Origin of the sequence: Stappia sp. BW2 (assembly GCF_008107695.1) — a bacterium.
Classification (GTDB): Bacteria; Pseudomonadota; Alphaproteobacteria; order Rhizobiales; family Stappiaceae; genus Roseibium.
Genome location: NZ_VIRG01000060.1, coordinates 230,686 through 346,028 on the forward strand (window position 1 = coordinate 230,686; position 115,343 = coordinate 346,028).

Genomic DNA, 115,343 nt, shown 5'->3' on the forward strand with positions numbered 1-115,343 from the left:
TGGAACGTGACCGTATCGCCATTGCCAGCCGCCCCGCCCGTGCCGCCAAGAGCCAGATCAAGCCCGCCTTCAACGCTGCCGGTGACACCATACCCGCCGCCGCCGCCAATGGACTGGAGCAGGACGCCATGAGAGCGGTTGCCGTAGGTCGCAATTGTCGTGTCCATTGCCAGATCGATTGTGCCGCCATTGCCGGCCACACCGCCTGAACCACCCACAGAGACGCTCAGCTCACTGCCGTCGACGCGCGTTGTTTCCGCGCTGCTGCCGACCCCGCCGGTGCCGCCGCCACCGCCGATTGACTGGGCAACCAGGGCAACAGCATCATTGCCGTTGGTCGTGATCGTTACGGCGCTGGTGTCATAGGTGTGAACCTGGCCGCCATCGCCGCCTGCACCACCTGTACCGCCGCCGTCGCCACCGATTGCCAGTGTGCCCGTCTGGTTGTCCGAGCCATCACCGCCTTGGCCGCCACCACCACCAATGGATTGCAGCGTCATGCCGGTGGCGCCGAAACCGGCCGTGTTGACGAAATTGTTGTCGCCGCTATTGAGCCAGACAGCGACTTCACCACCGTCCCCGCCGGAGCCGCCCTTGCCGCCGACGGCAAGCTCGATGGAGGCGCTGACTTCGCTGCCGCTGGCCGTGGACGAGCCGCCCTGACCGCCGCCGCCGCCAATTGATTGCAGGACGACACCGTCCGCCCAGGCACCTTGCGTGATGATCTGGCCATCATGGTAATATTTGACCTGATTGCCGTTCCCGCCGGACCCGCCGCCGCCGCCGACATCAACCGTGAACGAATAGGAAGCTCCCGCATCCGACAGGCGCTTGATCTGTTTCTTCAAGGCCCCAATGGCGTCAAGAACCTTGTGAGACGACGCATCGTTGCCAAGCGAACCGCCGATACCCCCGCCGCCGCCGATGGATTGCAGCACGACACCGTCCGAGTCGCCGCCGAAGGTTTCGATGCGGCCGTATTGTTCGGCGTAGATGGTGCCGCCGTCGCCGCCGCTGCCGCCAATCGCGCCTACACCCAGGGACATGCTGCCGGAGACGCTGCTGGCGCCAACGCCAAGGTAGACGGTGCCACCCTGCGAGTTGCCGCCACCGCCACCGATGGACTGTCCGACCAGGCCTTTGGAGCCCGATCCCTGCGTCTGGACCGTGTAGCCGGCAAAGTTATGGATCTCGACGGAGGAGCCGTGACCGCCCGAACCACCTTGGCCGCCCAGGGAAATCTTCGCTTCAAGTGACGCGATGCCACCTTGCGAATAGGCATTGCTGTTGCCCAGACCGCCGTTGCCGCCGCCGCCGCCAATCGATTGCGCCAGAACGCCATGGGCACCGTCGCCGAAAGTGAAAAGCGTGCTTTCCGGGGCCAGAGTTGTCAGTTTCGTTGCAGTGGTGCCGCCTGAATTGGAGGACGAGCCGTAGGTTCCAAGGGTTACTTTGACTGCCCCGCCATTGCCGCCACCGGATGTCGTGAACGCATAATCCGAATTGAAGTCACTCAGGGCATTGCCGGTGCCGCCTCCCAAGGCAACGGTAGCGGTAGATTCCACCGTGTCCTTGTCGCCAAGGGTGGCTGTCAGCGCGGACGCATCGCCGCCGTTGCCGCCGCCGCCACCAACCGATTGGGCCAGGATCCCGTGAGAGGCATCGCCAATTGTGGAGAGGCTGGAGGGCTGGTCGTAGGTGACGGTCACGTTGCCGCCTGCCCCCGCATTGCCGCCGTTGCCGCCGACGGTTGCCACATAGTTGAAGGCGAGGGGAACACCGGTGCCGGTTGGAGCGGCAACAAGGAAATCGCCGGCGGATGTCGACCCGCCATTGCCGCCGCCACCGCCAATGGATTGAGCCAGAATGCCGGTCGCATTGTTGGGGGCGTATTTGGATGTGGAAGACGCGGAAAGGCCGGTGGCAATGGTGCCGCTCGATAGGTCGATTGAGACGTCGTCCCCGTCACCTCCGGCACCACCGCTTCCGCCCAGGACAAAGGCGGCATTGAAGCCGATGGTTGCGTCGAAGTAATTCGCGCTGCCACCCGTGCCGCCGCCGCCGCCGATGGACTGGGCGAGGACAGCCGTCGACTGAGCGCCTGAGGTCGCGGCGTAGAACTCGTTCTGGACAAGGGAAACAGTTCCCCCGTCACCGCCATCGCCGCCGCTGCCCCCCATCTGGAAGGCGAGGAAGGACAGGACGCTGAAATTCTTGACGCTGCCGCCGTTACCGCCACCGCCGCCGATGGACTGGGCGATCAGCCCCGGCGCGAATACGCCGGTTGTGGTGATGTTGGCGTTGCCTTCGCTTGTGGCGGTCAACAGGGAAGACAGGTCAGCGTAAACGCATCCGCCGGTGTTGTTGACGCAGACCTCACCGCCGTCACCGCCGAGATCGGCAGACCCGCCGACACCGATGGAGGCGATGGTCGACAGGGTCTGCACGCTGCCGCCGTTGCCGCCGCCGCCACCAACTGACTGGAAGATGGCTCCAGGAGAATAGCCGCCGGAGGTGACGATGGTTCCGATGTTCGGAATGGCGACCGTTCCGCCATTTCCGCCCGCTGAGCCTTGGCCACCCACGCCGACAGTACCGGTGCTGTCGCCGCCGGACCCGCCGCCACCGCCAATCGATTGCGCCAGGATACCGGCCGAGGAAGCGCCTTTGGTTGTCACTGTGTCCGTATTCGAAACGCCGACGTAACTTCCATTGGACACTGTCGATCCGGCCGCACTGCCGCCGATGCTGACAAACCCGCTGGAAGACCCGGCGGCACCGCCACCACCGCCAATGGACTGGGCGATGATGCCAAGCGAATTGAAGCCATTGGTCGTGATATCGGCGCTTGAATTGACCGTTACGGTGCCGGCTGCGCCTCCACCGGCGCCATCGCCGCCCAGTCCAACCAGGGTTGAAGCATCGATCCCGCCGGTTCCACCACTTCCCGCGATCGACTGCGCGACGACACCGAAAGCATGGTCAGCTGCTGTCGAGACCGTGGCATCGCCGAGCGAGAGGGTGACGTTTCCGGCATCGCCGCCATTGCCGCCGTTGCCGCTCTGGCCGCCGAGAACACTTTGGAAATCGCTGCCTGTTCCGCCACCGCCTCCGATGGAGTGCAGCGCGATGGCTGCGGAAAAGACGCCGCTTGTCTCAATGCTGGTGCCACCTGAAACGGTGACGGAAACCGTGCCGGCATCACCGCCGAAGCCGCCGCCGCCTCCAGTGCCGGCCAGCGCCGTCCCGTCGCCGCCGTCTCCGCCTTCACCACCGATGCTCTGCGCCAGAACGCCGTACACATTGGCGCCACTTGTCTCGATGGATTTTCCGTTTTCAAGAGACACCGAAACGGTCCCGGCTGTGCCACCGTCGCCGCCGCTGTGATCCTTGGTGGGGCCGGTTCCACCCTTGCCGCCGAGGCTTTTCGCGCCGATTGCCGCGCTCGGTTCGTAGCTGCCGCCGGTAACGTCGAGGACGAGTCTGGCTGAGTTGGTGATCGAGACGGTGCCGCCGTTGCCGCCATCGCCCCCGTCGTCGCTGTTGTCCGTCGAGGCGGTGCCGGCGCCGCCTTCGCTTAACCCATAGAGAACGAACAGGCCGTCGCCCCCGGTCGTGGTGACATCCCAGTAGATGTCGCCGTTCATGGCGTTGTTGATCGTGACTGTTCCGCCAGCACCGGCATTGCCGTTGTTGTCGCCGCCGCTGCCGCCAAAGGATCTGGCGATGAACCCGCCGCCTTCTCCAAGCCCCTGAAAGCGGTTGCTGCTCGAACCGACAGTAAAATCGCTCGGGGCGGTGTTGTTGACGGTGACGCTGCCGCCGCTGCCGCCCTGGCCGCCGTATTGGTCCGACAGGATGCTGTTGTTCTGGTTGCCGCCGGTCCCACCGTTGCTCTCGGCAACGAAGATGGCAAATCCGAAGTTGGCGTAGCCGACGGCGGAATAGCTTGCAACGCCTGTGTTGGTGACCTGAACGGAGCCACCGTTGCCGCCGGAGCCGCCGTTCGAGTTGTTGTTCCCATTGGACTGGTCGCCTTCGCCGCCGCTGGAACGGGCGAAGATGCCCATGGCAAATTGGCTGACTTCCGACACATCTATGTCGAGACTGCTCTGATTGACGATCGTAACCGTTCCGCCTGCCCCGGCCGGACCGGCGTCCTCGCCGTCCGCGCCTCTGGATTCGACATACCAGTTTGCGTACAGCCCCTCGCTGGTGGGGATGTTCATGTTCTGCTGGCCGGAATTCTGGATCGTGATGCCGGGTGCTTGCGCGCCAGCGGATGCGCCCGTTGCGGTCAGATCGACGTAACTGACATCGGATGCGGCATCGAATGTGCAAACCCAGGGGTCGCCAGATTGATCGCACAGGGAATTTGCCAGCGCGGGGGACGCAAGGCAAAGGCTTGCCAGGGATGCGGTCGAAAGCAAAAGAGACTTTTTTCGGCTGGTTCCCCTGTGAGAAGGGTAAGAAGCCTGTGCTTTTCCAGCGGTTGCGAGGCCGCGGTCCATATGCGTTTCCCTGAAGCAATTGTCTTGATTGTTTTAAGCGGGCATTTTTTGATCTTCTTCAGGAGGCACTATGGTTGCCGGTTCATGAATTTCACTGCAAATTCGATGAACCTGCTGAAATCTTCGATGAAATTGTCAGCTGTCCCGACATGGGTATCCTATATTGAGCAACGTCATTTCATAATGAGATCGCTTGAAACATGTTGTTAGACGAAGCCCTTCCGGGGAAGGCGCGCGGAACTTTCGCGTCAGCAGATGACATACGAAACGGGCAAAACGCAGGTGCGTTTGCTTCGGGCGAAATCCTGCAGCCTGAGACAGAGCATCTCTTCTGGAAGCTGCAGATCGGCGGCTGGCTGTTCATCGCCATTTACGGTTTCTTCGCGCGAATGGTGACGTTTTCCGACGCCAAGCTCGCCCTCACATTGACCCTTTCGATGGACACCGTCGGCTTTCTGCTGACAAGCGCGGCACATCTTTATTTCTTCCGAAAAGTTCAGCGGCTCATTACGCTTCCTGTGTTTCTGGCAGCCGCAGCCTTCTCGCTCGTCGGTGGCACCGTGCAGATGGCTGTGGCATGGGTGATCCGTGATACGTTTTTTCCCGAGGCGCTGCCGTTCAACAATTCCTTCACGCCGGCGGTCTTTTACACCTCGGTTCTCCTCGGTTGGATGCTCGCCTATTTCTGTCTGAGGTCCGACTACGAAGCGCGCATTGCGCGGCTGCGGCAAAGCGAGGCGCTGGCGGAGACCATGCGGTCCGAGCTGGAACAATTACGGCTGCAACTCGCGCCGCATTTCCTGTTCAACGCGCTGAACTCCGTTGCATCGGAAATTCACGAAAGACCGGATACAGCGCTCGAAATGGTGCGGGAAATCGCAAGTTACCTGCGTTATTGCCTCAATCAGCAGCGGCGTGACCTTTGCCCGCTTTCAGAAGAAGTGGAGGCGATGAACGCCTATCTGCGGATCCAGGAAATCCGCTTTGAGGACAAACTCCAATGCACTGTAAGCGTTGATGAAACCGTCAGGAACATGATCGTCCCGCACATGATGCTTCAGGGGCTGGTTGAAAATGCCGTCAAGCACGGGTTGAAACAGCAGTCCAACCGGATCGACATCCAGGTGACCGTCCGCGAGCTTGACGGCCAGACCGTCGAGATTGCCGTTACCAACTCCGGAGAGATTTCAGAGGGCGATCCGACGCGAAAATCCATCGGCCATGCCAATCTGCGAAAACGTCTGCAGCTGCACTATCCGGACAAGCACGACTTCAGCTTGAGCGAACATCAGGGAACCGTCGTTGCGCGTATCCTGCTGAAGGGGCCAGCATGTTCCGTGTAGTTCTTGTCGATGACGAGCCATCCGCCAGGCGCGGGCTCAGGCGCATGCTTGGAGAATTTCCCGAGATCACGATTGCCGGAGAAGCGGGGGATCTCGTTTCCGCCCGGAAGTTGATGCAGGAGGTCCGTCCGGACGCGGTTTTCCTGGACGTGGAGCTGACCAACGGCAAGGGCTTCGATCTTGCAACGGATCTGCCGCCCGAAACCTTCGTGATCGTCGTCAGCGCCTATGATCTTTACGCAATCAATGCCTTTGACGTTGCAGCGCTCGATTTTCTCGTCAAACCGGTCAAACCGGAGCGACTGGAAACCGCAATCGGCCGCTTGCGGGACAGGTTGCCAGAGCGTCTTTCCACGCCGGAAAAGTCTGGAGTGCCCTCCCAGGAAACGGCAAGCGACCGCCTTCAGCTCAAGACCAGCTCGGCTTCGATCCTCGTTTCCCACAACGCGGTTTCCTTCCTGCGGGCAGAAGGGGACTACACCCGCGTTTATCTTGAAAACGGGCAGCAACATCTGGCCAGCGGATTGCTGCGTGTCTTTGAAACGAAACTGCCGTCACCGCCGTTTCACCGGCTGGACCGCTCCACCATCGTGAACTGCGCACAGATCCAGCGTGTCAATTGGCAAGTGTCGGGACGCAGTACCATCCACTTCACCACCAACGCCCATGTCGTTGAAATCGGCCGACCCGCTTCAAAGCGACTGCGGTCCATCCTGGCGCCGCGGGCGAGATAACAGCCCGAAGGCGGGTGATATCGACGACCGGTTCAAGACGTCATTTCAAGAGGTGCGGGCGATTGCTCACTGCCTTGATACGACGCCTGATCCTCAGGTGTTCTTGCGCACAAGAATGACCGTTCCGGCAGGGTCGCTGGTCCAATGGCCGCAAATGCCGTCCAGCGGTTCCAGTTCGTCGCGTTTGGGAGACCCCAATTCCGCCAGTGCAGTTTCCGGGTCGTCGTCGAACAATTCCAACCAGACGTCTGTCTGGCTTTGATGCGGAACCCGGTCGATCCACAAGGTCATCGATCCGAAGGAAAAGCCGGTACTGTTGTCCAGCTCTCGCGCCACCTTCAGTCCGATCTTGTCCCGATAGAACGCAACGGTTTCCTCCCACCTGTGGAGGGGCACCTTGATAGCGATGTTTCTGCCAGGTTCCATCTTCGAACACCTCCCGAAACGCAACGCCTATTTGTAAAATCCGTCCCGAAGCTTGATGCCGTGTTCCAGCCAGACCTTCATGGCGCAGAGCATTCCCGTCCAGCCTTCGCAATTTCCCAGACAGGATTTCAAACCCGTGTCGGTTTCCGGCCAGCCATATTCGCTGATGCGGACGTACGTGCGCCCGTCTTCAAGCGCTTTAAAGGTGATGGTCACGGTCGTCCAGGTGCCAGGGTCGCCATCCGCTTCCCATTGCAAGACGATCTTTTCGTTTGTCACCACCTCCTGCACAAGCACCGGGGTTGCGCCGGGAAAATCATGGAAGTCCCAGGTGACTTCAGCTCCCGGCACAATGCGGCCACGCGCGCCGCCGGTTGTGAAAAATTCCGAGAGCTGATCCGGGTTGACGACAGCTTCGAACACCTCTGCGACGGGTTTTGAAATTCGCCCGCCAACAGTGAATTTCAGGTCCATGGCCGTGTTCCTTGTTGCCTCTCGGATCTATTATGTTATAGAATTATAACATGTCAACAGATGATCAGGATGACGCGCTTTTCAAGGCGCTAGGCCACCGGGCACGCAGGCACATTCTCGACCTTTTAAAGAATGGCCCAAAGACCACCGGCCATCTGTGCGAAGCGCTGCCGCAGATGGATCGCTGCACCGTGATGCAGCATCTCAAGGTTCTGGAAAAAGCAGACCTTGTGGTGGTCGAACGGCGGGGGCGGGAACGGTGGAACCACCTGGATGCGCTCCCGATTCATGCGGTTCACGAACGCTGGATCGGTCCCTACGCGGCGTATGCCGCAAATATGCTGGGCGCTCTGTGCAAGAGCGTAGAAACTGACAGCAACGCATCAGTGCCGGCAGAAGGTGATGGTGACGACAGCGCAAAGGCATGACGACACTCACCGGCTGGAAATCGGCTCCAAGGGGTGGTGCTTGCTGCGGAAGTATTTTCGAAATAGCGGCGCCATACGCGCGGCACGAGATGCGGGATCCCGGCGATTGAAGCTTGCTTCTTGGCGGAGAGCAAAACCGTCCGCGATATCCTTCAGGTTTCTTGAACTGGGAACAGGCCCCAGCTTCAGTGCTTACGCATGTTCTGCGCTTCGCGACACACAGCAGACCATGGTTTCGGGATGACACTGCCCGGAACTGAACAGACCGGCCTTGGTCCCGATGAGATAAAGCGGAAACGCTCTTCCAAGCTTTTGAATCCAGTAATCAATTTCCAGATTTTCAAGGCTATTGCAGGTCTTGCAATAACTGCTGAGCGAATATCCCCTGTCCTGCAGATCTTCAAGCGTCGTGCAGTTGTTTGTGTCCAATGGCTCGAGAATTCTCAAGTTGAAAGACATTTGGGTGCACCGTTGCTATTGTCTCAAGCAGTTCCAACGCCCCAATTTTTTCATTCTTGACGACAGGGCGCCTGAAAGGTGCTGTTGTTTTAAAAGTCTGGCGAGGTTATCGCAATTCGGGGGAGTACTTAAGTATAATTCTAAATCTTGATCGAGCGGTACTCTGCGTTCCATGTTGTCGGATACTTGGCACTTGCCTCCCATCCGGCGGGGCGGCGAACTTTTTTGCTATTTCAGCAGGATAAGCCGATTTCAAATATGAGGATTCAGGCTTTCTTCAGCTTTGGATTGCTCAATGATCTGGTGCAAGTTGGCGCTAATCATGAAGTCGCAGCATGTCTACAGAAGTCAACGTCCTCATTCGTTCCATGCGGCAGCTCGTTCCCAACCCGGAAACGAGCGCTATTCTGACGGCCATGGGTGTTTCGTACTGGGCGTACGACCCTGTTGCCGAAGAGTTATGCTGGCAAAGAACGGATCCGACGTCTGTCAGGGGATATCGTCTGGCAAAACTGTCGATTCAAAAGGCGCTTAACTACTACGTTCAACGGGACAGAACCCGTTTCCTGAAGGTGATTTCCAACGCAGTGGAACATGGCCTGTCGCAGACGACCCGCGTCACCATGAAAGCGGATGGCCGGCTCAAGTCCTACGATCTGGTCGCCTCCCGAATTTCTGGCAAACCGGCGTTCCTGATCATCGGATTGATGAAGGAATGTCCGCCGGAAGCACCTGTCAACGCAGAACTGCCAGACATCCTGGAGAACCTGTCCAGCATCTTCGTTTCCCATGCCAGCGCCGTGATGATTACGGACACCAAGGGGGTGGTTCGGTCCGCCAATCGCCAGTTCCTGAAACTCTTCGGCATCAGCAACGCCAAACAGATCGTCGGCCGGGATGCAAGAACGATCCCCAACCACATTGGCAAGAAGCTCGCCTTGGCATTCACCGATATCTTGAGAAGCAGCCTTGCCTCGCAGGGAACGCTGAAACTGCCTCAGTCCACTGGCGAGGCTGTCGACATACTTTACGATTTGCACCCGATGGCGCTCGACAATCCAAACGGCGGTATCATCTTCGCAGGCGAACTTGCCGCCCATTCCATGGAGATCTCTGCCTCTGAAGTTCTGGATGCGGTGCCAACGCCCATTCTGGTTGCCGATCTGGACTCCCGCCGGATCAAATACGCCAACAAGGCCGGGCGCGGCGAACTCGGCCTTTCCCCGCGGCAGATCGGCACTGAACGGCTTTCGGACACGTTGATGAGCGCGAACGACGTGCGCGATCTGACCCTTGTCCTCGACAAGGTCGGCTGGGATGCCGGGCGGGTGTGGCAGGTTCAAAGCCACATCGGCCTCAAGCGGCATTATCGCATCCGCACCTGTTTCATCGGCAAACAGTCGGCCCGGCAAATCGTGCTCGAGTTTCTGCCTGTCCGGCTTGAAAAAGACAAACCCGGCAATGAGAAGGCTCAGAACTTCTTTACGCGTCTGCTGGACATGAGTTTCAACTGAACCGGCGGCGATTGTGCGCCGAAGCTTGCCGTCAGATCGAGACCGTCATTTCCTCCATGACGGATCCATAGCCACCCGCCATCAGGCCGGTGATCTTGCCGTCCTCCAGGTCAAGCTCCACGGTTATGACACTTGGCGAAGCCGGGGTCATGAAGTGGCCCTGTTCAATGACGAACCGGGATTTCTTCTCGCCGAGCAGGTCATAAAGCACGCAGGCGAGGGGACCTGCGGCCATTCCGGTGGCGGATTCCTCTTCGATTGCATAGCGCGGTGCGAACATGCGTGTGGTGGCGTCGGCCTGTGTCGCGTTCCGGTCGGTGGTGAAGACGTAATATCCTATCAGGTCCAGCCTGTTGCTGATGTCGTTGATCTTTGACTGGTCCGGAACGATCTGCTTCAGGACAGCGGCATCGCGGACGGCGACGACAACAAAACTGTTGCCTGTGTTCACGAGCACCGGCCGCAGGCGCGCATCCAGGACGCCTTCCTTCAGACCGAGCGAAGCCAGAACGTCGGCTTCACTGACACCGCGGTCGGCCCAGGCTGGGCTCCTTTCATGTTTCGGCGCGAGCTGTTCCATGTAGGCGGCACCGTTCTTGATGACGATCTTTCGTGGGCCATCGACGGTTTCCTTTGAGGTGACACCCTCCAGCACCTTGCCCAGTTCGGCCATGTAGCTGAAGGTTGCAATCGTCGCGTGGCCGCAATGGGCAATCCGCCGGTTTGGCGTGAAGAAATCCAGCTTGAAACCTTCCGTTGCCGATTTCGACACGAAGGCTGTTTCTGAGAGCCCGATCTTGCCGGCAACAGCCAGCATGTCCGCTTCCGACAGGCTGTCAGCGTCCAGAACGACACCCGCCGGATTTCCACCAAAGGCTTCCGAACCGTTCTTTCGGGTCACGAACCCGTTCACGATGCGGGCAACAACGTCTTTTGCGTCATTCATTTCATGCACCTTCCATCATTATCTGGACACAAGAATGATGTCGAAATATGCTTTGTTCAATGCCTGAATACATGAGTGAAATTCATGAATGACCGGGACGACCTGCAAAGCAGGCTGATGCTGAACGCAGTGCTGCTCAACGCCATTGCGGAAGAGGGAAACTTCTCCCGTGCTGCCGTCGCAGTTGGGCTGGAGCAATCGGCTGTCAGCCATCGCATCAAGTCTCTGGAAGCCGCGCTCGGCATCCGGCTTTTCGAGCGGACAACCCGGCGGATCGTCCCCACGGAAACCGGACGGATCGTCTGCGACGCCGCCAAGCGCTGTCACGAGGTCTGGGACAGTGCGCAGTCCCGGATAGCGGACGCAAGGACCTCCAGGACCATCCGCCTGTCCGTGTCGTCCTCGCTCGCCATGAAGTGGGTCATTCCGGCCCTCCACCGCGCCCAGGCCGCTGGCCTCGATCTGGTAGTCGACGTGGAGGACAGGCTTGTCGACCTGCACGAAGGCGAAGCCCAGGCCGCAATCCGCTATGGTTCCGGGCCTTATCCCGGTTTCCATGCCGAAGCGTTGTTAACCGCACATCTTGTCCCGGTTGCTCGGCCCGGTCTGTTGAAAGGCCAGATGACCCCTGGCGGGCAGGAGCTTGCCCTTCTTTCCGACAGAAACGGCGTGTCGGACGGTACGGGGTTCAGTTGGAACGACTATTTCAAAGGCCGGGACTGGATGGAACCGCCGGCAAGGCCTCTCAGCTCCTTCGCGCGGGCGGATCTGGCGATCCAGGCTGCCATCAGCGGCATGGGTGTGGCGCTTGGACGAACACTTCTGGTCGAAAACGACATTGAGGCGGGATTTCTGGAGGCCGTCGGTGAGCCTGTCGCATCCAGAGCAAAATACTGGCTGATCACCACGCCAGCCTATGCAGGCACGGAAGGGTATCGGGACCTGCGCGCCTGGATCGTCAGTGAGGTCGAGATGGCGCGCACGCAGTTCAGGCAATTGATCGCCCGGGTCTGACCTGGTTTCTTTTCAGGGGGCGATCCATCTGGCGCTATCCGGTTCCGCGGTGAGGCTTGTGCGCCGTGCCGCTGCTTCAGCGCACCTTCTCGATCGGGTCGTGGTAGGTATCCAGCCACTTCTGCAGGTCCCGCTCTGCACTTTCCAGGCTTTCGGCGTTGATGGCGCGCAGGTTCAGGGCGCGTGTGATGGCGCGCGTCCGCTTGTTGATCGCAAAGTCGGCGGGAACCGTTTCAAGATTATCGACGCCCAGTTTGTCATAGAGCGACAAAAGCCGGTTCTGAACGGTCCGCAACGACAGACCTTGTCGCACGGCGATGATCTTGTCCGACAGGCCGAGGGCCATGTCGAGAAGAACCGCATATTCGCTGTCGGTGAGCGTGTCGTGTGTGCGGATGTGGCGTTGCTGAACCCGGTGGATTTCCTGATCCACCACGATCTGGGATTCCAGGAACACGCCCCGCAGTGCCAGGTGAAGCCGCTCCTGTGTGGCCGTCTTCAGCACATAGCCATAGGATGTTTCCTGAGGCACGATCCGCGCAATGCCGCGCAGGTAGGCCTCGTCGGAATAGTTGGACCAGAACAGGATGCGGGTCTGGGGGCGCTCTCGCCAGATTGTCCGGGCCGCATCAATCCCGTTGCGTTCCTTCATTTGCAGGTCCATCACCACCGACTGAATGGAATGCTTGCGGGCCAGCAGTTCACCTTCCAGGCCGTTGGTTGCGTGAAAGATGTCTTTCACGTCCGGCAAAGCCAGCTGCAGGGCTTCACTCAGGTAGCCGGCATGAAACTGATCGTCTTCGACGAGAAGCACCTTCATGCCAGCTCTTCCTCGACCGTCTGCGGCATATTCTCCTGGGTCGTGGCGCAGCTCAGCGGCAGCTTCACCGTTATGGTGGTGCCGGCCTTGCTCGCCATGCTGAATTCCGCGGCGATCAGCCGGGCCCGTGTGCGCATGTGGGCAATGCCACCTGTTGCCTTGCTGGGCTGACGGCCAAACCGGTAGCCGGGAAGCCCCTTGCCGTTGTCCTTGATCGTCATCTGCAGGCCGGATTTCACGCGCTTTACGGTGACGCTTATCTGGTCGGCGCCGGAATGGCGGGCGGCGTTGTTGATCGCTTCCTGGGCAATGCGAAACAGGGCGATGCGGATGGTGGGGTCGAGGGTGTCGATCTCGCCGTCCGTTTCGTCCAGCGTTTCAAGGCTCGTGGACGAGACATCCTCGACAGCGCGTTCCAGGTGTATCCGCAAGGCGTGGGCAAATCCGAACAGATCCAGGATCGTCGGAACGGCGGTGTCGATGATCCGCCTGAGATCGCCGATGCAATGCTGAATGCTGCTGATGACCTGCGCCTTGTCCGTGGCCGCGTCCATTTTCTCGACATCGCGCATGATCCGGGTCAGGTCGGCCAATGTCTGGTCATGCAGATCCATGCCGATGCGCTGACGTTCCTGTTCGAGCACCCGCGTCAGCTCCAGCGCGCCTTGCCGCAGGCCTTCTTCGCGGGCCTGGGCTTCCGCGCGCACCACGGCCGCGCGCTTGGCTTTTTCGTTGGCCCGCAGGGAATAGAAATACGGCGCGAGCACATCGGCAATCTGCCTGACCCGCACAACCGTTGCCTCGTCGTAGATGTCCGGGGTGCAGGAAGAACAGTTGAGTGCGCCAATCGTGCGGCCAAGCACCTTCATGGCAACATTCACGCGGCTGCGCAGCTTGTGCTTGATGATCGGCTGGGCCAGCGCACCCTCGTAGGTGTAGCGTTCGTCTTCCATCGCGTTGCTGGTGAGCATGTAATCCGTTTCACCAAGCAGGATGCTGCGTATGGGCGAGATGGCCACGGGCGTGCGCGACAGGCTCCACCGCGTCTTGATGCCCACTTCATAGCTTGTGTTCCAGGTTACCTTGTCATCCACCAGGCAGACATCCAGGTGATCGATCGGCAACAGGTTCTCGATCTCGGCCTTGACCGATCTCAAGGCGGCCCGAATTTCCACCTGGCCGGCCAGATGACTGGAAATGCGCAGCAGGGAGACGAGAGCCGTCGGCTCTGACATCTCCTGATTTTCATTGGCTTCCTGTCGCATGGCAACAACAAGCTCCTCCCGTTTCTTGTTCGCCAGTGTGCGGTACGGCGCCTGCATCGGCAACCCATCTGTTAGGCGTTCAAGTGCATCACGGTTGCGGGTTCCCGCAACCGTGATGCGTTTCTCCTGCTTTACGCAACTCCTTCAGCTCCGCAATCTGACCACGGGATGCGTTGGGAGAACCGTGTCCCGTTATCAAAGGCGCCTGTTGGCGTCAGGGAGGAAACATGAACACCAAAGCCAAGCTCCTGGGGGCTGCCGCGCTCGTTGCGGTCACCCTGCCGGGTCACGCTGTCGCGGACACCGCCGACAAACGTATCGCTCTTTCCAACAATTACGCCGGCAATTCCTGGCGGCAGGCCATGCTGGAAAGCTGGGCCAAAGTTGGCGACAAGGCCGTGGAAGACGGCGTGGTCGCCGCCGCCGATGCATTCACCACATCCGAAAACCAGGCCACCGAACAAGCCGCCCAGATTCAGAACATGATTCTGCAGGGCTACGACGCAATCGTGGTCAACGCAGCTTCGCCGACCGCCCTGAATGGTGCGATCAAGGAAGCGTGTGACGCGGGCATCACTGTCGTTTCCTTCGACGGCATTGTCACCGAACCCTGTGCGTGGCGCATTGCTGTCGATTTCAAGGAAATGGGCCGCCAGCAGGTCGAATATCTCGCCGGGCGCCTGCCGGATGGTGGCAACCTTCTGGAAATTCGCGGTCTTGCCGGTGTCTTCGTGGATGACGAAATCCATGCGGGTATCGAAGAGGGTGTCGCGGAGTTTCCGAAGTTCAAGATCGTCGGATCGGTGCATGGCGACTGGGCACAGGATGTCGCTCAAAAAGCGGTTGCCGGTGTTTTGCCAAGCCTGCCGGAGATCTCTGGCGTCGTGACGCAGGGCGGCGATGGCTACGGTGCCGCACAGGCGATCAAGGCCGCCGGCCGGGATATGCCGATCATCGTGATGGGCAACCGTCAGGACGAAATGAAGTGGTGGGCCGAAGCTCGTGATGAAAACGGTTATGAGACCCTCTCGCTTTCCATCGCACCGGGCGTTGGCACGCTCGCCCTCTGGGTCGCCCAGCAGGTTCTTGATGGTGCCGAAGTGCCCAAGGACCTCACCGTTCCTTTCCTGAAGGTGACCCAGGACACGCTCGACGAGACGCTTGCCGCGACACCGGAAGGGTCGGTGGCGAACGTCGAATACAGTCAGGAAGACGCCAAGTCCGTCATTGCTGCTGCCAAATAAGGAGTGACGGAATTGGAAGTGGCAACTGGCGCCGGTAGGTCGATACCGGATGTCCCGTTGGTTGCCCTTTCGGGCGCGTGTGTCCACTTCGGTGCGGTGCGCGCGCTCGACGGGGTCAGTCTGTCTGTCAGTGCCGGCGAATGTGTCGGTCTGATGGGACACAACGGAGCGGGCAAGTCGACAGCCGTCAACGTGATCAACGGCGGACTGACACCAACGGATGGAGAGGTCCGGTACGGGCATGAAGATGGCAAGAACGGTACGGGCGTGGCTCGTGCGCGGGCGTGCGGTATCCGCAGCGTTTTTCAGGAGCTTTCGCTGTGCCCCAACTTGTCTGTTCTGGAAAACCTGAGGGTTCCACATCGTGATCTGACAGGCTTCGGCTGGCGCAGAACCGCTGCCGGGCGGATTGCCGGTGCGCTTGACGAGATCTTTCCGGGACACCGGATCCAACCCGGTATGATCGTTGGCGACCTGACCCTGGCCGAACGGCAAATGGTGGAAATCGCAGCCGGTTTTGCCGGTGGCCCGACACCGCCGCGCCTCGTCATTCTCGACGAGCCGACGTCGTCGCTCGATGCCTCCATTGCCCGGCAATTGCTCGACCATGTGCGCCGCTTCTGCACCAACGGCGGTGCTGTCATTTTCATCTCGCACATGCTGGGCGAGGTTTTCGAAGTCGCTTCGCGCATCGACGTGATGAAAGACGGCAAGATCATTGCCAGCAGACCGGCGTCGGAGTTTACCCAACAGGGTCTGATCGATGCCATGGGGCATGTTGCTGCCGAGAAGACCGCCGCTCGAGCCACGGTTGAAAGCAGCCAGCGCATTGGCGAGGAAGTTCTGAAAACCCCTGAGGGCCTCAACGCCCGAAAGGGCGAGGTCGTTGGCCTGGCGGGCCTTGCCGGGCATGGACAGGCCGAAGCCCTGGCCCGGTATTTCATGTCGCGGTCTGGAAAACCCGGACGGGTGAAAGATCCTGAAGTGGCCTTTGTTGCCGGTGACCGTGGACGGGACGGCGTGATGCCGCTCTGGTCGATCCTTCAAAATCTTACCCTGACCCACCTTCCGAGCCTGACCCGGCGGGGGCTGGTCGACGCGGTGGCGGAACAGGCTCTGGGGGCGGACTGGAAGAAGCGCATCGGCATTCGGACCGACAATCTGGACAACCTCATCCTGTCCCTGTCCGGCGGCAACCAGCAGAAAGTGCTGTTTGCCCGTGCGCTGGCCTCAACCGCTCCCATCGTGGTGATGGACGATCCCATGCGCGGTGTCGATGTCGGCACCAAACAGGAAGCATACGACATGATCCGAACGGAAGCTGCCAACGGGCGAACCTTCCTCTGGTATTCAACGGAAACGGAGGAAGTCCGCCAGTGCGACCGGGTGTTTGTGTTCCGCAATGGCCAGATTTCAGCAGAACTGACCGGTGACGGCATCACCGAAGAGAACATTCTGGCGGCCTCCTTCCAGATGCAGGGAGCCGGGGCATGAACGGCAAGTACCGCATTCTGCTTCCTGTGCTGTCCCTGACGGTTCTGCTGGCGGCCGTTTTTTATCTTCAGCCCCGGGCGATGAGCTATTTCGGCCTGAACCTGCTCTTCAATCTCGCCGTGCCCATCGCGCTAGCAACGATCGCGCAGATGATGATCATCATGGTCAACGACATTGATCTGTCGGTGGGAACGTTCGTCAGCTTCGTGGCCTGCGTGACGGCAACTTTCCTGAACGACGCACCGCTCATAGGCGTGGCCATCCTGTTGGCGTCGATCCTCGCCTATGCGGCCATCGGCGCGCTTATTCACATCCGCCAGCTTCCGGCCATCGTGGTTACGCTCGGCATGTCGTTCGTCTGGGGCGGTCTGGCGGTTTTACTGCTGCCTTCACCGGGCGGCGCGGCTCCCGCCTGGATCCGAACGGTCATGACCGTCAAGCCGCCGCTGGTACCGATGGCAGTGGTGGCCTGCATCCTCATTGCCGGACTGACGCATCTTCTCATCATGCGCTCCTCGACAGGCACGCTCCTGCGGGCCGTCGGCGGGAATGCTCAGGCCGTAGCCCGCTCTGGCTGGTCGGTCACGAAACTGAAAGCCGGCGCCTATGCGCTGGCGGGTGTCTTCGGCGTTCTCGCCGGAGTGTGCCTGGTCGGTCTGACCACTTCCGCCGATGCCAACATTGCCCTGCGCTACACGCTGCTTTCCATCGCAGGCGTGATCCTGGGGGGAGGGGAGTTCACCGGAGGTCGGGTGTCGCCTGTCGGGGCTGTTCTTGGTGCATTGACGCTTGCCCTGGCCGGCAGCTTCCTGTCGTTCATGCGCCTGTCACCTGACTGGCAGATCGGCGCCCAGGGCGCCATCCTCATCCTTGTGCTTGCCGTGCGGCTGATCTTCTCCCGCCGCGGCCGGAAATGGAAGGGAGCCGAAAATGGATAACTCCCGTCTTTCGACAGTGCTTGCCATCCCCAGACGCCCCTGGTTCTGGGCGTTTGCGGCCAGTGCCATCGCCTATTTCGCAACCCTTTCACTGACGGAAGGCCGGGGCGGCGGAGAACTGCTGTCCGCAGCACTGACGTTCGCGTCCTTCTCGGCCATTGTCGGGCTGGGCCAGATGTTCGTCATCACGCTGGGACCCGGCAATGTCGATCTGTCGATACCGGCCACCATGACGCTGGCAGGCACCCTGTCTCTCAAGTTCATGGATGGCGCGGCGGCTCTCATCCTGCCGGGACTGGCGCTCGCGCTGGCCGTCGGCATTGGCGCCGGGATCTTCAACTACCTGCTGATCCGTCTCTTGCGGATCCCACCGATCATCGCGACCCTGTCAGCGTCCTTCCTCTACCAGTCGCTGGCAATCTGGTGGAACCGCGGTCTCAGGATCAAACCACCGGAAGCGCTTGCGGATTTTTCGACCGGTTCGCTCGCAGGCCTTCCAAACCTGACGATCATCGGTGTGCTGATCGCACTCATGAGCTGGGTGGTGCTGGAGCGCTCTCTTTTCGGTCGCTGGGTGTCCGCCTTCGGTCAGAACACCCGTGCAGCCCGCCTGAGCGGGATACCGGTGGAGACGGTCCGGGCGGTCACCTATATCGCGTCCGCCGTGCTCGCCTCCTTCACCGGATACCTTCTGGCAAGTTTCTCGGGAGGGGCCGCACTCAACATGGGCACGGAATACCTTCTGATCTCCATCGCCGTCGTCGTTATCGGCGGCTGCTCCATCGCCGGTGGCAATTCGAATGTGCCGGGTATCTGGGGCGGGGCGCTGCTGATGTTCCTGGTCGTCTCGATGTTGAATTCCTATGGGTTTGGCGCAGGCGTGCGCCTGATCATGACCGGCGCAATCATCATCGCCATTGTCGCTGCCGCATCCGGAAAGGGCAGATCCGCATGAACAGTTTCTCGTCCCCCTATCAGATCGATGATCCGCGGTTCACGGCGCTGATCCAGAAGAACGCCAGGCTGCGCCAGCTTGCGACCGGTTTCGAATGGACGGAAGGGCCTGTCTGGTTTGCCGATCACCAGGTGCTGCTGTTCTCCGACATCCCCGCAAACCGGATGATGCGCCTGACCCTCGACGGCCAGGTCAGCACCTATCGCCAGCCTGCGGACTACGCCAACGGCAACACAAGGGACTGTCAGGGGCGTCTGGTTTCCTGCCAGCACGGAACGAGGTCCGTAACCCGCACCGAGCTGGACGGCAGCCTGACCGTGGTTGCTGACCGCTACCAGGGAAAGCGTCTCAATTCGCCAAATGACGTCATCGTGCAGTCGACCGGGGCCATCTGGTTTACTGATCCGACCTACGGCATTTTGAGCGATTACGAAGGCTTCCTGGCAGAACCGGAACAGACCGCGCGCAACGTCTATCGCATCGAACCCGCAACGGGCGAGGTGGAAGCGATGATTACCGATTTCACCCAGCCGAACGGCCTGGCGTTTTCTGCGGACGAGCGGGTTCTTTATGTGGCGGAGTCCGGCTCCAGTCACGATCCGGACGTGCCGTCCGTCATTCGCGCCTTCAAACTGGACGACACCGGCCGGATCCTGTCGGACGAGGTGTTTGCCACGATTGACCGGGGACTGCCTGACGGCATGCGGGTCGACGCTGCCGGTCACCTGTGGAGCTCAGCCTCAGATGGAGTCCACTGCTTCCACCCGGACGGCACACGCCTCGGAAAGATCCTGGTACCGGAAGTGGTCGCCAATCTCTGTTTCGGTGGCGTTCGGGGCAACCGGTTGCTGATCACCGCAACCACATCGGTCTACGAGATTGCGGTCAACGCAAAATCGGCGATCTGACAGATCGCCGATTTGAAACCTATCGGGCTACTGAGGGGCAACGCCGGTCAGGTGTCTACAAGGTCACGATGGCCTTGATCAGGCCTTCCCGGTCCTTTGCAAGTTCGCTGAACTTGTTCGGAAGATCCTCGAGCCGGAGTGTCAGCGTGCACAGGGCATCGGTATCGATCCTGTCATCGCGAATTGCCGACATGACGGTCTCGAAATCTTCCTTGGTCGCGTTCCGGCTGCCGATGAGCTGGGTTTCGCGCTTGTGGAACTCCGGATCGCTGAAGCTGATGGTTTCCTTCACGACGCTCACCAGAACATAGCGGCTGCCATGGGCGAGCAGGGAAAAGCCGGCCTCGATTGCATTCGCATTGCCTGTGGCATCGAAAATGACGTCGAACCCGTCCTGCAGCGGGCCTGACAGAATATCGGAGCCTGCAAGATGCGTGTTCTCGAACCCGAATTTTGCAGTTGCCTGGTCCAGCCGCGCGCGGCTCATGTCCATGAGATGGACCTCGGCTCCCGAAAGCCGGGCGAAAAGGGCTGTGCCAATGCCGATGGGACCGGCCCCGGTGACCAGCACCCGGTCCTCGGCAGAAAGGGTTGCGCGGCGCACGGCATGGGCCCCGATGGCGAGAAACTCCACCATAGCGGCCTGCAGTGCGCTCAAGCCGGTCGCTGGATAGAGATTTTGCTCCGGCACGGCGATGCGGGAACACAGGCCGCCATCCCGGTGAACGCCGAGAACCTCGATATTGCTGCAGCAGTTCGGTTTGCCGCGTTTGCAGGCGCGGCAGGTGTTGCAGGACAGATAGGGGTTGACCACCACCAGTTCACCCGCGGTCCAGGAACCGGTGCTTTCCGCGATCCTGCCGCTGAGCTCATGACCGATCACGCGCGGGTAGTTCAGGAACGGGTGTTTGCCCTCCAGGATGTGATAATCCGTACCGCAAATGCCGACAGCCTGGATGTCGATGAGCACCCAGCCCGCCGGAGCTTCGTCCGGCATGTCCCGCGTTTCGAGCGTGAAGACGCCTGGCTCGACAACGGTGCCGCAGGCCATTGATTGCGCCACCGCCGGCGACTTGGTCGTTTCGAGAGTCATTGAACGGCTTTCTGGCTCCGGGGAGCCCAGTCATGAGGCAGGTCGCCCTTGATGATAAGGCTGAGGACATCGTCCTTGGTCACGTCTTCAATCGGGTGTGAGCCGACTTTCCGGCCCTTGTTCATGACGATGACGCGGTCGCAAAGTTCGAAAACGTCATGCATGTCGTGGCTGACCAGAAGGATACCGATCCCTTCCTCACGCAACTGCCTGATCAGGGAGCCGACCATGGCCGTTTCCGAAGGGCCGAGAGCGGCGGTCGGTTCGTCCATGATCAGGATCTTGACGTCAAAATAGATCGCTCTGGCGATGGCTACGACTTGTCTCTGGCCGCCAGACAGGCTGGACACCGGATCATTGAGGTTCTTGAAATTCGGATTGAGCCTTTTCAGAACGCTGACCGCTTCGGCCATCATCCGGTTGTCGTCCAGATTGCCGAACCGCGTTTTCAGCTCCCGGCCGAGAAACAGGTTGGCGGGCGCGTTCAGATGATCGGCCAATGCAAGTGTCTGATAGATGGTCTCGATGCCCAGATCGCGCGCGTCATGAGGCGTCTGGATATCGACGACTTCTCCATTGACCCGGATCGTCCCCTCGTTGGGGATCATTGCTCCGGACAGGATCCGCATCAGGCACGATTTGCCAGCGCCGTTGTGGCCGAGAACGCCCACGACTTCACCCGGATAGAGGTCAAGGGAGACGTCGTTCACGGCCTTGATGCCGCCAAAGTGCTTTTCGATTGAGTCCATCTGCACCAGCGGTGTCGCGGACTGAGCATCTGGTTTCATATTCCGTGTCCCGATCGACGATTGGTAGGACCGGAAGCCCTGCAAATGCGGGCTTCCGGCCAGGTTTTTTGGCTTTAGTAGAGGACGTTCTGAACGCTCGGATGATCGATGTTGTCCTTGGTTGCCAGAACAACGCCGGTGTCGATGAAGTTCGGCACCGATTCACCGTTCAAGAGCTTCAGAATAGTCTGGACACCGATCTCGCCCATCTGGAACGAGCCCTGAACGGCCGTTGCGGCCAGGGTGCCGTCACGTACGAAATCTTGCAGGTCGGTGTTACCGTCAAAGCCGATTGCGACGACCTTGCCGGCCTTTCCGGCCTGTGCCAGGGCCCGGCCCATGCCGATGGCGGTCGGTTCATTGGCACCGAAGATGCCGACAAGATCCGGATTTGCGGCCAGGATGTCGGTGGTCTGGTTCAAGGCGGTGGCCATCTGCGACTGGGAGTAGTAGGGACCGACGATCTCGATCTCCGACTTGTCGTCGATCCGCTTGACGAAACAGCCGACGCGGCCGAGTTCAGAGCCGACACCGGCGACGTAGGACATCACGGCAACCTTGCCTTCGGTTCCCACTTCCGAAATCATCTTGTCGGCAACCAGCTGTCCTGCCGCGCAATTGTCGGTCGACAGGAACGCCTGGTAATATTCCTTGCCGTTGTCTGCGAGAGCGGAGTCGATGATGACGACGGGAATTTCGGATTCATAGGCCTTCTTCACAGCCGGGATCAGGGCTTCCGGATCGGACGGAGCCAGAACAATGCCCGATACGCCTCGGTTGATGGCGTTCTCGACAAGATTGACTTGGTCTGCGACGGCCGATTCCGATGCCGGACCGTTGAACGTCATCGTGTGGTCGGTCTGACCCTCGATAGCCGCGCTGGCGCCCTTGTTCACGTTCTGCCAGAAGTTGGAATTCGTCGTCTTGACGATGACCGCGATTTCTCCGGCCTGTGCGGCTGCTGCCGACAGTGCAAGGGCGCTTGCCATCATTGCTGTTGTCAAAAGCTTCTTCATTTCATTCTCCTCCGTCTGAAGTTACTCAGGTAAACGACCGGCTTTCTCAGCGCCGGTTTCTGATCTGATCGACGTAGACCGCCAGAATGACGATGATGCCGATCACGATTTGCTGGATGAAGGCCGAGACACCGGCCATGTTGAGACCGTTCCGCAGAACCCCGATGATGGCCGCGCCGATCATCGTTCCGGAAATATTGCCGACGCCGCCCATGAGCGAAGCTCCGCCGATGACGGCCGCCGCGATAGCGTCGAGCTCATACATGACGCCTTCGTTCGGCTGCACCGTCACAAGGCGGGACATCAGAACGTTGCCGGCGAGACCGGCCAGGGCGCCCGACAGGACGTAAGCGAAGATCTTTGTGCGGTCGACCAGGACGCCGGAGAGACGCGCGGCTTCCTCGTTGGATCCGGTCGCATAGATATGCCGGCCGATCTGGCGCCGCCTGAGCAGATAGGCTCCGGCGACCGCGACGATGCCAAGCAGAATGACCGGATAGGGAATTCCCGGAAAAACGACTTTCGGAAAGATGCCGCCGGTTTTTTCCACGATGCGGAACAACGAACCATTGCCGAGAAGGCCGAAGCTTTCCCCCAGCCGCGAAATCGGTGCGGCGCCTGTCAGCTGCAGGGCAACGCCGCGGGCGATCAGCATCATGCCGAGGGTCGCCACAAACGGGGTTATGCGCATCTTGGTAATGACGAAACCGTTGATGAAGCCGCAGGCCGCACCGGCCATCACGCCAATGGCCATGGCCGGGGCCACCGGTATGCCAGCCTTGATGCTCAAGCCGGTGACGGTCCCCGAAAGCGCCAGGACGGATCCGACGCTAAGGTCGATACCGCCAGTGATGATGACCATCGTCATCCCGATCCCGAGCAACCCGATGACGGACGTCTGCAAAAGCACCGTCAGTCCGTTGTTGATGGAGAAAAAAGCTGCGTTGCCAAAGGAAAACGCGAAGATCAGCAGAGCAAGCGTCAGCAGCGCCGACAGCTTGTGAAAGGAGCCGGCTGACAGCTTGAGTGTCCAGGCTGCAGGCTCTGCTCCTCGATCAAGATCCGCCATAAATCCTCCCGGGCCGGATATTGAGTTTAATAATTAAAAACATATGAGCTGGAATGACCTGTCGCGTCAACAGTTTTTTATTTTTTAATACAGTCGATTGGAATTGTCCGGCGTTTTGGATATGTTACGCTACGCCATGGCAAGAACGGACGAACGATTCAGAAGCGCATACAACAGGTTGCTGGACATATGCAGCGACATGGAGGTTGGCGATCAGCTGCCCGCCGAGACCGCGCTTGCGGACAGGATGGACGTGAGCAGAACCATCGTGCGCAGCGCTCTGCAAAAGCTGGATAGCGACAAGCTCATCCGCTGGGAAGGACGCAGCAAGATGCTGATCCGGAAACCTCAAGCGGAGCACCGTCTGGTTCCAGCGGAAAGCGCCTTGTCCGCCGAGGAACTGGAACACAGCTTCTTCGAATGGATCCTGCGTTTCGACGTTCCAGCGGGAACCTCACTTAACGTGGCGCAGCTCTCCCGCCAGTTCGGTGTTCCCGTTCACAATCTGCAGGAATTCCTGGCCGGGCTAAGCCGGCTGGGTCTCGTAGAGCGCCGCCCCAGAGGCGGCTGGTCGCTCCTGGGGTTTACCTCGGAGTTCGCGATCGAACTCTCCGAGTTTCGCATGCTCCTGGAACTGAATGCGGTCAGGCAATTGCTCACTCTGCCTGCGGACCATGAAATCTGGAACAGACTGAAGGTATTGAGGCGCGAACACGAGGACCTGAAGTCCGTCATCGCAGAGCGCTACCACGACTTTTCCCTGCTGGACGAAAAGTTTCACTCGGCCATCAACAGCGTGGTCAGGAACCGGTTTGTCCTTGAAGCGCAAAAGCTTATCAAGCTGATCTTCAATTACCACTACATGTGGGACAAACGCGACGAACTGGAACGCAACGCGGCCGCGATTGATGAGCATCTGGAGTGGATAGATGCAATGCTTGAGCGGGACAGCGAAAGGTCGGAGGCTGCCGCGATCAAGCACCTCCGGCGATCAAAGGAAACGCTCCTGCAATCGCTGCGCGTTCACAAATTTGCCTGAAGGCTCGCTGTCAGAGGGCCGCCGAACCTACTTGAAAAATCAGCAGGCGGGTTCTCGGCGAGGCTGTCCAGATTGCGTCGCAAGGACGTGACTTTGGACGTTCCCAGAAGAACGGACGCAACGCCAGGATAGCTGTGGGCGAAGTGAAGGGCCGCGCTGGCGAGCGACAGTCCCATGTCCCCGGCCTGCTCTTGGAGAGCGGTGACCTTTGCAAGAATGTCGCTGGAGGCTGGTGCGTAGTCGAACCAGGCCCCCTCGACCGGTCCTGTCGCCAGAATACCGGAATTGAAGATGCCGCCGAGAACCAGGCTGGTCTCCCTTTGCCGGCATTCCTCTACGAGACCGTTTTCGGCTTCCCGGTCGAGCAGGGTCAAGCGTCCGGCAAGCAGGATGGCGTCCAGATCGGTCTCTTTCAGAAGGTCCAGGCAAATCCGGGTCTCGTTCACGCCAATCCCGAAGGCGCGGATCTTTCCCCGGTCTTTCATCCGTTGCAGACGGTCGAGGCCGGTCGCCAGCAAATCCCGCATATGCGTTTCATTGGCAGCGCCGTGCGTGTAGGTGCCGATATCGTGGATATAGACGATATCCGCACAAGACGTCTGCAGCCGCTCGAAGCTGCCTTCCAGCGACGCTTCAATGCCGTCACCCGAATAGTCGTAGCGAACGTCGTTTGGCAGCGGATCGATGAAGCCGTCAGCTTCCTTCATCGTGGGCCCGGGAGACAAGACACGCCCAACCTTGGTCGACAGGACATAGTCTTCACGCGGTCTGGAGGCCAGGAACCGGCCAAGTCGTTCCTCGGACCGGCCACGGCCATAATGCGGCGCGGTGTCGAAATAACGAATACCGGCGTCCCAGGCCGATTGAAGAACTTCAAACGCCTCCTGGTCCGAAACCGCCCGTCCGAGGTTTCCGATCGCAGATGCTCCGAACGAGATGTCCGTCACCTGAACATCCGTCTTGCCGATGCGTCTGCGCTCTCTCATGACTGTGCAGCCGCCAACGTATGCGCAACTGCATCCAGCCGCGGCATTTGAAGCGACGGGTCGGCTTTGCGGGCCCAGGACAGGAAGGACGAAATGCGCCGGATTATCTTCTCATCATGATTTTGCGCGATGTCGGCCAGCTTGTGGTCCAGAAACGGGTTCTTGAACCTGTCGATCGTCGTGGTGGCGTAAGCTTCGGCTTCATGCCTTCTGCCATGAGCCGCAAAGGCGGGGAGGACTTCCCGTCGATAGAGATCTTTCAGGTCGGGGCCAAAGTCGGGACTGTCCATCAGTTCCCGGACGAACTGCAGGCGCGCGTTGCCTGCCGCCAGCCACCGCGACACGAGATAGGTGTGTCCGAGGTTCAGGATGAACAGCTTCAGGGTTTCGACCTGGTCCAGATCCTTGACGACCTGAACGCAGGGGTGCTCACAAGGCAGAATGAGGCCCGGTTGATCCTCGATTGCCCAAAGCGCATAAGGCTCGGCCACCGCCCCGGCGGGGTCCAGTGGTTCGGAGACGATCCTGTCGACAAGGGAATTCACCCAGGTCACCTTGGAACGTAGCCAATCGGTAAATTCGGGTGGATAGAGCGCAGCAATCGCCATGACCAGATCTCGGAGAACCTTGCCGTTTTCAGGGATCAGTTCGGCCGGCATGACCTGAATGGGCGCTCCAGTGCCTTTGAACCTTTGAAACAGAAACCACGTGAGCTTGGCCGGATAGGACATCTCAATGGAAAACTCGGTGCTTGTGTCGGCTTTATGAGGCCGAAACCCAGCATCGGCGGTGTTGGAGACGATGATCCGCGTTTCTTCGGCCACGATCTCCACAACCTCGTCGAGGTCGTCAGGCAAGGAGAGGGCGTGTTTGATGCTGTTGACGGTTTTGCTCGTATCGACCAGAACGCCGTCTTCGATGCCCTTGATCCGCACTTCGTAACCAGACGGGGCTGCCAGAGCTTTCAGACGCTGTGCCCGGGATGTGTCGCCGCTGGTCTGCACCACCGTGATGGGGCCAGCGTCCTGCCCTTCGGCCATGGCCTCCGATACGAACAGATCCACATGCGCCTGAAGGAAGCGACTGGTCCCGAATTGAACGATTGCTGATGTCGGCATTTTTCACTCCCGAATGATGACTGTTTATTATTTTTACAAACAATTTAAATCAAGCGGTTTCCTGTTCCGGTTTGGTCCACTCAAAAATAATCCATTGCATTTGCAAACAGGTGCGTGGATCTGGAAGGAAGGATGGCAAAATTAACTGCCCCTACGGCATTTTTCTGCTTCCGAGATGCAGGAAGCGATACAGATGGCGTCAAAAGACGTGCTACAAGCAATGTCGAAGCGATGGAAACGCCTGAAACGACGTAATTAAGAGCGGGCCAACCGCAACAGATGACCCCGCCCGGGGAATTTAAGGAACCATGCTGAAACTTCCGAATGACAAGGACACAAACGCCGAGACGCTGCAGGCGTATCTGGCAAGACAACACGCTGCGAGAGATACAGCTTTGGTGCTGGAAGCCATTGCCGACGCGACCGGGGCTCTGGCAGACAGGCTCGCTGCGGGCTGTTTGCCGGGAGACCCTGCCGAGATCGTCGGCACCAACGAAAGCGGAGACCGGCAAAAGGCGCTCGATGTTGGTGCCCATCTGCACATGGTTGAAGCGCTTCGGGCCGCTGGTGTCCGCCAGCTGCTTTCCGAAGAAGCGGAAGAGATCATCCTTCTCAATCCGGAAGGCACGCTGGACGTTGCCATCGACCCCATCGACGGGTCCGGCAGCATCGGCACGGGCGCACCGCTGGGGACGCTGTTTTCGATCCTGCCGGCATCCGAACAAGGTTTTATGTGCACGGGGCGGTCCGTCGTTGCGGCCGGCTATGTCTCCTTCGGACATTCGACAGATCTTGGGTTCAGCCTGGGCAATGGCCTCCACCTTGCTGTTTTTGACAGGGCTGCGGGCGCCTTCAGGATGTTGCGGGAAAATCACCAGGTACGGGCAAGGTCCCGCACTTTGGCTTTCAACGCCTCCAATGCTCGCCACTGGCCGGATGCGGTCAAGCGGTTCTCCGAAGATGTTCTCAAGGGCAAGGAGGGGCGGCTCGGTGAAAACTACAACATGCGCTGGTTTGCCTCGGCAGTCGGAGAGTTTCACCGGATTCTGCTCCAGGGCGGATTGTTCTTCTATCCTGGCGATCAGCGCCCAGGGTTTGAAAACGGCCGGCTGCGCCTGATCTATGAAGCCATACCGATCGCGTTCCTGATAGAGCAGGGCGGCGGCAAGGCGACGGACGGACAGACGCCTATTCTGGATCTGCTGCCGGAAAGCCTGCACCAGAACATACCGCTGATCTTCGGTTCGCCCGAAAACGTCGACATGTTCATTTCCTATTGCGCGGAAAACGCCTAGCGCGTGGCCTGCTGGCCCCTGCAACCGGCGACGGCGACGCGGGGGCCATTTTCAGCACTTTCAGCTCACGTCAATTCTGTGCGGAGCCAAGCGATCAATTGGTCGACGGCCCCGTGCCGCGACTGTTTTGTGCCCCGGTAGACCGAGATTTCGCTCGGTCTTTTCAGGGTGATGTCGCAGAGCGAACACAACTTGCCTTCTTCAATGAGGCCGCCCACCGTGCGTGCCCAGCCAAGGGCGACACCCTGTCCGGCGACAGCCGCCTGAAGCACCAGCGGATAGCTGTCGAAGTAAATGGTTTTGTAAAGGGTTGGCCGCGGCACGCCGATGGCCTGGTACCAGTCAGGCCAGTCAAACCAGTCCTGAGGCACGACCCGGTGCGACAGGAGCGGGAAGCGCGAGACCTCTTGCGGTGTCAGCGGCAAAGGCAGGTCTTTCAGAAGAGCCGGTGCGCAGACCGGGAAAATTTCGTCCGATGCGGTGAACAACAGGCGAGCGGCTCCGGCGGCCCGTCCCGTGGTCTGAAGGGCAACGTCGAAGGGTTCGCGGGCTTCCGTCAAAGGCTCCAGGGCGCTGACAAGTTGAAGCTGGATTTCCGGATGTGCCGCGTGAAATCCGGAGAGGCGGGGCATCAGCCAGTAAAAGGCCTCGCAGAGTTGGCAGCGCAGGACAACGGTGTCGGGATCGCCCGTTCCGCGAATTGCGGCAACTTCCGTGCGGATGGCCCGCAAGGCCTCACCGACAACCTGGCCAAGACGTTTTCCCTCCTCTGTCAGAAACACCGCGCGGTTGCGCCGCTCGAACAGATGCACACCCAGTTCTTCTTCAAGCTGGCCGATCTGCCGGCTGATGGCAGTCTGGGTCAGGCCAAGTTCTTCCGCCGCGCGTGTGAAGCTTTCATAGCGCGCCGCAGCTTCGAAGGGCCTCAGACGGGCCAGGGGGATGTCGTCCTTATTCATGCGTTCCAGTCATGTATTTTTCGAAAAATCTCATTTTTGCAGGCGTGAAAAACATGGTTCCATGAGGAAATGATATCCTTATTTTCCGCAAGACAACAAGGTGGACCTCTCCTCGCCGGGATCCTTTCGATTACCGGAGCCGTGCTGCTGCTGTCCCTGTCCGACGCACTGGTCAAGCTGAACAGTGATGGCATTGCGCTTGGTCAGCTGCTGCTGGTTCGCTCGTTCGTTGCGGCCTGTCTGCTCGCGGGCGTGCTCTTTGTCAGGGGGCGTATTTCGCGCGTGGGGCTCTCTGGCAACATCTGGGTCTGGCTCCGTAGCCTGTGCCTTGCCCTGATGTGGGGCTTCTACTTCGCTGCGCTGCCGCTGATGCCGCTCTCCCTGGCGGCTGCCTGCTACTACACCTCGCCCATGTGGATGGCCGTTCTGACGTCGGTTCTTCTCGGCAAGCCTGTCAGCGTGAAAAGCGGCGTCTCCATTCTCCTTGGGCTGGCGGGTGTGGTTATCCTGCTGCGGCCGGGCGCTGGGGACGTTTCTCCCGTGATGGTTCTGCCCTTGCTGGCGGGATTCTTTTATGCCCTTGCGGCGGTCATCACCTTCGCCAGATGTCGCTACGAGACTCCGCTTGCGTTGGCGTTCAACCTGAACCTCGTGCTTGCCGTTTCTGGCGGTGCCTATGTAGCAGTGCTTCACCTCGTGTCCGTCCCTGACGGCGCAGGGTTCCTGCTGAACGCCTGGCCAGATCTTTCTGGGCCGGCGTGGGGTCTTCTGATCCTGCTGGGACTGCTGCTTGCAATCATCACGGTGGCCGTGGCTTGTGCCTACCAATTGGCACCGGCCCCTTTGATCGGGGTCTTCGACAACGGTTATCTCGTTTTCGCGGTGGTTTGGGGTATTGTCTTCTTCGCGGATATGCCAGACAGGGCGGATCTGGCTGGCATACTCCTAATCGGGTGTGCCGCGCTCCTCGCCTCACTACCTCTTGCCGCAACCCGCCGCTGCCTGACCCCAAGGGAGAGTTGAACGTGTCTCTGGAAACCTGGCTTGCCTACACACTTGCCTGTGTCATTCTGACCATCATTCCCGGGCCGAGCGTGATGCTCGTGGTGGGTCAAACCCTCATGCGGGGGAAGACCGCGGCAATGATGTGCATTGTTGGCGATGTGGTTGGAAGCATCATTCTGACGGGTCTGTCCTTTGCCGGGGTCGGCGCAATTCTGGCCGCGTCTACACTTCTGTTCCAGACGGTGAAATGGGCAGGTGTTCTCTATCTCGCCTGGCTGGGGTACAGCCAGATTCGCGAGGCGCGCCGCGACGGCGGGAGCCATGAAGCCTCCGTGCAGGCAGGCTCACCCTGGGCCAGCTTCTGGGCCGGAACTGTGACGGCCATTTTCAATCCCAAGGCCATCGTCTTTTACATGGCCTTCCTTGCGCAGTTTATCGACCCCGCACGCGATCTGGCGGTCCAGCTCGCGATACTGACGATAACCTCCAGCCTTGTCGTCGTTGTTTTTCTGACCGGCTACGCTGTTATCGCAGCTCGCGCGCGCAATATCTTTCGTAGTCGCCTGGCCCGGCGGCGAATGGGATATGCAGGCGGTGGTTTCATGATGGGTGGAAGTGCGCTCATGGCGATGACGCGCTGACGAAAAAAGCTTGCGTCGGCAAGCTTCAGTCTTCGCGGGCCTCCGCTTCCCGGCGCTCGAACGACACAAGTGAGCCGTCTGGCATGACCTCGTGAATGTCGACGGGCGCACCCGTTTCATCCAGCTCCACAAGCCCGATCCCAGACGCATTCAGGAGGCGGCGGCCATGTGGTGTGCCAACGGGCTTACGCGGGATGACGCGCATGCCGCGGCGCTTGGTGAACCAGTTCAGGGGTGAGCGAGGCGAAAACGCCCATCTGTTGCCACGGTCGAGGATATCGATCAGCTTGTCCGGCCACTTGTTCTTGATGCCGCTGCTGCAGATCTGCCAGATCTTGGGTCCGTCGCCGACCACGCCGGAAAGTTTCGGTGCCGACTGCCGCAATTCGACATCATAAACGAACGAGTAGTGCACGTCGCCCGACAGGATGACGAAATGCTGGGGTGTGCCCCGGTGAGTGAACACGTTCAGGATTGCGCTGGCGGTTCCCGGGTGGGCCATCCAGTATTCCGCATCCACCGTCAGCGGCTTGCCCACAAGTGTGAACAGCTTCTGCACCGTTTCGATCAGCTTGACGCCAAAGATCGGGGCCGCGCATACGAGAAGAACTGCATCCTTGCCTTTCAGGTGGGTCTGAAGGTCCGTGACCGCCTCCCAGTCCAGAAGGCCGGACGGATTGCTCGCGTCGCGTTCGGAGCGCCAGCGGCGCGTGCGCGTGTCCAGAACGATGAGCGGCGGCGACGTCTGCCACTGAAAGTCCCATTGCTCGTATTCAAGCAACCGGGTGATCGCTGTTTCATGTGCCTCTGACCCCGGAGCGTCAAGCGCAGCCTCCACGCTGGGAATGATGTCTGGACTGATGGACGGCGCCCGGTTTCCCCAGGCCTGGTTGAGCGCATAGGCAATAAGGGCATTGCCGATCACCCGTCGCGACAGCGGATGGGTGTAGGCGGCCTGCTCCCAGGCTAGCGACAGGTTCCAGTCGTCCGTAATGTCGTGATCGTCGAAAATCATCGCTGTGGGAAGATGTGCCATCACCCGCCTGCAGGCGGGCAGATCGGCCCGGAATTCCTTCAGCGTTTCCGTTTCTTCGGCATACATTGCCGCGTCGTCGGCCTCCAGATCCTCCGGTTGTTTCAGCTCCGGCATGTCCTGCCATGGGGCAGGCGACCAGACGAGCAGATACATGGCCAGCATCTCGCCGAGTGTGACGAGGTGGTTGCGGGCGTGCTGGGTAGTGAAAACAGGCTTCTCCGTGCCGCCGAACAAGACGTCGAACACGGTCTTGTCCTTGTAGACCCGGGGAAGAAGCTTGTCGCGGCGGTAAAGCAGGTTGCCGGATTCTCGCAGCGCGCTGCCGGAAGCCGGCAGGCCCGGCTCGGCGCCGTCCAGGGGTTCGTCGGCAAGGCCCAGCTTTTCAATCAGCAGACTGACGGCCTGGAGCATGGGTCCGGCAACGTCGTCGGCATAAATCTGGTCACCACTCATGACGATCAGCGACGGCAGGGCGGGGGCGTCGGAAGCTTCTGCCTTCGTGCAATCAAGGGCCTGGCGCAGGAGTTCATCGGCTCCGACCAGGCCGTCCCGGGTGCGCGCATGCGGTTTGCGGCAGGACCCGTGCAAAAGGGACGTAATGCGGTCGGGCACTTTGAAACAAGGCAGGTCGCGTCCCGGATAGCAAAGGTCGGATGCCCAAACCGTGTGATCCTGCCAGGCTTCCTTCGCGCTGTTGGTGGGCTTTACGCTCAGGCGGTAGGAAATGAGGACGTCGGTGGGCAGCGATGTCTCCAGCTCGATGTCGACAAGCAGATAATAAAGGCTGTCCCCCGCCTTCACGATCGGCCAGTCCGTGCCGCCTGTTTCATATGTCTGATTGAGGTTAGCCTGGCCTTCCGGGAAGAGTTCCAGACGCACGTCGCAAGGCCGGGAGGCAGCGAGCCAAAGGCTAACGCTTTTCGCCGTGACACGGCGCAGGATCGGTCCCGCCAGGATGATAGGGAGACCGGCTCCGACTGTCATAGTGAACTCCTCGTCCGTCTGCCAAACACACACGGTGTGAGTGCCCACCGTCTTCGTCATGCTGATGTTGCTGCCGTAGAGATATGGCTTGCAACGTCGGTATCCAAGTGTCTCTAGATCAACGATTGCTCCGCGGTTTCGTTCGCGGCGCGGGAGACTTTTTTCAAAGCGGAAGGACGAGGCTGCAGAAACGTTGGGCGTCAGCCCTTCACATCCGATGAGATCAGGATAGCTTCCGTGACCTTGAGCTGACCGAAATCCGCAAATTCTGGCCGGGTGGACCGGAAGTGCTGCACGGCGCCATGCCATGGAATGACCGCAGGAGGACAAAGCATCTGGATCGGCTATGACACCGATCAGGCCATCTACTTCGACGCCCAAAGCGAGAGCCGGGTGGAAATGGCTTGAGTGATATGGTGTTTTTTGGGCGCCGACGCACCTTGCTTCGGCGACGGTCAGAAGCCCTGAAACAGGGTGTCCAGCGCTCGCGTGATTTCGGCGAAGTTCTCGTCAAGGCTTCCGAGAGGATCCCCCAGTTGGGACACTGACACGGCAGCGAGAAATTGGGTTGCCATGACGTAGTCCTCGCCCTCCCAACGGAATACCGGGTTCAGGTAGGCTGCGGGGGTCGGGGCGCGTGACTTTGGCAATAGCGGCACCACGACACGTGTGTTCAGACTTTCCAGAAGGTCGGCCTGCACGTCCAGCACCAGGACGCGATCCGGCTTCATCCGGTAGAGCTGATTTCTGGCCATTAAAACAGGCGGCTTGTTTCGAGCGGCAAACCGTGTTGATCGACAAAGTCGTTGGAGCTGTTCAAAGCCGCCTGATTTTCCTGTTTCCAGCGGTCCGCACGGGCTTGCGATACGGCACGCCGGATGCCTTCCTCGGCCGCCTGGGAGATATTCACGCCCAAATCCTTCGCCGAACCGACCAGGGACATATCAATCGTCAAATTCGTCGCCTTGCGGGCGTGAACGCGTGCCATTGTGCTTCCAAACCATTCAGATCCTGAAAGCAGAAGGTAGTCCCTTTCTCACGCATTTTCAATGCGCGTTGTTTATGCGCATTGAAAATGCTATAATTGCCAACGGAGCATGGACACTCCGGACGCCCCTTAACCTGCGGCGAAGCGGCGACATTGATCCCACCTCTGACCAGGCGGTGCTGCCCAGGCGCCGGGGTGGCGGACTTCAACCGGATAATCAGTCCAGATGAACCACAGCCTCAACCTCGAAAAGCATGGGGTCGATGGCAAGCTTTGGTACCGGTACCAGTGTTTGTGCTGGAAGTCCGGCACCAAACATCCGGGTCACATTCTCCGTCAACACGCCCAGTTTGGACATATCGTGGTCGACCACGAATACGGTCAGTTTCACGACTTGATCCGGATGGGCACCGAGTGCCTCGATTACAGCGGCAAGGTTTGCATAGGCTTGTTTTACCTGCTCACCGAAGTCCGGCGAAAGTGTGCCGGTCTGGTCCTGTCCACCTTGACCGGAGATGAAGGCGAGCCGACCGGACGCAGGGGTGATGAGGGCCGTGCTGTAGCCATTTGGCGTTGGGTCGTTAAGGTGGGAAGGATTGACGATGACCGGTTTCGAAGAGATGGCTCGGGCTTGGTCCTGGGATGTCATGTTCACTCTCCTTGTTGAGTTGACACGACCCGCTTAAGGTAATTCGGTGCCAAATTTTGTCACCGAAAGCGATACCTTGGGCAAATGAACATCCGTCTCAGACACGACGCCATTGTCCGCATCCTGCGGCGCAACGGAACCTCAACAGTCGATAGTCTTGCGCAGGAAATCGGGGCGTCCCGGCGAACGGTGCTGCGCGATATCGGTGCGCTGCGCGACCAGGGCTTCGTCATTCATTCGGAGTCCGGTCGGGGTGGCGGGCTGCAACTTGATCCGGCATCGATGCAGACCACAGCGCGTCTCTCGGTGGTTGAAGTATTTGCGCTGATTATCAGCGTGGCGTCGATGCGAGCGGCCCGATCTCTTCCCTTTTCCGATCTTGCCGATTCAGGCCTCGCCAAGATCGAAAAGGCGCTTGCCGGCGACAAGGTGCGTGATCTGCGTCGGCTTCTGGACTGCCTGTATGTGGGGCAACTGTCACCCCGGCAGGATATTTCAAATCTGGGTTCAATTGATTCCGAGTTGCTGCCTGCGTTCGAGGCGGCATTTCTGCAACGGCAGCATCTGAGGTTCTGTTACCGTGATGCCAAGGGAGTTGAAACCGTCAGAGAGGTCGAACCTCAGGCCATGCTCATCCTGCCGCCGCTTTGGTATCTGGTGGCCTGGGATTTCAACCGTACGGATTTTCGTCACTTCCGAATGGACAGGATCGCCAAGCCGGAGATCGTGAACGGTACGCTGTTTCGGCGACGGCATGTGCCCTTCGAAGACGATGTATGCCCATTCGGCGACATGCGGCGCTGAGCGCTCTGGCCGAACGATGTGACGTTCGTTGCTCTTGCTCCATCCTCTTGGTGAGAACGCGGGACGTGGACAAGGCAGCGTTATATGTCAGCCTGTTGCAGACACGGCGCGCTCCGACAGCAGTTTCCCCGCGATCTCCAAGCCTTCCTCGCGGGACGAGGCGAGTTTCATTGGATAGCCCCAGAATTTGGCAAAGGCCACGCCGAAGGGCTTGAATGCCATACGCTTGGCGAGGTTCGGCTCAATCACGATCATCGCCAGAACGAGCGACCGCAGTTCGGCTTTGTGTTTCTTCATCCACAGCACGGTGCGCTTCTTTTCTTCCGGGCTGTGCTCGTGGTGTTCGGTCGGCGCGTTATCGGTCAAGATCACGAAAGGTGTGCCGCGCCTAAAGCTCGCCTCCAGGGCCTCGAAGTCTTCGTCGTGGTCGTGATCGGGCTCTTCGTCATAGCTCATCCAGACGAGCGGGAAATTCGTGTTGTCCAAAGGCATGTGTCGTCTCGCTAAGGGGATGGATGGTTTCAATTCGAGCGGATGTGCCGCCACGACAAGATGAGTGCGACCATGCCCGGAAGCGTAACGGCCAACAGTTCCAGGCCAACAAGATGGCCGCCGTCGCGCAAGCCGTCCATGACGCCGGCGAGCGTGCTCATGATGAAAAGGAGACCGCCGAGGCCGAGCATGGCCCAATCGGTGGCACGCCTTCGGGCGAGCGCCAGCAACGGCGGGATAACCCAGGCACCGTAAAATATGGATACGCCCCACAGTGCGGCGGGGTCGAACGTTGTGGCCTGCATCGTTCCGCCGCTGCCGACGTAGCTGTTCAGATAAGAGAAGCACTGGATCGTAACGAAGATCGTGGCACCGACTGCTGGCACGAGCCATGCGAGTGCGAGCTGAACCGGGTTATTGTCGTGCACTTTAAAACTCCTATCCGTATGTGCTCGATAGGGCAGTTAAGTGCTGCCCCTTTTGAAGGGGAGGGCGATCATGATCGCCGCCATGTCCCGTCTTCCAGAAAGCACTACGCCAGTCGGCGAATGGCGTCATTGCGCAATCCTGCCATTATATGTTTTGATCCGGCCAAACAGAACATGACGAGGCCCTTGATGTATCTAGACGTCCGGAGCGATTGGCTTTCTTATGTCGATGAGGTTCCTCGCGCTCTCGTTGCGGCCAACGCTGTCGCCAATCTTGAGGCCCTGGAGCGATCGCCGCGGCACCACCATCAGAAAGCGCAACTGCTTTTCACGGTCCGTGGGGTCTTCAACTGCGAGGTTGAAGACGCTGTCTGGATCGTGCCGCCGCAGTGTGCCGTGTGGATTCCCGGCGGGCTGCCCCATACTGTTTTCGGCTCGGGGGAAGTGGAGTGGATCTCCCTGTTCATCGAACCGCCCGAGGCTTCGAACCTGCCGAGCGAGTGCTGCACGATCACCGTGTCGAGCTTTTTCCGTCACCTGCTGATGCGGGCCAACGAGCTACCAGAGCGCTATGATGTCGACGGTCCGGACGGCCGCATCGTGTCGGTCATTTTCGACGAGTTGGCTGTGGCGCCAGTCGAAGACCTCCGCCTCCCGATCCCCAGTGACCCGCGTCTGAAGAAGCTCACCGACCTGTTGATCGAAGCGCCTGCGGATCATGCCACCGTGGCGGAGTGGGCCTCGCGCATCGCGCTCAGCGAGCGCAGCCTGAGCCGTCTGCTGGCGGAACAGGTGGGCATGAGTTTCGGCCGCTGGCGCCGGCAGCTGCATGTTGTTCTCGCCTTGCGGCATCTGAGTGCCGGCCAGACGGTTCAGGCCGTCGCGATGGACCTCGGCTATGAAAGCGCCAGCAGTTTCGTGACCATGTTTCGAAAGATGGTCGGCAAGCCGCCAAGCCGCTATCTGCTCGAGAGGCTCAGGCCTGCACCCCACGATCATGGCGAGCAATAGCAACTGCCGGGTTTCATCCACGGTGATCGCATAGCGAACGCCCTTCCAGCGGGGCTGCCTGGGCACCTTGCTTGTTCAGAAACAAAAAGCTCTCGCTGATCCCGAGACCGATGCCATCGCAAACTGATTTTTCGTCCGCGCAAACCTGTGTCAGTGGCTGATCATCCAGGGACGCTTGCTGGGAAAGGTCTTGCTGCCATCGGCCTTGTAGACTGCGCTTGAGCGAAAATTTCCCTTCGTCCCCGAACAGCAGGAGCAGCCCGAAGGATGGCGCTTCCGGTTCTCCCGGCTCCTGTCCTCGCGATCCGACTTGGTGGAGAAGGCGGGATTGTGCCGGGACGTCTCGTTGCGCAGATGGGCCGCCCGGTCGCTGGGGGACAGGCCGGACATGTTCGGGGCCTGCAGGATTGCACGCGGGGCTTCCGCCTTGCAGATCGGGCATTCGATCGGATCCGCATGAGCGGACATCGGGCGGTTGGCGGAAAGCGGGCCGCAGGAAGCGCACAGATAATCGTATGTCGGCATGATTGATCCTGAAACACAGAGAGCCGGATTGCCGGCGGAAGGGGTTCGAGACGGGCAGGGCCCGTCTCGTCGTCTCAGCCGGATCAGAGATCCGGGGCAAGTGGAACGTCGACGGAACCGTCGATGAAGGTTTTCGGGCCTTCCGCACCTGGCATCATGTCAAAGTCAAAGATGTCGGTCGGCAACCACAAGGTGGCACACGCATTCGGAATATCGACCACGCCCGAAATGTGTCCCTGCACAGGCGCCGTGCCCAGGATGGCGTAGGCCTGCGCGCCGGAGTATCCGAACTTCTTCATGTACTCGATGGCGTTGAGGCAGGCCATGCGATAGGCGATGTGCACGTCGAGGTAATGCTGGGTGCCGGCCTCATCAACCGAAATGCCCTCGAAGATCAGGTAGTCGTCATACTTCGGCGTGATCGGCGAGGGTTTGAAGATCGGGTTCTTGATGCCGTATTTCGCAACACCACCCTTGATCAGATTGACCCGAATGTGCAGCCAACCGGCCATTTCAATCGCGCCGCAGAAGGTGATTTCACCATCGCCCTGGCTGAAATGCAGGTCGCCCATGGAGAGACCGGCACCGTCCACATAGACCGGGAAATAGATCTTCGACCCGCGCGACAGATCCTTGATATCGCAGTTGCCGCCATGTTCGCGCGGGGGAACGGTCCGTGCGCCTTCGGCTGCTGCCTGGTCCTTTGCTTCACCTTTCAGTTGCCCCATATGCGCCGACTGGGTGTTCGGCAGGGCAGCAAGTGCCGGAACGCGGTCGGGATCGGTGTCGAACAGTTCTTTTTCGCGGCTGTTCCACGTGTCCAGCATCTTGCGGTCCGGCAGGCAGCCGATCAGGCCCGGGTGGATCAGGCCGGCATAGCTGACGCCTGGCACGTGGCGGGACCGGGTGAACATGCCTTCGATGTCCCAGATGGATTTCTGGGCCTCCGGGAAATGCTCTGTCAGGAACCCGCCGCCGTTCTGCTTGGAGAAGAAGCCGTTGAAGCCCCAGAGCATTTCTTCCTTGGCGCCGATGTCGAGAATATCGACGACCAGAAGATCGCCCGGCTCGGCCCCTTTGACGCCAATCGGTCCGGAGAGGTAGTGAACCTGTTCCAGTTCGACATCGCGCACATCCGCCGCATCGTCATCATTCTTGATCTGACCGCCGGTCCAGTCATAGGTCTCGATCTTGAAGTCGTCACCCGGCTCCACCCAGACCGCCATCGGAATATCCGGATGCCAGCGGTTGTGGACCTTTTCGTTGGTATGCGGCGACTCGCTCAAATCTACCGAAATAAGAGTATCTGCCATGGGGTTCTCCTCTGGATATGCACCTGAAAAGTGCGCGCTGTTGAACGGGATGGGCGGATTAGACGGACAGAAACGCGGAAACTTTCTCCTCGTCGACGCTGGCCCGGGGTTCGTCATGGACAAGGCGTCCGTTTTCCAGGACGAGCACCCGGTCAGCGACGTCGAGGGCGAAGGACAGAACCTGTTCGGACACCACAATGGAAAGCCCGCGCTCGTCGCGAATACGTTTCAGGACACGGCCCATCTCGCGAATGATCGACGGCTGAATGCCTTCGGTCGGTTCGTCCAGCAGAAGGACCTTCGGATTGGTCGCCAATGCCCGGGCAATCGCCAGCTGCTGTTGCTGACCGCCCGAAAGATTGCCGCCGCGGCGACCCTTCATGTCGAGCAGGACAGGAAACAGATCGTAGATGTCGCCGGGAACCTTGCTTCGGCCGCTGATCGTCAGTCCGGTCTCGATGTTTTCCTGCACCGTCATGGTCGGAAAGATCATCCGCCCCTGAGGGACATAGGCGATGCCCTTGGAGACGCGCTCGTAGCTCTTCATGGTGGTGATATCGACGCCGTCGACAGCGGCAGCGCCGTTGCTGGTGGGCACGATCCCCATCAGGGATTTCATCAGCGTGGTCTTGCCCATGCCATTGCGACCCATGATGGCGATGATCTCTCCCGGCGCGACCGTGAAGTCCAGGCCGTGCAGGACTTCGCTCTGGCCGTAGGCGACGTGATATTGTGCAACATTGAGCATGGTCGCCTCCTAGTGGCCGAGATAGACGTCGATGACCTTGGGGTCGGCCTGCACCTTGGCCATGGACCCTTCCGAGAGGATCTTGCCCTGGTGCAGGACGGTGACGCGGTGGGCGATGTCCTCGACGAATTTCATGTCGTGTTCGACCACCATCACCGACCGTCCCTTGGTGATTTCGTTGAGAAGCTTCGCGGTCTGCTTGCGCTCCGAGACGCTCATGCCGGCGACAGGTTCGTCGAGCATCAGAAGCTCCGGGTCCTGGATCAGCAGCATGCCGATCTCCAGCCACTGCTTCTGGCCGTGGCTGAGAAGGGCCGCCTGCATGTTCAGGAGCGCGTCGAGGAACACCATTTCGGCAATCTCGCGCACGCGTGTCGTCACCTCCGCATCGCGCTTGAAGGTGAGGGCACCGAAGACGCTCCGGCCGCGGGGAAAGGAAAGCTCCAGGTTCTCGAAGACCGTCAAATCTTCATAGATGGACGGGTTCTGGAACTTGCGGCCGACCCCCTCGCGCACGATCTCGTGCTCGCGCAACTGGGTCAGTTCTTTTTTGCGGAACTTGATTGAGCCTGCAGTCGCCTTGGTGCGGCCGCAGATCAGATCGAGAACCGTTGTCTTGCCCGCGCCATTCGGCCCGATGATGACGTGGATCTCATTCTCGTCGACGTAAAGGTTCAGGTCGTTCACTGCCTTGAAGCCGTCAAAGGAAACAGACAGGCTTTCGATGGACAGCAGGAAGTCGGTGTTGTTGCTGATGGTGTTCATGTGGGTCTCCTACTCGGCTGGCTTTGCGTTGGCTTCGCCGTCAAGATCAGGCGGAGGGCTGGCGGGTTCCGGCGGGTAGGAGCTCCCGCCCCGTGAAATCAGCCGGTCGACAAGCGGTGCCAGGTAGCTGCGATAGAGGCCGGACAAACCGTTCGGGAACACCAGGACCACGGCGATGAAGAGACCGCCCAGGCCGAAGAGCCACAATTCGGGGAAGATTTCGGAAAAGGTGGTCTTCGCCCAGTTCACCAGCAGTGTTCCGTAAACCGCGCCGAAGATGGAAAGCCTGCCGCCGACCGCACAGAAGATGACCATCTCGATGGACGGAACGATGCCCACGAAGGACGGAGACATGAACCCGACTTGCAGGGTAAACATGGCGCCGCCTATGGCAGACAGGACAGCCGCGAAACAGAAGACGAAGATCTTGATGTTGGAGACGTCGTAACCGGAAAACCGGACCCGGTCCTCCTTGTCCCTGACGGCCACCAGCAGACGGCCGAGCTTGCTCTTGAGAACGAACTGGCTCAGCAGCAGGACAGCGATCAGAAGACCTCCGTTGACATAGTAGAGAACGTATTTGGCCTCGTCGGTGCGGATGTCCCATCCCTTGAGGGTTCTGAGATCCGTGATGCCGTTGACGCCGCCGGTATAACCCTGCTGGCCGATGATCAGGATCGTCAGGATGGCCGCAATAGCCTGGGTGATGATGGCGAAATAGACCCCGCCGACCCGGCGCTTGAACATCGCCGCACCGATAACGAAGGCGAAGAGCGTGGGAATGACGAGGATGGCCAGCAGCGTGAATGTCAGGCTGTTGAAGGGCTCCCAGAACCAGGGCAGGCTCGTGATCTGGTTCCAGTCCATGAAGTCGGGAATGCCCGGGGTGGACTGGATCGCGGTCGCTTCCGGTGTGGAGGCCTCCAGCTTCAGGTACATGGCCATGCAATAGCCGCCCAGGCCGAAGAAAACGCCTTGCCCGAGGCTCAGGATGCCGCCCTTGCCCCAACACAGCACCAGCCCGATGGCGACGAAGGCATAGGTCAGATATTTGCCGAACAGGTTGAGGCGGAAGATGTCCATCGACAGAGGCATCACAACGAAGATCAGCGCGGCGACGACCAGCAGTCCGATCAGTTCCTGTCGAGACAGCAGGGATTTCACATGTGTCATCGGAACACCTCAGCGACGGATTTTCAGGGAGAAGAGACCTTCGGGACGCAGCATCAGGATCCCGACGACGGTCAGTAGGGTGAGGACCTTTGCCATGGAACCTGAAAGGAAGAACTCCATGGTCGACTGGGCCTGGCTGATGGCGAAGGAAGACGCGATCGTTCCGAGCAGGCTTGCAGCGCCACCGAAAACGACGATCAGGAAGGTGTCGACGATATAAAGCTGTCCGGCGGTGGGGCCGGTTGAGCCGATCATGGTGAAGGCGCTGCCCGCAATGCCGGCAATGCCGCAGCCAAGGGCGAAAGTGTGCCGGTCGACCTTTTCGGTGTTGATGCCGACAGCGCCGGCCATGACGCGGTTCTGGACCACCGCGCGGGTCTGCATGCCCATTCGCGAGCGGAACAGGATGAAATAGACGCCGATGGCAATGACCAGCGTCAGCACCATGACGAAGATGCCGTTGATCGGAATTTCGATGATGTCCGTCAGCGGCACGGAACCGAGCAGCCAGTTCGGCAGGCTGACGCCGACCTCACGTGCTCCGAAGATCGACCGGTAGGCCTGCTGAAGGATGAGGCTCAGACCCCAGGTGGCCAGCAGGGTATCGAGCGGACGCTTGTACAGGTGCCTTATGAGAGACCATTCGACGAGAGCTCCGAGCGCGCCTGCTGCGACAAAGGCCAGCGCCATGGCGAAGAAGAAGTAGATGCCGAATAGGGACGGAATATAGGTCTCGACGATATTGGAGCAGAGATAGGTGACATAGGCGCCGAGGATCATGAACTCGCCGTGAGCCATGTTGATGACGCCCATCTGGCCGAAAATAATTGCAAGACCCAGGGCCATCAGGACGAAAACGGAAAACAGGATCAGTCCGGCGAAACCCTGCATGGCGAATATGGACCCGAGTTCCGTCCATGAATAATCGGCGAACATTGCGCGCGTCTCCATGCTACGGGGCGAAGGCGCTGTGCCACTGCCCCTGCTGTGAATGAGGGTTTGAAACGAAGGGGACGGGCGCTGCGCAGGCTGCATCCACGCAGCGCCCCTTGTGTGCCCGTTTTCTGAAAGGGCGTTTCCATCCCTGGGGGAATTAACGGAGGCTTATTGGTAGCCTTCCGGGAACGGATCCGGTTCCATCAGGTCGGTCGTCTCGTAAACCAGCTCGTACTGGCCGTCCGGCTTGGCAAGACCGATCCGGGTCTTGGACCACAGGTGATGGTTTTCATGGACGCGGACATAGCCTTCCGGCGCAGTGGTGAGTTCGATGCCCGGGGAGGCAAGACGCACCTTGTCGATGTCGAAGCTGCCGGCTTTTTCAACCGCTGCCTTCCAGAGCCAGGGGCCGAGATAGGCAGCCTGGGTCACGTCGCCGATGACGATGTCATCGCCCCACATTTCCTTGAAGGATTTGACGAATTCGGCGTTGTTTTCGTTGTCGAGGGACTGGAAGTATTTCATCGCGGCGTAAGCGCCTTCGATGTTCTCGCCGCCGATGCCGCGGATTTCATCCTCGGTTACCGAGATGGTCAGAAGAAGCGGCTTTTCCTTGGTCATGTCGATGCCGGCAGCCTTCAGCTGCTTGTAGAAGGCAACGTTGGACCCACCCACGACGATGGCGTAGATCACGTCCGGTTTCTTCAGCTTGATCTTGTTGATCACCGAGTTGAACTGGGTATGGCCGAGCGGATAATACTCTTCGCCGACGACCTTCAGGCCAAGCTTCTCGATATGCTTGCGGGCGATCTTGTTGGATGTCCGCGGCCAGATATAGTCGGAACCGAGCAGATAGAAGCTCTTGGCGCCCTTTTCCTTGGCGACCCAGTCAATGCCGGCGATGATCTGCTGGGTTGCTTCCTGGCCGGTGTAGATCACGTTGGGCGACTGCTCCAGGCCTTCATAGAAGGTCGGATAGTAGAGCATGCCGTTGTATTGCTCGAAGACGGGCAGCACGGCCTTGCGCGATGCGGATGTCCAGCACCCGAAAACGGCCGCGACCTTGTCGTTCACCAGCAGTTTCTTCGCCTTTTCAGCAAAGGTCGGCCAGTCGGACGCGCCGTCTTCCTGAATGTATTCGATCTTGCGTCCGAGCACGCCGCCCATGGCGTTGATCTGCTCGATGGCAAGCTTTTCCGCCTGTACGGACCCTGTCTCGGAAATCGCCATGGTTCCTGTGACGGAGTGCAGGATGCCGACCTTCACGGTGTCATCGGTTACAGCAAGCCCGGTCGTGTTGACGTCGTCGGCAAAGGCAGGTGCGAATGTGCTGGCAGTGGCCAGCATTGCTGCGGCAGCTGTGCCTGACAGCACGGATCGGCGGGACAGCCGGTGATCAATCAAGTCTTTCAGACGTTTCATTCTCTGGACCCCTCTGAGGTTGAGGTTGAAGCAGAGCGCCGTGAAGCTCCTCCGCATGCATCCAAGGCTCGTCTGGAATTGTGCAGTGCCGCAATGCGTCAGTTGCTGTGGGTTATTTGACTTATTTCTCTGAGCTGCGGCATGTGAAAGACTTCCATGTTTGCAATAAAATCATAATCAAAAAACTGGAAAATACGTCCTCAGGTAAGTCGTGAACCGTAATACTCAATTCTTGAGAGTGGAGGCATTCTGATATTCGAATATTACCTGAATAAGGCATAGAAATTGCTGGGAAGAAGGGTGATCGGTGTTTACCGATCAATTCGCGGGGAGGTCGCAAATCTTGAACAAAAATGTGCATGAAAAATAGATGCGATGCACAATGAGTGGGCTGGCACGCCGGTTCCGGCGGTCAAGGTGGTGATGGGCGATGGGTAGTCATCAGCGGGTTGTACGCCTGCGGAGAACATACAATCAGTGGGTCGCTAACCAGACCCTGGAGGACTTTGCGCTCCGTTTCACCGCCAAAAGCGCCCGTCGCTGGTCACCGGTCTGGGTTGCCAACACCGCACTGGGCGCGATTTCCTTCCTGGCCCTCGAGGCGATCGGCGCAGCGGTCACCTACAACTACGGCTTCACGAATGCTGTTTCGTCGATTGCCGTCGTCTGCTTGATCATCTTCATCACCGGCCTTCCGATTGCCTATCACGCCGTTAAATACGGCGTGGATATCGACCTGCTCACCCGCGGTGCCGGGTTCGGTTACATCGGATCGACGGTAACGTCGCTCATCTACGCAAGTTTCACTTTCATCTTCTTCGCCCTTGAGGCGGCCATTATGGCGACCGCGCTGGAGCTGTTTCTCGGGGTGCCGCTCAATATCGGCTACCTCCTGTGTACGCTTGTGGTCATTCCATTGGTGATCTACGGCATCACCCTGATCAGCCGGCTGCAGATCTACACCCAGCCACTCTGGATCGTGTTGCAGATCCTGCCGTTTGCTTTCCTGGCATGGCAGGGCGTGGCCCCGCTGGACGACTGGCAGAGTTTTTCCGGCCGGCTCGGGGACGAAGGCGGTCGGTTCAGTCTCCTTCTGTTCGGGGCTTCAAGCGCCGTTCTGTTCTCGCTGATCGCGCAGATTGGCGAACAGGTCGATTTTCTGAGGTTTTTGCCGCGTCAGCGTCGGGGACAACGGCTGAAATGGTGGTTTGCCCTGCTGGCCGCAGGCCCTGGCTGGATCCTCATCGGCGCGGTGAAACTGCTTCTGGGGTCGTTTCTTGTGGTGCTGGCGCTGCAGAGCGGCCTTAGCCCGGACAAGGCAATCGAGCCGACGCACATGTATCTGGTCGCCTTCACCAAGGCCACGTCGCCGGAAGTGGCCGTCGCCCTGACGGGGCTCTTCGTGATTGTCTGCCAGGTCAAGATCAACGTGACCAACTCCTATGCCGGCTCCATTGCCTGGTCGAATTTCTTCTCCCGCCTCACTCACAGCCACCCGGGCAGGGTGGTGTGGCTGGTCTTCAATGTGTCGATTGCGCTCGCGCTTATGGAGCTTGGTGTCTACAAGGCGCTGGAACGCACGCTCGGCCTTTATTCCGTGGTTGCCGTTGCCTGGATCGGCGCGATCTTCGCCGATCTCGTCATCAACAAGCCGCTCGGGCTCAGCCCGAAACACATCGAGTTCAAGCGCGCCCACCTCTATGACATCAATCCGGTCGGCCTAGGCTCGATGGGCGCGGCAAGCCTGATCGCCCTGATTGCCTATTCCGGCGTGTTCGGCCAGACCGCCCATGCGCTGGCAAGCTACATCGCCCTTTTTACCGCTATACTTCTTGCCCCGCTGATCGCCTATGCGACCGGCGGCAAATATTATATCGCCCGTGAGCCCGTGAGGGCTGCAACTGCCGACGGAGAGCGGCCCCCCGACATTCAGTGCTGCATTTGCGAGCACACTTTCGAACACGAGGATATGGCCCACTGTCCGGTCTACTCTGGGCCGATCTGCTCGCTCTGCTGCTCACTCGATGCGCGCTGCGAGGACGACTGCAAACAGGAGGCGCGCATTGCCGACCAGGTCGGCGTTCTGCTTCATTCGATCCTTCCGGACCGGATCGCCGGCTGGATGAGTTCTCGGATCGGGCTGTATTTCAGTCTCATGATCCTGATCACCGCCTCGCTCGGGGCAATCCTGTCACTGGTCTATCTCGAAGCGGAAACCATTTCGCCTGGAGCGGGAAGCGAAGGCGTTGCCAGGGCTTTGACCCAGGTCTTCTTTATTCTTCTGATCACCTCGGGTGTCATGGCCTGGCTGTTCGTTCTCGTCCACGAGAGCCGGAAATTCGCCAATGAGGAAACAAGGCGCCAGACCAGTCTTCTGATGAAGGAAATTCGGGCGCACAAGCGCACTGACGCCAAGCTGCAGAAGGCAAAGGAAACGGCGGAGGCCGCGAACGAAGCCAAGAGCCGCTATGTGGTGGGGATCAGCCACGAACTGCGCTCGCCGCTGAATGCTATTTCCGGCTATGCCCAGTTGATGCGCAAGGACCCGGCGATCCCGGCCCACAGGCGCGACGCCGTGAAAGTGATCCAGCATTCGGCCGATCACCTCGCCGGGCTGATCGAAGGTCTTCTGGATATCTCCAAGATCGAGGCCGGGCATCTCACCATCTACCGGGAACGCTTCAATCTGCATGAATTCCTGGCGCAGACCGTCGACATGTTCCGCCTGCAGACAGACGCCAAGGAATTGCGCTTCCTTTTTGAACCGGCGGAAAACCTACCTGTCTTCGTGTTCGGTGATGAGAAGCGTTTGCGCCAAGTGTTGATCAACCTGCTGTCGAACGCGATCAAATGGACGGACACAGGCAGCGTCAAACTGAAGGTGTCCTACCATAGCCAGGTTGCGGAATTTGCGGTTGTCGATAGCGGCATAGGCATCGCTCCGGAAAATCTCGAGCGGATCTTCAATCCGTTCGAACGTATCGAGGAAGACGGCAAGGAGGCTGTTCCCGGAACAGGGCTGGGTCTGACGATCACCAAGCTTTTGAGCGAGGTGATGGGGGGCGATATCCAGGTTTCAAGCACGCCCGGTCTTGGCAGTACATTCAAGGTCCGCATGCTGTTGAGTGCTGCGGAGGCGCCGATCCAGGCGGGACGGGCGGAAAAACGTATTCTCGGATACCAAGGTCCGATCCAGACGATCATGGTGGTGGATGACGACCCTGCCCAGAGAGCGCTCATCAGGGATTTCCTGTCGCCGCTTGGGTTCAAGGTTCTGTCGGCCGCCGGCGGCCGTTCTTGCCTGGCGATGGTAGAGGACGAACGTCCCGACGCCTTTCTGCTTGATATCAGCATGCCGGGCATGAGCGGCTGGAACCTTGCCCGAAAATTGCGGGAAAGCGGATTTGGCGACGCGGTCATCATCATGATTTCCGCCAATGCGGATGACAGCGGCCGAGACCCGGTGCACAGGATCTATCATGACGATTACCTGGTGAAGCCCGTGAGGCTGCAGGAATTGCAGGACAAGCTTCAACTGGCATTGAAACTCGTCTGGCGCACGGACGCTGCCATGGCAGCACCACCGGTTGACGGTTTGCGATCGTCAGGGAGAGCGATATTCGAGAAGGCCCGTCTGCCGTCGGAGGAAAGCCTCGGCATTTTGAAACAGCTGAGTGACGTCGGCTATGTGCGGGGCATCAAGGCCAAACTCGACGACATCGAGGCGCATGAACCGCATGCGGCGGACTTTGTCCATCACATGCGGGGTCTCATCAAGGAATTCGATCTCACACAATACGACAAGCTTCTGGAAAGGCTCGGACATGATCATGAGTGCTCCTAGTCAGGCCGAAACGGTGCTGCTGGTCGACGACACACCTTCTTCCCTGGGCATGCTTTCGGATGCTCTGGAGGAGGCCGGCTTTACCGTGCTGCTGGCGCAAAGTGGCCGAAAAGCGATTGAGATAGCAGCCCGCGTCATCCCCAACGCGATCCTCATGGACGCGATCATGCCGGAGCTTGACGGGTTCGAGACCAGCAAACGCCTGAAGGCACTGGAAGACCTTCGGGATGTGCCGGTCCTTTTCATGACCGGATTGAGCGAGACGGAGCATATCGTCATGGGCCTGGAGGCAGGCGGCGTCGACTATGTCACCAAGCCGGTCAACCCTGACGAACTGATTGCCCGCCTGCGTGTTCATATTTCCAACGCCCGGAATTCACGCAGCGCCCATGTGGCGCTAGATGCTTCCGGGCGTCACCTTATGTCGGTAGACCTGTCCGGGGCGGTGTGCTGGGCGACGCCGCAAGCCTCCGCGCTTCTTGGAACGGGCACGGCCGAGGACGCCGCCGCTTCCGGTCAGCTCCCCGAGACCGCTGTCGACTGGTTGCGCCTCTACCTGTTGCCGAAGGGCAAGGCTGCGCAGAAGGAGGAAGAACTGATCGCCCGTGTCAAAGGCCGGGAGCTGCGCTTCACCTATGCCGGCAACATCAGCGCAGGTGAACATTTGCTGCGTGTATCGGATGTCTCGGACAGCGTCCCTTCCGAAATCCTGAAGGACGCCTTCGATTTGACGGGACGCGAAGCCGAAGTCTTGATCTGGATCGCCAACGGCAAGTCCAACAAGGAAATCGCCTCGATCCTGGATATGAGCCCTCGCACGGTGAACAAGCATCTCGACCGGATCTTCGGGAAGATGGGAGTTGAAAACCGAACCTCAGCCGCTGTGGTTTCACTCAGGCGCATCCTGGAAAGCTGAGCTAATTTCAGTACACTTTTAAATAGTGTCAACTATGACTGCGGATCTGTTGGTCGAGCGACTGAACATCATAACCAAATGATCGTCTTTTCTTAGGGAATGGACCTGTAAATGGGTTCACTGATAGATTTTGCTCAACAAGCGGCCCCTGTATTGTGCGGCTGGTTCATACTTTAAGTGCCAGTCAGAAAATTAATAAGTAAATCAAATTTATTTTTATTTCATCCTTTGCCGATGATGAATATAATCCGACAAAAAGAATAATGTTTCGATCTTTATCTATCTATGGTAACAATATTAATTATTAATAGCATTTTTGATCATTTTGCATCATCGACTTACAAATTGAGTGAAATTAGAACCTTATTGATCCTTGTCAGCCAACGCTGTGATCTTTAGTTCCTTTACGTGATTTGTGAAGGGTGAGCATGGTCATTTGGGAGGCTCTCAATGTCTGACCATTTGCGACATCTACTTTTTATGGGCCCCAGGGACAAATTGCCGAAACCCCTGGAAAATGCATTGGTTCGAGAATTGCCGGATCTCGTTGTTCAGGTGTCAACCGACTGGAAGGCGCTGACAGAAAAGGCCGAGCGTGAAAAGGTGGTACCTGCCTTGATCCTTGTCGACGAAGGGTTCGGTGCTGTGAATACCAAGCTGCTACAGCAATTTCAGGACAAATATCCCGATGCCGTCCTGTGTTTGACCTTCAACGGAGAATACGGGTCCAGACAGCATATTCGCGACTGCTTGAGCACCGGTATCGTCAAAAACGTGATCCCCATGAACCTGAGGCTGGACCTTTGGCTCTACGCCATCCAGATAATGTTGCAGGGAGGTTCCTATATGCCACCCGATCTCTTCGAGCTTCTTGAAGACGGTTCGAACATGCGGCTTGAAAAGGCAAACCATCTCGTTGATGCCAAAAACAACAGCGACGTCGACCCGGTCAATACGCTGACGCGAAGAGAGCGTGAGGTGCTGGCGCTGATTGCTCAGGGGCATCAAAACAAGAATATCGCTGCAAGTCTTTCCTTGTCGGAGCACACGATCAAGCTCCACATTCATCACATCATCTCGAAAATGGGCGTCTCGAACCGGACGGAGGCCGCCGCAGCCTATCTTCAGTTTCACCGATCCGACAAAGGCAGCAGCTAGGTGGGGGACCTGGCACACTGGCGGCACGCAGAGCCGGACACTTGATGAGGTGTTATGCCAGCTTGGCATGCTGGTCAGTGCGTTTTCTTGCAGAGGCGATTCTGTTGATATATCGGGAAATTTCTGTTTTTCCGGCAAACCACTCTGAAAAAAATCCGGAACAGGTTTGTGTGGGGCGAACCGCCTTTGGTTATTGCGGAAACTTGTAAGCTCGAGACCAAACGGTAAAACCGCAATTTGGAAGAGGACTTAAGTTATTGAAAAATAGAATTAAAAATAGAAATCCTGGATGCCGTGCGTCGGGAAAAAGCGCTGAATGATGCAAAGCTGCATGCGGAAAGTTACCTCTGCGGCCTTGCGCAGCCTGTTCAACCTTGAAGTGTTAGGGTTTCGTTAACTTAAATTTCCTTGCACCATCAGCAGGAATCCGGCATCCATGACGGAGTTAAAGCTCATATCGGGCATAAAACCGTCAGAGGGCATTGATGGCCGTTACCGAACAAATTTCCGGTGGACGCGATACGACCGCAAAGATCGAAAGTTTCACTCAGAAGCTTTCGGACCGTTTGCAGACGATGCGCGAAATGACCTATCCACCGGAAGCCCGCAAGGTTTTTGGCCGGACGTTTTCCACCACGGATCTGGTACGACTGCTGGGCGTGCCCGAAAGCACGCTGCGCACGCTGACGCTCGAAGGCAAGGGGCCGCAGCCACATCGCGCTGAAAACAACCGCCGGATCTATTCGGTCGAGCAGGTTTGGGAACTGAGAGCGTTCCTTGCCGAACTTCGGCCGGACGATGCCCATCGTCTGGTGCCGCATCGCCGTGCGGGCGAGAAGTTGCAGGTGATTGCCGCTGCAAACTTCAAGGGCGGCAGCTCCAAGACGACCACATCCGTTCATCTGGCGCATTATCTGGCCATTCAGGGATACAGAGTGCTGTGCGTTGATCTGGACCCACAGGCGTCCATGACCACGACATTCGGCATTCAGCCAGACCGCGATCTTCGCTCCGGCGAGGACGATGACGAGCGCACCGATACGACCTACGACGCACTGCGCTATGACAATTACCGCGTGCCTTTTTCCGACGTCATTCGCGAAACCTACTTCCCGGGCATTCACCTTGCCTGCGGCAACCTGCGCCTGATGGATTTCGAATACGATACGCCGACTGCACTGGCCGAGCGGACGACAGACGAACTGGGCCTCTTCTTCCAGCGGCTCGATGCCGTGATCAAGTCGGTGGAGGATCATTTCGACGTCGTTGTCCTCGATACGCCGCCGTCGCTCGGATACACCACAATGGCGGCGCTTTACGCTGCAACGGGTCTGATCATCACCGTTCATCCGGCCATGCTCGACGTGTCGTCCTGTTCCCAGTTCCTGAAGATGATTTCGGATGTGACCCACACGCTGTCCGAAGGCGGTGCGGTTTTCGAACATGACTTCACGAAGTTTCTGCTGACCAGGGTCAATCCCAACGACGGGCCGCAGAAGATCATGTCCGGCACCATGCGCGACCTGTTCGGAACGGACGTTCTCGTGGCCGAAGCGATTGAATCGACCGCCATCGCGTCTGCCGGGGTTGCCAAGAAAAGTCTTTACGAAATCGAACCCGGTGAAGTTGGCAGGGAAACCCTGAAGCGTGCGCTTGAAAGCGCGGACCGCGTCAACGCCGAAATTCTTGATCTGATCAAGAGTGTGTGGGGCAGGGAGGTTTGACGATGAAAAAGTCGATCGTCAAAATGATGTCCGATGCAGCGGCGGCGGCCGCTGACAAGAATGAGCCGCCAACACCTGTCGCGAGCCAGAAAGTGACCGCACCCGTCGTGAATTCCATGGGGCGCGCCTTGTCGCATATGCGCGAGGACAGCATCGTCGCTCTCGATCCCTCCAAGATCGATCCCAGCCCTTTCTCCGACCGTTTCGAAACCGACCACGAAGCCGAAGAAGCCCTGGAGGAACTCAAGCTCTCCATCCAGGACGAAGGCCAGAAGATCCCGGTTCTGGTGCGGCCGCACCCCACGGAACGGGACCGGTATCAGCTTGCCTACGGTCATCGCAGGTTGTTTGCCATCAAGGCGCTGATGGCGGAAGCGGGCAAGCCTGAGACGTTCAAGGTCAAGGCGTATGTCCGCAAGTTGAGCGACGCGGAGCTGATCAAGGAACAGTCGCTTGAAAATGGCGTTCGTGAAAACCTGACCTTTGCCGAAATGGTTCTCTGGGCTGTGCAACTTCGCGAGGCCGGTCTCAAGCAGCGTGAAATGCAGCCGGTGCTTGGCCAGGTGCAGACCGTCATTTCCAACATGCGAAAGATCGCTGACAGCATCCCGCACGACATCATTCGCACCATAGGGCGCGCCAGAAATGTTGGCCGGCCAGCGTGGATGGAACTGGCAAAACTGTTTGAGGATCCTTCAGCGGAACAGCGCGTACGCGATGTCCTCACCAGCGAGGACTTCAAGCTTGCCGCGGCCCAGGACAGGATGGCAATGGCAATGCAGGCGGCAAGGGGCAAGCAAAAGAAGACAGCTTCATCAGCGCTTCCAGCCGCGGAAATTACCTCGAACGGTGCCGTGCTGGCCAAACTGAAGAGAACATCGGCGGCAACCGTGTTCTCGATACCGAAATCCGAAGCCGAATTCGGCCACTGGCTGGAAGAGAACCTTCCGGACGTTTACCGCGATTTCCTGGAGCAAAGGAAGGGAACGGGACGGACGAAAGGATGAGGAGAATTGCGGCACATCTCGATGAGATTTGCCGTGCACATGATGTTCCGGGGCGGGGGTTCAACGATCGTTCCGGACCAGATCGGCAACAGGCCGGATGTCGGCCAAGGCCGGTAGGAAAGGAGACGGTGCGAGACAGCTAGAGACAAAATGAAAAGAGACCGAAACGGCGGCAACCGTTCAGTCTCTTTAATCACGGTTCAACTTGGAACGTCCAAACAGGAACCTCAACACTTCCCTGTTTTAGGCGAATTCCGAATCACGCGCAAGATCCATCTTGTGTGAGCGGTGGATTTCGGCCGATTTCCTGACGTTGAACCTCCTGAAACGCACAACGCCGCACGTTTGCTCGTGTCGGCGAACGGAGGTTGTCATGCCTACTGTTTCGAACGTCTCTTCCTTTCGGAAGGTGACGCCGGGAATGCTTGCGTCCCAACGACTGGCGATGTCGAACGATATTCCCGATATTGGAAAATCCGAAGTCGCAATTGCCCTGAAACGGGCGGCGCAGCCGATCGGGCTGACGTCGACGGCCTATCATGTCCTGGACATCCTGCTTGGCCTTTCAAAACCTGACGATTGGAAAGGGGACAACAGGCCGGTTGTAGCCATCTCGAACGAGAAGCTGGCCTCTTACGTCGGCAAGAGCGAACGCACAGTCATTCGAGCGATCAAACAACTGGTGGAAGCCCGTATTCTGGCCTACCGAGACAGTTCGACCGGCCGCAGATGGGTGCACCGGAACGACAGTGGCGACATCACGTTTGCCTATGGACTCGATTTTACACCTGCCAGAGTGCGCTACCGGGAAATCAAGAGGCAGGCCGACGAATGGCAGGCGCATCTCAATGCCGTACGTGAAGCTAAACGAACTGTTGCAAGACTTTCCAGAGCAATTGTCGACATCGTTGAAGCGACGAAGGATATCGACCTCACTGATTTTCAGGACCAAATGCAAGCCATTCTGGAAAACAGGCAGGATATCCAACTCAAAGCCCAGGCCTTGCTGGATCTCTACGATCTGCTGATGGAAGCTCTGAAGGAAGCCACAGACACACAGGAAAAGGCGCCTGAAAACAATAATATGTCAGGCGAACATGACAAGAATGTCACCCCTTTATTTAATACAAGCTCACCAGACTCTTATACTAATAACCGGACATCTGCTCACGCAGATGAAAATCAAAACAATTCTGACGTCGCCTACGGCGCCGAAATAGCTCCTGAGGGGGAGCAAGCGAAGCGGGGTCAGCTCCCTAACCAGCATTCTTCCGGGCAGAAAGGCACTGGTAAGGGGGATTTTGTCCGTTCTGAAACCCTGGACGCTGTTTCGATCTCTTTGCTGGAAAGTGCGTGTACGTCCATTCAAAGTGATTTCGGCATTACTCTCAACAGCTGGCCTGATCTCATTTCTGCTACGGATGTGCTGAGGATTGGCATCGGATTGAGCGAAAAGGGCTTTACCGAGGCGTGCGGAAAGCTGGGACGGCATGTTGCGGCGGCAATCCTGGCGATGGTGGCCGAAAAGGCGCTGCGCGACCCGGAAAAGATCAGTTCACCTGGCGGCTACTTCCGGGCGTGTTGCGAGCGCGCGGCAGAGGGCAAGCTTGCGCTGGCAAAATCGCTGTTCGGGCTGGCGGCGCGTTGAGCCGCGGTCAGACCAGTCTCCTGGGCCTGACCGGGCATCGTAGCGAAATCGTGGCTATCCGTGCTCGCCAGTCCGGATCATTCAGGCAGCGACTGAGGCTGAGGTGTTGCGCCCTTGATCGTTGCAAGCGCAGCGGCCTGGCGTCTGGAATTCCGGTGCTTGGTGATTTGCGTGTCGGCAATGACACCGATGAGTATCACGCTGCCCATGACCGCAAAGTTGAGGGAGGAGGGGATGCCGAGCAGATTGACGAGGTTCTGCAGAACCTGCAGCAGGATGACACCAAGGACGACGCCGACAACCGATCCTTCGCCTCCGCGCAGGGAAAACCCGCCCAGAACGGCGGCGGCGATTGCGTAGAGTTCGTAGAAGTTTCCGTGTGAGGCCGGGTGAATGGAGCGCGTATACATGGCAAAGAAGATTGCGGAAAGGCCGGTCAGAACGGCGCAGATGACATAGGCAAGGACGATGACCCGTCTGGTGTTGATGCCTGTGAAACGCGCAGCTTCCTCATTCTTTCCAACGGCGAAAAGATGCCTGCCGAACACGGTCCGGTGGAGAACGAACCAGGCGATCACCGCGATGATGGAAAAAGCAATGATCGAGTGCGGCACGCCGCCGGTTCGCCCCGAGATCAACCATTCCAGCACTGGAAAGTCATCGCCGAAGGAAAAGCCGGCGGTTCCGTCCTTGGTATAGAACCGGGCAACGCCGCGATAAATCAGGAGCCCGCATAAGGTAACGATGAAGGGTTGCAACTGGAGCCGTGTGATCAGCCAGCCGTGGATCGTGCCGAAGATAGCCCCGCAGGCCAATACGATGAGGGCAGCAATCGGCCAGGGCACACCCTGAACCACAATAAGGTCGACAAACAGGACGCCAAGCAGTGCAATGAGCGACCCGACGGACAATTCGATACCGGCCGTCACGATCACGAAGGCTTCGGCCAGGGAAAACAGGCCGAAAAGACCGATGAGGTTGGCTGTGTTTGCAAGGTTGATCGGCGACAGAAACCTCGGATTGATCAAGGCGACAACCGATCCGACGGCCAAAACGAGCAGGGCCAGCCCGATATCCTTCTTTTGCATTCGTATTCCTCACCGATTAACCGACTGCAAGCCGGAGTATGTTTTCTTCCGTCAGTTCGTCCGAGTTCAGAATTCCCGTCACATGCCCCCGGCGCATGACCGCCACTCGGTCGGACACGCCGATGACCTCTTCCATGTCGCTCGAGATCATGAGTATGCCGACCCCTTCGCGCGCCAGCGCTTGAAGCAGGTGGTAAACTTCGGCCTTAGCGCCGACGTCGATGCCGCGGGTGGGTTCATCGAAAATGATGACCTTCGGATTGGTGGCTAGCCATTTCGCCAGCACGACTTTTTGCTGGTTTCCGCCCGAAAGCTCCGCAGCAGTCTGGAATACGGAACTTGTCTTGATGGCGAGACGGGCCTGTGAATCCTTTGCAAGGGCTGTCTCGCGCTCTCTGTCGACAACGCCGAGACGCGACAGCAGCTTCAGGCAGGGCAGAGAAATGTTGCCGGTGATCGGGAAGTCCAGAAGGAGCCCCTGTTCCTTCCTGTTCTCGGGGACAAGCGAAAGTCCGGCCGAAATCGCTTCAGGAACTGAATGTGACTTGAGCTCGGTGCCATTGAGACGGATCATTCCTTCTGACAAGGCATCAACACCGAAGATGGCCCGCGCAAGCTCCGTCCTTCCTGCTCCAACCAGCCCCGCCACACCGAGAATTTCTCCAGCATGGAGGTCGAGGTCGACACTGGCGGCGGGGAAGGTGCTGGTGCGGACACCCCGCAGGGAAAGGATTGGAGTGGCCACGCCATGCGCGGTTTTTTCGTAGAACTGGTGAACGTCCCGGCCGATCATCATCCGCACCATCGCGTCCTTGCAGATTTGCGAGCCGGTAAGGTCGCCGGCATTTCGGCCGTCGCGCAGGCAAACGACCCTGTCGGCGACGTCCTCAACCTCACTGAGGCGATGGCTGATAAAGAGAACCGCAACGCCCCGGCTTCGTAATTGCCGCATGACGGAGAGCAGTCTTTCCGTCTCCGACAGGGTCAAACTGGACGTCGGCTCATCGAGGATCACAAGACGCGCGTTCATCGACAGCGCTCGGGCAATTTCAAGCAATTGCTGATCGGCAAGAGAGAGGCCGGATACGGGATCGGCGGGACCAAACCTTGTGCCAAGAAGTTGCAAGATCGGCGCAACCTTGGCTTCCATGGCCCGCTTGTCGAGCAGCCGCAACGGGCCTGAGGTAATTTCACGCCCAAGCAGGACGTTCGCGGTCACGTCGAGATTGGAAAACGGATTGAGTTCCTGATGAACGAAGGCGATGCCCAGGCTGCCGGCCTCCGCAGGCGAAAGAGCGCTGCGATGCTGGCCGTCGATGTGAATGTCGCCGCCATCAGGCGAGACCGTTCCGCCGAGCACCTTCATCAAGGTGGATTTGCCGGCGCCATTTTCGCCAATCAAACCGACGATCTCTCCGCCCGAGATACTGAGATCGACATCCTGCAGGGCGACAACACCTGGATAGACCTTCGTTACCTTGGAAAGTTCGAGCGAAATCTTCTGAAAACCGGATGGCAAGAGCTGGCTCCAATAGGTCGGTGGCATAGGCTGCGCAGTCCGCAATCTGCGGTCCGCGCAGCCACTGGCAGGCTTGGGAGTGTCGCCTAGCCTTTGATCCGCGCCTTCAGTTCCGTTTCGAAGGCATCGACGTTCGATGTGTCGATGATCTTGGTTGGAACGATGATGAGGCCGTCCCCCGGAATGCCGCTCTTGTCGCCTTCCAGGAACTTTGCCATCAGGTGCATGCCCTGATAGCCCCATTGGTAGGGGTCCTGCACGACGGTGCCGGCAAAGCTGCCTTCGCGGATGGCGCCAAGCGTGATCGGGTCTTCATCGAAGGCAATTACGGTAATCTCGCCCAGTTTGCCTGCGGCCTGCAGCGCTTCGTAGATCTTGGGCGGGTTGTAGGAATAAAACCCGACCATGCAGTCGACCTCGGGATTTGCAGCCAGGACGTCGTCGACATTCTGGCGGGCCTTGGGAAAGTCGACATCGTCGCCGCGTACGTCGACAAGTTCGATACCTGAGCCCTTGACCGTTTCCCGGAAGCCGGCGATGCGCTCCTTGGCGTTATCCGCGCCGAGGAAGCCGACAAAGCCCATGCAGGTGCCGCCATTAGGCAGAGCCTTCTTGGCGATTTCGCCTGCCTGATTTCCGGCAAGCGTGTTTGACGATCCGAGATAGGCGATGCGATCGCTTTCTGGCGCATCGCTGTCTGTCGTGAACAGCGGAACCTGCGCCGCGATGCGGTTGAAGGCGCCGATCGACGTCTTCGGATCGACCGAGGAAATCATGATGGCGTCCGTACCGGCGGCCACAAGATCGTCCATCAGCGCGTTTTGAAGCGCGGCCGTTCCCTGCGCCGGGTACCGGAATTGCAGGTCATAGCCGGGCAGTTCGGCCTGGGCGGCGTTCACGCCCGCCTCGGCCAGTTTCCAGAAATCAGACGCTGCGTTGACGACGAATGCGAGCTGCGGTTTGTCCTGGGATTGCGCCGCTGTAGCAGTGAAGGCGGCGACGGCCGCGATGCAAAGAGTTTTCCCGAATTTCATATTCTCCTCCCTTTTGAGACTGTTGGAACTAATGCGTCCAACAAAATATTAGTAATATTATTAGTAAGTGAATTCAAGCCATGCTTGGGAAGCGCCTGTCGTCATCTAAGCGACCCGCACCGTAACGGCACGCTTCCGTTGTGTTTGTCTGAAGGTCCATTTCAGGCACGATTTCACATTTCCGGAATGCCGGCCGGAGCGTCTCCCTGTGAGGCTTTTTGGAAAAAGCGCCGCCGGATCCAATGCGCAAATCCGGCGGCCAGAGGAGAGGCTAATGGGTTAGTTGTTCGCGCAGAACCCCGGATCTTCCTGGTTGCAGACATCCAGGCCCGTGTAGAGCGGATCTTCAACGCTCTCGCCGTTGATCAGCTGAATCATCACATCGGGTGCACGGTAGCCCATTTCAAAGGGGCGTTGTCCGACCTGGGCGTGGCTTCTGCCTTCGCGGAATGCCTTCGTCTGCGGGGGCAGCGTGTCGCCCGCGATGATGATCAGATCCTTTGATTTCAGCTTGTCCATGACCTGGTCTGTGACCTGCGTATAGGCCTGGGGCGCGAATTGTGCCCATCCGCCAATAAGGATGAACGCATCGAGATCCGGGTTGGCGATGAAGGTATCTGCCATCTGCTGGTTGGCGAGATCGGCCTGGTCGTTCGTGAAGACCGGGCATCCGTCAATTTCAGTCCAACCATTCTGACCGGTCAGGCGGTCGGTCCCTTTTGCGCCGGAAGCCGTGTCACGGAAGCCTTGAGCGCGGGCGTTGATGTTGTCCGCAGCCACGTTGCCGAGCTGCAGGCAGACTGAGCCGCCCTCAGGCTTCAGTTTGGCCGCTTCCTCGGCCATCTTGACGCCCATCAGGTAGTTGTCGGTTCCCAGATAGGTTTTGCGCAAATCCCGGTCTTCCGCCAGAAAATCCGCATCGATCGTCATGACGGGAACGTTCGGCGCGATCTGGCGGATGCGGTTGGCCATCGCGGGAGCATTGGACGGTGAAATCGCGATCGCCGCAACGCCGCGTGTCAGGAGATCGTCCACGATCTGCACTTCACCGGCTTCGTCAGCGGAAGACGCAGGCCCTGTGTAAAGGCATTCGTACTCACTGTTCGCGTTTTCGGACAACCATTTCTGGCAACCGAGATTTATCTGTTCGAAGAACGGGTTATCGAGACCTTTCACGACAATCGCGAGCGTTTTCTTGTCCTGCGCTGGTGCGGAACCAATCTGGAAAGCCATTACGACCGCAGTCCCGAACATCAATATCTTGCGTCTCATGCGTATCACTCCCTTCTGTTTTTCAGGTCCCGGCGCGGATTACCCCGGGTACCAGATCATGCGGGGATCTTTTTCGTCCCTTCTGTAGTTCCAGGCCCGTTCGATGAGGGCCTTGAGGTCCACCGACGGGCTCCAGCCGAGCAGCAGGCGCGCCTTGGTGTTGTCGAGCCAGTTGCTGTGCATGGATGTCGGGATTTCGGCGATCTTCAACGAACGGCTTTCGGCGAGGTGACGCGCGGCGCACCCATAGTCGACCGGTTCGTTCATCGAGATGTTGAAGAGCTGTCCGGCCGCTTCCGGCGCATCGAGAGCCGCCAGAATGGCCAGGACGAGATCGTCCACATGGACGAAGTTTCTTTTCAGCGGGTGACCGTCCCTGTCCTTCAGAAGCGGTACGTGGTTGCCGTCTGCGTAGGTGCGTAGGTCACCCTCCGAAAGCAGCTCCGTCCAGAGTGGACCGCCGAACTGGTCAGGCCCGAAAGAGAGCGCAAAGCGGAAATCGTCCTTCTCCATGATCCAGGGCGCCCGCAGGACACAGCCGTTCAGGCCGTATTGATGCCGGTATTGTTCCAGCATCACTTCCTCCAGCACCTTGGTCAGGGCATAGCAGCCAGGGTAGGCCTTGCGCTCCGAGGCTTCCGTCACCGGGCCTTCGAATGGCTGAAAGGCATGGCCGACCGCACAATCTCCGCTGATGAGAACGAACTGACGGGCGGTCTCCTGTCTGCGGAATTCCTCCAGAAGAACGAACATGCCCTTGACGGAAACATCTATCGCCAGATCGGGGGATTCCTTGACCGCGGCCATGTGCAGGACATGTGTTACGCCCTCCATGGCACTTGCAACAGCGGCTGGATCGGCAATCGACCCCTGAACGACCTGCACCCGCTCACCACCGGAAATCATCCGGTTGTTGCAAAGCGCCACGACGCTCCACTCCCGGAAGCGATCCGATGACAGGAACTCCGGCAAAAAGTTTTGTCCAACCTTTCCGGAAGCGCCGGTGAGCAGCAATTTCATTCAACGTCCCCCTTGCGTTTATTAAATAGTATTTATTAATATTAGTTAGTCAAGGATCGAAATTGATTGAACGGCGGTGTCTCAGGTGGGCGGGGGGCGGGATGGGAATGATCATCCCCGCAGCCGGACTGCCGAGGTCGGCAACGGTCGCAGAACCGGACCGAAAACCGATTGGGGAGGAGCGATCGAATGTCGAGGCTACGGCTGACAGGAATCTCAAAGAGTTTTGGCGCCATCCAGGCCCTGAGCGATGTCTCGCTCGAGGTCGCACCAGGGGAGGTGCTGGGGCTGATGGGCGATAACGGTGCGGGCAAGTCGACGCTGGTGAAGATTGTCGCCGGCAACTTCAGGCCCACACACGGATCGATTTCCATCGACGGCGACACGGTGGACTTTCACAAGCCGCGCGATGCGCAGCGGCAGGGAATTGAAGTCGTCTATCAGGACCTGGCGCTGTGCGACAACCTCACGGCAGCTTCCAATGTGTTTCTCGGCCGTGAACCGAGGCGGCAGTTCGCCGGGTTTCGCTTTCTTGACTACGCCACCATGCACAGTCGCTCGGCAGAGCTTTTTGCCATTTTGAAGTCGGAGACCCGGCCCCGCGATCTCGTCAGACGTATGTCGGGAGGGCAGCGCCAGGCCGTCGCCATCGCAAGGACGCTGCTGTCGAATGCCAAGATTGTGCTGATGGACGAGCCGACTGCGGCGATCTCGGTGCGTCAGGTGTCGGAGGTGCTGGATCTGATCCACCGTCTCAGCGACCAGGGCATCAGCGTCGTGCTGATCAGCCATCGCATGCCCGATGTCTTTGCGGTGTGCAGCCACATCGCCGTCTTGCGCAGGGGACAAATGGTCGCCAGCAAACTGGCCAAGGACAGTTCACCAGAAGAAGTGACCGGCCTGATTACCGGCGCCATTGAAACGGCGTGAGGAGAAGTTTCCGATGACAACTCTCGAACAAGCTATCGACCTCAGCCAGCACCGGTCTCCGGTCTCCCGGATCCTCGGTTCCCAGATTTTCTGGGTGTTTGCAGCCGCCGTTCTGGCGTGTCTTGCGCTCACGCTGCTGACGGATTCCTTTGCCACCCAACGCAATCTCTTCAACGTGACGCGGAATTTTGCTTTTGTCGGCCTCATCGCAATCGGAATGACGACCGTGATTGCCTCCGGTGGCATCGACCTGTCGGTCGGCTCCACGGTGGTTCTGGCCGCAATGGTCATCAGTGTGCTGATGTCGTCGGGATATCCGTTCTGGATTTCCGCGCTGGCCGCGCTGGCCGCCGCGGCCGGGGTGGGTTTGCTCAATGGGCTTTTGATCGCTTATGTCGGCATGCCACCCTTTGTCGTGACGCTCGGAATGCTGTCGGCGGCCCGCTCGCTTGCGATGGTGCTGTCGAACAACAAGATGATCTGGGAATTCGGACCCGATCACGATTTGCTTCTTTGGGTTGGCGGAGGCTCGACCCTCGGTCTGCCGCATCCGATCTATGTTCTCATCTTTTTGGCCGCGTTGATGAGTGTTGTCTACCGCTGGACGAGGTGGGGGCAATATGTGTTCGCAATCGGCGGCAACGAGCAGGCGGCGACGCTTACGGGCATTCCGGTCAAGCGAATCAAGGTCTCGATTTACATGTTTTCCGCGCTGACCGCCGGTGTTGCAGGCATCCTCATGGCTGGCTGGCTCGGCAGCGTGACCACAAATCTCGGTCAGGCGATGGAATTGACTGTGATCGCCGCCGCCGTCATCGGCGGCGCGAATCTTGCGGGTGGCCAGGGAACGGCTCTTGGAGCGGTGATAGGGGCCCTGTTGATCGAAGTCATTCGCAATTCATTGATACTATTAGGTATTTCGACCTTCTGGCAGGGAATGTTCATTGGCTGCTTCATCATTATCGCTGTTGCCTTTGACCGCATCCGAAATTTGAGCACAAACGACTGAAGGCACTGGAGTACCAGATACATGGCCGGCGAAGACAACCTTGGAACCGTTGATTTTGCAACGCAATACGGATAGTCATTCGCCGGCTTTGCGGCCACCTTCTTCAACGGTGAGGAAAACCGGAAACTAATGTCGAAAAAACGCCGGCTCGGAACAAATAGACGTCCTACGATGATGGATGTTGCCGCGACTGCCGGAGTTTCGCAGGCAACGGTTTCACTCGTTCTGAACGGCAGTCCGGGCGCGAAACTGAGCGATGCGACGCGCAGACGGGTGAACGAAGCTGCAAAGCAGCTTGGCTATAACCTTGTGCGCCGCGGCCCCCGAACGGTCATGGGCGACCGCACCAACATTCTTTTCATTGCCGACGAGATCACGACGGATCCCTGGATGGCGCTCGCGTTCGAGGGTGTCAGGGACAAGGCCTACGAATACGGCATACACGTCAGCCTTGCGGTCAGCCACGGCGACGAAGAAACCGAAAAGATGATCCTCTCGCAGATGAGCCACATGCCGTTGCTGGGGATCGTCTATGGAACAATTCTGACCCGCCGGGTTGATTTGACGCCGGTCTTCGACGACCAGCACACGGTATTGCTGAATTGCTATCGGCCCGAGCGTGACCTGCCGTCTGTCGTTCCGGGCGATGTGCTCGGCGGACGTACCGCGACGGATCATCTCATTAATGCCGGTTACAGTCGTATCGGGCTCATCAACGGGCAGCAGGGGGTGGATGCGTCCAGAGACCGGCTCAAGGGCTATCGGCAGGCGCTTTCAAGTCACGATATTCCGTTTGACAGCGAATTGGTCAAACCCGGGAACTGGGAGCCGCTTTCGGGTTACGAGCACACCCATGCTCTCCTTGATCTCGACACGCCTCCGGACGCAATATTCTGCGCCAACGACCTTATGGCGCTGGGGTGCTACGATGCCTTGAAGGAACGAGGCCTCCGCGTTCCGAACGATATCGCGGTGATAGGCTTCGACAATCGCGAGATTTCCAAGAGCATGCACCCGCCGCTGTCAACGCTTCTCCTGCCGCATTACGAAATGGGCGAAATTGCATTCGAGCTTCTTCTCGACAATGCCAATGGCCGTCAGGCCGGCCCGGCGCAAATCAAGGTGGAGTGTCCGCTTGTCGAGCGCAATTCGGTGAAGGCAACGGCTGACGACTGAAGCGCCAGGGGATCACTCAACGCGGTACGCTAAAAAACGCTCTGTTTTGCCCTGGACAAGAAAAATCCATGGCCGTCCTGGTTGCTGCACTTCAACCCTTTGCGTGAGGAGTGGCAGATAAAGCCGCCGAACTCACCGGTCACGCCGTATTCGGCCCTATCAAATCCGCCTTTGGTCCTGTCCGTTTGAACGCAGAGGATTTCAGCGGGACCTTTCTCTTTCATGGAAAAAGTATGGCCCCAATCGAGATTACAGCCGCCTGGTTTCGGCAACGCGGGCGGGCCAGCCCGCTGGATTATCGTACAGGTGATTTCAGACAGAACATTGAAGTCCTCGCCCACGGTGCACTGGATGTTTTCCGACGGTGTTTCAAATGTCCAGATGTCAGCCAATGAGACGCTGATGGTGAACCATAGGCCCAGAGCGAGTGACGACAGGAAAAGCATGGTGCGAAAACGCGAAGACACCCTATTGCCGTTCGATTGAGTAAAGCCGTTTTCGTCGATCATATCCAACTCACTCTCCCCACAGGAGCATTCGCATTTGCTCAAATTCTCCCGCGGAGAGAATATTCACCTGTGCGACGTGCGGGAACTCTCCGATTGTCATGACTTCAAGGTATCGTCCGGCGGGCTCCTGAAAATACAATTTGCATGGGGCTTCCCCAACAGGAGAGCAAGTCGCAACCTCGACATAGCCGTCCTCGTAAAGGCCGCGTGCAACGAACGCGAGATCGTCGGCAACCGGATTCTCGAAAGGCTGCCAACCGTTTGTCAAAATAATGGACCTGGCTTGATCATAGGGAAGGCCGATGAGCTCGTGTGCCGAAGACTGAAACTCTTCGGACGCAGCCAGGACGGCATCGCCCGCGATCAAGGTTTTGGTCACGAGCACAGCGGCCACACCCAAGGTTGCTGCATTCCACGGTCTCTTGTTCATGTCGGGGCTCCCCTTTCACCAGCAGAAGTGAGCTGTTCCCAAACCCTTGCACAAGTTATGGCGTAATTTAACCTACTTTTTGCATCTTCTGGTTGGGTCGTTCGGTGTAAAGCCACTCGAGCAGTGCAGGGCAGGCGGTTTGCCGCCACGTTCAGGGCACTCCGAGGCACCACGCCGGCCAAGGCCTGTGCCCGGACAACAAGCCGGGCGTTTTGACAAGTTCAGATGCTTCCGATCAGGCGGGTTGAGATGTCGATGATATCGCGGGACACCAGCGAGTTTGGTGTGTACCTGCGGGTCAGAACACCCAGCTGCATTTTGGGAGGCAGGTCGGGAACGTCTATCGGGCACAATCCGCTGCCCCAGAATGAGTCATTCAGAATTTGAGGCGGGCAGAAGGCGATGAGATCCGTCGAGCGGTTCAAGGCGGCCAGGAGAAAGGGGGAGCGGCACAGGGTTGGCGGGTGAGCCAGTGTTATCTTTTTTTGCGTCAGCCAATCGAGGGCAACCTGGTCTGCACTTCCGGGGGAGGGATTGAGGAGCCAGCGTTCGCCCGCCAGTTCCTCCCAGGTAACAATGCGGTTGGCGAACCGTTTCGAGCGACTGACAGGCGAGATGGTCACCTCCGTGAAGGGCTGGAACGCCAGATCCGCCGGCAATGCTTCGGGTGTTGCGATACCAAGGGCAAGGTCCAGCTGTCCATCCAGCAGACGTGGCACAATATTCCCCAGCGTTCCGGTTTCAACGTCCAGCTGGCCCTGCGGATGCCGGCGTTGAAATTCGTGAATGATTCCGCCGAGCTTCGTCACCGCAACCACGGGCGTAACCGCGATACGCGCAGTCGCAATCGCTTGCCCCGAAATTCGGCGAACCTCCTCTTCGGCCCGGCGCATGGAGGTGAGGATCAGGCGAGCGTGGTCCACCAGAACTTTTCCCGCTGGCGTGAAACGCGTCCCCCGGGAGGCCCTGACGAGCAAAGCAGCCCCCGTTTGCGTTTCGAGTTCGCGCAGCGTCTTGGTCAACGCGCTCTGGGACAGGCCCATGTCACGCGCTGCCCCGCGGATTGAACCGCTCTCGGCAAGAGCTATCAGGGCCTTGAGTTGGTGTTTTTTCACTTTGAATGACCACCTTTTGTTGTCAGTAGACAACATTATGTGTCTGTACAGCTCCTGCCAACCTGCTCTGATTGGAACGCCAAAGCACGCCGGGTCTCACGCCTGACGGAGGCTGAGGCATATCGTGACAAAAATCGGAAGCCTGGAGGAGGGCACTTGTGGTTCATAAAAATATTCGGACATTTTCGGCGGTGTTGACGATGGCGCTGTTGAGCCAACCCATAGCCGCGTCTGCCGACGACGACACACGTTGGTTGTCTCAGACAATGATCAACGGCCGTGCCAGCATGTTTGACCCTGCGCTGAATTTTCTGACATTCCAGCACATGGACCAGATGTTCGCCACGCGCACGGTCGAGGCGGGAGAAAACGCCAAAGCGCTGCCTTCGAAGCCGGTCTCCCTGGAAGGGGAGTATGAAATCGACGGCAAAAAAATGAGCCTGGAGGAGGCGCTCGAGAGCACTTCTACAAATGCCCTTGTCGTCGTGAAGGACGGCAATGTCGTGTTCGAGACCTACCGGAATGGCAGCGATGAAAACACCCGTTTTCTTACGTTCTCGGTCGCGAAGTCCTATGTTTCGACCCTGATCGGCATGGCCCTTGCCGATGGCTCTATCAAAAGCCTGGACGACAAGGTTACCGACTATCTGCCTGACATGAAGGGGAGTGGCTACGACGGTCCGACGCTTCGCGACCTGTTGCGTATGCGCTCAGGCGTGGAGTGGCTAGAGGTCTATGAGTTCGGTAGCGATACGCAGCTGACAAAAGTCCACGACAATTCACTTGTCGCATACAAGTATCGCTGGTGCGATTACGCGGCAAATGAATCCAGGCCAGGCCCAGATACGCCAGGATCGGCGTTCAACTATGCCACGCTCGACACGAGCGTTCTCGGCTGTGTGCTGGAGAAAGCGGTTGGCATGACCGGGGCGCAGTACATGTCCGAGAAGCTTTGGAAGCCCACCGGAATGGAAAACGACGCCTATTGGATCATGGACGGGCCGCCTTCCGTCGGCAGGGAGTTCTTCGGCGCGGGCCTTGCGGCGACGGCCCGGGATCATGCCCGGTTCGGTCTGATGTTTCTGAACAATGGCCTTGCGAACGGCAAGCAGATCGTGTCCGCGGACTGGGTGAAGGAAGCTACAGTTCCCGATGAGGGCTCGGAACCGACAGGACCGGGCGAGGATTTTGGCTACCAGTATCAGTGGTGGACGGTGCCTGGGTCGGACGCGTATTCGGCGATCGGGCTTTACCATCAGTTTATCTACGTCGATCCGGCCAACAATCTGGTGATCGCAAAGGCCAGTCATACGGCCGAGCCGGTGGGCCATGACAAAGAGAATATGGAACTGTTCAGCCAAATCACGGACCGTCTGGAAAACTGAAACGCCCGTTGAACATGTAAAAATGCGCGGTGTTTTCTCCTGCGTGACCACCGAACCGCACTGCTTTCCCGTGGTGCGGTTCGAAGGTTTTCAGAGGTTTTTGCAATTTTGGCCTCTGTCGCGCGATCCCTGCTTATTCAAAATAATTTTAATAAAACTTCCGTAGATGCGCGACCGACGGTTCTCTGTATTTGTTGTAAATCGGTGCTTCATGCGTCAGTTTTCGAAATTAGAGTTGACCTAGCGGCATGCTTGAAGCATATCGTGAGTTGTTCTAACGACGGTCATTCATCATTGGTTATGCTGGTGTAAGTATTCTCAAGCGAGAAAAGCTATTTCTGACCGCGGAATGACATGAAACAGGTGACTTGTTAGCGTCAATGCAGGCTAAAGATAGTACCTAGAGCGACTATTCCTCAGAGTTATCTGCAGTTTGAAGCTGGTCTGAGTTGAGCGAAGTGACATTTTTTCACTTTTTCTTGTAGTTGGACATGGAATCACGGGAATTGTGACGTGAAATGTACTTTATTTAATGCTTTCGTGATAAAGCTAATCGATTAATTGACCGGATCGATCTACCCGACGCTCGTCTTTCTGTGGCGTGTCTTGGAATGGCGGCCCGGTGTGCAGGATAGAATTAGGTGACGGCACAAAGAAAAAAACAAGGATCCCGAGGTGTTATCCGCCTTCTCGTAGAATATTCTCCAAAAATCGCAATTTTGGGAACTCTTCTGGCTGCTTTTTCAACAATCCTGTTTGGTTTAAGCTGGCTGAATATTTATGCGATTTTTGAGACGGCGGCCACGCCACCAGTCAATTCAATCAGCATCATGCTGACGGGACTTTCACTGTTTTTGTCTCGCACGCCCTTTCGGTCGAAGCGACTTCCTCTGGCAATCGCGACCGTCAGCTTGCTTATCGCCATGATGAAACCGCTGCTTGGCCTAGCAGGCTTGATGAGCAGTTTCTGGATATTGACCAACTCCACCATTGTTTGCCTTCTGGCAATCGCCGCAATTCTTGTCTCGATCCAGAAGCCGGTGGCTGCACAGGTAAGCGCAGTGCTGGCGATCCTGTTGTTTGGCGCCAGTCTGTTGGGCGTTGTGCAAGCCGCTCCCGGCTCGAAGGTTGCCATTCTGATTTTATATGCCGGCGGCTTTCTCGTGGCTTCAGGCGTTTTGACCAGGACGATCTACCGGGGGCCGCTCTATCGCATGGTCAGTGCGGGGTCGAGCGCCAAATACATTTTTGCGCAGGCCTTTTTGGTCGTTCTTCTGGCGATCGGCGTAACCTATCTCAGCATCCGCAACACCATCCATCCGTACTTTGTTCCCCTGGCCGTGATTGCCATTCTCTGTCTGATCTACTTTGTGCTTCTTAAATTGATGCCGTTCCTTTCTCACAAGCAGGTGCAGCCACTCGTTCCGCCGGCGAGAAGGCAGGTTATCAATGACATTGAGCAAGCATTGGCTGACAAGCAATTTGCGACCTACTATCAGCCGCAGATTGAATTCGAGACGGGCAGGCTGGTCGGTGCGGAAGCACTCGCCCGGTGGATACATCCGGAAAATGGTGTTGTGTCCCCGGCAGATTTCATTCCGGTTGCTGAGCAAAGCGGTCAAATCATCGAAATTGGATACCAGGTCCTGGAACGGGCATGTATCGATGCGATGAAGTGGCCCTTTTTCGAAAACCCCAATGTGAACCTTTCCGTGAATGTCTCTCCGGTGCAGTTGCAGGCGCCTGATTTGCTGGAAAATGTCCAGCGCATACTCGGAACGACAGGTTTGGCCCCCGAGAAACTGGTGCTCGAGTTGACGGAAACAGCGCTTGTCCGCCGCGGGGAGCCGGGTTTCGATACCATTTGGGCGTTGCACAACCTGGGAATATCGATTGCGGTTGATGACTTTGGAACCGGATATTCCTGCTTGGCCTACCTGAGTGATTTGCCGGTCCAATATCTGAAGATCGATCAGTCCTTCGTGAAAAAACTTCCGGATGACGCACCTTCAGCGACGATTGCCCGCAGCATCGTCGGGCTTGGGTGCGGTCTGCAAATCAAAATCGTTGCCGAGGGTGTTGAAACGGCACAGCAGGAAGAGTTCCTGAAATCCATCAACTGTCACAAGGCACAAGGATATTTTTATTCAAAGCCGATGTGTCAGGAAGATTTCCTCGATTGGGCCAGTGACTTCGAAGAGAGGTCCGCCATGGAGAAATCGGGGCGAATGGAAGGGAAAAAGATATTTTTTGCTTGAGGTCTTTTGTCGGCTCCACCGTCTCTTGACGCCTGCAATGGTATCTGCGCCGACGCGCTCGGCGGCCCCTTGGGACTCAGGTTTGCGTCACCGCCTGGACGGCGCGGATCAGCCAGCCGATATCTTCGGAACCGAGACGGGCGACGTTCACCCGGCCTCCCTTGACGACATGAATGCCGTGATCACGGGTCAGGGCTGTTTCCTGGCTCTCCGTAAGCGGCAGCAAGGAAAACATTCCGCGCTGCCCGGCAAGGTAGGCAAGGTTCCCGGTTCCAAAATCATCCATTTCTGTTTGCGCGATTTGGGCGCGGACCTGGGCAACGCGGGCGCGCATCCGGTCAAGTTCCAGCAGCCAGAGTGCCTTGAGTTCTTGATCCTGCAAGATTGTGCGCACCACGGACGGGCCATGATCCGGCGCGTGAGATGCCCCTGAACGCACAATGGCCGATACGGCTCTGTGGACGCGGGACCTATCGTCTTTTCGGGTCTTCACGAACAACGCTCCGGCACGATCCCGGTAGATGCCGAAGGATTTGGAAAGCGTGATGCAGACGATGCATTCGCGAAAGCGTTCAGCGATTTGCCGGGCCGCGGAGCCATCAGCCTCGAAACCCTGATCAAAGCCAAGGTAGGCCAGATCGATCCACGGAATGATGCCCCGCTCCTCCAGCACCTCAAGCAGAGCAGCAAACTGCTCTGGCGTCATGTCCGCACCTGTCGGGTTGTGGCATACCCCCTGCATCAGAAAGACGTCGCCGCTTCTGGCGTTGGCCAAACCGTCGAGCATCTGATCGAACGTAATCTTGCGCCCGATGGGATCGTAATACGGCACCTGCATAAATCGGGTGCCTGCCGCCGTCAGAATGGGGATGTAATTGCCGTAGGTCGGCGTTTGCAGCCAGACCGTGGGCGGTTCGGGCATCTGCGCCAGAAGATCCGCCATGACCCGCAACGCCACAGCCCCGCCCGAGGTCTGTGCCGCAACCCAGTCGCTGCCGAAGGTTCCGCCCAGAACTTCCTGTCCCAGAACCGTGCAGTATTCCGCGTCACCCGTCAGGGCGAGGTAAGACTTGGTCGTTTGCGTCTCGACCAGCCGCCGCTCCGCTTCTTTAACAGCCTGCAGAACCGGAGTTTGGCCGTGCTCGTCCTGGTAAATGCCGACGGTCAGGTTAAGCTTGTCCGTGCGCGGATCCTGAGCGAAGTAATCCGCTCCAATCATGATGGGATCGACCGGGTAATCCTCAACCTTCTCGAACACTTCTGAACCCTTTTTCCGAATCGACGGTACGATTGCGGTAAACCTCCGCTGCCTTGCAGATCATCTCTTGGAAGTCATTGCCCTGCAATGGGGCGGTAGAACGGCGGTGACGCTCGCAAGAGAAGCATTCGCAAAAGGCTGCCGGAAGTTCCGCCCGGGCTTCAGAACCGCGTGATGACCGTGGCGCCGACAGACTGGAAGCTGTCCATGCTCATCAGGGCCTCCGGCGCATCCGCCAAACTGATCTGACTGCCAACCAGCCGCGAAGGATCAAGTTTGCCACTGGCAACCATGTCAAGCATTGCGCCGTAGCGATGCGCCTGCATCCCGTGTGAGCCGAGCAACTCGATTTCCTGACCCACTATCTTGGGCATCGGAATGGCGGGGGCGGCATGGTCGCCGAGCATCAGCCCGACCTGGATGTGTTTCCCGCGTGGCCGCAGGCAGAGGATGGAGTTGGTCATGGTCACCGGATGACCGAGCGCATCCAGCGAGACATGGGCGCCGCCCCGAGTGATCTCTTTGATGGCCTCCGGCACATCGGCTTCGCTGCCGTTGATGACCGCCACGGCACCGAGGTCCTGCGCGAGTTTCAGCTTGGCGGGTGCGAGATCCACACCGATGACATTGGCCCCGGCGGCCGCCGCGATCATGACGGCCGAAAGCCCCACACCGCCGCAGCCATGCACCGCCACCCACTGGCCCGCGCTGACCTTGCCCTGATCGATCACGGCGCGAAAGGACGTTGCGAACCGGCACCCGAGGCTGGCTGCGGTTGCAAAGTCCATGCTCTCCGGCAGCGCCACAAGGTTCAGGTCGGCCTGATGAATGCCGACAAATTCGGCGAACGACCCCCAGTGGGTGAAGCCGGGCTGTTCCTGGTGGAGGCAAACCTGCTGGTGCCCGGCGTGACATTCGGGACAGCTTCCGCAGCCGCAGATGAAGGGAACGGTTACCTTGTCGCCAACCCTCCAGTTGGTGACGTCTTTACCCACCGCTTCAATCACACCCGCCAGTTCATGGCCGGGCACATGCGGCAGCTCGATATCGCTGTCATGTCCCATCCATCCATGCCAGTCGCTTCGGCATACACCAGTTGCTGCAACCTTCAATACGACACCATGCGCCTCGGGGCTCGGGTCATCCACGGTGACCAGCTTGGGCGCTTCCTGGAAGTTTTCAAACAGCACGGCCTTCATGGCAGGGTCTTTCGGTTTCGTCGTTAATCTTCGGGAATCATAGATGGAAAAGTGGAAAAAACTTTGCTAATCCCGCGTAGTTCCGCATATTTCAGGTCAGGAAAACCTCAGTTTTTCTAGTTTTCAAGAGGAATCTGCCCTTGTCTGACATCGATGCCGCCAATGCCCAGATCCTGTCCCTGCTGCAAGAGGATGGCCGGATGACCAACGCAAAGCTGTCTGAAAAGCTGGGTATGAGTGAAACGCCCTGTTGGCGCCGCCTGAAACGGCTGGAGGAAGCCGGTTTCATAGATGGCTATCAGGCCAACTTGAACCGCCGGAAGCTGGGGCTGGGTGTCATGGCTTTTGTGCAGTTGCGCTGTTCAAAACATGATCAGGCCGCTACGGCTGAATTTCAACGGATTGTAGAGACAACCCCGAGCATCCTCGCGTGTCACAACACGACAGGGGCGGACGATTTCCTGCTGATCGTCGTCGCGCGGGACCTGGACGATTACAGCTCCTTTGTCGACAGCACGCTGCGCCGCCTTCCAGGTGTTACCAGTATTCGCTCCAACCTCTCGCTGAAAGAGATGAAAGCGTCCAGCAAACTGCCGATCACGCCATCCGCTGTGTAGCGGTGATGACACAAGGCCCGCCCGAGGTTTGCCGCCGACCGTGTCTTGAGATTTGGCTGTTGAAAGAGTGCTCCCGATCCAGTGCCCCAGATGATCAAGCGTTTGTAACAGAGCATTGAAAGTGACTATTTCAAGTTGAAGAAGAAAAAATCGTAGGTCGACGGCGAAAGTTAATGAAGGTTCAGCAAGCGGATGGTTCGTTAACCATTTTGGGATCTGTTTTTCAAGTAAAAATTGTTCTGAATCTCACGCTCACGGTACAAATACTTCATGTTTACCCGTAAAGGGAGGACGTTCAGAGATTACACCCAATAGTTTCATTACATATATTTAATTACCGCTCCGTAGGAAAAATACCTAAGTCATTGGTCACCCAGAAGGCGCGACGGTGGATGCCGCGCTGGGTGAAATGGAGTAACTCATGAAAATTCGCTTTCTCGTGACGGCTGTAGCCGCCATCGCTATCACCTCGTCTGCTATGGCTGCGGCGCCTCACCACTGGTCGTATGAGGGTGCGACCGGCCCGACGCATTGGGGCGACCTTTCTGAGAAATTCGAAGCCTGTGAAGCCGGGATGGAACAGTCCCCGGTGGACCTTACCCATGCAATCAAGGCAGATCCGGCTGATATCGAATTTCATTGGAACAAGGATGCCGATTGGACCGTCGTCAACAACGGACACAGCATCCAGGCAAACTCGGACGATGCAGGCTACATGGTTCTTGACGGGAAAGACTATAAGCTCGCGCAATTCCATTTCCACACGCCTTCGGAGCATGCAATCGACGGCAAGCGGTTTCCGATGGAAGTCCACTTCGTGAATGTTGCGGACGACGGTGAATTCGCCGTTATCGGCGCGATGATCGAAGGGGGCGGGGATAACACCCTGTTCGATGCGGTCATGGATGCCGCGCCCGCAAAGGAAGGCGGTTCCGCTGAAATCGGCAAGGAAGACCCGGCGTCTCTGCTGGGCAAAAAAGACAGCTTCTTCCGCTACGAGGGTTCGCTCACGACTCCTCCCTGCTCACAGACGGTCGTCTGGACGATCATGAAAGAGCCGCTGAAGGTTTCCGATGCCGAAATCAAGAAATTTCAGGACATCTACCAGATGAACGCCCGGCCGCTGCAGGAAATCGGCCGCCGGTTTATCCTTGAACAATAATCTTTCAGGCATTTCCTGACCAATCCGACCGGACCGGCTTGAGCAGCTGGTCCGGTCGACGGTTTTAATGACCTGTTTTGGAGAGGGTCTTCGCGGGTTTGAATGCGCCTATCCTGCCCGGCGCCTTAATCACAGCTCATGGATTAGTCGCGCAGCGCCTCAGCAATCTTTTCGGCAATTTCAAGAACCAGCGGCCCGAACTTTTCAAGCGCCTCCGGGGTGCTCATCGCGCTTCGGATCCAGATGAGCGAGACGCAGCCAAGAACAGCGCCGGCCGAGCGGATCGGTACGGCAATGGAAGCGGTTTCCTGGCGAAATTCGCCGCTGTCTCTTATGGCAATCCCGCGATTTCGGGTCTCTTCGAGCAGCCTTGAAAGCCAGCGTTTCTCCAGAAACGGGGCATCCTTCTCATCGCCGAGACGGCGCAGATGATCCAGGATCAGCGCGCGCTCCTCCTCAGGACAGAAGGAAATATATGCTCGCCCGGTGGAGGTTCGCAGCACCGGCAAGCGATAGCCCGTCATGCCGCGGTCGATCGACAGTGGCGACCGGCCATGTGTCGTTTCCTGGATGACCATTGCAGCATTGTTGTAGACGGTGAGGTCGAGCGGCCAGACAACCTGTCTGGAATATTCGCTGAAGATTGGGCCGGCCGCCTGCGTGATTTCCGTGGTGAGCGCGTAGCCGTCACCGAGCGCAGCGGCAAAACGTGTTACCCGGACGTAATTGGACGTTGCGGAAAACGCGACATAGCCAAGTTCTTCCAGCGTCTCCAAAAGCCTGTAGACCGTCGGACGCGGCAGACCAAGTGCCTTCGCCACCTCGCCCGGGCGCGCTTCGCCCACCTTGTTCACGTACCGCAGGATGGCAAGCCCGCGCGCGAGTGCGCGCACGGGCCCGGATGTTTTTTGGGACGAGGCCGGTTCACTGAGCATGGCTGGAACATTGCACAGGCCGGGCTCGGGAAAAAGTCAGACTTCCGCCTTCACCGGGTTCGACAGAACACCGATGCCGGACACTTCGACCTCGCAGACGTCGCCGTCCTTCATGAAAAGGGGGGGCGACCGCCTGGCGCCAACACCCCCCGGCGTGCCCGACACAATGACGTCACCAGGGAGAAGCGGCAGGATGGTCGAGCAATAGGCAATGAGACGGGGAATGGAGGTGACCAGCAACGAGACGTCCGTATCCTGGACCACTTCGCCATTGAGCCGGGTCTGCAGGTGCAGTATTGACGGATTGGGAATCTCATCGGACGTTACCATCCACGGACCGAAGCCACCGGTACCGGCAAAGGTCTTGCCGGGCATGAACTGGTGCGTATGCTTCTGCCAGTCGCGCACCGAACCGTCGTTGTAGCAGGAATAGCCAGCAACGTAGCTGAGAGCGTCCTCTTCGGAAATACGCCGGCCCTCCTTGCCGATGATCACGGCAACCTCACCCTCATAATCGAACATGTCGGATTCCAGCGGTTTGATCAGCGGTGCTCCGTGTCCGATCTGGGAGCCGGAGTAGCGTGCGAACAGCACCGGGTTTGGGGTCTCGTCACGGCCCGTTTCCGTGATGTGCGCATGATAGTTCAACCCGACGCAGATGATCTTGTCCGGGTTCGGGATGACGGGATCCAGCGACACGTCCTGAAGGTCGAAGTCCGGGTTTGCCGAGGCGAGTTCGGCAACTTGTGCCATGTCGCCTGTGGCGAGAAATGCGCGCAGGGACTTTTCGGCAAAGCGCCGGCCGAGGTCGACGAGACCCTTGTCGGTGACCAGGCCGTAGGAGGACGTGCCGTCCTTGGTGAAAGAACAGAATTTCATGGTGTCAGGCCATTTCCGGTTGCTGAGTTTCAATGGGGTTGGGAAGGACGAGCGCCAAAAGCGCTTCGAGGTCTTCTTTGGTGTCGGCGGCGCCCAGTGTGTGTCGGTCGGGCCGCAATACGGTGGCCCGTGCACCAAGGCGCGCGAGATGTTCGGCGGCGTTCGAGGTTTCGCTTGTCACAAGAGCGACACCGTCCGGCAGGGTGAGGCCGTCGGCAAGCCCGGCCTCGGCGACCACGACGAACTGATACGGATAAACAGCATCCATCAGTCTTCCATCGTTAAGACGCGGCTGACCGAAGAGGCGGCCTGCCTTGTCACCCTGCCCAAGGCCCTGGCCAAGAGGAGGGGCAATGCTTTCCATGCGGGCAGACCCGTCACGCGCGGGCAGGGCGGCCCGGAGCGCTTCTTGCGTTCCGGCAGTGTTGATCAAGCCGCCTAGACGCACGGCCGTCTGGATGTATTCGCGGGCATTCGGCTTTCGTTCGCTCTCGTAGCTGTCCAGCAGTCGTTCGGCGTCGCCGCCCGTGACCTTGCCCTTGCAGACGAGCGCAAGCTTCCAGAAGAGATTGGCAACATCGCGCGTGCCTGCGCACATTCCCTGGCCCATGAAGGGTGGCGTCTGATGGCAGGCGTCACCAGCCAGCAGAAGCCGGCCCTTGCGCCAGTCTTTCGCAACGAGGGAGTGGAAGACATAGACCGCGGTGCGTTCGAGATCTGCTTCGTCCGGTGTGATCCAGTCGGACAAAAGCGCCCAGACGTTTTCCGGTTTCGTGATCTGCGCGCTGTCTTCTTCGGGGCGCACGGTAATTTCCCAGCGGCGGCGCTTTCCCGGCGTGCGCACGTAAGTCGCCGGTCTTTCGGGCCGGCAATACTGGATCGAATGATCACCAAGTTCCGGTTTTTCGGTCTTCAGGATCACATCGACGACGAGCCAGCGTTCATGAAAACCAAAGTCCTCCATGCCGCTTTCGATATAGCGGCGGATGAGAGAGCGCGCTCCGTCGCAGCCGACGACATATTGCGCCGAAATCCGTTCGATGCTGCCGCAGCTCATGTCCTCGTAGCGCAGCTCGACCCGCTCGCCCTTGTCCTCTACGTGGAACACCTCGCAGCGGCTGCGCACCACGACGCTCTGACGCCGGGCCATATGGTCGCGCAGGAGTTCTTCGAGGTCCGGCTGGTGGAAGCGGTAGTTCGCCCGCCAGCCCTGTGGTCCCTCGCCCTGTGGCCGTGGCCAGTCGAGCAGCAGTTTGCCATGCGGGTCGACAAAGCGCATGCCCGGATGGGGATGGGTCTTTTCTTCCATCTCTTCGGCAATACCGATCCACTGGAAGACGCGCATCACCTCGGCATCGAAATGCACCGCACGCGGCAGGTGATAGTGTGCGGTTTCCCGTTCGAGAACGAGCGTTTTCAGCCCGCATGCGCCGAGAAGATGAGCGAGCGTTGCCCCTGCCGGCCCATAGCCGACAATGGCGACATCGAAATGCTCCATGGTTATTTCCCCTGTTTTGCAAGTTCGCCGTAAAGCCACGGGCACTCCACAACGGGTGGCGAGCGGCGGCCGGCCTGTGCGGCTTCAAGGCGCATGTCGCGCAGACGTTTGCGCCCGCCTTCCTCGGTCAGATAGAGGCGCTCGTGACCCCAGAAGCTTGGCCCGTCGTGGGTCTCGTGCGGTTCCCAGGTGGCGGGGTCGATCAACCGGCCGCCCCAGCCGTTTTCCACGAAAAAGCCCGATGGCGAGTTGGCGTAGAAGGAGGTCATGTAGTCGTTGGTGTGCCGGCCGAGCGTGTAGGCGACGCGGCCCTCGTCCAGTTGGGCAAGGTCGTACCCCTGACCGACGTCATCAAGGTTCTGGAACTCGACCATGAAGTGATGAAAACCGGCCTGTCCCGATCCGACCATTGCGAAGGAATGATGGCGTTCGTTCACATGGAAGAAGTAGAGCCCGTAAGGCTGAAGGCCGTAGTCCGAGACCTGGAAGTCCAGTAGGTCCCGGTAGAAAGGCAGCATGACGTCGATGTTCTTCACGTGCAGCACGGCGTGCCCCATTCCAAGGGGGCCTGTCATAAAGCCGTCTATCGGCCGCCCCGGACGGAAAGGGTCCGATGCGATCATCGGGTTGTGAAACAGTTCGATGCGGTTGCCCATCGGATCTTCGAAAGCGATCAGGTTTTCGACAAAACGCCGGTCGCACAGCGCTTTTGAGCCGAGGGTCACCCTGACGCCCGACCGTTCAAGCCGGCCGGCATAGGTCTGAAGGTCGTCCGCATTCTCGACCTCCCAGCCCATGAAGGCGAGGGTGTCGCCGTCTTCGTCCGACACGAGCAGGCGTTGCATCCGGTCGTCCATGCGAAAGGCGAGCGCCTTGTTGCCGCGGTCGATCGTCTGCATTCCGAGCAGCTTGCCGGCAAAGTCGCTCCAGTCATCCAGCCTGTCGGAGCGCACACCGAGATAGCCCAGTGCATTGATTGCCATGGTCGTTTTCCTGTTGAATTAGCGATGACACAGTTTAGGTGCCGCGGACGGTCCGCACCCAGGCGAGATTGAGTGCCGTCCGTTGGACGGACAGGCAGTGGGCCACCTGTCCGTCCGCTGGATGAACGAGACCGGTCATTCCTGCCGCATTGGCGAGGATGACACGGGCCGGCTCATTCTCCGGCGATTTCCTTCGCACGCTCGAGCGTTGCTGCAGCGGTATCCGCATCCGGTTGACCGTTGACCCAGGCTTGTGCCGCGCCCGAGAATGCCTCGTCCCAGGCGGCCAGGCCCGCATCGTCCAGATCGACGAAATTGACGTCGCCGTTCTCCCGGAAGCTCTTTTCGATCTCGGCATCTGTCGTATCGACGACCGAGGCAATCCATTCCGCTGTTGTACGGCCCGACATCTCGTCGACAACGGCCTTGTCGGCGTCGGACAGGCTGTCATAGGTGGTCTTGTTCATCAGGATTGCCATGGGCGAGGCGATGAAGCCGGTGGTGGTGATGTTCGGAGCAACCTCGTTGAGGCGGAAGGTGCGGTAGGCATCCATCACCCAGACGGCGCCTGAGACCACACCACGTTCCAGACCTTCGTAGACCTGAGGCGCGGGAAGGCCGACACCAGCGGCACCCACCATATCGAAGAGCTCGGAGCCGAACTTCGACGGAGAGCGCAGCTTGAGCCCGGAAAGCTGAGCGGGGTCACTGACTGGTCCACTCGCCATGAAAAAGCGGTACGCAGGCGTTGTGAACAGCGCGATGACCTTATAGTCCGCATATTCCCCGGCGAGGCTGCCGTCCTCGAGCAGCGAATTGAGAATATCCGCTCCCACCGCGCTATTGCTGACAATGCCGGGCACCTCAACGACGCCTGTCAGTGGAAAGACGCCGGGTGTATAGGTCGGCACCACCAGCGCCACATCCGCGACACCTGCTTTCAACAGATCTGCCTGTGCGGGCGGAGCGCCCAGGATCGAACCGGGGTACAGCTTGAATGCCGTACCGTCGGAAAGCTTGGCGTTGACCTTGTCGATCCAGGGCTGAAGGATCTTGGCGGAATAGAAGCCCTGCGCCGGTTCGAACGACGAGACGCGCATCTCGCGGGCTTGCGCGAATGTTGCGGTCAGCGACGATGCGCAGAAGAGCGCGATGGCCGTGGTTTTGAGCAGTTTTTTGAACATGAAATCCTCCCTATGAAGTCACTTGGCGTTGAGTGGCAGCCAGAGCACGATCGCCGGAACGGCAATGATGATGGCAACGCGGATGAAATCGGCAGTGACGAAAGGCGCCGCGCCTTTCCAGAGCTCTGTCAACCGGATGTCGGGGGACACGGTCTTGAGGACGAACAGGTTCATGCCGACCGGTGGTGTGATGAGACCCATTTCCACCACCATCACCGCGAATATGCCGAACCAGACGAGATCGATCCCGGCTGCCTGTGCGACCGGAACAAAGAGCGGCACCGTGAGAAGCAGCATGGCGAGACTGTCCATGAGCGTCCCGAGCACAAGGTAGATCGCCAGCATCAGAAGAATGACGAGGAGCGGCTGATCGATGATGCCTGAGAACATGCCGCTCAATGCAAACGGCAGACCTGACAGCGCGAGGAAGAAGTTGAACAGATTGGCCCCGATCATGACCAGATACAGTGCGCCGCAGGTCAGTGCCGTATCTCTGACGGCCTCGAGAAATCCGCTCGGCGACAATCTGCGCGACAGGAACCCGTAGGCCAGAACCAGGGCTGCGCCGATGGCCGCCGTTTCGTTGGCCGTGAAGACGCCGCTGTAGAGGCCGCCCATGATCAGGCCGAAGATCGCCAGCGGTGGCAGCAGCTCCCGGAGCGCTGCCCGGCGTTCGGCGCGGTTGGCCCGTTCGTGCCGGGGCGCTGTCGACCAGCCGGCCCAGATCGGAACCCAGATTGCCAGACAATAGAGAAGGATCGCCAGAAAGATGGGACCGGTCGTTGCAAGCAGGAGCTCGCGGATCGACTGTTCGGCGATGAATGCATATATCACCAGAACCGTCGACGGAGGGATCAGGATGCCGAGCGTGCCACCAGCTGCGACTGCCCCCGCCGAAAGCGATTTCGAATAGCCCGCTTGCCGCATCTGGGGCATGGCGATGCGGCCGATGGTGGCGGTGGTGGCGAGAGACGAGCCCGAGATCATGCCGAAACCGGCAGAGGCGCCTATGGTCGCGAGCGCCAGTCCGCCCCGGCGATGACCGAACAGCACCGACATGGACTGGTAGAGCTTGGCCGACAAGCCGCTGTGCGCCGCCAGATTGCCCATCAGGACGAACAGCGGCAGCATGGTCAGCGTGTAGTTGGTCACGCTGTCCCAGACCGTGGTCGCGCCTATCGTCATGGTGCCGGCGAAACCGATGATCATCGCGGCGCCCAGAAGACCGACGAGGCCAAGGGCGACGGCGACCGGAATCTCGAGAAAAATCATGATGATGGCGGCGCCGAAGCCCAGCCCGCCGAGCAGAAGACCGTCCATTATCAAGCCTTCTCGTTACGAACGACAAACCAGACGCCGGCAATTGCGGCGAAGAAGGCTGCAAGAAGGGCGAGCGTCACGATGGTCAGGGCGACTGGGATCGGAAAGCCGAGATCTGCTGTGGTTTCCGGGGACCCTGCCTTGGCAAGGGCGTTCTGGCCCACAGCCCAGAGGATCAGTCCGGCGAAGCCGAGCGACACGATACTTCCCAGCAGGCCAAAAGGCCGGGCGAAGCGTGCCGGTGCCAACTCGGAGAGCAGTTTTGCGCTGACGTGTCCCTGTCTGGCGTAGCAGACCGGCATGGACAGAAGCGCACCAAGGCCAATGGAAAGCGACGTCAACTCGATGGCGCCTGGAACATTCGTCCCGGCAGTTGCGCGCAAGACGACATCGCTGACCGTGACGGCAGTGCCGAACAGAAAGCAGATGCCGGCGGCTGCCAGAAAACTGTTGGAGACAATCGTCGTCAAAGAGTGGCTGTGCATGACATCCGTTTCTCGTTGTGACTAAGGACGGAGGTCGAAGTGCCGGTAAAAACCGGGCTTTGTGGCTGCGGCGCCGCGTTCCTCCCAAACGCAACGGTCGAACTATAGGGACCGGTGCTGGGATCCAGGTACTGGAAACAAGAGGGTGTCCACCAGGCGGACACGTTGTGGTGCGCAAGCGCCGGTCCGGGATACACCCAGAACCCCAGAGAAATCAGGTTGGCCATACCTGCGGAGCTGCTCAACGGCCAGCAGTCCCGAATGCGTCGCTATTTCTCGCCGCACAAAGGCCTGATCGCATCCGTGCACAAGATCCTGTGGTTCAAGGAACACCTCTTTTGTCTCGGGCAATCGGGCGGCATTTGGCAAGGCCGGGAAGCGGCCTTGCCAATGTATCGTGGAAAGTGGTGCTTTTTTGATCGCCCGGCACGTTGCCGCGCGGAACAGGTCAGCTTTCCTGGCAGCGAAGCACCACGCAGCCACGGGTTTTGCCGCTTTCGATCAGTGCATGCGCCTCGGCGCAGGCTGAAAGCGGAAACACTTTCGCGATGCGGTGCTTCAATTTGTTTGCCGAAAGCGCAGCATCGATATCGTCGATGGCCTGTTTCTTGGCACTGTCCGGCATGGCATAGACAATGACCAGGTGTATGGTCAGGTCCATGTACATCATCCGGTAGAACGGCAGTTTGGGCTGCATGTCGGCGGAAGATGAGTAGGTCGCGATCACGCCACTGGTGCGAATGACATCGAGCACCTTTTCCAGATTAGCCCCGAATTCGACATCGATCACTCGGTCGACCCTGGTACCACCTGTCGTGGAGAGCAGTTGCTGCGGCCAGTCGTCATTCCGATGGTTGATAACAATCTCGGCACCCGCGTCCCGGCAGGCAGCTTCGTCTTCTTCGTTGCTGGCCGTGGCGATGACGCGCGCGCCGGCAAGGGCCGCCCACTGTATCGCATAATGGCCGACGCGGCCCGCACCTCCAGTGACCAGAACGGTTTGATCCCTGACATCACCATCTGCAAAAACGCACCGATGCGCCGTCATGACTGGAATGCCGAGACAGGCACCGGTCTCGAAATCAGCGGCTTCGGGCAGGGAAGGGGCGTGATTGCTGTCGACAGCGACATACTCAGCTGCCGTGCCGAACCGGCGCTCGAACTGGGCGTTGTAGATCCAGACCCGTTCTCCGACACGGGCCGTGGAAACGCCGTCACCAACGGCTTCGATTATGCCGGCGCCGTCGCTGTGCGGGATGACGTAACCCTTGTCGAGAAGGTCCGGAAACGAGCCAAGGCGTTTCTTGGTGTCGGATGGATTGACCCCGCTCGTTTCGACCTTCACCAGCACCTGGCCGGGTCCGGGCGTGGGCTTGTCCATTTCGCGAGATTGAAGAACATCGGCAGCGGGACCGAATGTTTCGAACAGCATTGCTTTCATGATTTTTCTCCTTCCCCCGGGACTGACAGAGATTCCGTGTGCTCGTCAACCACGATCACCCGCCTGGACACCCATCGTGCGGCATTAGATGGGCATTATTCAGATGCTCTGCCTGGGGTTTGACGTTGGCCAGTCCTGGCGAACATAGCGCCCATTGTTCAGCTTCGAGCGCAGTCTTGGCGTTGCGTTGCCTCTTTGTCGAAAGAGAGAAGGCATGGGCTTGCTTATTCTGAGACAAACCCTTGAAAACCAAAGCAGGGAGGTTGAGAGCAGATAGCCCTGGCGGCAGCTTTTCCTTGCAAGAAATCGGGGGGTGATTACGCTGCGGAATATCGAAATTTCGAACTCGGCATCAATGGGTCGAGCCGCTTGGATGATTTCTATTCTGTCTTGAAAGGTCGTTCCCAATGTTGCGCTTGGTAAATCGTGCTGCCCTGACCCTTGCTGCGGCTCTTCTGTCCCTGCCAGCGTATGCCGGGGACAATATTTCAGGACAGGTTGAAGTCGGCCGCAGTCCGGTCTCCGGAGCTGAAGTGACCCTCTGGCTGGCAGGTCCGGGCGCCCCTCAAAAGCTTGTCGCGACCAAGACCAAAGACGATGGCAGCTATGACCTTGCGGTTCCTGAAAGGACCGGGGAAGCTGGTGTTCTCTATCTTTTGGCGGCGGGCGGAGAAGCAAAGTCTGCAGCCGGCAAAGGCGACAATCCGGCAACCAGATTGATGGCCACACTGGGGGTAGAGCCACCGCAACGGGTGACGATCAACGAACTGACCACGGTGGCTTCTGCCTGGACAGCCGCACAATTTCTGGATGGTAGCTCACTGAGTGGCAACGCTCTTGGGCTGAAGATTGCCGCAGGCAACGTGCCGAACCTTGTCGATCCTGAAACGGGCGGCCTTGGACTGGTTATCGTGGATCCGCTGAATGCTCCGGTGACCACGACACTGGCCAAGTTCAACACATTGGGTCTGCTGCTGTCGGCCTGTGTGACAGCCATTTCGGACGCCTGTGACAAGCTGTTCGAGGCTGCCACGCCGCCTGGCGGCGCAGCGCCGACAGATACGCTCCAGGCGGCGCAGAACATCGCGCGCTACCCCTGGCACAATGCGGACAAGCTTTTCGGGCTGCTGGACACTTTCTATCCCGTGCCGGAAGGCAAACGCTACCGAGACGTGTCGCTGGTCTATTCAGGCGGCGGCTTTTTTGCCGTGGGCGGCGCCGCCATTGATGTTGAGGGTAATTTCTGGACCAACAACAATTGGCTGGTCGGGTCCCAGACCACGATCTTCCAGCAATTCGGAGCCGGCAGCGGGAAATTCGCACCGAATGGCAAACCTCTGTCACCTGCAATCACAGGCTTTCAAGGCGGCGGTCTCGACAGCCCCGGATGGGGCGTCGCCTTTTCCGCCGATGACAAGGTCTGGCTCACAAATCTGATCGGCAGCACGATTTCCGTGCTGGACCGCAAGACTGGCGAGCCGCTGTCACCTGAAGGCGGCTACAATTTTGATGGCAAGCTCGGGCAGATGCAGGGCGTCCTCGTCGCACCCGACGGTGATGTCTGGGCGCTGGACAATGCCAACAGCCAAATTGTCCACATTCCCGGCGGCGACCCGTCCAGAGGACGCCTCCTGGGCCAGACCGTGTACGGCAAACCCGCAGATGGCACGTTGCAGGTCAAGTTGCCCTTCGGTATCGCCATTGACCAGAAGGACAGGATCTGGATCACCAACAGCGGCTCCGACACGGTGACCCGGTTTCCGGCGGACAATCCATCCAAGGCGGAAGAGTTCAAGGTCGGCTTCAGCCCGCATGCCATTGCCATCGACAGCCAGGGCAATGCCTGGGTCGGCAACCTTGTCGGGCATCCAGGGACAGGGGAGAAACTGGCCCTCGTCAAGCAGAAGCTCGAGTCGCGGCTCGAGGCACGGGAAGGGACAATGTCTGCCGACGACATTGCGGCCCATGCATGGATCGACCTGTGGGGCATCGTCAGCAAATACCCCGGTGGTGATATCTCCATGATCTCCCCCGACGGTACGGTCCACGGTCCTTTCAACGCCAACGGCGCCATTACGGGTCCTTGGGGCGTCGCCATCGACGGTAATGACAATGTCTGGGTGGCGAGTTCCACCAGCCAGTCCGTTACTCAGCTTTGCGGTGTGCGCACCGAAACCTGCCCGGCAGGACTGAAGACCGGCGACCCGATCACGCCCACCGAGGGGTATATCGGCGGTTTGCACACCGTCGCCCCCATCGCGATTGACCCTGCAGGCAATACGTGGGTCGGCAACGGCTGGAACGATACGAATGCGGGGTTCAGCGAGAACCCTCCCGAGGCGGTGTCGACGCACTTCTCGGCTCACACCATCGTTGTGTTCTTCGGTGTCGCAAAGCCTGTAAAGACACCGCTTATCGGGCCCGTCCGAGCTCAGTGAAGAAGGGCTTTCGGGGCAGATTGTGGGGGCTTCTGGCGAGGCTTCCCGAACGAGCGCGGATCGTTTTCAACCAGGCCGGGGGTAGGGGGCGTTGGGCGAAGTAAGCGAACCTGTCTTCCAACCCTTTTTCGCTCAACGTGCTTCAAACGGCGACAAATGACCGGGTTTTACGTTAACGAAAGGACCCATCGGTAAACTGGACAAAATCTTCCAGAGACGAGAAACAGATGCCGTCTTCCAGTGCCGCCGCTCTCGAAATTCTCAATCTTCACAAGCGCTTCAGTGAACCTGCCGTCGACGATCTCTCGTTGAAGGTGCGCAGTGGCGAATTCTATGCCTTGCTGGGCCCGAACGGTGCAGGCAAAACCACCACGCTGCGGATGGTGGCGGGTTTGCTCCAGGCCGATGCGGGCATGGTCAGGGTCTGCGGCATCGACGCCTTTGCGGACCCGATCGCCGCCAAACAGGTCCTGGCCTGGGTGCCGGACGAACCCATGGTCTATGACAAGCTGACCCCGCTCGAATATCTTGAGTTCGTGGCAGGCCTTTGGAGCATGCAGCCGGACCTTGCAAGGTTCAAGGCCGATACTCTTCTGGAATCCTTTGGGCTTGCCTCTCACGCCAATGACCGCTGCGGCGGATTTTCGAAAGGGATGCGCCAGAAGGTGGCGCTTGCCGGTGCCTTGATCCACGAACCGCGTTTGATCATTCTCGATGAACCGCTCACGGGACTTGACGCAGGCTCTGCCCGGCAGGTGAAGAGGGTTCTATCCGGGCTTGTCGCGCAGGGCGTATCGATCATCATGACAACGCATATCCTCGAAGTTGCGGAGCGCATGGCTGACCGGATCGGCATTATCGCTCGCGGACAGCTGGTTGCCGAAGGAACGCTGGAAGAGCTGCGAGGAGAACGGGCGAACGCCGTCGGCAACTCTCTGGAGGATATTTTCCTGGAAATCGTGGGCGGCAACGTCGACGGCGATACACATGCGGGCACAGCCAATATCCTGGATGAGAAAGTGGCATGAGAGCGATAGCGGCGCCTTCCGCCCTGATACGTTTCTCACGGCATGAGCTGCGGCTTGCCTGGCGCGACTGGGCGTGGTTATTTTCAGGCTGGCGCAACACGAGCCTGTCGCGCGCCCTGATCGGCATGATCATCTTCTACGCTGTCATGCACCTGATCGCCTACGCCGTGCTTTCCCCCCGATTTGCCGCGGGTCTTGTGCTCGATCAGACCGTGCAGGCAGTGCTTTCGGTCACGGTCCTGCTCAGCTTCACGATGATGCTGTCACAGGCAATGGAGTCTGTAACGCGTGCGTTCTATTCCCGTGATGACCTCGACCTGATCCTGTCTTCCCCTGCGCCCTCCCGCGACCTGTTTCTGGTGCGCATTGTCATGATGGCTGTGACAAGCTGGGCGATGTCGGCGCTGGTGATTTCGCCATTTCTCAACGTTGCGGTGGTGCTTGGCGGCGCGCACTGGCTGGCGGGATATATTGTTCTCCTGGCGGTCTCGTTGAACGCCACCGGAGCAGGGGTGCTGATCACGCTTGCGTTGTTCCGAACGGTTGGCGCACAGCGAACGCGCTTCTACGCGCAAATTCTGGCTGCGGTCGTGGGCGCGGCGTTCCTGATCGGGATGCAAGTGGTTGCGATCCTGTCCTTCGGATCGATGTCCCGGTTCACGCTCTTCGATCCGGATTTCCTGGCAAAGCATGCACCAGGTGAAGGTTCGGCATGGTGGTTCCTCGCCCACACGGTGGCCGGCCAGACCAGTGCCGTCTTTCTGTTCCTCGCAGTTTCTGCCGTGTTTTTTGCGGTGGGGGCCTGGCGCGGCGCGGTTCAGTTTCGCAGCATTGTCGTGTTGGCACTTGGCGTTACGGAAAAGACCCGGCGAGGACGCGCCTCTGAATGGACTTTTCGCAGTCATTCGCCGCTCGGAGCGCTCGTTTTTAAGGAACTCAAGCTCATCGCCCGCGATCCCTGGCTGGTTTCCCAGTCATTGATGCAGGTTCTCTATCTCATCCCGCCGGCCGTCATGCTCTGGGTCAGCTTTGGCGAGAAAACCGAGATTTCCGCGATAGTCGCCCCCGTTGTTGTCATGGCGATTGGTCAGCTAGCCGGCGGTCTTGCCTGGCTGACGATCTCCGGTGAGGATGCACCAGACCTGATTGCAACGGCCCCCATCTCTGCGTTTACACGCCTGTGGGCGAAAGTGGTGGCGGTCCTGATCCTCATCACAGCAATTGTGCTGCCGATTACCTTGGGTCTGGCACTCATATCAATCCGGGGTGCCGTGATTACCGCCGCAGGCGCAATGATCGCAGCAGCATCTGCAGTGCTGGTTCAACTCTGGTTTAGAGCGCAAGCCAATCGCTCTACCTTCCGACGTCGGCAGGTCGCCTCGAAGACGTCGACGCTCTTGGAAGCAGCGGCATCCATTGCGTGTGCGGCTGGCACAGCACTCATCGCGGCGGGGAGCCCTTTGGCGGTCCTGCCTGCTGTCCTGCTCTTGAGTGTGATCGGGATCTCCTGGAGCATCCGTCCGAAACACGGCGCAAGATCCTGATGTGTTAGCGCATTCCAGGCAGGTCCAAATTGGTCCACACCCTGGCGTTCTCCAGGTCTCAGGTCACGACATCCACGCCGGCTTGACGGAAGGCGGCTATCTGCTCTTCAGCAACCGCCTTGTTTGTCACCAGCCTGCCGATCTCTCCGGCCTGCCAGGACTGCACCCTGCTGGTTTTGCCAAGCTTGCTCTGGTCGGCCAGAATGACTGTCTGCAGCGCCTGTGCCGCCATGGCGATGGCGATTTCGGCTTCCTGCAGGTCGTAGAAATACGCGCCGGTTGTCGGATGCACCGCGACCGGGGCGGAGAAGCAAAGGTCGACACGGAAACGGCGGATTTCGGAGAGGGTGAGTTCACCGACCGTTGCCGGCACGTCAGCGGCCATCCGCCCGCCCAGCAGCAGCACTTCCTTGCCGGCTCCCTGCAGCGTGGTGGCTATATCCAGGGAATTGGTAATGACTGACAGATCCGACAGTTTCACCAGTTCCCGCGCGAATATGGCGGTGGTCGTGCCTGCGTCCACCAGGATCGTCTGCCCGGGCTGGATCAGTCCGGCCGCCTTGCGGGCAATCTCCGATTTTGCCCGGATCTGCGTCGTCATCCGTTGGCGGAAAGGCTCTTCGGAACGTGGCTCGGGCAATACCGCCCCGCCATGCACGCGGCTGACCTGACCGGCTTCCTCCAGATCCAGAAGGTCGCGACGCACCGTCTCGCGAGAGACGTTCAGCATCTCCGCCAGGTCATTGGCGCTCACCTGCTGCTTCGCACCCAGCATTGAGAGGATGCGCCGGTGACGTTCCTTTGCCCACATCAGACTGGCCTCTTGATCCTGTTGCGCCGCCCCATCAACGTAAGTGTTGCCTTCATACCCAAAAGCGCGACGCAGACAACCGCCATAAGGCAGGTGGCAAAGGCGGCGGCCTGCGAGGTCAGACCGGCATCGTCCAGCCGCATGATTGTGACTGCCGCGACACTCAGGTCAGGCGTGGTGAGGAAGACAACAGCCGACAGGGTAACCATGGACCGCATGAAGAGGAAGAAGAAGACCGAGACGAGCATGGGGGCTATGAACGGCGCGATGATATCGACCGCTGTCCGGGCCATGCCGGCCCCAAGGCTGTCCGCCGCTTCCTCGAGCGCCTTGGGCAACTGGCGAAAACCGGTCATCACCGTCAGAAAGCCCTGCGTGTGGTAGTGATAGAAGTTGACGATCGCGATGAGGGCCGCCGTCCCATAGAGGAGGTAGAGCGGTGTCGCGGTTGAATTGAAAGTCAGAATATAGGCAAGCCCCAGGACCATCCCCGGCACTGCGGCCGGCACGGCGGCGAGCATCTGGATGGACTGGGCCGCGCTACGCGGAAGCCGGCGCAGCCCAAGACACAGGAGGAAGACGGCAAGCGTGCCTCCCGTCGCCGCCATGAGCGATATGACGATGGTCATCCAGAGCGAGGAATAGCCCCCGGCCAGCGTGATGTCATAGTGCTTGAATGACAGCGCCATGTTGTAGGGCCACAGGGTGACGAAGCTTGCGTAGACAACGATGCCGATCACCGCGACGATGCCGGCGCAGATCAAAAGCGAAAGCGATGCCATAACCGGGTCGCGCACCGCTGCAAAGGATGGCCGGTACGGAACTTGGCCGGTTACCTGTCCGACCTGTTGCCGTTTCATCGCCTGACGCTCGATGGCGTAGGAAACCACCGTCGGCAACAACAGCATGATGCCGACCACGGCGCCCATGTTGAAGTTCCGCTGGCCAACCACCTGAGAGTAGATTTCGGTTGCCAGAACCGAGTAGTCCCCGCCGATCACAGCCGCGTTGCCGAAATCGGTGATCGTGATTGTGAAGCAGACGAAAGCCGCGTTCAGGATGCCGAAGCGCGCAGCGGGCAGGGTGAGGTCGCGAAACTGGCGTGACGGCGAGGCGCCCATCACTTCCGCCGCTTCGTAAACGCGCGCATCCAGCAGGACCAGCGCCGCACCGATAATCATCACCGCCTGCGGCAGAGCGTAAAGTGTGTTGGCGATCAACAGGCCCCAGAAGCCGTAGATATCGATTTCGACACCCAGGGCACGGCTGATGACGCCGTTGCGCCCCAGAAGGAATATCAGCCCAAGTGCCTGCACAAGGGAGGGGGCGAGCAGCGGCAGGACGATCACACCGCGGATCAGCCACTTGCCCGGGAAAGCGCAGCGATAGAGGCCGTGTGCGATGATGAAACCCAGGAAGACGCTGAGCACCGTCGTGGCGGCCCCCATGAGCAGGGAATGTTCGGTTGCACGCCAGAACCCCGTCGAGCCCAGAACGCGCGTGTAGTTGGCAAGCCCGTAACCGTCGTCAACCGTCAGGGATCGAAGGAACACGACCACCATCGGGTAGAGAAAGAAGAGGACGAGCCCAAGCAGAGGCAGCCCGACGCAGACAAGCGTCAGCAGCCGGTTCGCATCCAGTTGTCTGCGCGCAGGCGTGGTCATCGTTTCTACACCGCTCATGCGGCGGTCTCGGCAGGCTGTTGGGGCATATCGTCAGTCACCCAGGTGCAGGCTTCCGGTGGAATGCTCAGGTTCACGCGCTCGCCCTCGTGACAGGAATTGTAGCCGTGAGTCTCGACAACCAGCGGCCCGATTGCGCTGTCGACCTCAAGCCGCCGCAGATTGCCAAGGAAACTGATGCTGCGCACGGTGGCGTTGCCGTCCCGCGCGGGTGTCAGGCCGATCTGTTCCGGGCGAATGCAGGCCACATGGTCCGCGCCCGTTCCTTCCGGCCGCTGTGCCATCAGATCCGGGAATTCTCGGCGGATCGGCTCGGCGGAAACGAGATTGCTGATCCCCATGAAGTCCGCCACAAAGCGCGTCGCCGGACGGTGGTAGAGATCTTCCGGCGTGCCTGCCTGCACCACGACGCCATGGTTCATGCAGATGATCTTGTCCGCCAGCGCCAGCGCCTCTTCCTGATCGTGTGTCACCATCAGGGTTGGTATGCCGAGCGAACGCTGAACATGGCGGATTTCGCCGCGCAACTCGGCCCGGACCTTCGCGTCCAGCGCAGACAGCGGTTCGTCCAGCAGCAAGACGCGTGGATCGACGGCGATTGCCCGGGCCAATGCGATCCGCTGCTGCTGTCCGCCGGACAGTTGACCGGGAAACTTGCCGGCGACTTTCGGTAACTTCACCAGCTCCAGCAGTTCAGTCACGCGGCGTGAAATCTCTGACTGTGGCGTGCCACGGATCTTCAGCCCGTAACCGATGTTCTCGGCCACAGTCATGTTGGGAAAAAGCGAGTAGGACTGGAACACGATACCGAAGCCCCGCTTGCGTGCGGGAAGGTTTGAAAGCGCGGCTCCCTCCAGAAGGATATCGCCGCTGTTGAGCTCCGATAGCCCTGCGATCAGCCGCAGGAGGGTCGTCTTGCCACAGCCGGACGGACCCAGCAGACAAACGAATTCCCGTCGATCAATCTCGATCGAGACGTCGTCGAGCGCTTTGAAGGACCCGAAGGTCTTGGTGGCGTTGCGGACAGTCAGATACACGGCGGGTCAGGTCTCCTGTCAAAGTGGGGCGCGGGTCTCCAGCGAAGCCCCGCGCGCTTCTGGCGGCGGCCGGAGCCGCCGCGCGCACCATCAACGGCCCAGCTTTTCCTTCCAGGTGGCCTTCACGTCCGTCTGGTTCTTGGCTGCAGTGACGAAGTCGATATCCGCCAGGACAGTCGAAATGTCAGCCGGCAGGCCCGCTTTTTCGGCCGCCTCGGAAGCATCGACACCCGGAACCGTGATCAACGCCTTGTACTGCTGGTAGAGGTCGATTGCCTCGTCCGACATTGTCCAGTCAAGAAAGGCCTTTGCCGCGTCCTTGTTGTCGGAGCTGGCCATCAGGCCGGAGGCTTCAAGCTCATATCCAACACCTTCCTCTGGGAAGACCATGGCCAGCGGATAGCCTTCCTCGATGGACTGCATCGCGGTGAATGCCAGTGAAATGCCGACAGTGTATTCGCCGACGCGCGCGGACTTGCAGGGCTTGGATCCGGACGAGGTATATTGTGCCATGTTCGGATCCACGGCTTCGAGCTGCGCCCAACCGGCCTCTTCACCCATGGTTTGCAGCACTGCATTGACGTGCAGATACCCGGTCCCGGAAGAATTCGGGTCCGGCATCAGGATTTCGCCCTTGAAGTCCGGGTTCTCGAGATCCTTCCAGCTCTTGGGCATCGGCAGGCCCTTTTCCTCAAGCCGTGCCGTGTTGACGCAAAACGCTCCCATGTAGCCGATCGGAGCAAACCATTTGCCGTCTTCACCACGGAAAGTGGCGGGCAGGACATCGACGCCCTTGGCTGCGTAGGGTTCCAGCATCTCGAGGATCTGAGGATCCATCATGGCGCTGACGGCCCATCCCCAGATCACGTCGGCCTGCGGATTTCCTGCTTCTGCCAGAAGACGCGCACCCAGCTTGCCGGTGGACAGGCGCAGCACATTGATCTCGGTATCAGGCATCGCCTCCTGCGCCGCCTCGACATAAGCTGCGATCTCTTCTTCCTCAAGCGCTGTGTAGACAGTGATTTCATCAGCGGAGGCTGTTGTCGCCATGCCGACGGCAAACAGCGAAGCCAAGGTGAATTTGCTCCAGGTCTTCATTGTCGTCTCTCCTTGTTGATCCACGTATTCGTGTGCCAGTAGCTGCCCCGGATCGGATCCTCCCGAGACCCTTTTTTATTGCCGCGTCCTCTGGTCGCGGTTCTGGGGATATTTGTGTAGTCTTGCATTTTTGTGGCTTTTGTCTACAGTTAATTTGCTGGCGAACCATCGTTGCCAGCCCCCGCAGACGAGGAAAATTCATGCAGAGCTCCACGACGCCGCCCGAAACGGAGATGCTGGCGCGTTTTGCCGACGGGCTCGCCGACGTGACCGACGCCATGGCGATGACCTACTTCCGCAAGCCTCTGGACGTGGAGCAAAAAGCCGACCTCTCCCCGGTCACCCAGGCCGACCGCGCCATCGAAGCGGCCATGCGTGAACGCATCGTCCAGCGCTTTCCGGTCCACGGCATCCTTGGCGAAGAGCACGATGATGCCCGCCTGGATGCAGATTACGTTTGGGTGCTGGACCCGATTGACGGGACAAAGAGTTTCGTTTCCGGGATGCCGACCTTCGGCACCCTGATTGCCTGCCTTTACAACGGGGCGCCGGAACTCGGTATCATCTCGATACCGCCGACCGGTGAACGCTGGACGGGTCAGCGCGGCAAAGCATCGACACTCGATGGTGCGTCCTGCCGCACCAGCGGCCGAACCCGGCTGGACGAGGCGATCCTTTATACAACGACACCCGATACGTTCGATGCTGCGGGAAGTGCAAAATTCGAGGCGCTCTCACGAAAAGTCGCCATGCGCCGCTTCGGGGGGGATTGCTACGCCTACGGTCTGCTGGCGTCGGGGCACTGCGATCTGGTGTTCGAAATGAACCTGCATCCCTACGATTACATGGCGCTCGTTCCCGTAATCGAGGGCGCCGGAGGCGTGATCACCGACTGGAAGGGGGAAGCCCTGGGCCTGCACTCGGAAGGCCATGTCATCGCTGCGGCCAATTCCGCTTTGCACGCAGAAGCTCTGGCAGCCTTGTCCTGACACGACAAACATTATCAGAAGCGACGGCACCTTATGCTTGATGCCGTCGCTCTGGACACCTTCTGCCTCAATGGCTCGTGGCGGCTTTTCCTGGTTGTCCTGATGTCCTCGTTGCCTTTCTCGTCCGCAGGAAGAGAACGAACGGGAGCACCGAGGCTGTGCACCACATCAACACGTAGAAGACATCGATATAGGAAAGCATCATCGCCTGCTGCTGGACGCTCTGGTAAAGGGCGGCAAGTGCCCGGCTGTGTGAGCCGAGTTGTTGCGTCAGCGTGGCGATAGTCTCTCTGTAGTAGGGGTTCAGCTCGTTTACGGTTTCCGTGATGCGGCTCTGGTGAAACTGGTCGCGCCGCTCCAGCAATGTCTGGGTCAGCGAGATACCGAAAGCGCCGCCAAGATTTCGGAAGAAATTCAGCATGGCCGACGCCTTGTCGCTGTCTCCCGGCGGCAGGCCGATATAGGCGACCGTGGTGATAGGGATGAACAGGAAGGGAAGGGCGATGGACATCGTGAAGCGACCCCACGCTGCATCCGCGAATGTGCTTTCCAGATTGAAGCCCGAAAAGGTGTAGAAGGCGAGTGCCTGCATGCCGAAGGCGGGCAGCAGCAACAGGCGGGGATCGACCTTGCTGGTCAACACGCCTGATATCGGCATCATGAAGATTGCGATGAAGCCGCCGAACGTCAGCACCAGTCCGGCATTGTAGGCGGTATAGCCATAGACCTGCTGCAGCATCTGCGGAATGATCTGAATGGTACCGAAGACCAGCATTCCAAGCAGCAGCATCATGATAGTCGCAATCGCCAGGTTCGGCGTCCGCAACAGTTTCAGCGGAACGATCGGGTCGTCGTGCTTGAGCTCCCAAACGGTGCCGACGCCTAGGCCGATCACGGCCATGACGATCATCACCCTGATCAGGTTCGAATCAAGCCAGCCTTCGGTCTGGCCCCGGTCGAGCGTGATCAGCAGTCCGGCCAGGCCAAAGGCCCAGAGCAGGAAGCCGATATAATCGACCCGCAGACCTTTCTTCAGGCGCTCCTTGCGTTCGCGCACGAGAAGCTCCGGCTCGCTGACGAGAAAGTGGACGAGGAAGAGGGCGATGATGCCGACCGGCAGGTTGATCAGGAAGATCCAGTGCCAGGAAATCGTGTCGGTGACATACCCGCCGATGGTCGGCCCGATAATGGGAGCCACAACGACGACAAGGCCGAATGCGGCGAAGGCCTGGCTCCGCTTTTCCGGTGGGAAGCTGTCGCTGAGCATGGACTGTTCAACCGGCGCCAGCCCGCCGCCCCCGATGCCTTGAAGCACGCGCGCAGCGATCAGGAAGCCGAGATTGGGAGCAAGGGCACACAGCACCGAGGAGGCCGTGAACAGGAAGATCGAGATCATGAAATAGCGCTTGCGGCCGATCGCCCGGGACAGAAAGCCACTGATCGGAATGACAATCGCGTTGGCGACCAGATAACTGGTCACCATCCATGTCGCCTCGTTGTCCGATACGCCGAGACTGCCGGCGATATTGGTGAGCGAGACATTGGCGATCGACGTGTCGAGGATTTCCATGAACGTCGCTATGGAGACGACGAAAGTCATCAGCCATGGCGACCGTGTTCCGGCGGCCGAGCGTTCGTTCGACCAGTCCTGACCGGGGATGGAGCCGGCCATCTCAGTCGACCTTGATGTTGGTTGTCACGGACATGCCGGGGCCAAGCACATAACGGTCCGGATCAGGGTTGGTCATGGAAATGCGAACCGGGACACGCTGGACCACTTTCACGAAGTTGCCGGTGGCGTTCTGCGGCGGCAAAAGCTGGAACGCCTGCCCGGCACCCTGCTGGATCGACACGACCTTACCCTTGAAGTCCGTCGAGGGATAGGCATCCACATGGATGTCGACTTCCTGTCCGGGGCGGATCCGGTCGAGCTGGGTTTCCTTGTAGTTGGCTGTCACGAAGATGTCGTTGGGAACCAGTGCCATCATCGGCGCGGCCTTGGTGGCGAAAGCGCCGACACCGACGTTGTTCTGAACAATCGTTCCGGCCTGACTTGCAGTGATGGTGGTGTAGCCGAGCTGGATGCGGTTGGCATCCACCTGCGCCTTCGCCGCCTTGATCGCGGCATTGGCAGCAGCGACTTTTGCCTCGGCAACGCCGACATTTGTATTCGCGGTCGCAAGAGCCTGTTCGGAGGCCTTTGCCTGCGCTTCGATCTGCCGCGCGTTGGCTTGGCTGTCATCGACTGCCATATCCGATATCGCCGCGGAATTCGACTGGAACAGACGCTGGTTGCGCTCGAAGTTCTTCTGGGCGTTGTTTGCCTTCACGTTGGCCGCGTCCAGGTTGGCCTCGGCTTCCGCCGCCTGTTGTTTGGCCTGCGCGACGCTTGCCTCCGCCTGTTGCTTTTCCGCTTGCGCCCGTGCCAGTTGCGCGGTCGCCGTTTCCAGCGCCGCCCTTGCCGGAGCAGGGTCGATTTCGATCAGGAGGTCACCTTCCTTTACGGGAGCATTGTTGCCAACTGCGACCTTGATCACCTGGCCGGAGGTCTGCGGTGTGACCTGAATGATGTCCGCATCCACAAATGCGTCATCGGTGCTTTCATAGGGCGCAACGTTGATCCAGTAGTAAAGGACGGCGGCAACGATCGCCGCTGCGAGCCCGAGGAGTAAGATCAGAAAGACGGGACGACGCCAAAACGGCTTTTTGGGCGCGGTCCCGCCTGTCTCAGTCTCACTCTGTGCATCGCCGGTCGATGGCGCGGACCGGTTGTTCGTTGCCGCGTCGGCGGTCAAACCCGCTTCATCCGGGGCGCCAGAACTGTCACCCGTACGCCGATCTAGTTTTTCCATTTGAAGTTTCCCTGAATGGGCTTGTCGAGGATGTGATCCGACACACGGAAACGGCAGGCCGCCGGAGAGGCGCCTGCCTTGCTTGCGTGGCTGTAACGCAAATGCGGTTTCGTTTCCATCTATTGGATCACATAGAGATAACTTACAGAACAGCTTGCGGTTTCAAACAGATTGATGCTGCGACAACTTGACCATTTTCGGGGAAGCATTCGCCGTTCATTGGAGAGCAAACAGAACGACCTGTCTGTCGTGCGTCCCGTTCAATCGAAAGAAACCTGGAGCGCTGGTCATTCCAACATGCCTTTCGTGCATCGACTGCGATATGAAGGGAACGCAAATTACGGAAACCAGTTCCCAAGACCAGAGAATGATCGTGCTTCAAGCAAAATTGCGGAGCCGTGGTGTCCTCACTTGAGACGAATAAAAATTCCATAATCAAAATTATGCGTGCAGCCGGGACACATTCGGGCACATTCTATCCCGAACCGCAACAACGGTGCTCAAAGAACGTTTCAGGCTGACGGAGCGTGCCGAACATGGTTTGCTTGCCGCCGGTCAGATGAGGATCCGGTATTTTGGCAAAATCGGTAAGACTGTTAGTGCGTGTGGACGATGCAGGTTCAAGTTGGTCGTCAAACATCGGCTGCTTGAAGGCCTGTACCGATGGAATTGCTCGCAGTGTCGAAGTTATGATGCCGTGCCCATGGGTAGCGCATGCGGCTCGGCTGTTTGGAGAGCGTCCGGAAATAGATATCGGGATCCACCTGACACTCACCAGTGAATGGGAGGCTGTGAAGTGGCGGCCGCTTACCCCTGCCAAGTCTCTGAGGGATGAGACGGGCGCGTTCCTTCCGCTGCTGACGCCGAGAGATGGCGACAGCCGCCAAAGTCTCACAGAAAGTGATTGGGCAATCGACGACATTGCCAACGAATTGAAAGCACAGATCGACCTTGGAATGGCGATGTTTCCGCACGCTTCCCACATCAGTTCTCACATGGCGAGACACTTCAAGGACTTCGACCCGAAAGTTGGAGAGATCGTGTCGGACCTCTGTTCAGAGGCAGGCCTCAAGGACGATCCGTTTGGAAGCGGGCTCCCGAGAATAGACGGCTACCCCAAGTTTCCGCGCAATGAAGAAACTCGCATTTCTGCTTTCACGTCAGAATTAGCTGAGCTTTCGAGCGGAACCTACATCTTCATCGACCACCCCGCAGTTGAATCGGCTGAACTGAGAGAAACAGGCCATTGTGGGTATGAAGACGTACAACAAGATCGGCTTACCTGCCTTCAGACGCTCACCAGTGATGTTTTGCGGAAACAGGTCGAGAGACTGGGGATCGAGTTGATCAGTTACAGGGACATCTAGCCAAGATCATCCATTTACGCAGTGCTGACATTTGGAGGGCAACACCCCTCCCCTTACAGGTTTTCCCTGTTTCCGACGATCTGCAGGGCTGATTTCTGCTTCGTGAACTTGATGCTGAAAGCATCTGTCACTCCACACTGATCGAAGCAGATGGTGCCTCCTATTTGGACAGGGAGATGATCTCCGCCCCAAGCTCCCTGGACACGTTGCAGAAGCTATCCAGCAACGCATCTTCCAGTTCCGGCAGACCGGTACCGGTTCGACGGAAAAGCCCCCACTCGTAGGGAATCTGTTCAACCAACGGCACGATCCGGGCGCCAGCGACCGCGATCCCGCGGGCCGAGACACAATCGACCAGTGCAATACCCAGGCCTTCGGTCGCGGCCCGAATAGCGTTGAGGGAACTGTTGGTGACAAGTTCGGCCACCGGTTCGACCCCATGCTTGGCCAAGTGCGCGTTTATCGCATGCCGAATTCGATAGGAATTGCCCAACGACAGCAGCCGATACTGGCGGAAAAGCGCGACGTCCAGCGGTTCTGTCGGCAGGTCGGGCGGGAGAACGGCCACCAGTCCGGCGCGCGCCACGCAGAGACAATCGAGCTCGGAATGAGACAGCGGCATGGCACAAGCGCCGTAATCCACTGCCCCGGAAAGCAGCACCTGGGCCAGGTGTTCTGCATCCATTGTCTGCAGGCTGACCTTCGGTGGCAGGCCTGAATGACGATCAAGCGCTGCCAGCATTCCCGGTACCAGACCCGCAGCCATAGCGGGGTTCGCCACCAGTGCGAGCGATTGTATTCGCCCCTCGCGCAGGCTGGTCGCGCGTTGCGTGACCTGCTCGAAGGAGGCGAGAAGCTGCCGGGCGTCTTCAAAGAACTGCACGCCTTTGGACGTCGGCGAAATACGCGGGCCGTTTCGGCGGAAGAGCTCGAAGCCGATGGTTGCCTCTAGATCGCGTACCATGCGGGTCACGGCCGGTTGCCCGATCCCGAGCTGTCGTGCGGCACCTGTCATTGAGCCTGTTGCCATTACGGACACAAAAACTTCCAGTTCGCGAATGCCGAGAGTTTCATTATTTCCGTTTGACATGATTGCGCCTACATGATCAGAAAACATGATAAAGAAGCTTCTATCATGCGTTGTTGGCATTCTTAGCATGTCAATGCCGTATTCGCCATGTGGAAAGTCCTGCTATGACAACATCTTCTGCCGCTCTGGCCGTGATCGACGGCCGTGTTCTGGACGCCCTGAATGCCAGGCGTCCCGCGTTCGTAGAGGGGATAGAGACCTGCCGTGATGCTGTCTTGTTCCCCGAGGAAGATCTCGGCTTGTCATCCGACCTGCGCGCTGCCCTTGGGCGCCGGGTGGTAGCAACCGCGGAAAATGTCCTGCTGCTGGAAACCTATCCCGCGCCGGGGACGGCGGATCTGAAGGCTCTGGCCTCTGGCGAAATGCCGACGGATCCAGCGCTTGCAGCCTTGGCGCGGCATGCGGACATGATTGCGCGCGAACCGGCGACTTCGGGGCCACAGCATCTGCAGTCTCTTCAGGACGCCGGGTACAACGTGCCACAGATCATCGCCCTGTCGGAACTGCTTGCCTATGCCTGCTACCAGATACGTGTGGTGCATGGCCTCAACTTGCTCGCCGATAAAACGGATGTGCTGGAACAGGTCGAACCAGGGTCGAATGAAACAGACGGAATTCCTCAGATTAGTCTGAAACCGCTGACCTGGACGCCCTATTTGCCACCGGTGGAGATCGCGGATGCCACGCCGCGCCAACTCGAGGCAATGAAGGTCACTCCCTCGGCCAAGAAGGTTTCGCCCTATGTGCGCACTCTGGCGCACGATCCTGACAGCTATGTAGCCCGGACAGTTCTCTTCAACGCCATCATGTACGCAGACGGTGGCCTGAACCGAGCGGATCGGGAACTCGGTGCGCTGGGGGCGTCGCTCGTCAACGGGTGCCAGTATTGTGCGAATGTCCATGCGCGACAGCATGCGCGCCTGAGTGGCACGCCGACGACCTCGGCTCTTTTTGCCGGAAGGCGTGACGCTCTTTCCCTGCGTGACGGAACAATCATGGATTTTGCCGAGGCCCTGACCGCAACGCCTCCTCTTGCTGATACCAGCCATATCCAGCGGCTGAAAAGGGTCGGCTTGGATGATGCCGAGATTCAGGACCTGGTGCACTCCATTGCCATTTTCGGCTGGGCCAATCGCCTGATGCATCCGCTGGGTCATTCCAGCTAACGGCAGACTCGGCAACTCTGACCCCATCTTGGCTTCCACGTTTCAAGCGTGGCTGCCAGATGGGGTTTTTCGTGCCTGGTCACGCGCAAGAAGAAGCGTCGTTTCACCCATCCGGACTGCAACTGATGGCCGGTGAGGAGCGGTTAGTGCGCATTTTTTGGAATAATAAGCTTCTTATTATGCCTAATAAGGCATCATGAAGCTCAAATTATTTGCTTTTTGGCCTCAGGAATTGATCTATGTCATTTTTGAATTGATTCCGTCGATCAATTCAGAAAATATCAGGTCATGAACAAAAGAGATCTGCAAACCTTTCTGAAAGTCGCTGAAACCGGAAATGTGACCCAGGCAGCCGAACTGCTGGATCGGTCACAACCATCAGTGACGCGCTGCCTTCAGGACCTTGAAAGCAGCCTCGGCTTCGCGCTCACCGAAAGAGTGGGGCGCCGCATTTCGCTGACCGCCGAAGGGGTCGCTTTCGAGGAAGAAGCCCGCCGCCTTCTGGCGATGTTTGAAGATCTGCCGGCTCGTACGCTCGCCCGTGCGAAAGGTTCTGCTTTGCCCATGTCGATTTCGGCAACTTCCGCGTTGGGCACCGGGTTGGTTCCTCACGTTCTTGAGCGCTGGCCAGAGGCGGATCGCCCAAAAGAAATCCGGCTGATGCAGGCGGCGCCCAACACGGTGGCCCAGGATCTCTTGAGCGGGAATGCACGGATCGGGTTGTCTTCCTTGCCGCTTGATGTGCCCGGCGTGACGGCCGAGCGCGTCTTTTCTGCGCCACTCGTCGTTGCGCTTCCCGAGTCTCGTGCAGCTGAATTTCCCGAGAACGTTCCCGTATCCCTGACCCAGGTTGCCACCAACACGGTGGTGACGATGCTGGATCAGACGCGTCTCCAGGGCCGCATTCTGCAGGCTCTCGATAAGGCCAGTGTGCATCCTGAACGCGCGATCCGCGTAAATTCCTCCGTTTCGGCTTTGCAGTTCACGCGTCTGACCGGAGCCACGGCTATCGTCGAGCCGATTACCGCCCATGGCATGCGGCCGTCGGGCGTCATCCTGCGGTCGCTGGTGGAGCAGATCGATTTCTCGATCGGCTTCTTCGCCGCAGCAGGTCTCGCAGGGGCGCGCGACACCAAGGAATTCTTCGACCTGTGCGAAGCGACCCTGTTTGATCTCATCCCTCAAGTCCGCCGCATCGACGGCCCACTCCCTTCCAATACCAGAGACTGAAAATGACACATGACCTCGCCGGCATTGCTGGCCTTGAAGCCCGTCTTGCCAAGGATCTGAGCCTCCTTGAAATGCCTTCCAAGTCCTGGGTTCCGGCTCGGACGAAGGATGGGCAGCGAGTGCGTGACGTGATCTTCGTCGGCGCCGGCATGTGTGGGTTGACGGCGGCCGCACGTCTGATGCTGTCCGGCGTGGACAACATTGTCCTCTATGACGCAGCTCCGGAAGGTTTTGAAGGTCCCTGGGAAACCTTTGCCCGCATGAACACCCTGCGCTCGCCGAAGACGCTTGCCGGGCCGGCTCTCGGCCTCCCGGCTTTGACGTTTCGCGCCTGGTTCGAGGCGCAATGGGGCGAGAAGGAATTCGACGCTCTCGGCAAGATCCCGAAGGGCATGTGGATGGATTACCTGCGCTGGTATCGATCTGCACTGAAGCTGCCGGTCGTCAATGAAACCCGGGTGACCGGTGTCCTGGATGCCGGAGACGATCTGATTGCCGTGAGCCTCCTGGATGCCGAGGGACCGCGCACCGAGTATTGCCGTCACCTGGTCCTTGCCACGGGCCGTTCGGGGCTCGGCGGCGGCGCTGTCCCGGGGTTCCTGGAAAAGGTGGATCGCCGGTTCTGGGCGCATAGTGCCGACGAAATCAACTTTGGGTCCCTACAGGGCAAGCGCGTGGCCGTTATCGGTGCTGGTGCTTCCGCCATGGACAATGCGGCGACGGCCCTGGAAGCAGGGGCTGCAAGCGTTGACATGTTGATCCGTCGCAAGGACTTGCCCCGGGTGAACAAGATGACCGGGATCAGCAGTCAGGGGGTCGTGCATGGAATGCGCCATCTGCCCGATGCCTGGAAGTATCGCTTCAACGACTACGTCAACGATCAACAGGTACCGCCTCCTCACACCTCGACTTTGCGTGTCACGAAACATCCGAATGCGCGCACCTTCCTGGGGTGTCCGGTCGAGGACGTGATCGAGGCTGGCGACCATGTCATCGTCAAGACGCCCCATGCCGATTTCGAGATGGACTTCGTGATTGCGGCAACCGGATTCCGCAACGATTTCACGGGCCGCCCGGAATTTGCTTCCTTCTCCGGCCAGATCAAGACCTGGAAGGACGGTGTCTACGAACCGTCGATGGGCTCTGCCAAGCCCTTCATGGTCGATGCGCCCTATCTGGGGGATGCCTACGAGTTCCTTGAAAAGGACCCGGGCAGTTGCCCGATGCTGGCGCGTATCCATTGCTTCAATGATGCCGCGATGCTGTCCCACGGGAAGCTTTCCGGCGATATCCCGGCCATTTCAGCGGGTGCGGATCGATTGATGCGTGGCATCGTTTCCGAGATCTTCGCGGCTGACGTCGAGATCCATTTTGCGGGTCTGCAGGCCTATGACGTTCCCGAGTTGCAGGGGGATGAATGGGTGGATTCCACTCCAAGCCTGATGGAAGCCGTGAAATGACGTCGAAAACTTCCGGGCGTGAAGACTATATCACCCTGAACGGATGCCGTTTCCGCTACTGCATGGCCGGTGAGCACCATGAGGAGACCATCATCCTTCTTCACGGTGGACGCGGAGCGGGGGACTATCTCGGCGAGTGGGCGGCCTATTCCGCCCTTGCCGACAGGTACCGGGTCATTGCCTTTGATCAACGTGGCTGCGGTCTGAGCGAAATCGCCTACCCCATGAACTTCCGTCAGTACGCAGATGATGTGGAAGCCTTCCGCCGTCATTTCTGTGGCGACGACGGTAAAATCATCCTGCAGGGCGGCAGCTTTGGAGGGATGATTGCCCTGACCTACGCCGTTCACTATCAGCACCATCTCAGCAGGCTGATCCTGCGCGGCACCGCTCCAAGCCACCATCACGAAGCAGAGGCCATCGAGACCTTCAAGGCACGGATCGACAAGGTGCCGTCCGCGTCTGCGGAAATGATCGACAAGCTGTTCGGCACCACCATTCAGGACGACACCGAATTCCGTTTGATCTGGTTTGCCCTGCAGCCGCTCTACTACGAGGTTTTCGACCCCAACAGCGCGTTGGAGCGTACTCGGACCATGCATCTGCACGCCGAGACCCACAACGAGATGTTCCGGGAAAAGGAATATGACCTGCGTGAGCAGCTCAAGGACATGACCGTCCCCACCCTCGCCTTCTGCGGTGAGAAGGACTGGATCTGTCCGCCGAGCCAGACCGGGTTGATTGCCGAACTCTGCCCGAATGCCGAACGCTGGCTCGTGCCGGGCGCCAATCATTCCTGCCACCTCGAGAAGAACGATGAGGTCCTGACGCGGATCCGTACATTCCTGGAGGGCGGTAGCACATGACCGGATTCATTCTCCGAAGACTGGCTGAATCCCTGTTGGCCGTCTGGGGTGTCGTGACGATTGTTTTCTTCGTCACCCGCGTCCTCGGCGATCCGGCAGCCCTGCTGCTGCCCATCGGCGCGTCCGAAGCCGACATTCAGGCCCTTCGTGTACAGCTCGGGCTGGATCAGTCCCTGATAGCGCAATATGGCCATTTCCTTGTGAATGTGGTCCAGGGCGACTTCGGCACCTCTTTCCAGCATGGCCGTGGCGCAATGCAGGTGGTTCTGGAGCGGCTGCCGGCGACCGCGGAACTGGCGATCAGTGCCATTGTCATCGGACTTCTCATCGGTGCCGTCGCCGGGTCCATCGCGGCCCTGAAGCGCGGCAAGGCGATTGAGCTTGTCGTAATGGCCGTGGCGCTGTTGGGACAGGCTACCCCGGTCTTCTGGCTGGGGATCATGCTGATCCTCTTCTTTGCCGTGAACCTCGGCTGGTTGCCGACCGGAGGGTATGGAACGCTTGCCCATCTGGTCTTGCCGGCCTTCACTCTGGCGGTCTTCGTTTCCGCTTCGATCGCCCGCTTGCTGCGATCCTCAATGCTGGAAATCCTGAAGGAAGATTATATTCGCACGGCCAAGGCCAAGGGTTTGCTGCGGCACACAGTGTTCTTCTGGCACGTGGCGCGCAACGCCCTCATCCCCGTCGTGACCATGACCGCCATTTTGACCGGTGAACTTCTGGGCGGTTCGGTGGTGACGGAAACCGTCTTTTCCTGGCCGGGCATCGGGCGGCTGATCATTCAGGCCATCGAGGCCAAGGACTTCCCGGTCATTCAGGCCGGTATCACGCTCATCGCCACGATCTTCGTTCTCATCAACTTCCTCGTCGACCTGCTCTATGGCGTGCTCGACCCGCGTATTCGCGCCAATCGCTGAGGAGCCGGACCATGAAACATTTCTTCAAGGATCTCACGAGTTCGAAGGCGGGTCTGTTTGGCGCGGTGCTGCTGGTGATCATCGTTGCCCTGGCCCTGTTGGCGCCAATGCTGCACCTGCCGGACCCGACCCGTGGTGACCTGCGCGCGCGGCTCGCCGGCCCGACCTGGGATGGTCTCTTCAGCCCTGGAGCCCACCCGCTGGGAACAGACGAGGTGGGACGCGACATTCTCTCGCGCCTGATCTTCGGCTCCCGCATGACACTGATGGTTGCCTGCACCGCAGTGGTGCTTGGAGGCATCGTCGGAACAATCCTGGGTATTCTTGCCGGTTACAAGGGAGGCTTCGTCGACAAGTTGTTGATGCGATTGGTCGACATTCAGCTGGCCATTCCCCTGATGCTTCTTGCGCTTCTGATTGTCGCGGCCCTCGGCCCTTCAATCCAGAATGTGGTGCTGGTGCTGGCTCTGACCTCCTGGATCCGATATGCGCGCATCATTCGTGCCCAGGTCCTCAGCCTCAGGGAGCGTGAGTTTGTGCAATCGGCCCATGCCATCGGGGCGTCGACCTTGCGGATCATGTTCCTGCACATCCTGCCGAATGTCATGACACCCGCCCTGGTCGTCGGCACGCTGGAACTTGCCCGCATCATCATCATGGATGCCGCCCTGTCCTTTCTCGGTCTCGGCGTTCAGCCGCCGACCCCGTCCTGGGGTCGCATGCTGGCGGACGGCCGCGTCTACCTCTCCTCGGCATGGTGGGCTGTGACTTTCCCCGGTCTCGCCATCGTGCTGACCGTGCTGTCGGTAAACCTCTTCGGTGACTGGCTGCGCGACTATTTCGACCCCAAAACCCGGAGCGCCAAATGAGCCTCGAAACCACAGCCCCCCGCCCCCGCATCGCACGCCTCAAGGCCGCGATGGCCGAGAAGGGCATCGATGCGCTGGTCTCCTTCAAACCCGAGCACACTTTCTATATGTCCGGCTTCAACCCGGTGCTCTACTCGCATCCGGTGGTGATGATCCTGCCGGCGAATGGCGAGCCGACCCTGCTGGTTCATGCTCTGCGCGATGCGCACGGCCGGGACGAGGGCTTCGTTGAGGATACGCGTGCGTATGGCGTGTGGTCGACAACGAAGACCATGGGCCCGACCTGGCCGGAAGCCCTGCAGAAGATCCTCGGTGAGAAGGGGCTGGAAAATGCCACCATCGGGCTGGAAGCAGACAGCACGCCAATCGCGCGCTGGCAGCAGGTCCAGGGTTTGGTACCGAATGCCAGGTTGCAGGACAGCTCCAAGCTGATCGACCGTTGCCGTCTGGTCAAGGACCCGGACGAGATTGAAATGGCCCGGGTTGCTGCCGATCTCGCCGACCGCGGCATGGACGCTGCCATTGCAGCACTGGCGGCAGGCGGCACGGAGCGCGACGCCCATACGGCCTCGCAGCTGGCCATGAACAATCACTGGACAAAGAACCTGCCCGACAGCATCGAAGTCGCGGATTTCGGTGGGCTAGAAGGCGGCATGGTCAACGGCCTTGCCACCTGGGTTCTTTCCGGTGAGCGCATGTTCCGCAACTGCGACAATTCCATTGCGCGCAAGCCTGAGCAGGGTGAGACATGCGCAATCTTCATCTGGTCCGTCGCCAACGGTATTCACGCCGAAAACGAGCGCACTGTCGGCATCGGGGCTTTGCCTGAAAAGCGTCGGCGCGCACTCGAAACCGTCCTCTCGATCCGCGAGCAGATTGCCCCGGTGATGAAGCCGGGCACGCGCCTTGCCGAACTTTACGAGATCACCAAGGCTGGTCTGGTGAAGGCGGGCTATGACGCCAATATCCCCGGCCGTATCGGTCATACGATTGGTATCGGTGCGCATGAGCACTTCTCCATCGATGGCAAGTCCGACGTCATTCTCGAGCCGGGCATTCTTTTCACTCTGGAACCCAACTTGCGCGTCCCCGACCAGGGCGTGGCCACTCAGATTTCGGACACGATCCTGATCACCGAAGATGGCCACGAGTTCCTGACGAAATCGCGTGGCGGCTATATCGAGGTCTGACGTGGCTCTGCTTGAGATCAAGAACCTGACGATCGAGTTCGACACCCCAGGCGGTGTCGTCCATGCCGTCAACGACCTCAGCTACTCCATCGAAGCTGGCGAAACCCTTGGGATTGTCGGTGAAAGCGGATCGGGCAAGTCTGTCCACATCCTTGGGATGCTGGGCCTCCTGCCCTGCCCTCCGGGACGGATCGTCTCCGGTGAAGCCTGGTTCGATGGCAACAATCTGATGGCTCTTTCCGACCGCGAGCTGCGTGAGATCCGTGGCGGCCAGATCGGCATGGTCTTTCAAGATCCGATGTCTTCGCTCAATCCGGTGCTGACTGTCGGACGGCAGCTGAAGGAAGTTCTTCAGCGGCACACGACCCTCAAGGGCGACGCGCTGAAAGCGCGAATGGTGGAGCTGCTCGACATCGTCGGCATTCCCCATCCGGAAGCCCGTCTTTCGCAATACCCACACGAGTTTTCCGGCGGAATGCGCCAGCGTGTTATGATCGCCATCGGCATGTCCTGCAATCCGCGCCTCCTGATCGCCGACGAGGCAACCACGGCGTTGGACGTGACCGTTCAGGCACAGATCCTCGATCTGGTGCGCAAGTTGAAGGAAGACTTTGGCACGACGGTTATCTGGATCACCCACGACATGGGTGTGGTGGCGGAGCTCGCCGACACGATCCAGGTCATGTACGGCGGCCGGATCATGGAACGTGGACCGGTGCGTCCGGTGTTCCACGATCCACGATCGGCCTACACCTGGGGGCTGTTGAATTCCCTGCCCGACGAGGGCGCGCGAACACAGCGCCGCCTTTACCAGATCCCCGGCAGCCCGCCCGACATGGCCAATCCGCCGGCCGGCGATCCCTTTGCCCCGCGCAATCCTTTCGCAACAGAACGATGCCACCGGGAGGTTCCCGTCTTGCGTGATGTCGGTGACGTGCCGGGCCACAAGGTCGCCGCCTGGTACGACCTGCCAGCCTTGCTGGCGGCCGAGAAGGAGAAGACGCGATGAATAGCCTTCCCGTTCTGGAAGTCAACGGCCTGATGCGCAGCTACGGCGGCGGCAAGTCGCTGTTCGGTAAGCGGAAACCGGTGATTCATGCCATCAACGACGTCTCCTTCAAGATTGGCGAGGGCGAAACTCTCGGTCTTGTCGGCGAATCCGGTTCCGGGAAATCGACGACGGGGCGAGCGGTCCTGCACCTGGAAACGCCGGATGCAGGCTCGGTGCGGTTTCGCGGGAATGAGCTGACGCTTCTGGGACCCCAGGGGTTGAAGCCATATCGCCGTCAGATGCAGATGATCTTCCAGGATCCCTATTCCGCGCTCAATCCGCGTATGAAGGTCGGACGCTTTGTTGCAGAGCCGCTGGTGGTGCACGGCGTTGAAAAGGGGTCTGCCCTTCGGGATCGGGTTGCGGAACTCTTCAAGCGCGTCGGTCTCGATCCAAGCTTCATGTCGCGCTATCCGCATGAGTTCTCCGGCGGCCAGCGGCAGCGGATCAATATTGCCCGTGCCATTTCGCTAAACCCCGCTTTTATCGTCGCGGATGAGCCGATCACAGCGCTTGACGTGTCGATCCAGGCGCAGATCGTCAACCTGTTTCAGGATCTTCAGGACGAATTGGGACTGGCCTATCTGTTCATCGCCCATGACCTGTCGATGGTTCGATATCTCTGCCAGCGCGTGGCCGTGATGCTTCGCGGCCGGATTGTCGAGGTTGCCCCGACTGAGCAGATTTTCTCCGATCCGCGCCACCCCTATACCCGCTCGCTACTTGCCGCGATCCCGATCCCCGATCCTGACCGACGGCGCCCGGACCGCACCCCTTTTGACGTTGCCGCGAACATTCCGGCACGTGAAGCGCAGATGGTCGAAGTTGCGCCCGGCCACTTCGTCCTCGATCAAACCACACAATAAGAGCCAAAAGGCCCCAACCTTCAGAAGATAGGGAAACAATGACCAGACTTACCAAACTTCTCGCCGGCTCGGCGATTGCGTCCATGCTCACGCTCCCCGCCTTCGCGATGGATGTCACCATTGCGCAGACCTCCGCCGTGAACACGCTCGACCCACATGGTTCGGCCTCTGTCGGTCTTGACCTGTCGGTCCTCAGCCATGTTTACCCAACCCTGATCCTGCGTCAGCCGGACTATAAGCTCGTTCCCTCGCTTGCAGAGTCCTGGGAAGCGGTCGACGATCTGACCTGGAAGTTTACGCTCGTTCCCGGCGCCAAGTTCGCAAATGGCGAGCCACTCGATTCAGAAACCGTGGCCTGGAACATCGAGCGGGTGACCAACCCCGACAAGCCGATGAGGATCTCTTCCTGGTTCCGCCAGATCGAGTCCGTAAACGTGATTTCTCCGACCGAATTCGAGATCAAGACTTCCTCACCCTATCCGGCCCTGCCGGCGCAGCTTTCGATGTTCATGCTGCTCCCGCCGAAGTGGGCCTCCGAGCATGATCCCGTCACCGAGACCATGTCCGGCTTCAAGTACAAGATGGTCGAGAATGTTCCCGGCGATCACATCACCCTTGAGCCGAATCCGGACTTCTGGGGCACGCCGGCGCAGTTCGATCATGTGACCTTCCGCGTCATTCCCGAAACGGCAAGCCGCATCGCGGCCCTCATGGCGGGGGAAGTCGATCTGATCAACAAGGTGCCTGCTTCCGAGATCGGACGCATCAAGGAAAGCCCGAAAGCCGATGCCGGTGCTGTGGACAGTACCCGCTCCGTGTTCATCAAGCTCAACACGGAAAAGGCTCCGCTCGACAACAAGAAATTCCGCCAGGCCCTGAACTATGCCGTCGACAAGACCCTGATTGCAGAGGCGCTGTTTGACGGGCTGGCAACGGTTTCGAAGTGTCAGGTCATGACGCCCGACTATTTCGGCTACAACCCGGATCTGAAGCCCTATCCGTATGATCCGGAAATGGCCAAGAAGCTTCTGGAAGAATCCGGTGTCGACCTGAGCCAGACCTTCGAATTCGAGCTGCCCGCTTCCACCTATCTGCAGGGAGAAGAAGTTACGCAGGCCGTGGCCCAGATGTTCGGCGATGTTGGCGTGAAGACCGAGATCCAGACCATGGAATTCGGGGCATATCTCGACAAATACCGCAAGGCGCATGACCTCGGCCGGATGTCTCTCCTTGGGCAGGCCTGGGCAACCATCGACGCTGACGGTCTGTTGACATTGTTCAAGCCGGGCAACCAGTATTCCTACTGGAATGACGCGGCGTTCGATGAACAGCTCGTGGCCGGTGGTTCGACTACGGACGAAGCTGCGCGCAAGGCTGCCTACAAAAAGGCCACCGAGATCATGTGCGACGAAGCACCAGTCGTCTTCCTCTATGCCCAGCCGGCCACTTATGGGGTCTCCAAGAACGTGTCCTACAAAGCGCGTGGCGATGACTGGATGCGTGCGTACGACATGACGCCAGCCCAGTAATCTAGGGTCTGTCAAAAGAAGGCGGACGGCGAAGACCGCCCGCTTTCATTCTCATCTGCGGAGCTCGCCATGAACCTCTTTGCCAGTCACTTCGGCACTTACGAGATCGAGCAGGGCTCCGACGGGCCATCCCTTCAGGCCTTCCGACATGATCCGGCGCCCTCCCCTGTGGGCGCAGGCTTCCTCGATCTTGCCGACCACCCCACCCGTATCCGTCAGCCCATGGCGCGACGGGGATGGCTGGAGGGGGACAAGGGCAAGGCTCGAGGGGACGACACGTTTGTTCCCCTCGATATCGAGACGGCTTGCGACCTGGCGGCCGATGAAGTGGTGCGTATCCGCGAGAGTTTCGGCAACCGGTCGATTTTCGGAGGTTCCTACGGCTGGGGATCGGCCGGTCGTTTCCATCATCCGCAAAGCCAGTTGAAGCGCTTCCTCAATCTTGCAGGTGGTTTCGTCTCCACCGTCAACACATACAGTTACGGCACGGCGAAAGTCCTGATCCCGCATCTGGTGGGGCGTGAATATTCCGACCCCGGCGCCCTTAGCCCGAGCTGGGACCGCATCGTCACCATTCGGCCGTTCATCCTGTCTTTTGGCGGCATGCGCCTTGCCAATGCGCAGGTTGAGGCGGGAGGGACCGGTGCACACCGGACCCGTGGATGGATCGAGGCCTTTGAGCGGGCCGGCGGCGAGATGCTGACGCTGTCTCCGGATGGGCGCGACGCCCCGGTCGGCGAACATCTGGCCATCAATGCCGGAACGGATGCCTGCGCCATGTTGGCAATGGCCTACATTCTCGTCACCGAGAAGCTGGTTGATGAACCTGCCGTTCGGCGCATCGCCAACGGCTATGACGATATTCAGGATGTGCTGCTCGGAAAAACGGATGGGCAGCGCAAGACGCCCGAATGGGCGGAAGGTCTGACCGGCATTCCGGCGCAGACCCTGGTCTGTCTGGCACACAGGCTTGTCGAGGGGCCGGCCCTGATCAATCTGGCCTGGTCGCTCCAACGCGCGGTCGCAGGCGAACAGCCCTATTGGGCCGCGGTGGTTCTTGCGGTTCTGTCCGGTCAGATCGGGCGTCCCGGATGCGGGGTGGCTTGCGGCCTTTCCGCCGTCTCCTCTGTCGGCAACCCGCTACGCAGGCTGCGCGGACCGGCTTTCGAGCAGGGCAACAACCCGGTCTCCGACTTCATCCCGGTTGCAAGGATAACCGAGATGCTGGAGCGGCCGGGCGGCACCATTCGCTATAACGGCAGCACGCTGACCTTGCCGGATATTCGACTGATCTGGTGGGCCGGCGGAAATCCCTTCCATCATCATCAGGACCTCAACCGCCTCGCGCGGGCCTGGAAGCGACCAGAGACGGTGATTGTCCACGAAAGTGTCTGGACAGCCACGGCGCGTCACGCCGACTTGGTTTTTCCCTCGGCTCTGCCTTTCGAACGGGACGACATTGCAGCAGCTTCGCGAGATGACTGGATCATCCGCTCGTCGCGTGTGATGGATCCGCCCGAGGGTGTGGAGACCGATCACGAGGTACTGGGCTGCATCTCCGATCGTCTTGGTCTGGGTGACAGTTTCCGGGGTGGTCGAAGTATCGATGAATGGATCGAAACGCTCTACCAAGGTTACCGCGAGGCCTTCCCGGAACTCCCCTCCTGGGAGGACTTCCAACGCAAAGGGTACGCCCGTCTGGCCGACCCTGCGCCCGAAGAGGTCACCCAACCGCTTGAAGCCTTTGTCGACGCACCGGAAGAGCATCCCCTGGCGACCCCAACGGGCCTGATAGAGCTGATACCCGACCTGATGCGCTGCAATGATCTGCGTCTTGGAGCAGCTCTGAGCACCCCTCGCCCCGGCGATCAGGAAGAGGACACCGCCCTGCCCCTCCGCCTTCTGTCGCCGCAACCGGAAGTCCGGCTGCACAGTCAGCTTGACGGGGCGCGCGCCGCGACCGATGCAAGGGTCGAAGGGTGTGAGGTGGCCCGCTTGAACCCCGCTGATATTGCCGCCGCGGGTCTTGAAGATGACGCGCTGGCCTGCCTCTGTAACAGCCGGGGCATCGTCAAGGTAGCGCTCAAGGCAGACGCGCGCGTGATGCCCGGCCATGTGGTCCTGCCCACCGGTGGCTGGTACCTGCCTGAGCTTGGCCCCGACGGAGTGCGCATCGACTTGGGAGGCAACCCCAACACATTGACCCGCGACTTCGGTTCTTCCGAGTTGTCGCAAGGGGCCAGTGCAGGCGGTGCAAGAGTGGAGATTAGGTGCCTGAACCAGGGGGTGATGTGATTGTTTGACCAAGCGACAGGGCATTGTCGCAAGTTTGGCTCGCGAATGGCTGTTTCCTGATTTCTGCCGAAATCCCGTGCAGGGAAACGCTTCTCATCACAAAAAAAGGAATGCCCGGCGCGATTGTCGGGCATCAAGTTGGTTGGAGAGGCTGCGCCGTGAGAGCACTGGCTCTTCGGCGCTTTTTTATGGGATCGCATTCAAACGCCCTACGCGGCGATTGACCGGGAGACTTCCTTGACGCTTTGGGTCGCCGTGCTGATCTGGGCCGTCGCCGCGGAGACCGACTGCATGTTGGCGGTAATCTGTTCCACGCCCTGGGCCGCGAACTGCATGTTCGAGGAGATTTCGTGGGTCACGGCTGTTTGCTCCTCCACGGCCGAGGAAATGCTTGTGGCAATATCACCGACTTCGCTGATGACCTTCATGATTGACTGGATCGCCTGAACCGCGCTCTCCGTCGTGGTCTGCACCGAGTTGATCTGGGCCGAGATTTCTTCCGTGGCTTTGCTTGTCTGCGATGCCAGGCTTTTTACCTCGGAGGCGACCACCGCAAATCCCTTGCCGGCTTCGCCGGCGCGTGCGGCTTCGATGGTTGCGTTCAGAGCAAGCAGATTGGTCTGTGCGGCGATGCCGTCGATCAGTTCGAGCACGGAGCCGATGGTCTTGGCATCCTCAGACAGGCCGAACATGATCTGGCTGGACTGTTCGGCTTCCTCGATGGCTCTTTGGGATACTTCCATGGCCGTCTGCACCTGCCTGCTGATTTCCTGAATGGAGGCAGCCAGTTCTTCCGAGGCGGCGGCCACGGTCTGGACGCTGGAGGAGGTCTGCTCCGACGCTGAGGCCGTTCCGCTGGCCTGCTCGGTCGCCAATGTGATGGCGCTCACGATCTCGGAGAGGTCCTTGTCGATCTTCTCCTGTGCTTCGGCCTTGCGGAAGCGCTCCATAACGCGGTCCGTGACGTCGATAGCGAATTTGACAACCTTGAAAGGGCGACCGGCTGCATCGAAGATCGGATTGTAGGTTGCCTGGATCCAGATCTCCCGACCCCCTTTCGCGAGACGCTTGAACTCGGCGGACTTGAAGTTTCCTGCGGCCAGATCCCTCCAGAATTGGGCATAGTCCGGGCTGGCGACGTATTCGCTTTCAACAAACATGCGATGGTGTCGTCCGATGATTTCCTCAAGGCTGTAGCCCATTGCGGACAGGAAATTCTCGTTTGCGTCGAGGATCGTACCATCCAGGTCGAAGTGAATGACAGCCTGCGCACGATTGATGGCGTTTACCTGACCCTGCAGGTCAGCGTTTTCCATCTTGCGCGCGGTGATATCCGACGCGATCTTGACGACTTTCGTGACCTTTCCCGAAGCGCTCAGGATCGGGTTGTAGGAAGCTTGAATCCAGATTTCTTTCCCGTTCTTGCCGAAACGCTGAAACTCCTGAGACTTGAACTCGCCGCGTGCAAGTTCCTGCCAGAAGGCCTGATATTCCTGGCTCTCGCCGTAGGCGGGATCCACGAACATCCTGTGATGGTGGCCTGAAATTTCCTCGAGCGAGTAGCCCATGGCGTCAAGGAAGTTCTGATTTGCCGTAAGGACCATGCCATCCGGCGTAAATTCGATCATTGCATGAGAGGTGCTGATCGCCTGGACAACAGACTTCCAGGAGTTTCCTGCAAAAATACCCATTCGAACGTCTCCAACAATATGTTCTTGTTGAAACTTAAATGAAGTCGAAAAAGTAAATAAAATTGTACTTGGTGAAATTAAACGCGGCGGAAAACGAATAAAATTTGAAACAATTTTGACTAGGTAAGTAGTTATTTAAAGTGATTGCTAAAATTTCAGGGGTTAGATTAAGAAATTGGTATATTTCTATTTGGTGCCAAATACAGTTTCTGTCGTCTGACTGGGAAGGGGCAGGTGTGAGGAGCAGTCTCATTGCCATGCGAAATCCGTGACCGGAGACGCATGAGACAAATGTCGAGAGACACCTGCTGTCTCAACCCCGGTAGGTGGACTGTGCATGTCCGACATTCGGTGCGCCCAGTTTTCAGCGGCTTGTTCTGGCTCTTCAATTTCAAGCCGTGGCGCAGGCTGCCGAAAACCTGCGATAAACCCCACAGTATCGCGACCACGGCCAGGCGATTGACCGGGGCGCAGTGAGCGGAAAAATCAGTCGGAGGTGACGGCCTCGACCTTCAGTCCGGTTTGTCTTCTGTGGCGGTTTTCTCGATCTGGGGCACGATCTGGAGCGCGCCGTGGCGTACCGATCGTTCGGCGATGACATGCTCGGCGAAATGCTGCACTTCGGAGGTTGGCCCCTTGAGGATCCCGATTTCCAGGCAATTGTCCTCATCAAGGTGCACATGCATGCTGGCGACCGTCAGGTCGTGATGATGGTGAAACGTGCTGGTCAGCCGACGCGCAAGGTCCCGTGATGCGTGGTCGTAGACATAGCTGAGCACGCCAAAGCAGGGCTGGCGGGTTTGAGCCGTGCGTTGGGCCTGGCCGAGCCCTGCCCGTGTCAGATCGCGGATTGCTTCGGATCGGTTCTGATATCCTCGCTCCTCGATCAGTTTGTCCAACTCATCCATCAGATCATCGTCCAGAGTGATCGTTACGCGTTGCATTGCCATATCCCGAATGAGTATGATGTTTTGACCTAGACATCATACAATTTGGCTCCTAGTGTCTCCCGAACGCGGCGATGGCCACGGTCAGGCTGACTCGTCCAGCAGGATATTAGGAACGATTTCATGACAATGCCAATTTCCGGCACCTTGAGCCTTATTGCGGTCTCCCTTTTGCTCGGGGTTTCCACAACTGCCCTGGCTGCACCGAAAACCGATCTCGTACTTGCCATCGGCGGTGAGCCGGACGGAGGCTATGATCCTCTTCTCGGTTGGGGGCGTTACGGCCATCCCCTTTTCCAGTCGACCTTGCTTACACGTGACGCGCACATGGGCACGCAGCCGGAACTGGCGAAGAGCTGGTATTTGTCCGAGGACCGATTGACCTGGACCATCGAGCTTCGCCCGGACGCGAAATTCTCCGATGGCACCTCGTTGACCGCAAGAGATGTCGCCTTCACCTTCAACCATGCCAAAACCGCGGGTGGCGAGCTTGATTTGGGTGTCCTGGAGCGGGCAAAGGCAATTGACGACACGACCGTCCAGATCAAGCTGTCCCGGCCCTGGATCACCTTCTCCGACTTCCTGTTCAATCTCGGCATCGTGCCAGCGCACAGCTACGGACCGGAATACGCTCGCAATCCCGTCGGCTCGGGCCCTTACGAGATGGTCTCCTGGACTGAAGGTGAGCAGCTCATCGTCAAGAAGAACCCATACTATTACGGCAAGCAGTCGCCCTTCGAGCGGATCACGTTCCTGTTTACGGGAGAAGACACCAGTCTTGCGGCCGCTTACGCCGGGCATGTCGACGTCGTATCGGTTCCGGCAAGCTCTGCCGATGCGCCGCCTACCGGGTTCAAGCAAGTCGTCGTTGACACTGTCGACAATCGCGGCATCAGCCTCCCAATGTCTCCTGACGACAGCAAGACCTCGCCGGACGGTTATCCAGTCGGCAACAACGTGACCTCCGATCCGGCTGTCAGGCAGGCGATCAATCTCGGGGTCGACCGGGAGCAGATTGTTGAAGTCGCTCTTTTTGGCCACGGAACCCCCGCCTTTGGTCCAGCCGATGGGCTGCCATGGTCGAACCCGGAAGCGGCGGTGGATCATGACCCCGAAGCTGCCCGGGCACTGCTTGAAGACGCCGGCTGGACAGTCGGCTCCGATGGCATCCGCAGCAAGGACGGCATACGCGCCAGTTTCCCACTCATCTATCCAGCTTCCGACAGCACACGCCAGGCCATCGTCATTACGGCCGCCGAACAGTTGAAAGACATCGGCATCGAAGTGGTGCCACAGGGCAAGAGCTGGGATGACATCGAGCGGCTCATGCATGCCAATCCGGTTCTCTTCGGGTGGGGCAGCCACACGCCCCAGGAAGCATATAGTCTCTATCAAAGCTCCTTGGGTGGTCAGGGATATTTCAATCCCGGTTTCTTCTCCGACCCGAAGGTCGATGCGCATTTCGCTTCGGCACAGGCAGCCGAAAGTCTGGAAGCCTCCTATCCGCACTGGCAGGCCGCCGAATGGGATGGGGAAACGGGCTATTCAGGCAAGGGCCTGGCGGGCTGGGC

The 115,343-nt window shown here is 59.0% G+C and carries 99 protein-coding genes (2 of these 99 only partly in view); 46 read left to right on the top strand and 53 right to left on the bottom strand.

The genetic code is table 11. From position 1 onward, the window contains the following. A protein-coding gene (locus FMN63_RS10660; protein ID WP_148583951.1) for an autotransporter outer membrane beta-barrel domain-containing protein crosses the window boundary here: on the bottom strand, positions 1-4,430 show its 5' portion. Its footprint begins 2,206 nt before the window's first position; 4,430 of the gene's 6,636 nt are visible here — the first part of the coding sequence; it begins with the start codon at positions 4,428-4,430; its stop codon lies off the left edge, out of view. A 281-nt stretch (positions 4,431-4,711) separates the two neighbouring features. On the opposite strand from FMN63_RS10660, the gene FMN63_RS10665 reads away from it, so the two are divergent. Both FMN63_RS10665 and FMN63_RS10670 read left to right on the top strand, forming a co-directional pair. Continuing rightward, positions 4,712-5,854, top strand: coding sequence for a sensor histidine kinase (locus FMN63_RS10665; protein WP_148583952.1), 1,143 nt, complete (start codon positions 4,712-4,714; stop codon positions 5,852-5,854). Continuing rightward, entirely contained in the window at positions 5,842-6,588 is a 747-nt protein-coding gene (locus FMN63_RS10670; RefSeq protein ID WP_148583953.1) for a LytR/AlgR family response regulator transcription factor, read from the top strand. The genes FMN63_RS10665 and FMN63_RS10670 overlap by 13 nt, the downstream gene beginning before the upstream one ends. 93 nt (positions 6,589-6,681) lie before the next feature. On the opposite strand, the gene FMN63_RS10675 is transcribed toward FMN63_RS10670, so the two are convergent. Both FMN63_RS10675 and FMN63_RS10680 read right to left on the bottom strand, forming a co-directional pair. Continuing rightward, positions 6,682-7,014, bottom strand: a complete 333-nt coding sequence (locus tag FMN63_RS10675; protein WP_148583954.1) for a VOC family protein — start codon at positions 7,012-7,014, stop codon at positions 6,682-6,684. A gap of 27 nt (positions 7,015-7,041) precedes the next feature. Further along, positions 7,042-7,488, bottom strand: a complete 447-nt coding sequence (locus tag FMN63_RS10680; RefSeq protein ID WP_148583955.1) for an SRPBCC family protein — start codon at positions 7,486-7,488, stop codon at positions 7,042-7,044. A gap of 50 nt (positions 7,489-7,538) precedes the next feature. Here FMN63_RS10680 and FMN63_RS10685 point away from each other — a divergent pair, with 50 nt between their 5' ends. Continuing rightward, on the top strand, positions 7,539-7,916 hold the full coding sequence (locus FMN63_RS10685; RefSeq protein WP_148583956.1) for an ArsR/SmtB family transcription factor: 378 nt from the start codon (positions 7,539-7,541) through the stop codon (positions 7,914-7,916). 794 nt (positions 7,917-8,710) lie between these two features. Beyond that, complete coding sequence (locus tag FMN63_RS10690) at positions 8,711-9,889, top strand: PAS domain-containing protein (protein ID WP_148583957.1); 1,179 nt, start codon at positions 8,711-8,713, stop codon at positions 9,887-9,889. Positions 9,890-9,920: 31 nt separating this feature from the next. Here FMN63_RS10690 and FMN63_RS10695 read toward each other — a convergent pair whose 3' ends face one another. Next, positions 9,921-10,835, bottom strand: a complete 915-nt coding sequence (locus FMN63_RS10695) for a PhzF family phenazine biosynthesis protein (RefSeq protein WP_148583958.1) — start codon at positions 10,833-10,835, stop codon at positions 9,921-9,923. 84 nt (positions 10,836-10,919) lie between these two features. Between FMN63_RS10695 and FMN63_RS10700 the strand changes: the two genes are divergently transcribed. Then, positions 10,920-11,849: a LysR family transcriptional regulator gene (locus tag FMN63_RS10700; protein ID WP_286192602.1), complete on the top strand. Its 930-nt coding sequence runs from the start codon at positions 10,920-10,922 to the stop codon at positions 11,847-11,849. Positions 11,850-11,925: 76 nt separating this feature from the next. On the opposite strand, the gene FMN63_RS10705 is transcribed toward FMN63_RS10700, so the two are convergent. Together FMN63_RS10705 and FMN63_RS10710 are read right to left on the bottom strand one after the other, a co-directional pair. After that, entirely contained in the window at positions 11,926-12,669 is a 744-nt protein-coding gene (locus FMN63_RS10705; protein ID WP_148583960.1) for a response regulator transcription factor, read from the bottom strand. Beyond that, a complete protein-coding gene (locus tag FMN63_RS10710; RefSeq protein WP_148584069.1) occupies positions 12,666-13,904 on the bottom strand; it encodes a GAF domain-containing sensor histidine kinase in 1,239 nt (412 codons plus the stop codon). The genes FMN63_RS10705 and FMN63_RS10710 overlap by 4 nt, the downstream gene beginning before the upstream one ends. 257 nt (positions 13,905-14,161) lie before the next feature. On the opposite strand from FMN63_RS10710, the gene FMN63_RS10715 reads away from it, so the two are divergent. Genes FMN63_RS10715 through FMN63_RS10735 form a run of 5 tightly spaced genes read left to right on the top strand, consistent with a single transcriptional unit; the run spans position 14,162 to position 19,473 of the window. Beyond that, positions 14,162-15,178: an ABC transporter substrate-binding protein gene (locus FMN63_RS10715; RefSeq protein WP_148583961.1), complete on the top strand. Its 1,017-nt coding sequence runs from the start codon at positions 14,162-14,164 to the stop codon at positions 15,176-15,178. Between the two features lie 18 nt (positions 15,179-15,196). Next, positions 15,197-16,672 carry a sugar ABC transporter ATP-binding protein gene (locus FMN63_RS10720; protein ID WP_209001075.1) on the top strand — a complete coding sequence of 492 codons (1,476 nt, stop codon included), beginning with the start codon at positions 15,197-15,199 and terminating at the stop codon, positions 16,670-16,672. Continuing rightward, complete coding sequence (locus FMN63_RS10725; protein ID WP_148583962.1) at positions 16,669-17,610, top strand: ABC transporter permease; 942 nt, start codon at positions 16,669-16,671, stop codon at positions 17,608-17,610. The genes FMN63_RS10720 and FMN63_RS10725 overlap by 4 nt, the downstream gene beginning before the upstream one ends. Beyond that, positions 17,603-18,565, top strand: coding sequence for an ABC transporter permease (locus FMN63_RS10730; RefSeq protein WP_148583963.1), 963 nt, complete (start codon positions 17,603-17,605; stop codon positions 18,563-18,565). The genes FMN63_RS10725 and FMN63_RS10730 overlap by 8 nt, the downstream gene beginning before the upstream one ends. Next, on the top strand, positions 18,562-19,473 hold the full coding sequence (locus FMN63_RS10735) for an SMP-30/gluconolactonase/LRE family protein (protein ID WP_148583964.1): 912 nt from the start codon (positions 18,562-18,564) through the stop codon (positions 19,471-19,473). The genes FMN63_RS10730 and FMN63_RS10735 overlap by 4 nt, the downstream gene beginning before the upstream one ends. A 55-nt stretch (positions 19,474-19,528) precedes the next feature. On the opposite strand, the gene FMN63_RS10740 is transcribed toward FMN63_RS10735, so the two are convergent. The 4 genes from FMN63_RS10740 to FMN63_RS10755 all read right to left on the bottom strand — a co-directional run bounded on the left by FMN63_RS10740 (position 19,529) and on the right by FMN63_RS10755 (position 23,439). Beyond that, complete coding sequence (locus tag FMN63_RS10740; protein WP_162855021.1) at positions 19,529-20,524, bottom strand: zinc-binding alcohol dehydrogenase family protein; 996 nt, start codon at positions 20,522-20,524, stop codon at positions 19,529-19,531. 38 nt (positions 20,525-20,562) lie between these two features. Next, positions 20,563-21,354 carry an ATP-binding cassette domain-containing protein gene (locus FMN63_RS10745; protein WP_148583966.1) on the bottom strand — a complete coding sequence of 264 codons (792 nt, stop codon included), beginning with the start codon at positions 21,352-21,354 and terminating at the stop codon, positions 20,563-20,565. Between the two features lie 74 nt (positions 21,355-21,428). Further along, the gene (locus FMN63_RS10750) at positions 21,429-22,370 is read right to left on the bottom strand and encodes an ABC transporter substrate-binding protein (RefSeq protein ID WP_148583967.1); all 942 of its coding nucleotides are present in this window, start codon (positions 22,368-22,370) and stop codon (positions 21,429-21,431) included. Between the two features lie 46 nt (positions 22,371-22,416). Further along, a complete protein-coding gene (locus tag FMN63_RS10755) occupies positions 22,417-23,439 on the bottom strand; it encodes an ABC transporter permease (protein ID WP_148583968.1) in 1,023 nt (340 codons plus the stop codon). Positions 23,440-23,638: 199 nt separating this feature from the next. Here FMN63_RS10755 and FMN63_RS10760 point away from each other — a divergent pair, with 199 nt between their 5' ends. Next, positions 23,639-24,478 carry a GntR family transcriptional regulator gene (locus tag FMN63_RS10760; RefSeq protein ID WP_148583969.1) on the top strand — a complete coding sequence of 280 codons (840 nt, stop codon included), beginning with the start codon at positions 23,639-23,641 and terminating at the stop codon, positions 24,476-24,478. On the opposite strand, the gene FMN63_RS10765 is transcribed toward FMN63_RS10760, so the two are convergent. Both FMN63_RS10765 and FMN63_RS10770 read right to left on the bottom strand, forming a co-directional pair. Next, positions 24,463-25,464: an aldo/keto reductase gene (locus FMN63_RS10765; protein ID WP_148583970.1), complete on the bottom strand. Its 1,002-nt coding sequence runs from the start codon at positions 25,462-25,464 to the stop codon at positions 24,463-24,465. The two genes, FMN63_RS10760 and FMN63_RS10765, sit on opposite strands and share 16 nt — an antisense overlap. Continuing rightward, complete coding sequence (locus FMN63_RS10770; protein ID WP_148583971.1) at positions 25,461-26,582, bottom strand: mannitol dehydrogenase family protein; 1,122 nt, start codon at positions 26,580-26,582, stop codon at positions 25,461-25,463. The genes FMN63_RS10765 and FMN63_RS10770 overlap by 4 nt, the downstream gene beginning before the upstream one ends. A 308-nt stretch (positions 26,583-26,890) precedes the next feature. Between FMN63_RS10770 and FMN63_RS10775 the strand changes: the two genes are divergently transcribed. Then, entirely contained in the window at positions 26,891-27,877 is a 987-nt protein-coding gene (locus FMN63_RS10775) for a class 1 fructose-bisphosphatase (protein ID WP_148583972.1), read from the top strand. Positions 27,878-27,942: 65 nt separating this feature from the next. Here FMN63_RS10775 and FMN63_RS10780 read toward each other — a convergent pair whose 3' ends face one another. Further along, positions 27,943-28,836, bottom strand: coding sequence for a LysR family transcriptional regulator (locus FMN63_RS10780; RefSeq protein WP_148583973.1), 894 nt, complete (start codon positions 28,834-28,836; stop codon positions 27,943-27,945). A 69-nt stretch (positions 28,837-28,905) separates the two neighbouring features. On the opposite strand from FMN63_RS10780, the gene FMN63_RS10785 reads away from it, so the two are divergent. Together FMN63_RS10785 and FMN63_RS10790 are read left to right on the top strand one after the other, a co-directional pair. Beyond that, positions 28,906-29,859, top strand: a complete 954-nt coding sequence (locus FMN63_RS10785) for a DMT family transporter (protein ID WP_148583974.1) — start codon at positions 28,906-28,908, stop codon at positions 29,857-29,859. Between the two features lie 2 nt (positions 29,860-29,861). Then, a complete protein-coding gene (locus tag FMN63_RS10790) occupies positions 29,862-30,482 on the top strand; it encodes a LysE family translocator (RefSeq protein WP_209001065.1) in 621 nt (206 codons plus the stop codon). 25 nt (positions 30,483-30,507) lie between these two features. Here the strand turns inward: FMN63_RS10790 and FMN63_RS10795 are convergent, their stop codons facing one another. The 4 genes from FMN63_RS10795 to FMN63_RS10810 form a co-directional block, all read right to left on the bottom strand. Next, entirely contained in the window at positions 30,508-32,502 is a 1,995-nt protein-coding gene (locus FMN63_RS10795) for an alkaline phosphatase D family protein (RefSeq protein WP_148583976.1), read from the bottom strand. A 455-nt stretch (positions 32,503-32,957) separates the two neighbouring features. After that, on the bottom strand, positions 32,958-33,257 hold the full coding sequence (locus FMN63_RS10800) for a CcdB family protein (protein WP_148583977.1): 300 nt from the start codon (positions 33,255-33,257) through the stop codon (positions 32,958-32,960). Then, complete coding sequence (locus FMN63_RS10805; protein ID WP_148583978.1) at positions 33,257-33,490, bottom strand: type II toxin-antitoxin system CcdA family antitoxin; 234 nt, start codon at positions 33,488-33,490, stop codon at positions 33,257-33,259. Before FMN63_RS10805 ends, FMN63_RS10800 begins: the two co-directional genes overlap by 1 nt. 217 nt (positions 33,491-33,707) lie before the next feature. Continuing rightward, positions 33,708-34,139, bottom strand: coding sequence for a RidA family protein (locus FMN63_RS10810; protein ID WP_148583979.1), 432 nt, complete (start codon positions 34,137-34,139; stop codon positions 33,708-33,710). Between the two features lie 84 nt (positions 34,140-34,223). Here FMN63_RS10810 and FMN63_RS10815 point away from each other — a divergent pair, with 84 nt between their 5' ends. Beyond that, the gene (locus tag FMN63_RS10815) at positions 34,224-34,943 is read left to right on the top strand and encodes a helix-turn-helix transcriptional regulator (protein WP_148583980.1); all 720 of its coding nucleotides are present in this window, start codon (positions 34,224-34,226) and stop codon (positions 34,941-34,943) included. Between the two features lie 87 nt (positions 34,944-35,030). On the opposite strand, the gene FMN63_RS10820 is transcribed toward FMN63_RS10815, so the two are convergent. Together FMN63_RS10820 and FMN63_RS10825 are read right to left on the bottom strand one after the other, a co-directional pair. Next, entirely contained in the window at positions 35,031-35,435 is a 405-nt protein-coding gene (locus FMN63_RS10820) for a hypothetical protein (RefSeq protein ID WP_148583981.1), read from the bottom strand. Between the two features lie 29 nt (positions 35,436-35,464). Further along, entirely contained in the window at positions 35,465-35,863 is a 399-nt protein-coding gene (locus FMN63_RS10825; protein ID WP_148583982.1) for a hypothetical protein, read from the bottom strand. Between the two features lie 189 nt (positions 35,864-36,052). On the opposite strand from FMN63_RS10825, the gene FMN63_RS10830 reads away from it, so the two are divergent. Further along, on the top strand, positions 36,053-36,874 hold the full coding sequence (locus FMN63_RS10830) for an AraC family transcriptional regulator (protein ID WP_148583983.1): 822 nt from the start codon (positions 36,053-36,055) through the stop codon (positions 36,872-36,874). Positions 36,875-37,024: 150 nt separating this feature from the next. Here FMN63_RS10830 and FMN63_RS10835 read toward each other — a convergent pair whose 3' ends face one another. The 7 genes from FMN63_RS10835 to urtA all read right to left on the bottom strand — a co-directional run bounded on the left by FMN63_RS10835 (position 37,025) and on the right by urtA (position 43,681). Continuing rightward, positions 37,025-37,399, bottom strand: a complete 375-nt coding sequence (locus tag FMN63_RS10835; protein WP_148583984.1) for an FmdB family zinc ribbon protein — start codon at positions 37,397-37,399, stop codon at positions 37,025-37,027. A gap of 83 nt (positions 37,400-37,482) precedes the next feature. Then, positions 37,483-38,712, bottom strand: coding sequence for a formamidase (fmdA, locus tag FMN63_RS10840; RefSeq protein WP_148583985.1), 1,230 nt, complete (start codon positions 38,710-38,712; stop codon positions 37,483-37,485). Between the two features lie 58 nt (positions 38,713-38,770). Then, positions 38,771-39,460: an urea ABC transporter ATP-binding subunit UrtE gene (gene urtE, locus FMN63_RS10845; protein ID WP_148583986.1), complete on the bottom strand. Its 690-nt coding sequence runs from the start codon at positions 39,458-39,460 to the stop codon at positions 38,771-38,773. A 9-nt stretch (positions 39,461-39,469) separates the two neighbouring features. Next, positions 39,470-40,225 (bottom strand): urea ABC transporter ATP-binding protein UrtD, encoded by a 756-nt coding sequence (urtD, locus tag FMN63_RS10850; RefSeq protein WP_148583987.1) that lies wholly within the window; start codon positions 40,223-40,225, stop codon positions 39,470-39,472. A gap of 9 nt (positions 40,226-40,234) precedes the next feature. After that, complete coding sequence (urtC, locus tag FMN63_RS10855) at positions 40,235-41,398, bottom strand: urea ABC transporter permease subunit UrtC (protein ID WP_148583988.1); 1,164 nt, start codon at positions 41,396-41,398, stop codon at positions 40,235-40,237. A 9-nt stretch (positions 41,399-41,407) separates the two neighbouring features. Beyond that, positions 41,408-42,334: an urea ABC transporter permease subunit UrtB gene (gene urtB / locus FMN63_RS10860; protein ID WP_148583989.1), complete on the bottom strand. Its 927-nt coding sequence runs from the start codon at positions 42,332-42,334 to the stop codon at positions 41,408-41,410. A 168-nt stretch (positions 42,335-42,502) separates the two neighbouring features. After that, positions 42,503-43,681 carry an urea ABC transporter substrate-binding protein gene (gene urtA / locus FMN63_RS10865; RefSeq protein WP_209001077.1) on the bottom strand — a complete coding sequence of 393 codons (1,179 nt, stop codon included), beginning with the start codon at positions 43,679-43,681 and terminating at the stop codon, positions 42,503-42,505. 505 nt (positions 43,682-44,186) lie between these two features. On the opposite strand from urtA, the gene FMN63_RS10870 reads away from it, so the two are divergent. The 6 genes from FMN63_RS10870 to repC all read left to right on the top strand — a co-directional run bounded on the left by FMN63_RS10870 (position 44,187) and on the right by repC (position 54,053). Beyond that, positions 44,187-47,600 carry a hybrid sensor histidine kinase/response regulator gene (locus FMN63_RS10870; protein ID WP_148583991.1) on the top strand — a complete coding sequence of 1,138 codons (3,414 nt, stop codon included), beginning with the start codon at positions 44,187-44,189 and terminating at the stop codon, positions 47,598-47,600. After that, positions 47,587-48,516 carry a response regulator transcription factor gene (locus FMN63_RS10875; protein ID WP_148583992.1) on the top strand — a complete coding sequence of 310 codons (930 nt, stop codon included), beginning with the start codon at positions 47,587-47,589 and terminating at the stop codon, positions 48,514-48,516. The genes FMN63_RS10870 and FMN63_RS10875 overlap by 14 nt, the downstream gene beginning before the upstream one ends. 522 nt (positions 48,517-49,038) lie before the next feature. Next, a complete protein-coding gene (locus FMN63_RS10880; RefSeq protein WP_162530016.1) occupies positions 49,039-49,674 on the top strand; it encodes a response regulator transcription factor in 636 nt (211 codons plus the stop codon). Between the two features lie 485 nt (positions 49,675-50,159). Next, on the top strand, positions 50,160-51,398 hold the full coding sequence (gene repA / locus FMN63_RS10885; protein WP_148583994.1) for a plasmid partitioning protein RepA: 1,239 nt from the start codon (positions 50,160-50,162) through the stop codon (positions 51,396-51,398). A 2-nt stretch (positions 51,399-51,400) separates the two neighbouring features. Next, positions 51,401-52,405 carry a plasmid partitioning protein RepB gene (gene repB / locus FMN63_RS10890; RefSeq protein WP_148583995.1) on the top strand — a complete coding sequence of 335 codons (1,005 nt, stop codon included), beginning with the start codon at positions 51,401-51,403 and terminating at the stop codon, positions 52,403-52,405. A 373-nt stretch (positions 52,406-52,778) separates the two neighbouring features. Next, positions 52,779-54,053, top strand: a complete 1,275-nt coding sequence (gene repC, locus FMN63_RS10895) for a plasmid replication protein RepC (protein ID WP_148583996.1) — start codon at positions 52,779-52,781, stop codon at positions 54,051-54,053. Positions 54,054-54,130: 77 nt separating this feature from the next. Here repC and FMN63_RS10900 read toward each other — a convergent pair whose 3' ends face one another. From FMN63_RS10900 to FMN63_RS10920, 5 genes are all read right to left on the bottom strand, one after another. Next, complete coding sequence (locus tag FMN63_RS10900) at positions 54,131-55,141, bottom strand: ABC transporter permease (protein ID WP_148583997.1); 1,011 nt, start codon at positions 55,139-55,141, stop codon at positions 54,131-54,133. 16 nt (positions 55,142-55,157) lie between these two features. After that, positions 55,158-56,687, bottom strand: a complete 1,530-nt coding sequence (locus FMN63_RS10905) for a sugar ABC transporter ATP-binding protein (protein ID WP_162530017.1) — start codon at positions 56,685-56,687, stop codon at positions 55,158-55,160. Positions 56,688-56,746: 59 nt separating this feature from the next. Continuing rightward, entirely contained in the window at positions 56,747-57,694 is a 948-nt protein-coding gene (locus tag FMN63_RS10910) for a sugar-binding protein (RefSeq protein WP_148583998.1), read from the bottom strand. A gap of 279 nt (positions 57,695-57,973) precedes the next feature. Continuing rightward, complete coding sequence (locus FMN63_RS10915; RefSeq protein ID WP_162530018.1) at positions 57,974-58,966, bottom strand: substrate-binding domain-containing protein; 993 nt, start codon at positions 58,964-58,966, stop codon at positions 57,974-57,976. A gap of 39 nt (positions 58,967-59,005) precedes the next feature. Further along, positions 59,006-59,986: an NAD-dependent epimerase/dehydratase family protein gene (locus FMN63_RS10920; protein WP_148583999.1), complete on the bottom strand. Its 981-nt coding sequence runs from the start codon at positions 59,984-59,986 to the stop codon at positions 59,006-59,008. Positions 59,987-60,175: 189 nt separating this feature from the next. On the opposite strand from FMN63_RS10920, the gene FMN63_RS10925 reads away from it, so the two are divergent. The 3 genes from FMN63_RS10925 (at position 60,176) to FMN63_RS10935 (ending at position 63,101) form a co-directional block, all read left to right on the top strand. After that, positions 60,176-60,916, top strand: coding sequence for an ATP-binding cassette domain-containing protein (locus FMN63_RS10925; RefSeq protein WP_148584000.1), 741 nt, complete (start codon positions 60,176-60,178; stop codon positions 60,914-60,916). Between the two features lie 13 nt (positions 60,917-60,929). Continuing rightward, positions 60,930-61,925 (top strand): ABC transporter permease, encoded by a 996-nt coding sequence (locus FMN63_RS10930; RefSeq protein ID WP_148584001.1) that lies wholly within the window; start codon positions 60,930-60,932, stop codon positions 61,923-61,925. Between the two features lie 171 nt (positions 61,926-62,096). Further along, positions 62,097-63,101, top strand: a complete 1,005-nt coding sequence (locus FMN63_RS10935) for a LacI family DNA-binding transcriptional regulator (RefSeq protein ID WP_209001066.1) — start codon at positions 62,097-62,099, stop codon at positions 63,099-63,101. A 29-nt stretch (positions 63,102-63,130) separates the two neighbouring features. On the opposite strand, the gene FMN63_RS10940 is transcribed toward FMN63_RS10935, so the two are convergent. The 3 genes from FMN63_RS10940 to FMN63_RS10950 form a co-directional block, all read right to left on the bottom strand. Further along, positions 63,131-63,610 (bottom strand): DUF6636 domain-containing protein, encoded by a 480-nt coding sequence (locus FMN63_RS10940; RefSeq protein WP_286192603.1) that lies wholly within the window; start codon positions 63,608-63,610, stop codon positions 63,131-63,133. Positions 63,611-63,617: 7 nt separating this feature from the next. Then, positions 63,618-64,040, bottom strand: coding sequence for a hypothetical protein (locus FMN63_RS10945; protein ID WP_148584004.1), 423 nt, complete (start codon positions 64,038-64,040; stop codon positions 63,618-63,620). A 221-nt stretch (positions 64,041-64,261) separates the two neighbouring features. After that, the gene (locus tag FMN63_RS10950; RefSeq protein WP_162530019.1) at positions 64,262-65,155 is read right to left on the bottom strand and encodes a LysR family transcriptional regulator; all 894 of its coding nucleotides are present in this window, start codon (positions 65,153-65,155) and stop codon (positions 64,262-64,264) included. Between the two features lie 158 nt (positions 65,156-65,313). On the opposite strand from FMN63_RS10950, the gene FMN63_RS10955 reads away from it, so the two are divergent. Beyond that, the gene (locus FMN63_RS10955; RefSeq protein ID WP_286192598.1) at positions 65,314-66,540 is read left to right on the top strand and encodes a serine hydrolase domain-containing protein; all 1,227 of its coding nucleotides are present in this window, start codon (positions 65,314-65,316) and stop codon (positions 66,538-66,540) included. A 641-nt stretch (positions 66,541-67,181) separates the two neighbouring features. Beyond that, positions 67,182-68,798 (top strand): EAL domain-containing protein, encoded by a 1,617-nt coding sequence (locus FMN63_RS10960; protein ID WP_148584006.1) that lies wholly within the window; start codon positions 67,182-67,184, stop codon positions 68,796-68,798. 76 nt (positions 68,799-68,874) lie between these two features. Here FMN63_RS10960 and FMN63_RS10965 read toward each other — a convergent pair whose 3' ends face one another. Continuing rightward, the gene (locus FMN63_RS10965) at positions 68,875-70,056 is read right to left on the bottom strand and encodes an aromatic amino acid transaminase (RefSeq protein ID WP_148584007.1); all 1,182 of its coding nucleotides are present in this window, start codon (positions 70,054-70,056) and stop codon (positions 68,875-68,877) included. A gap of 161 nt (positions 70,057-70,217) precedes the next feature. Continuing rightward, complete coding sequence (locus tag FMN63_RS10970; RefSeq protein ID WP_148584008.1) at positions 70,218-71,255, bottom strand: zinc-dependent alcohol dehydrogenase family protein; 1,038 nt, start codon at positions 71,253-71,255, stop codon at positions 70,218-70,220. Between the two features lie 140 nt (positions 71,256-71,395). Here FMN63_RS10970 and FMN63_RS10975 point away from each other — a divergent pair, with 140 nt between their 5' ends. Next, positions 71,396-71,872, top strand: coding sequence for an Lrp/AsnC family transcriptional regulator (locus FMN63_RS10975; protein WP_148584009.1), 477 nt, complete (start codon positions 71,396-71,398; stop codon positions 71,870-71,872). Between the two features lie 421 nt (positions 71,873-72,293). Then, the gene (locus tag FMN63_RS10980; protein ID WP_148584010.1) at positions 72,294-73,034 is read left to right on the top strand and encodes a carbonic anhydrase; all 741 of its coding nucleotides are present in this window, start codon (positions 72,294-72,296) and stop codon (positions 73,032-73,034) included. Positions 73,035-73,177: 143 nt separating this feature from the next. On the opposite strand, the gene FMN63_RS10985 is transcribed toward FMN63_RS10980, so the two are convergent. From FMN63_RS10985 to FMN63_RS11020, 8 genes are all read right to left on the bottom strand, one after another. Beyond that, positions 73,178-73,969, bottom strand: a complete 792-nt coding sequence (locus FMN63_RS10985; RefSeq protein ID WP_148584011.1) for a DNA-binding transcriptional regulator — start codon at positions 73,967-73,969, stop codon at positions 73,178-73,180. A gap of 36 nt (positions 73,970-74,005) precedes the next feature. Further along, complete coding sequence (locus FMN63_RS10990) at positions 74,006-74,848, bottom strand: fumarylacetoacetate hydrolase family protein (RefSeq protein ID WP_148584012.1); 843 nt, start codon at positions 74,846-74,848, stop codon at positions 74,006-74,008. 4 nt (positions 74,849-74,852) lie between these two features. Further along, on the bottom strand, positions 74,853-76,346 hold the full coding sequence (mhpA, locus tag FMN63_RS10995; RefSeq protein WP_148584013.1) for a bifunctional 3-(3-hydroxy-phenyl)propionate/3-hydroxycinnamic acid hydroxylase MhpA: 1,494 nt from the start codon (positions 76,344-76,346) through the stop codon (positions 74,853-74,855). A gap of 2 nt (positions 76,347-76,348) precedes the next feature. Next, positions 76,349-77,329, bottom strand: a complete 981-nt coding sequence (locus FMN63_RS11000; protein WP_148584014.1) for a VOC family protein — start codon at positions 77,327-77,329, stop codon at positions 76,349-76,351. A 173-nt stretch (positions 77,330-77,502) separates the two neighbouring features. Then, the gene (locus FMN63_RS11005; RefSeq protein WP_148584015.1) at positions 77,503-78,513 is read right to left on the bottom strand and encodes a TRAP transporter substrate-binding protein; all 1,011 of its coding nucleotides are present in this window, start codon (positions 78,511-78,513) and stop codon (positions 77,503-77,505) included. Between the two features lie 18 nt (positions 78,514-78,531). Beyond that, the gene (locus FMN63_RS11010; protein ID WP_148584016.1) at positions 78,532-79,833 is read right to left on the bottom strand and encodes a TRAP transporter large permease; all 1,302 of its coding nucleotides are present in this window, start codon (positions 79,831-79,833) and stop codon (positions 78,532-78,534) included. A gap of 2 nt (positions 79,834-79,835) precedes the next feature. Further along, positions 79,836-80,318 (bottom strand): TRAP transporter small permease, encoded by a 483-nt coding sequence (locus tag FMN63_RS11015; RefSeq protein WP_148584017.1) that lies wholly within the window; start codon positions 80,316-80,318, stop codon positions 79,836-79,838. Between the two features lie 448 nt (positions 80,319-80,766). Then, positions 80,767-81,759: an NADPH:quinone reductase gene (locus FMN63_RS11020; protein ID WP_148584018.1), complete on the bottom strand. Its 993-nt coding sequence runs from the start codon at positions 81,757-81,759 to the stop codon at positions 80,767-80,769. Positions 81,760-82,166: 407 nt separating this feature from the next. On the opposite strand from FMN63_RS11020, the gene FMN63_RS11025 reads away from it, so the two are divergent. From FMN63_RS11025 to FMN63_RS11035, 3 genes are all read left to right on the top strand, one after another. After that, the gene (locus tag FMN63_RS11025) at positions 82,167-84,197 is read left to right on the top strand and encodes a Vgb family protein (RefSeq protein WP_148584019.1); all 2,031 of its coding nucleotides are present in this window, start codon (positions 82,167-82,169) and stop codon (positions 84,195-84,197) included. A gap of 227 nt (positions 84,198-84,424) precedes the next feature. Next, complete coding sequence (locus FMN63_RS11030; protein WP_148584020.1) at positions 84,425-85,225, top strand: ABC transporter ATP-binding protein; 801 nt, start codon at positions 84,425-84,427, stop codon at positions 85,223-85,225. Then, a complete protein-coding gene (locus tag FMN63_RS11035; protein WP_148584021.1) occupies positions 85,222-86,769 on the top strand; it encodes a permease in 1,548 nt (515 codons plus the stop codon). Before FMN63_RS11030 ends, FMN63_RS11035 begins: the two co-directional genes overlap by 4 nt. Before the next feature lie 58 nt (positions 86,770-86,827). On the opposite strand, the gene FMN63_RS11040 is transcribed toward FMN63_RS11035, so the two are convergent. The 4 genes from FMN63_RS11040 to FMN63_RS11055 form a co-directional block, all read right to left on the bottom strand. Then, positions 86,828-87,580 (bottom strand): DeoR/GlpR family DNA-binding transcription regulator, encoded by a 753-nt coding sequence (locus tag FMN63_RS11040; RefSeq protein ID WP_148584022.1) that lies wholly within the window; start codon positions 87,578-87,580, stop codon positions 86,828-86,830. Next, on the bottom strand, positions 87,580-89,262 hold the full coding sequence (locus FMN63_RS11045) for an ABC transporter permease subunit (protein WP_148584023.1): 1,683 nt from the start codon (positions 89,260-89,262) through the stop codon (positions 87,580-87,582). The genes FMN63_RS11040 and FMN63_RS11045 overlap by 1 nt, the downstream gene beginning before the upstream one ends. After that, a complete protein-coding gene (locus tag FMN63_RS11050; protein ID WP_148584024.1) occupies positions 89,259-90,299 on the bottom strand; it encodes an ABC transporter ATP-binding protein in 1,041 nt (346 codons plus the stop codon). The genes FMN63_RS11045 and FMN63_RS11050 overlap by 4 nt, the downstream gene beginning before the upstream one ends. Positions 90,300-90,389: 90 nt before the next feature. Next, the gene (locus FMN63_RS11055; protein WP_148584025.1) at positions 90,390-91,397 is read right to left on the bottom strand and encodes an ABC transporter substrate-binding protein; all 1,008 of its coding nucleotides are present in this window, start codon (positions 91,395-91,397) and stop codon (positions 90,390-90,392) included. A 200-nt stretch (positions 91,398-91,597) separates the two neighbouring features. On the opposite strand from FMN63_RS11055, the gene hisN reads away from it, so the two are divergent. Continuing rightward, positions 91,598-92,386 (top strand): histidinol-phosphatase, encoded by a 789-nt coding sequence (gene hisN, locus FMN63_RS11060; protein ID WP_148584026.1) that lies wholly within the window; start codon positions 91,598-91,600, stop codon positions 92,384-92,386. Between the two features lie 67 nt (positions 92,387-92,453). Here the strand turns inward: hisN and FMN63_RS11065 are convergent, their stop codons facing one another. Together FMN63_RS11065 and FMN63_RS11070 are read right to left on the bottom strand one after the other, a co-directional pair. Continuing rightward, positions 92,454-94,058, bottom strand: coding sequence for a DHA2 family efflux MFS transporter permease subunit (locus FMN63_RS11065; protein WP_148584027.1), 1,605 nt, complete (start codon positions 94,056-94,058; stop codon positions 92,454-92,456). A 1-nt stretch (position 94,059) separates the two neighbouring features. Then, positions 94,060-95,238, bottom strand: coding sequence for an HlyD family secretion protein (locus FMN63_RS11070; protein WP_148584028.1), 1,179 nt, complete (start codon positions 95,236-95,238; stop codon positions 94,060-94,062). Between the two features lie 599 nt (positions 95,239-95,837). Here FMN63_RS11070 and FMN63_RS11075 point away from each other — a divergent pair. After that, the gene (locus tag FMN63_RS11075) at positions 95,838-96,605 is read left to right on the top strand and encodes a ChbG/HpnK family deacetylase (protein WP_162530020.1); all 768 of its coding nucleotides are present in this window, start codon (positions 95,838-95,840) and stop codon (positions 96,603-96,605) included. 160 nt (positions 96,606-96,765) lie between these two features. Here the strand turns inward: FMN63_RS11075 and FMN63_RS11080 are convergent, their stop codons facing one another. After that, the gene (locus tag FMN63_RS11080; protein WP_162530021.1) at positions 96,766-97,695 is read right to left on the bottom strand and encodes a LysR family transcriptional regulator; all 930 of its coding nucleotides are present in this window, start codon (positions 97,693-97,695) and stop codon (positions 96,766-96,768) included. A gap of 614 nt (positions 97,696-98,309) precedes the next feature. Here FMN63_RS11080 and FMN63_RS30070 point away from each other — a divergent pair. The 11 genes from FMN63_RS30070 to FMN63_RS11135 all read left to right on the top strand — a co-directional run bounded on the left by FMN63_RS30070 (position 98,310) and on the right by FMN63_RS11135 (position 111,134). Continuing rightward, positions 98,310-98,861: a peroxidase-related enzyme gene (locus tag FMN63_RS30070; RefSeq protein WP_286192604.1), complete on the top strand. Its 552-nt coding sequence runs from the start codon at positions 98,310-98,312 to the stop codon at positions 98,859-98,861. Positions 98,862-99,149: 288 nt separating this feature from the next. Then, the gene (locus FMN63_RS11090) at positions 99,150-100,091 is read left to right on the top strand and encodes a LysR family transcriptional regulator (protein ID WP_148584031.1); all 942 of its coding nucleotides are present in this window, start codon (positions 99,150-99,152) and stop codon (positions 100,089-100,091) included. 2 nt (positions 100,092-100,093) lie between these two features. Further along, positions 100,094-101,551 carry an NAD(P)-binding domain-containing protein gene (locus tag FMN63_RS11095; protein ID WP_148584032.1) on the top strand — a complete coding sequence of 486 codons (1,458 nt, stop codon included), beginning with the start codon at positions 100,094-100,096 and terminating at the stop codon, positions 101,549-101,551. Next, positions 101,548-102,417, top strand: a complete 870-nt coding sequence (locus FMN63_RS11100) for an alpha/beta fold hydrolase (protein ID WP_148584033.1) — start codon at positions 101,548-101,550, stop codon at positions 102,415-102,417. The genes FMN63_RS11095 and FMN63_RS11100 overlap by 4 nt, the downstream gene beginning before the upstream one ends. Continuing rightward, positions 102,414-103,334, top strand: coding sequence for an ABC transporter permease (locus tag FMN63_RS11105; protein WP_148584034.1), 921 nt, complete (start codon positions 102,414-102,416; stop codon positions 103,332-103,334). Before FMN63_RS11100 ends, FMN63_RS11105 begins: the two co-directional genes overlap by 4 nt. An 11-nt stretch (positions 103,335-103,345) precedes the next feature. Continuing rightward, positions 103,346-104,203, top strand: coding sequence for an ABC transporter permease (locus FMN63_RS11110; RefSeq protein WP_148584035.1), 858 nt, complete (start codon positions 103,346-103,348; stop codon positions 104,201-104,203). Further along, complete coding sequence (locus tag FMN63_RS11115) at positions 104,200-105,393, top strand: M24 family metallopeptidase (RefSeq protein ID WP_148584036.1); 1,194 nt, start codon at positions 104,200-104,202, stop codon at positions 105,391-105,393. The genes FMN63_RS11110 and FMN63_RS11115 overlap by 4 nt, the downstream gene beginning before the upstream one ends. A 1-nt stretch (position 105,394) precedes the next feature. Beyond that, complete coding sequence (locus FMN63_RS11120; protein WP_148584037.1) at positions 105,395-106,402, top strand: ABC transporter ATP-binding protein; 1,008 nt, start codon at positions 105,395-105,397, stop codon at positions 106,400-106,402. Beyond that, positions 106,399-107,310, top strand: coding sequence for an ABC transporter ATP-binding protein (locus FMN63_RS11125; RefSeq protein WP_148584038.1), 912 nt, complete (start codon positions 106,399-106,401; stop codon positions 107,308-107,310). Before FMN63_RS11120 ends, FMN63_RS11125 begins: the two co-directional genes overlap by 4 nt. Positions 107,311-107,348: 38 nt before the next feature. Beyond that, positions 107,349-108,839 (top strand): ABC transporter substrate-binding protein, encoded by a 1,491-nt coding sequence (locus FMN63_RS11130; protein WP_148584039.1) that lies wholly within the window; start codon positions 107,349-107,351, stop codon positions 108,837-108,839. 69 nt (positions 108,840-108,908) lie between these two features. After that, the gene (locus FMN63_RS11135; RefSeq protein WP_148584040.1) at positions 108,909-111,134 is read left to right on the top strand and encodes a molybdopterin-dependent oxidoreductase; all 2,226 of its coding nucleotides are present in this window, start codon (positions 108,909-108,911) and stop codon (positions 111,132-111,134) included. 209 nt (positions 111,135-111,343) lie between these two features. Here the strand turns inward: FMN63_RS11135 and FMN63_RS11140 are convergent, their stop codons facing one another. Next, positions 111,344-112,825 (bottom strand): methyl-accepting chemotaxis protein, encoded by a 1,482-nt coding sequence (locus FMN63_RS11140; RefSeq protein WP_148584041.1) that lies wholly within the window; start codon positions 112,823-112,825, stop codon positions 111,344-111,346. Positions 112,826-113,337: 512 nt separating this feature from the next. Further along, on the bottom strand, positions 113,338-113,769 hold the full coding sequence (gene nikR, locus FMN63_RS11145; protein WP_148584042.1) for a nickel-responsive transcriptional regulator NikR: 432 nt from the start codon (positions 113,767-113,769) through the stop codon (positions 113,338-113,340). Positions 113,770-113,895: 126 nt separating this feature from the next. Between nikR and FMN63_RS11150 the strand changes: the two genes are divergently transcribed. Next, positions 113,896-115,343, top strand: partial view of an ABC transporter substrate-binding protein gene (locus FMN63_RS11150; protein ID WP_286192599.1) — the 5' portion only. 133 nt of this gene lie beyond the right edge of the window; the window shows 1,448 of its 1,581 coding nt (coding positions 1-1,448); its start codon is at positions 113,896-113,898; the stop codon falls past the right edge of the window.

Bases quoted from the DNA above. Each gene is read 5' to 3' on its own strand.
- FMN63_RS10940 (WP_286192603.1), bottom strand. From the start codon at position 63,610: ATGATCGACGAAAACGGCTTTACTCAATCGAACGGCAATAGGGTGTCT.
- FMN63_RS10870 (WP_148583991.1), top strand. From the start codon at position 44,187: ATGGGTAGTCATCAGCGGGTTGTACGCCTGCGGAGAACATACAATCAG.
- FMN63_RS10935 (WP_209001066.1), top strand. From the start codon at position 62,097: ATGATGGATGTTGCCGCGACTGCCGGAGTTTCGCAGGCAACGGTTTCA.
- urtB (WP_148583989.1), bottom strand. From the start codon at position 42,334: ATGTTCGCCGATTATTCATGGACGGAACTCGGGTCCATATTCGCCATG.
- FMN63_RS11015 (WP_148584017.1), bottom strand. From the start codon at position 80,318: ATGCACAGCCACTCTTTGACGACGATTGTCTCCAACAGTTTTCTGGCA.
- FMN63_RS10680 (WP_148583955.1), bottom strand. From the start codon at position 7,488: ATGGACCTGAAATTCACTGTTGGCGGGCGAATTTCAAAACCCGTCGCA.
- FMN63_RS10805 (WP_148583978.1), bottom strand. From the start codon at position 33,490: ATGGCACGCGTTCACGCCCGCAAGGCGACGAATTTGACGATTGATATG.
- FMN63_RS10795 (WP_148583976.1), bottom strand. From the start codon at position 32,502: ATGACAGTCGGAGCCGGTCTCCCTATCATCCTGGCGGGACCGATCCTG.
- FMN63_RS11000 (WP_148584014.1), bottom strand. From the start codon at position 77,329: ATGGCAATCAATGCACTGGGCTATCTCGGTGTGCGCTCCGACAGGCTG.
- FMN63_RS10775 (WP_148583972.1), top strand. From the start codon at position 26,891: ATGCTGAAACTTCCGAATGACAAGGACACAAACGCCGAGACGCTGCAG.
- FMN63_RS10730 (WP_148583963.1), top strand. From the start codon at position 17,603: ATGGATAACTCCCGTCTTTCGACAGTGCTTGCCATCCCCAGACGCCCC.
- FMN63_RS10755 (WP_148583968.1), bottom strand. From the start codon at position 23,439: ATGGCGGATCTTGATCGAGGAGCAGAGCCTGCAGCCTGGACACTCAAG.
- FMN63_RS10765 (WP_148583970.1), bottom strand. From the start codon at position 25,464: ATGAGAGAGCGCAGACGCATCGGCAAGACGGATGTTCAGGTGACGGAC.
- repC (WP_148583996.1), top strand. From the start codon at position 52,779: ATGCCTACTGTTTCGAACGTCTCTTCCTTTCGGAAGGTGACGCCGGGA.
- hisN (WP_148584026.1), top strand. From the start codon at position 91,598: ATGCAGAGCTCCACGACGCCGCCCGAAACGGAGATGCTGGCGCGTTTT.
- FMN63_RS10785 (WP_148583974.1), top strand. From the start codon at position 28,906: ATGATATCCTTATTTTCCGCAAGACAACAAGGTGGACCTCTCCTCGCC.
- FMN63_RS10735 (WP_148583964.1), top strand. From the start codon at position 18,562: ATGAACAGTTTCTCGTCCCCCTATCAGATCGATGATCCGCGGTTCACG.
- FMN63_RS11055 (WP_148584025.1), bottom strand. From the start codon at position 91,397: ATGAAGACCTGGAGCAAATTCACCTTGGCTTCGCTGTTTGCCGTCGGC.
- FMN63_RS10810 (WP_148583979.1), bottom strand. From the start codon at position 34,139: ATGACATCCCAGGACCAAGCCCGAGCCATCTCTTCGAAACCGGTCATC.
- FMN63_RS10750 (WP_148583967.1), bottom strand. From the start codon at position 22,370: ATGAAGAAGCTTTTGACAACAGCAATGATGGCAAGCGCCCTTGCACTG.
- FMN63_RS10920 (WP_148583999.1), bottom strand. From the start codon at position 59,986: ATGAAATTGCTGCTCACCGGCGCTTCCGGAAAGGTTGGACAAAACTTT.
- FMN63_RS11040 (WP_148584022.1), bottom strand. From the start codon at position 87,580: ATGTGGGCAAAGGAACGTCACCGGCGCATCCTCTCAATGCTGGGTGCG.
- FMN63_RS10715 (WP_148583961.1), top strand. From the start codon at position 14,162: ATGAACACCAAAGCCAAGCTCCTGGGGGCTGCCGCGCTCGTTGCGGTC.
- FMN63_RS10725 (WP_148583962.1), top strand. From the start codon at position 16,669: ATGAACGGCAAGTACCGCATTCTGCTTCCTGTGCTGTCCCTGACGGTT.
- FMN63_RS10820 (WP_148583981.1), bottom strand. From the start codon at position 35,435: ATGCCTTTGGACAACACGAATTTCCCGCTCGTCTGGATGAGCTATGAC.
- FMN63_RS10980 (WP_148584010.1), top strand. From the start codon at position 72,294: ATGAAAATTCGCTTTCTCGTGACGGCTGTAGCCGCCATCGCTATCACC.
- FMN63_RS10800 (WP_148583977.1), bottom strand. From the start codon at position 33,257: ATGGCCAGAAATCAGCTCTACCGGATGAAGCCGGATCGCGTCCTGGTG.
- FMN63_RS10910 (WP_148583998.1), bottom strand. From the start codon at position 57,694: ATGAAATTCGGGAAAACTCTTTGCATCGCGGCCGTCGCCGCCTTCACT.
- FMN63_RS11035 (WP_148584021.1), top strand. From the start codon at position 85,222: ATGAGAGCGATAGCGGCGCCTTCCGCCCTGATACGTTTCTCACGGCAT.
- FMN63_RS10930 (WP_148584001.1), top strand. From the start codon at position 60,930: ATGACAACTCTCGAACAAGCTATCGACCTCAGCCAGCACCGGTCTCCG.
- FMN63_RS10740 (WP_162855021.1), bottom strand. From the start codon at position 20,524: ATGGCCTGCGGCACCGTTGTCGAGCCAGGCGTCTTCACGCTCGAAACG.
- FMN63_RS11110 (WP_148584035.1), top strand. From the start codon at position 103,346: ATGAAACATTTCTTCAAGGATCTCACGAGTTCGAAGGCGGGTCTGTTT.
- FMN63_RS11125 (WP_148584038.1), top strand. From the start codon at position 106,399: ATGAATAGCCTTCCCGTTCTGGAAGTCAACGGCCTGATGCGCAGCTAC.
- FMN63_RS11070 (WP_148584028.1), bottom strand. From the start codon at position 95,238: ATGGAAAAACTAGATCGGCGTACGGGTGACAGTTCTGGCGCCCCGGAT.
- FMN63_RS10705 (WP_148583960.1), bottom strand. From the start codon at position 12,669: ATGAAGGTGCTTCTCGTCGAAGACGATCAGTTTCATGCCGGCTACCTG.
- FMN63_RS10780 (WP_148583973.1), bottom strand. From the start codon at position 28,836: ATGAATAAGGACGACATCCCCCTGGCCCGTCTGAGGCCCTTCGAAGCT.
- FMN63_RS11105 (WP_148584034.1), top strand. From the start codon at position 102,414: ATGACCGGATTCATTCTCCGAAGACTGGCTGAATCCCTGTTGGCCGTC.
- FMN63_RS10915 (WP_162530018.1), bottom strand. From the start codon at position 58,966: ATGAGACGCAAGATATTGATGTTCGGGACTGCGGTCGTAATGGCTTTC.
- urtD (WP_148583987.1), bottom strand. From the start codon at position 40,225: ATGAACACCATCAGCAACAACACCGACTTCCTGCTGTCCATCGAAAGC.
- FMN63_RS10990 (WP_148584012.1), bottom strand. From the start codon at position 74,848: ATGAAATTCTGTTCTTTCACCAAGGACGGCACGTCCTCCTACGGCCTG.
- FMN63_RS10945 (WP_148584004.1), bottom strand. From the start codon at position 64,040: ATGAACAAGAGACCGTGGAATGCAGCAACCTTGGGTGTGGCCGCTGTG.
- FMN63_RS10900 (WP_148583997.1), bottom strand. From the start codon at position 55,141: ATGCAAAAGAAGGATATCGGGCTGGCCCTGCTCGTTTTGGCCGTCGGA.
- repB (WP_148583995.1), top strand. From the start codon at position 51,401: ATGAAAAAGTCGATCGTCAAAATGATGTCCGATGCAGCGGCGGCGGCC.
- nikR (WP_148584042.1), bottom strand. From the start codon at position 113,769: ATGCAACGCGTAACGATCACTCTGGACGATGATCTGATGGATGAGTTG.
- FMN63_RS10830 (WP_148583983.1), top strand. From the start codon at position 36,053: ATGTATCTAGACGTCCGGAGCGATTGGCTTTCTTATGTCGATGAGGTT.
- FMN63_RS10665 (WP_148583952.1), top strand. From the start codon at position 4,712: ATGTTGTTAGACGAAGCCCTTCCGGGGAAGGCGCGCGGAACTTTCGCG.
- FMN63_RS11005 (WP_148584015.1), bottom strand. From the start codon at position 78,513: ATGTTCAAAAAACTGCTCAAAACCACGGCCATCGCGCTCTTCTGCGCA.
- FMN63_RS10835 (WP_148583984.1), bottom strand. From the start codon at position 37,399: ATGCCGACATACGATTATCTGTGCGCTTCCTGCGGCCCGCTTTCCGCC.
- FMN63_RS10695 (WP_148583958.1), bottom strand. From the start codon at position 10,835: ATGAATGACGCAAAAGACGTTGTTGCCCGCATCGTGAACGGGTTCGTG.
- FMN63_RS10875 (WP_148583992.1), top strand. From the start codon at position 47,587: ATGAGTGCTCCTAGTCAGGCCGAAACGGTGCTGCTGGTCGACGACACA.
- fmdA (WP_148583985.1), bottom strand. From the start codon at position 38,712: ATGGCAGATACTCTTATTTCGGTAGATTTGAGCGAGTCGCCGCATACC.
- FMN63_RS10685 (WP_148583956.1), top strand. From the start codon at position 7,539: ATGTCAACAGATGATCAGGATGACGCGCTTTTCAAGGCGCTAGGCCAC.
- FMN63_RS11140 (WP_148584041.1), bottom strand. From the start codon at position 112,825: ATGGGTATTTTTGCAGGAAACTCCTGGAAGTCTGTTGTCCAGGCGATC.
- FMN63_RS11095 (WP_148584032.1), top strand. From the start codon at position 100,094: ATGACACATGACCTCGCCGGCATTGCTGGCCTTGAAGCCCGTCTTGCC.
- FMN63_RS10710 (WP_148584069.1), bottom strand. From the start codon at position 13,904: ATGTCAGAGCCGACGGCTCTCGTCTCCCTGCTGCGCATTTCCAGTCAT.
- FMN63_RS11020 (WP_148584018.1), bottom strand. From the start codon at position 81,759: ATGAAAGCAATGCTGTTCGAAACATTCGGTCCCGCTGCCGATGTTCTT.
- mhpA (WP_148584013.1), bottom strand. From the start codon at position 76,346: ATGGAGCATTTCGATGTCGCCATTGTCGGCTATGGGCCGGCAGGGGCA.
- FMN63_RS11025 (WP_148584019.1), top strand. From the start codon at position 82,167: ATGTTGCGCTTGGTAAATCGTGCTGCCCTGACCCTTGCTGCGGCTCTT.
- FMN63_RS11010 (WP_148584016.1), bottom strand. From the start codon at position 79,833: ATGGACGGTCTTCTGCTCGGCGGGCTGGGCTTCGGCGCCGCCATCATC.
- urtC (WP_148583988.1), bottom strand. From the start codon at position 41,398: ATGACACATGTGAAATCCCTGCTGTCTCGACAGGAACTGATCGGACTG.
- urtE (WP_148583986.1), bottom strand. From the start codon at position 39,460: ATGCTCAATGTTGCACAATATCACGTCGCCTACGGCCAGAGCGAAGTC.
- repA (WP_148583994.1), top strand. From the start codon at position 50,160: ATGGCCGTTACCGAACAAATTTCCGGTGGACGCGATACGACCGCAAAG.
- FMN63_RS11045 (WP_148584023.1), bottom strand. From the start codon at position 89,262: ATGAGCGGTGTAGAAACGATGACCACGCCTGCGCGCAGACAACTGGAT.
- FMN63_RS11090 (WP_148584031.1), top strand. From the start codon at position 99,150: ATGAACAAAAGAGATCTGCAAACCTTTCTGAAAGTCGCTGAAACCGGA.
- FMN63_RS11130 (WP_148584039.1), top strand. From the start codon at position 107,349: ATGACCAGACTTACCAAACTTCTCGCCGGCTCGGCGATTGCGTCCATG.
- FMN63_RS10745 (WP_148583966.1), bottom strand. From the start codon at position 21,354: ATGAAACCAGATGCTCAGTCCGCGACACCGCTGGTGCAGATGGACTCA.
- FMN63_RS10970 (WP_148584008.1), bottom strand. From the start codon at position 71,255: ATGAAGGCCGTGCTGTTTGAAAACTTCCAGGAAGCGCCCAAGCTGGTC.
- FMN63_RS11080 (WP_162530021.1), bottom strand. From the start codon at position 97,695: ATGTCAAACGGAAATAATGAAACTCTCGGCATTCGCGAACTGGAAGTT.
- FMN63_RS10675 (WP_148583954.1), bottom strand. From the start codon at position 7,014: ATGGAACCTGGCAGAAACATCGCTATCAAGGTGCCCCTCCACAGGTGG.
- FMN63_RS10690 (WP_148583957.1), top strand. From the start codon at position 8,711: ATGTCTACAGAAGTCAACGTCCTCATTCGTTCCATGCGGCAGCTCGTT.
- FMN63_RS10905 (WP_162530017.1), bottom strand. From the start codon at position 56,687: ATGCCACCGACCTATTGGAGCCAGCTCTTGCCATCCGGTTTTCAGAAG.
- FMN63_RS11115 (WP_148584036.1), top strand. From the start codon at position 104,200: ATGAGCCTCGAAACCACAGCCCCCCGCCCCCGCATCGCACGCCTCAAG.
- FMN63_RS10770 (WP_148583971.1), bottom strand. From the start codon at position 26,582: ATGCCGACATCAGCAATCGTTCAATTCGGGACCAGTCGCTTCCTTCAG.
- FMN63_RS10760 (WP_148583969.1), top strand. From the start codon at position 23,639: ATGGAGGTTGGCGATCAGCTGCCCGCCGAGACCGCGCTTGCGGACAGG.
- urtA (WP_209001077.1), bottom strand. From the start codon at position 43,681: ATGCTGGCCACTGCCAGCACATTCGCACCTGCCTTTGCCGACGACGTC.
- FMN63_RS10700 (WP_286192602.1), top strand. From the start codon at position 10,920: ATGAATGACCGGGACGACCTGCAAAGCAGGCTGATGCTGAACGCAGTG.
- FMN63_RS11030 (WP_148584020.1), top strand. From the start codon at position 84,425: ATGCCGTCTTCCAGTGCCGCCGCTCTCGAAATTCTCAATCTTCACAAG.
- FMN63_RS10985 (WP_148584011.1), bottom strand. From the start codon at position 73,969: ATGCTCAGTGAACCGGCCTCGTCCCAAAAAACATCCGGGCCCGTGCGC.
- FMN63_RS10670 (WP_148583953.1), top strand. From the start codon at position 5,842: ATGTTCCGTGTAGTTCTTGTCGATGACGAGCCATCCGCCAGGCGCGGG.
- FMN63_RS11065 (WP_148584027.1), bottom strand. From the start codon at position 94,058: ATGGCCGGCTCCATCCCCGGTCAGGACTGGTCGAACGAACGCTCGGCC.
- FMN63_RS10925 (WP_148584000.1), top strand. From the start codon at position 60,176: ATGTCGAGGCTACGGCTGACAGGAATCTCAAAGAGTTTTGGCGCCATC.
- FMN63_RS10815 (WP_148583980.1), top strand. From the start codon at position 34,224: ATGAACATCCGTCTCAGACACGACGCCATTGTCCGCATCCTGCGGCGC.
- FMN63_RS11100 (WP_148584033.1), top strand. From the start codon at position 101,548: ATGACGTCGAAAACTTCCGGGCGTGAAGACTATATCACCCTGAACGGA.
- FMN63_RS11135 (WP_148584040.1), top strand. From the start codon at position 108,909: ATGAACCTCTTTGCCAGTCACTTCGGCACTTACGAGATCGAGCAGGGC.